At 64.8% G+C, this 115343-nt stretch carries 88 protein-coding genes and 10 tRNA genes (2 of these 98 cut by a window edge); 31 read left to right on the top strand and 67 right to left on the bottom strand.

What is annotated here, in order from left to right; translation table 11 throughout:
- Positions 1-390, top strand: partial view of an aspartate/glutamate racemase family protein gene (locus ACYUME_RS08420; protein ID WP_460418554.1) — the 3' portion only. Its footprint begins 339 nt before the window's first position; the window shows 390 of its 729 coding nt (coding positions 340-729); the start codon falls outside the window, past its left edge; the stop codon is at positions 388-390.
- A 99-nt stretch (positions 391-489) separates the two neighbouring features.
- Here ACYUME_RS08420 and ACYUME_RS08415 read toward each other — a convergent pair whose 3' ends face one another.
- From ACYUME_RS08415 to rlmKL, 6 genes are all read right to left on the bottom strand, one after another.
- Entirely contained in the window at positions 490-1683 is a 1194-nt protein-coding gene (locus ACYUME_RS08415) for a D-amino acid dehydrogenase (protein WP_460418553.1), read from the bottom strand.
- A gap of 45 nt (positions 1684-1728) precedes the next feature.
- Positions 1729-2391 (bottom strand): histidine phosphatase family protein, encoded by a 663-nt coding sequence (locus ACYUME_RS08410; RefSeq protein ID WP_460418552.1) that lies wholly within the window; start codon positions 2389-2391, stop codon positions 1729-1731.
- A gap of 213 nt (positions 2392-2604) precedes the next feature.
- Positions 2605-2943, bottom strand: a complete 339-nt coding sequence (locus ACYUME_RS08405) for an FKBP-type peptidyl-prolyl cis-trans isomerase (RefSeq protein ID WP_460418551.1) — start codon at positions 2941-2943, stop codon at positions 2605-2607.
- Positions 2944-3022: 79 nt separating this feature from the next.
- Complete coding sequence (locus ACYUME_RS08400; RefSeq protein WP_460418550.1) at positions 3023-3430, bottom strand: GFA family protein; 408 nt, start codon at positions 3428-3430, stop codon at positions 3023-3025.
- Positions 3431-4323: 893 nt separating this feature from the next.
- On the bottom strand, positions 4324-6720 hold the full coding sequence (locus ACYUME_RS08395; RefSeq protein ID WP_460418549.1) for a sensor domain-containing diguanylate cyclase: 2397 nt from the start codon (positions 6718-6720) through the stop codon (positions 4324-4326).
- A 95-nt stretch (positions 6721-6815) separates the two neighbouring features.
- Positions 6816-9008: a bifunctional 23S rRNA (guanine(2069)-N(7))-methyltransferase RlmK/23S rRNA (guanine(2445)-N(2))-methyltransferase RlmL gene (rlmKL, locus tag ACYUME_RS08390; RefSeq protein ID WP_460418548.1), complete on the bottom strand. Its 2193-nt coding sequence runs from the start codon at positions 9006-9008 to the stop codon at positions 6816-6818.
- 551 nt (positions 9009-9559) lie between these two features.
- On the opposite strand from rlmKL, the gene rmf reads away from it, so the two are divergent.
- On the top strand, positions 9560-9775 hold the full coding sequence (rmf, locus tag ACYUME_RS08385) for a ribosome modulation factor (RefSeq protein ID WP_080642046.1): 216 nt from the start codon (positions 9560-9562) through the stop codon (positions 9773-9775).
- Between the two features lie 125 nt (positions 9776-9900).
- On the opposite strand, the gene ACYUME_RS08380 is transcribed toward rmf, so the two are convergent.
- A complete protein-coding gene (locus tag ACYUME_RS08380) occupies positions 9901-10923 on the bottom strand; it encodes a quinone-dependent dihydroorotate dehydrogenase (protein WP_460418547.1) in 1023 nt (340 codons plus the stop codon).
- A 125-nt stretch (positions 10924-11048) separates the two neighbouring features.
- Here ACYUME_RS08380 and ACYUME_RS08375 point away from each other — a divergent pair, with 125 nt between their 5' ends.
- From ACYUME_RS08375 to ACYUME_RS08360, 4 genes are all read left to right on the top strand, one after another.
- The gene (locus ACYUME_RS08375; RefSeq protein WP_460418546.1) at positions 11049-12263 is read left to right on the top strand and encodes a CmpA/NrtA family ABC transporter substrate-binding protein; all 1215 of its coding nucleotides are present in this window, start codon (positions 11049-11051) and stop codon (positions 12261-12263) included.
- Positions 12264-12273: 10 nt separating this feature from the next.
- Positions 12274-12849, top strand: a complete 576-nt coding sequence (locus ACYUME_RS08370) for an ANTAR domain-containing response regulator (protein WP_279886793.1) — start codon at positions 12274-12276, stop codon at positions 12847-12849.
- A 183-nt stretch (positions 12850-13032) separates the two neighbouring features.
- Positions 13033-14244: a nitrate/nitrite transporter gene (locus tag ACYUME_RS08365; RefSeq protein ID WP_279886790.1), complete on the top strand. Its 1212-nt coding sequence runs from the start codon at positions 13033-13035 to the stop codon at positions 14242-14244.
- Positions 14241-15911: a protein kinase domain-containing protein gene (locus ACYUME_RS08360; RefSeq protein ID WP_460418545.1), complete on the top strand. Its 1671-nt coding sequence runs from the start codon at positions 14241-14243 to the stop codon at positions 15909-15911. The genes ACYUME_RS08365 and ACYUME_RS08360 overlap by 4 nt, the downstream gene beginning before the upstream one ends.
- A 106-nt stretch (positions 15912-16017) precedes the next feature.
- Here ACYUME_RS08360 and ACYUME_RS08355 read toward each other — a convergent pair whose 3' ends face one another.
- The 8 genes from ACYUME_RS08355 to ppsA all read right to left on the bottom strand — a co-directional run bounded on the left by ACYUME_RS08355 (position 16018) and on the right by ppsA (position 24241).
- Positions 16018-17058 carry an OmpA family protein gene (locus ACYUME_RS08355; protein ID WP_460418544.1) on the bottom strand — a complete coding sequence of 347 codons (1041 nt, stop codon included), beginning with the start codon at positions 17056-17058 and terminating at the stop codon, positions 16018-16020.
- Positions 17059-17168: 110 nt separating this feature from the next.
- On the bottom strand, positions 17169-17735 hold the full coding sequence (sigX, locus tag ACYUME_RS08350; RefSeq protein ID WP_050704759.1) for an RNA polymerase sigma factor SigX: 567 nt from the start codon (positions 17733-17735) through the stop codon (positions 17169-17171).
- 113 nt (positions 17736-17848) lie between these two features.
- The gene (locus tag ACYUME_RS08345) at positions 17849-18673 is read right to left on the bottom strand and encodes a mechanosensitive ion channel family protein (protein ID WP_279886787.1); all 825 of its coding nucleotides are present in this window, start codon (positions 18671-18673) and stop codon (positions 17849-17851) included.
- A 2-nt stretch (positions 18674-18675) separates the two neighbouring features.
- Positions 18676-18939, bottom strand: a complete 264-nt coding sequence (locus tag ACYUME_RS08340) for a CrfX protein (RefSeq protein WP_279886785.1) — start codon at positions 18937-18939, stop codon at positions 18676-18678.
- Between the two features lie 89 nt (positions 18940-19028).
- Positions 19029-20024 (bottom strand): zinc transporter ZntB, encoded by a 996-nt coding sequence (locus tag ACYUME_RS08335; protein ID WP_279886783.1) that lies wholly within the window; start codon positions 20022-20024, stop codon positions 19029-19031.
- Between the two features lie 25 nt (positions 20025-20049).
- Positions 20050-20541: a ribonuclease E activity regulator RraA gene (gene rraA / locus ACYUME_RS08330; RefSeq protein WP_460418543.1), complete on the bottom strand. Its 492-nt coding sequence runs from the start codon at positions 20539-20541 to the stop codon at positions 20050-20052.
- A 175-nt stretch (positions 20542-20716) separates the two neighbouring features.
- Positions 20717-21709: an alpha/beta fold hydrolase gene (locus ACYUME_RS08325; RefSeq protein WP_279886777.1), complete on the bottom strand. Its 993-nt coding sequence runs from the start codon at positions 21707-21709 to the stop codon at positions 20717-20719.
- 156 nt (positions 21710-21865) lie between these two features.
- Entirely contained in the window at positions 21866-24241 is a 2376-nt protein-coding gene (gene ppsA / locus ACYUME_RS08320) for a phosphoenolpyruvate synthase (RefSeq protein WP_279886774.1), read from the bottom strand.
- Positions 24242-24422: 181 nt separating this feature from the next.
- Here ppsA and ppsR point away from each other — a divergent pair, with 181 nt between their 5' ends.
- Positions 24423-25241 carry a posphoenolpyruvate synthetase regulatory kinase/phosphorylase PpsR gene (gene ppsR, locus ACYUME_RS08315; protein ID WP_028692934.1) on the top strand — a complete coding sequence of 273 codons (819 nt, stop codon included), beginning with the start codon at positions 24423-24425 and terminating at the stop codon, positions 25239-25241.
- 92 nt (positions 25242-25333) lie between these two features.
- On the opposite strand, the gene ACYUME_RS08310 is transcribed toward ppsR, so the two are convergent.
- Positions 25334-28042 (bottom strand): trypsin-like peptidase domain-containing protein, encoded by a 2709-nt coding sequence (locus tag ACYUME_RS08310; RefSeq protein WP_460418542.1) that lies wholly within the window; start codon positions 28040-28042, stop codon positions 25334-25336.
- Between the two features lie 236 nt (positions 28043-28278).
- A complete protein-coding gene (locus tag ACYUME_RS08305) occupies positions 28279-33144 on the bottom strand; it encodes an NAD-glutamate dehydrogenase (RefSeq protein WP_460418541.1) in 4866 nt (1621 codons plus the stop codon).
- A 264-nt stretch (positions 33145-33408) separates the two neighbouring features.
- Here ACYUME_RS08305 and ACYUME_RS08300 point away from each other — a divergent pair, with 264 nt between their 5' ends.
- From ACYUME_RS08300 to ACYUME_RS08240, 13 genes are all read left to right on the top strand, one after another.
- Positions 33409-33762, top strand: coding sequence for a hypothetical protein (locus ACYUME_RS08300; protein WP_279911536.1), 354 nt, complete (start codon positions 33409-33411; stop codon positions 33760-33762).
- Positions 33763-33980: 218 nt separating this feature from the next.
- On the top strand, positions 33981-34691 hold the full coding sequence (locus ACYUME_RS08295; RefSeq protein ID WP_460418540.1) for a FadR/GntR family transcriptional regulator: 711 nt from the start codon (positions 33981-33983) through the stop codon (positions 34689-34691).
- A 102-nt stretch (positions 34692-34793) separates the two neighbouring features.
- A complete protein-coding gene (lhgO, locus tag ACYUME_RS08290) occupies positions 34794-35987 on the top strand; it encodes an L-2-hydroxyglutarate oxidase (protein WP_460418539.1) in 1194 nt (397 codons plus the stop codon).
- Between the two features lie 46 nt (positions 35988-36033).
- Positions 36034-37362 (top strand): MFS transporter, encoded by a 1329-nt coding sequence (locus tag ACYUME_RS08285; RefSeq protein WP_460418538.1) that lies wholly within the window; start codon positions 36034-36036, stop codon positions 37360-37362.
- A 1060-nt stretch (positions 37363-38422) separates the two neighbouring features.
- The gene (locus ACYUME_RS08280) at positions 38423-39382 is read left to right on the top strand and encodes an AAA family ATPase (RefSeq protein WP_279888448.1); all 960 of its coding nucleotides are present in this window, start codon (positions 38423-38425) and stop codon (positions 39380-39382) included.
- A 4-nt stretch (positions 39383-39386) separates the two neighbouring features.
- A complete protein-coding gene (locus ACYUME_RS08275) occupies positions 39387-40331 on the top strand; it encodes a DUF58 domain-containing protein (RefSeq protein ID WP_279888449.1) in 945 nt (314 codons plus the stop codon).
- Positions 40328-40822 (top strand): DUF4381 domain-containing protein, encoded by a 495-nt coding sequence (locus ACYUME_RS08270; protein WP_460418537.1) that lies wholly within the window; start codon positions 40328-40330, stop codon positions 40820-40822. The genes ACYUME_RS08275 and ACYUME_RS08270 overlap by 4 nt, the downstream gene beginning before the upstream one ends.
- A complete protein-coding gene (locus tag ACYUME_RS08265; RefSeq protein ID WP_279888451.1) occupies positions 40815-41891 on the top strand; it encodes a vWA domain-containing protein in 1077 nt (358 codons plus the stop codon). The genes ACYUME_RS08270 and ACYUME_RS08265 overlap by 8 nt, the downstream gene beginning before the upstream one ends.
- On the top strand, positions 41888-43606 hold the full coding sequence (locus ACYUME_RS08260; protein ID WP_460418536.1) for a vWA domain-containing protein: 1719 nt from the start codon (positions 41888-41890) through the stop codon (positions 43604-43606). Before ACYUME_RS08265 ends, ACYUME_RS08260 begins: the two co-directional genes overlap by 4 nt.
- Positions 43603-45228 (top strand): BatD family protein, encoded by a 1626-nt coding sequence (locus ACYUME_RS08255; protein WP_460418535.1) that lies wholly within the window; start codon positions 43603-43605, stop codon positions 45226-45228. The genes ACYUME_RS08260 and ACYUME_RS08255 overlap by 4 nt, the downstream gene beginning before the upstream one ends.
- Before the next feature lie 186 nt (positions 45229-45414).
- Positions 45415-46653 (top strand): exonuclease SbcCD subunit D C-terminal domain-containing protein, encoded by a 1239-nt coding sequence (locus ACYUME_RS08250; RefSeq protein ID WP_460418534.1) that lies wholly within the window; start codon positions 45415-45417, stop codon positions 46651-46653.
- The gene (locus ACYUME_RS08245; RefSeq protein ID WP_460418533.1) at positions 46650-50294 is read left to right on the top strand and encodes an AAA family ATPase; all 3645 of its coding nucleotides are present in this window, start codon (positions 46650-46652) and stop codon (positions 50292-50294) included. Before ACYUME_RS08250 ends, ACYUME_RS08245 begins: the two co-directional genes overlap by 4 nt.
- Complete coding sequence (locus ACYUME_RS08240) at positions 50291-50884, top strand: glutathione S-transferase (protein WP_460419310.1); 594 nt, start codon at positions 50291-50293, stop codon at positions 50882-50884. The genes ACYUME_RS08245 and ACYUME_RS08240 overlap by 4 nt, the downstream gene beginning before the upstream one ends.
- Positions 50885-51041: 157 nt before the next feature.
- Here ACYUME_RS08240 and ACYUME_RS08235 read toward each other — a convergent pair whose 3' ends face one another.
- From ACYUME_RS08235 to ACYUME_RS08185, 11 genes are all read right to left on the bottom strand, one after another.
- On the bottom strand, positions 51042-51218 hold the full coding sequence (locus ACYUME_RS08235; RefSeq protein ID WP_167388412.1) for a hypothetical protein: 177 nt from the start codon (positions 51216-51218) through the stop codon (positions 51042-51044).
- Between the two features lie 275 nt (positions 51219-51493).
- Complete coding sequence (locus ACYUME_RS08230; protein WP_460418532.1) at positions 51494-52621, bottom strand: lactonase family protein; 1128 nt, start codon at positions 52619-52621, stop codon at positions 51494-51496.
- Complete coding sequence (locus tag ACYUME_RS08225; protein ID WP_460418531.1) at positions 52587-52877, bottom strand: DUF5629 family protein; 291 nt, start codon at positions 52875-52877, stop codon at positions 52587-52589. The genes ACYUME_RS08230 and ACYUME_RS08225 overlap by 35 nt, the downstream gene beginning before the upstream one ends.
- Before the next feature lie 110 nt (positions 52878-52987).
- Positions 52988-55381: an efflux RND transporter permease subunit gene (locus ACYUME_RS08220; protein ID WP_279911606.1), complete on the bottom strand. Its 2394-nt coding sequence runs from the start codon at positions 55379-55381 to the stop codon at positions 52988-52990.
- Entirely contained in the window at positions 55378-56394 is a 1017-nt protein-coding gene (locus ACYUME_RS08215; protein WP_460418530.1) for a WD40/YVTN/BNR-like repeat-containing protein, read from the bottom strand. Before ACYUME_RS08215 ends, ACYUME_RS08220 begins: the two co-directional genes overlap by 4 nt.
- Before the next feature lie 235 nt (positions 56395-56629).
- Positions 56630-59287, bottom strand: coding sequence for an aminopeptidase N (gene pepN / locus ACYUME_RS08210; protein ID WP_460418529.1), 2658 nt, complete (start codon positions 59285-59287; stop codon positions 56630-56632).
- A 12-nt stretch (positions 59288-59299) separates the two neighbouring features.
- The gene (locus ACYUME_RS08205) at positions 59300-60130 is read right to left on the bottom strand and encodes a DUF2797 domain-containing protein (protein ID WP_279888630.1); all 831 of its coding nucleotides are present in this window, start codon (positions 60128-60130) and stop codon (positions 59300-59302) included.
- Entirely contained in the window at positions 60127-60387 is a 261-nt protein-coding gene (locus ACYUME_RS08200) for a YeaC family protein (RefSeq protein ID WP_011532970.1), read from the bottom strand. Before ACYUME_RS08200 ends, ACYUME_RS08205 begins: the two co-directional genes overlap by 4 nt.
- A gap of 13 nt (positions 60388-60400) precedes the next feature.
- Positions 60401-61288 carry a rhomboid family intramembrane serine protease gene (locus ACYUME_RS08195; protein WP_460418528.1) on the bottom strand — a complete coding sequence of 296 codons (888 nt, stop codon included), beginning with the start codon at positions 61286-61288 and terminating at the stop codon, positions 60401-60403.
- A complete protein-coding gene (locus ACYUME_RS08190) occupies positions 61285-62259 on the bottom strand; it encodes a metallophosphoesterase (protein ID WP_460419309.1) in 975 nt (324 codons plus the stop codon). The genes ACYUME_RS08195 and ACYUME_RS08190 overlap by 4 nt, the downstream gene beginning before the upstream one ends.
- Complete coding sequence (locus ACYUME_RS08185; protein ID WP_023632574.1) at positions 62256-63146, bottom strand: NAD(+) kinase; 891 nt, start codon at positions 63144-63146, stop codon at positions 62256-62258. Before ACYUME_RS08185 ends, ACYUME_RS08190 begins: the two co-directional genes overlap by 4 nt.
- A gap of 44 nt (positions 63147-63190) precedes the next feature.
- Between ACYUME_RS08185 and ACYUME_RS08180 the strand changes: the two genes are divergently transcribed.
- Positions 63191-64177 (top strand): DUF1853 family protein, encoded by a 987-nt coding sequence (locus tag ACYUME_RS08180; RefSeq protein WP_460418527.1) that lies wholly within the window; start codon positions 63191-63193, stop codon positions 64175-64177.
- A 224-nt stretch (positions 64178-64401) separates the two neighbouring features.
- Complete coding sequence (locus ACYUME_RS08175; protein ID WP_279888624.1) at positions 64402-64947, top strand: cytochrome b; 546 nt, start codon at positions 64402-64404, stop codon at positions 64945-64947.
- On the opposite strand, the gene ACYUME_RS08170 is transcribed toward ACYUME_RS08175, so the two are convergent.
- The 4 genes from ACYUME_RS08170 to ACYUME_RS08155 all read right to left on the bottom strand — a co-directional run bounded on the left by ACYUME_RS08170 (position 64938) and on the right by ACYUME_RS08155 (position 72579).
- Positions 64938-65837 carry a 1-aminocyclopropane-1-carboxylate deaminase/D-cysteine desulfhydrase gene (locus ACYUME_RS08170; RefSeq protein WP_460419308.1) on the bottom strand — a complete coding sequence of 300 codons (900 nt, stop codon included), beginning with the start codon at positions 65835-65837 and terminating at the stop codon, positions 64938-64940. The genes ACYUME_RS08175 and ACYUME_RS08170 overlap by 10 nt on opposite strands.
- A 33-nt stretch (positions 65838-65870) precedes the next feature.
- Entirely contained in the window at positions 65871-69818 is a 3948-nt protein-coding gene (locus ACYUME_RS08165; RefSeq protein ID WP_460418526.1) for a dermonecrotic toxin domain-containing protein, read from the bottom strand.
- A 73-nt stretch (positions 69819-69891) separates the two neighbouring features.
- Positions 69892-71928 carry an oxidoreductase gene (locus ACYUME_RS08160; RefSeq protein ID WP_460418525.1) on the bottom strand — a complete coding sequence of 679 codons (2037 nt, stop codon included), beginning with the start codon at positions 71926-71928 and terminating at the stop codon, positions 69892-69894.
- A 207-nt stretch (positions 71929-72135) separates the two neighbouring features.
- A complete protein-coding gene (locus ACYUME_RS08155) occupies positions 72136-72579 on the bottom strand; it encodes a hypothetical protein (protein ID WP_279885269.1) in 444 nt (147 codons plus the stop codon).
- Between the two features lie 84 nt (positions 72580-72663).
- On the opposite strand from ACYUME_RS08155, the gene ACYUME_RS08150 reads away from it, so the two are divergent.
- Complete coding sequence (locus ACYUME_RS08150) at positions 72664-73071, top strand: MerR family DNA-binding transcriptional regulator (RefSeq protein WP_279885267.1); 408 nt, start codon at positions 72664-72666, stop codon at positions 73069-73071.
- A gap of 134 nt (positions 73072-73205) precedes the next feature.
- Positions 73206-73775, top strand: a complete 570-nt coding sequence (locus ACYUME_RS08145; RefSeq protein ID WP_460418524.1) for a TetR/AcrR family transcriptional regulator — start codon at positions 73206-73208, stop codon at positions 73773-73775.
- Here the strand turns inward: ACYUME_RS08145 and ACYUME_RS08140 are convergent, their stop codons facing one another.
- Positions 73776-74972, bottom strand: coding sequence for a DUF1302 domain-containing protein (locus ACYUME_RS08140; protein ID WP_460418523.1), 1197 nt, complete (start codon positions 74970-74972; stop codon positions 73776-73778).
- A gap of 14 nt (positions 74973-74986) precedes the next feature.
- Positions 74987-75589 carry an outer membrane lipoprotein-sorting protein gene (locus ACYUME_RS08135; RefSeq protein WP_460418522.1) on the bottom strand — a complete coding sequence of 201 codons (603 nt, stop codon included), beginning with the start codon at positions 75587-75589 and terminating at the stop codon, positions 74987-74989.
- A 363-nt stretch (positions 75590-75952) separates the two neighbouring features.
- Here ACYUME_RS08135 and ACYUME_RS08130 point away from each other — a divergent pair, with 363 nt between their 5' ends.
- Positions 75953-77071 (top strand): nitrilase-related carbon-nitrogen hydrolase, encoded by a 1119-nt coding sequence (locus ACYUME_RS08130; RefSeq protein ID WP_460418521.1) that lies wholly within the window; start codon positions 75953-75955, stop codon positions 77069-77071.
- Positions 77072-77076: 5 nt separating this feature from the next.
- Complete coding sequence (locus ACYUME_RS08125; protein WP_279885244.1) at positions 77077-78117, top strand: AraC family transcriptional regulator; 1041 nt, start codon at positions 77077-77079, stop codon at positions 78115-78117.
- Between the two features lie 204 nt (positions 78118-78321).
- Here the strand turns inward: ACYUME_RS08125 and ACYUME_RS08120 are convergent, their stop codons facing one another.
- The 20 genes from ACYUME_RS08120 to leuC all read right to left on the bottom strand — a co-directional run bounded on the left by ACYUME_RS08120 (position 78322) and on the right by leuC (position 98620).
- Entirely contained in the window at positions 78322-79203 is an 882-nt protein-coding gene (locus tag ACYUME_RS08120; protein WP_460418520.1) for a DUF2242 domain-containing protein, read from the bottom strand.
- A gap of 189 nt (positions 79204-79392) precedes the next feature.
- Positions 79393-79469, bottom strand: a tRNA-Asp gene (locus ACYUME_RS08115).
- Between the two features lie 140 nt (positions 79470-79609).
- Positions 79610-79686 (bottom strand) — tRNA-Asp (locus ACYUME_RS08110).
- An 83-nt stretch (positions 79687-79769) separates the two neighbouring features.
- Positions 79770-79846: transfer RNA gene (locus tag ACYUME_RS08105), tRNA-Asp, on the bottom strand.
- Positions 79847-79926: 80 nt separating this feature from the next.
- Positions 79927-80002, bottom strand: a tRNA-Val gene (locus tag ACYUME_RS08100).
- 233 nt (positions 80003-80235) lie between these two features.
- Positions 80236-81009, bottom strand: coding sequence for an SDR family oxidoreductase (locus ACYUME_RS08095; RefSeq protein WP_460418519.1), 774 nt, complete (start codon positions 81007-81009; stop codon positions 80236-80238).
- Entirely contained in the window at positions 81006-82217 is a 1212-nt protein-coding gene (locus tag ACYUME_RS08090) for an O-succinylhomoserine sulfhydrylase (RefSeq protein WP_279885236.1), read from the bottom strand. The genes ACYUME_RS08095 and ACYUME_RS08090 overlap by 4 nt, the downstream gene beginning before the upstream one ends.
- A gap of 15 nt (positions 82218-82232) precedes the next feature.
- On the bottom strand, positions 82233-83738 hold the full coding sequence (purF, locus tag ACYUME_RS08085; protein ID WP_460418518.1) for an amidophosphoribosyltransferase: 1506 nt from the start codon (positions 83736-83738) through the stop codon (positions 82233-82235).
- A 42-nt stretch (positions 83739-83780) separates the two neighbouring features.
- Positions 83781-84335: a CvpA family protein gene (locus ACYUME_RS08080; RefSeq protein ID WP_279885230.1), complete on the bottom strand. Its 555-nt coding sequence runs from the start codon at positions 84333-84335 to the stop codon at positions 83781-83783.
- Positions 84336-84661: 326 nt separating this feature from the next.
- Positions 84662-85330 (bottom strand): SPOR domain-containing protein, encoded by a 669-nt coding sequence (locus ACYUME_RS08075; protein ID WP_279885228.1) that lies wholly within the window; start codon positions 85328-85330, stop codon positions 84662-84664.
- Positions 85314-86621, bottom strand: a complete 1308-nt coding sequence (gene folC / locus ACYUME_RS08070; RefSeq protein ID WP_460418517.1) for a bifunctional tetrahydrofolate synthase/dihydrofolate synthase — start codon at positions 86619-86621, stop codon at positions 85314-85316. The genes ACYUME_RS08075 and folC overlap by 17 nt, the downstream gene beginning before the upstream one ends.
- Positions 86621-87514, bottom strand: coding sequence for an acetyl-CoA carboxylase, carboxyltransferase subunit beta (gene accD, locus ACYUME_RS08065; protein WP_279885223.1), 894 nt, complete (start codon positions 87512-87514; stop codon positions 86621-86623). Before accD ends, folC begins: the two co-directional genes overlap by 1 nt.
- A 207-nt stretch (positions 87515-87721) precedes the next feature.
- Positions 87722-88342 (bottom strand): phosphoribosylanthranilate isomerase, encoded by a 621-nt coding sequence (locus tag ACYUME_RS08060; protein ID WP_460418516.1) that lies wholly within the window; start codon positions 88340-88342, stop codon positions 87722-87724.
- A 59-nt stretch (positions 88343-88401) separates the two neighbouring features.
- Positions 88402-89256: a tRNA pseudouridine(38-40) synthase TruA gene (gene truA, locus ACYUME_RS08055; RefSeq protein ID WP_460418515.1), complete on the bottom strand. Its 855-nt coding sequence runs from the start codon at positions 89254-89256 to the stop codon at positions 88402-88404.
- Positions 89257-89391: 135 nt separating this feature from the next.
- The gene (locus ACYUME_RS08050) at positions 89392-92007 is read right to left on the bottom strand and encodes a FimV/HubP family polar landmark protein (RefSeq protein ID WP_460418514.1); all 2616 of its coding nucleotides are present in this window, start codon (positions 92005-92007) and stop codon (positions 89392-89394) included.
- Between the two features lie 71 nt (positions 92008-92078).
- A complete protein-coding gene (locus tag ACYUME_RS08045) occupies positions 92079-93083 on the bottom strand; it encodes an aspartate-semialdehyde dehydrogenase (protein WP_460418513.1) in 1005 nt (334 codons plus the stop codon).
- A gap of 1113 nt (positions 93084-94196) precedes the next feature.
- A complete protein-coding gene (gene asd, locus ACYUME_RS08040; protein ID WP_279888670.1) occupies positions 94197-95309 on the bottom strand; it encodes an aspartate-semialdehyde dehydrogenase in 1113 nt (370 codons plus the stop codon).
- Between the two features lie 63 nt (positions 95310-95372).
- Positions 95373-96455 (bottom strand): 3-isopropylmalate dehydrogenase, encoded by a 1083-nt coding sequence (gene leuB, locus ACYUME_RS08035; RefSeq protein WP_279888671.1) that lies wholly within the window; start codon positions 96453-96455, stop codon positions 95373-95375.
- Positions 96456-96545: 90 nt separating this feature from the next.
- A complete protein-coding gene (leuD, locus tag ACYUME_RS08030) occupies positions 96546-97190 on the bottom strand; it encodes a 3-isopropylmalate dehydratase small subunit (protein WP_110739341.1) in 645 nt (214 codons plus the stop codon).
- Positions 97187-98620: a 3-isopropylmalate dehydratase large subunit gene (gene leuC, locus ACYUME_RS08025; protein ID WP_460418512.1), complete on the bottom strand. Its 1434-nt coding sequence runs from the start codon at positions 98618-98620 to the stop codon at positions 97187-97189. Before leuC ends, leuD begins: the two co-directional genes overlap by 4 nt.
- A 131-nt stretch (positions 98621-98751) precedes the next feature.
- On the opposite strand from leuC, the gene ACYUME_RS08020 reads away from it, so the two are divergent.
- Together ACYUME_RS08020 and ACYUME_RS08015 are read left to right on the top strand one after the other, a co-directional pair.
- Entirely contained in the window at positions 98752-99630 is an 879-nt protein-coding gene (locus tag ACYUME_RS08020; protein WP_279888674.1) for a LysR family transcriptional regulator, read from the top strand.
- Between the two features lie 62 nt (positions 99631-99692).
- Positions 99693-102989 carry a PAS domain S-box protein gene (locus tag ACYUME_RS08015; protein ID WP_460418511.1) on the top strand — a complete coding sequence of 1099 codons (3297 nt, stop codon included), beginning with the start codon at positions 99693-99695 and terminating at the stop codon, positions 102987-102989.
- 84 nt (positions 102990-103073) lie between these two features.
- On the opposite strand, the gene ACYUME_RS08010 is transcribed toward ACYUME_RS08015, so the two are convergent.
- The 12 genes from ACYUME_RS08010 to gltX all read right to left on the bottom strand — a co-directional run bounded on the left by ACYUME_RS08010 (position 103074) and on the right by gltX (position 109237).
- The gene (locus tag ACYUME_RS08010) at positions 103074-103517 is read right to left on the bottom strand and encodes an Hsp20 family protein (RefSeq protein ID WP_279888663.1); all 444 of its coding nucleotides are present in this window, start codon (positions 103515-103517) and stop codon (positions 103074-103076) included.
- 152 nt (positions 103518-103669) lie between these two features.
- Complete coding sequence (locus tag ACYUME_RS08005; RefSeq protein WP_279888664.1) at positions 103670-104641, bottom strand: tRNA dihydrouridine synthase; 972 nt, start codon at positions 104639-104641, stop codon at positions 103670-103672.
- 52 nt (positions 104642-104693) lie between these two features.
- On the bottom strand, positions 104694-105128 hold the full coding sequence (locus ACYUME_RS08000; RefSeq protein WP_460418510.1) for an acyl-CoA thioesterase: 435 nt from the start codon (positions 105126-105128) through the stop codon (positions 104694-104696).
- A gap of 43 nt (positions 105129-105171) precedes the next feature.
- A complete protein-coding gene (locus ACYUME_RS07995) occupies positions 105172-106005 on the bottom strand; it encodes an alpha/beta hydrolase (RefSeq protein ID WP_279888665.1) in 834 nt (277 codons plus the stop codon).
- A gap of 25 nt (positions 106006-106030) precedes the next feature.
- Positions 106031-106570 (bottom strand): TetR/AcrR family transcriptional regulator, encoded by a 540-nt coding sequence (locus tag ACYUME_RS07990; protein WP_279888666.1) that lies wholly within the window; start codon positions 106568-106570, stop codon positions 106031-106033.
- A 171-nt stretch (positions 106571-106741) separates the two neighbouring features.
- A tRNA-Glu gene (locus tag ACYUME_RS07985) sits at positions 106742-106817 on the bottom strand.
- Positions 106818-106858: 41 nt separating this feature from the next.
- Positions 106859-106934 (bottom strand) — tRNA-Ala (locus ACYUME_RS07980).
- A gap of 65 nt (positions 106935-106999) precedes the next feature.
- Positions 107000-107075, bottom strand: a tRNA-Glu gene (locus ACYUME_RS07975).
- A gap of 42 nt (positions 107076-107117) precedes the next feature.
- Positions 107118-107193, bottom strand: a tRNA-Ala gene (locus ACYUME_RS07970).
- Between the two features lie 49 nt (positions 107194-107242).
- A tRNA-Glu gene (locus ACYUME_RS07965) sits at positions 107243-107318 on the bottom strand.
- 72 nt (positions 107319-107390) lie between these two features.
- Positions 107391-107466, bottom strand: a tRNA-Ala gene (locus ACYUME_RS07960).
- Positions 107467-107755: 289 nt separating this feature from the next.
- Entirely contained in the window at positions 107756-109237 is a 1482-nt protein-coding gene (gltX, locus tag ACYUME_RS07955; protein WP_279888667.1) for a glutamate--tRNA ligase, read from the bottom strand.
- Positions 109238-109380: 143 nt separating this feature from the next.
- Here gltX and ACYUME_RS07950 point away from each other — a divergent pair, with 143 nt between their 5' ends.
- On the top strand, positions 109381-110436 hold the full coding sequence (locus ACYUME_RS07950; protein ID WP_460418509.1) for an HlyD family secretion protein: 1056 nt from the start codon (positions 109381-109383) through the stop codon (positions 110434-110436).
- Positions 110426-111976: an MDR family MFS transporter gene (locus tag ACYUME_RS07945; protein WP_460418508.1), complete on the top strand. Its 1551-nt coding sequence runs from the start codon at positions 110426-110428 to the stop codon at positions 111974-111976. Before ACYUME_RS07950 ends, ACYUME_RS07945 begins: the two co-directional genes overlap by 11 nt.
- 205 nt (positions 111977-112181) lie before the next feature.
- Here ACYUME_RS07945 and uvrB read toward each other — a convergent pair whose 3' ends face one another.
- Positions 112182-114197, bottom strand: coding sequence for an excinuclease ABC subunit UvrB (gene uvrB, locus ACYUME_RS07940; RefSeq protein ID WP_279888944.1), 2016 nt, complete (start codon positions 114195-114197; stop codon positions 112182-112184).
- Between the two features lie 289 nt (positions 114198-114486).
- Between uvrB and ACYUME_RS07935 the strand changes: the two genes are divergently transcribed.
- A protein-coding gene (locus tag ACYUME_RS07935; protein ID WP_279888946.1) for an amino acid aminotransferase crosses the window boundary here: on the top strand, positions 114487-115343 show its 5' portion. Its footprint extends 340 nt past the window's final position; only the first 857 of its 1197 coding nucleotides appear in the window; its start codon is at positions 114487-114489; its stop codon lies off the right edge, out of view.

Here is a 115343-nt window from a genome sequence, read left to right as displayed (position 1 = left end):
ACCACCCTGGACCGCACCGTACCGCTGATCGAGGATCGCCTCAGGCTCTCGGGCCTGTACGAGCGCTGCGCATCGGTGCGCGCCAGTGGCCTGGCCGTGCTGGAGCTGGAGTCCGATCCACGGCGTGCGGTGCAAGCCATCGTCGACCAGGCCGAGCGTGCCGTGCGCGAGGACAAGGCCGAGGTGATCTGCCTGGGCTGCGGCGGCATGGCAGGGCTGGACGAACAGATCCGCCAGCGCACCGGCGTGCCGGTGGTGGATGGCGTGAGCGCGGCGGTGACCATTGCCGAGTCGTTGGTGCGCATGGGCTTGAGCACCTCCAAGGTGCGTACCTATGCCACGCCAAGGGCGAAGAAGGTGGTGGGCTGGCCAATGCGTTTCGGTCGCTGATCTACCTATCGCGAGGCAAGTCCGCTCCCACGAATGATCTCTAGTTTCGCTGGCGCGATCCCTGTGGGAGCGGGCTCGCCCGCGATGGGACCGGGATGGTCAACGCAGCAGGCTCGCCAGTCGCTCGGCACTGCCACAGGCCAAGGTGAACCCCAAAGCCCCATGCCCCAGATTCAGCCACAGGTTGCGATACCGTGTGGGGCCTATGATCGGCACCCCGGTCGGCGTCGCCGGGCGCATGCCCGCCCACTCCACCGCCTGCCCGTAGTCGGCGGCCTGGGGCAAGGTTTCCTGGGCGAGCCGGCGCATGCTCCTCAGCCTGCCGGCATTCACCGAGTCGTCGTAGCCAACGATATCCACCATCGCCGCCACCCGTAGCTGATCATCCAGCCGGGCATAGACGATCTTGCGCTCGTAGTCGGTGATGCTCACCTCAGGCGCCTGGTGTGCGGCGCCGATCGGGGCGGTCAGGCTGTAACCCTTGAGCGGGTAGACTGGCAGTTTCAAGCCAGGCAGTTTCAAGCCGGCGCTAAGGTGCCCGGCGCTGAGTACCAGATGCTGGACCTCCAGCCGCTCGCTGCCCAGCTCCAGCGCAACCACGCGATCGCCGCGCGGCAGCAACCGTGTCACCGGCCGCCCCAACCACAGCCGACACTGTCCCGATGCCCGCAGCCGCTCGGCCAGACTCAGGCAGAAGCGGTGGCAATCGGCGACCTCTTCGTCAGGGGTGAACACACCGCCGACGAAGGATGCGCCGGCCAGGGCCGGCTCGAGTCGCCGCAGTTCCCTGGCGTCCACGACCTGCTGGTTGGCGGGGTCGAGCAGGTGCTCGCGTGCGCGGGTGAATGCCTGTTGGCTACGGAACGCGACCAGCTTGCCATTGCGCCGCCAGGCGAACCCCTGCAGACCATCTTCTTCCCGCCAGCGCCCCAGCACTGCCTGACTCTCCAGGGCCAGGGCCAGCAACTGCGCGGCATTGCGCTGATTGACACTCGTCCGGCACGCCATCACGAAGGCCACCAGCCAGCGCCATTGCGCAGGGTCCAAGCGCAGGCGCAGGCGCAATGGCGAGTCACCTTGCAGCAACCAGCCAAGCGCTTGCCAGGGCACGCCAGCGTCGGCCAGCGGCGCCACGTAGCGGTACGAGAGCTGCCCACCGTTGGCGAAGCTGGTGGCACTGGCCAGGCTGTCACGCGCCTCGATCAGATCGACCGAAAAGCCCCTGCGCACCAGCGCATAGGCCGTCGCCAGGCCGACCACCCCACCACCGATCACCGTCACCCGCTGATCCATTCGCTCATCCCTGTGCCGACCTGATAGCCGGACAGTAGCAGCAGTTCAGGTCGGGCAGCCAGGATCCCCATGGCCGATGCCCTGGGACAGCGCACGACTGAGCAAGCTCGCCCGACCATCGCGCCAGGTCAGGGTCAGAACGTACAGGGTGTCGAAATCATCGCGGTGCCAGTCCTCGGCGAGCGTCCAGTCCTCACCCAGGGCCTTGCCGGCCACGGTATTGATCAGTTCCGGCAGATAGCCACGGGACCAGGCCGTGTAGACCGTCGCGTTACGGTACTTGCTGCTCAGGAGTTCGTCGGCCAGGTCGGCGGTGTCGTTGGCGCCGAAGTCGATGTTCACCGGCAGGCCGAGGCGGATTGCGCTGGGACTGATGGTCACGAGCGGACGAACATAGCTGTAGCGCTGATCGTCGCTGCCCTCCTCGACGTGCCGCGAGGGGTTGGCGGCGAAGACATAGTCAGCCTCGCCGAAACGCTCGGGCAGCAGCGTGGCAAGCTCAAGGGCACGGTTGAGGCCCTGGCAGTTCAACTGGCCCAGGCCTTCGCTGGGTTTCTCGGCATGGCGCAGAAATACCAGCGTCTGGGTGCCGTCCACCGGTTGCGCGCGGCTTTCGACAGTATCCAGGGCCAATGGCACGAGCGCGGCGGCGAACGCCAGACCCAGCAGCAAGTGGCGGCGACGCTGGCGCAACGCAAAGAACTTCATCGCTGGTAGACTCCTGTGGCTGGGGGTGTCGGGCCGCCCTGCCACACTGCCCCGCAGCCAAGGCTGCGGGGCTTCCCTGTCGTGGATGCCATCCGTGGCTGCAAGCGAGGCCCAGCGTGGCCTCGACCCGTTCGCGTTGTCCCTGACTGCGCATGCCTTCCATGACCAAGCGCAATCCTAGCGCACAGGTGTTGCTGGATTATTTCACCCGCCTCAGTCGTCGCGGGTCAGCACTTCGAGCAACTCGATTTCGAAGGACAGGTCCGAATTCGGCGGGATCGAGCCTACGCTACGTTCGCCATAGCCCAGATGCGCGGGCACCTGCAACTTGCGCTTGCCGCCCACGCGCATGCCCATCAAGCCCTGATCCCAGCCCTTGATCACCCGACCGGTACCGATCACGCACTGGAACGGCTTGCCCCGTGACCAGGACGAATCGAACTCGCTGCCATCGGCCAGCCAGCCGGTGTACTGGGTGGTGATCAGCGCGCCCTTGACCACGGCCTTGCCGTCGCCTTCCTGAAGATCGATGACTTGCAGCTCACTGCGCATGGCAGGTTCCTCGAAGCGGTTTTTCGTGGTCGCCCTTTTCTCAGGAATGCTTGGGTTTGGCAAGATGGGCCGTGCCGGGTCAGGTGAACTGCTCGAAGACTTCCTTGCCGGTCAGCTGTTCGGTCTCGTTGTTGAAGCAGTACCAAGTGGGCTTTTCGTCGATGAAAATCTGCTTGTTGAAATCCCAGTCTTGCTCGCCGTCGAGCAGGCCGACAGGGATTGCGTAGAAATCGTTCTGCTTGAGGCGGTAGAACAAATGCGTGCCGCACTGGCCGCAAAAGCCGCGCTGGGCCCACTCGGATGAGTCATAGACGCTGGGCGCGTGGCCTTCGAAAAGCGGCGGCTGGCTGCAATCGACTACCAGCAGCGGGCCGCCGGTCCATTTGCGGCACATGCTGCAGTGGCAGGCGTTAACGTGGAGACTGTCTATGGTTACGGACAAGTGCGTGGCGCCGCACAGGCAACTGCCTTTTTTTTCCAGGGGCATGGGGGGAGCTCCGGGCGGGTTGGGGGTTGGAGTATAGGCTTCGGCTTCGGCTTCGGCTTCGGCTCAAGAGGGTGGGTTTTTATTTTTTTATGCGCATTCATTGGCGATGGCGACGCACAGTCACCTTTCCGCCCTTACGGCGGGTCACTTTTTGTCAAACGCGACAAAAAGTAACCAAAAAACGCTGCGCTCCATCATCCGGCCCCTACGCTTCGCTCCGGGGTTCCCTCGCTCCGTTCTTGCTCCCGGGAGGACCGCGCTGAACGCCCCATCCTGGGGCGCAGCGCTTGACGGGCATCCATGCCCGTCACCTCCCTTCGCAAGAACTCCGCTCGGCCTCCTGAAGTCGCAATTGGCGGCGCCTGAACTACCGCGCGCTTAGAAGCAAGAGCAAGAGCAGAAACTTCAAATTGGCTCTTGGCAGTTATTTATATATTGGTTGTTCTGGCCCTTTCGCGGGTAAACCCGCGAATACGGACTTGAGATCACACACCTGCAACTAGCGCCAGCTGCGCCAGCCCAGGCACCGCCCGTACCTTCGCGACTTCAGGAGGCCGAACGCAGGACTTGCGGAGGGAGGTGACGGGCATGGATGCCCGTCAAGCGCTGCGGCCCAGGATGGGCCGTTCAGCGCGGTCCTCCCGGGAGCAAGGCCGGAGTGAGGGAACCCGGAGCGAAGCGTAGGGCCGGATGAATGGAGCGCAGCGTTTTTTGGTTACTTTTTGTCGCGTTTGACAAAAAGTGACCCGCCGTAAGGGCGGAAAGGTGACTATGCGTCGACATCGCAAATGAATGCGCATAAAAATTTCAAAACCAACAACTAACAACCAACAACCAACAACCAACAACCAACAACCAACAACCAACAACCAACAATCAAATAGCCCCACCTCTCAAGGCAACTCCACCTCGACCCGATCCCGCCCCGCCTGCTTGGCCGCATACACCCCCGCATCCGCCCGCAACAACAACGCATCCGCCCCCTCCCCAGCCCTCCACCCCGCCACGCCAAAACTCGCCGTCACCCGCCCCACACCATCCACCGGCAAACTCCGCACCCCCTGCCACAACTCCAGCGCCAGCAACCGCGCCTGATCGGCATTGCTCCCCGGACACAACACCATGAACTCCTCCCCACCCAGCCGACAGAACACATCGGTGCGCCGCAACCGCTGCCCGATCCGCTGACACAAACTACGCAGCACACGATCCCCCACCGCATGCCCGAACTGATCGTTGATCTGCTTGAAGTGATCGATATCAAGCATGATCACCGCCAGCTCCAGGCCATCACGCTGCGCCCGGTCCAACTCGCCACGCAAGCGCTCCTGGAAAAAGCGCCGGTTATGAATACCCGTCAGCGCATCGGTGATCGACAACGCCCGCAGCTCCTCTTCCACTCGCTTGAGATCGGAAATGTCCGTCAGGTAACCATGCCAGAGCGTGCAATCCTGATCGCCAACTTCCGGCGTCGCCTCGCCGCGTACCCAGCGCAGCCCCGCCTTGGGCAGGCACACGCGGTACTCCTCGCGCCAGGGGGTCAGGTGCTCGGCGGAATAAAGCACCGACCGACGCACCCGCTCCAGATCGTCGGGGTGGATTCGCTCGAACACCGCTGCGGCATCCTCGCGCAACAGGGCAAGATCGACCTCGTAGATATCGTGCAGGCCAGCGCTGGCGTAGGGGAAACAGGAATGCCCGTCGACATCCAGGCGGTACTGATAGATGCCGCCGGGCACCTCGGCGCTGAGTTTCTCCAGCAAACGGTCGCGAACCGCCAGTGCCTCATGCACGCGGCGCCGTTCGGTGACATCGATGCAGATCGCCAGGTAGCCCACCCACAGCCCCTGCTCATCCAGCACCGCCGTCACCAGCATGTTCGCCAACAGGTGGCTGCCGTCCTTGCGCACCAGCGTCCAGTCGGCAGGTTCGCCGCCCCCCTCCTGCGCGGTTTCCGCGAACATCGCCTGGCCAGCACCGATTTCACGGCCATAGCGCACGCTCAAGGCATGGGCGCGCTGGCGCAGCTCGTCAGGCTGGACCAGATCCTCCAGACGCAGTCGGCCCAGCGCTTCACCGGCGCTAAACCCGAGCATCCGCTCGGCGCCGGCATTGAACGTGCCAATCACCCCGCGCAGACTGGTGGCGATGATCGCCACCTGGGTCGCGGCATCGAGCACGCTGCGCAGCTGGTTATGAGTCTCGCGCAGCGACTGTTCGCTGACCTGCAACTCGGCCGTGCGCCGGGCAACCAGGCTCAGCGCTCGCTGGCGCTGACCGAACAGGCTATAGAACAAGGTCGCCAGCAGCACGCTGAGCATGCCGCCCAACAGGATCACCACCGGGACCGCCGTGGACTGGTTGGCCGCGAGAAATCCCGGGCTGGGGCGAATGTCGAGCTGGTAGTCATGATCGGCCAAGTGCAGCAGGTAGCTGCCCGTAAGCGCGATCCGCGCCGGCGATGTGCCCGAGTCGAACAGCACCTCATGGCCCCCTTCGGTGGACATATCGCGAATGCGCATCACCAGGTTGTCGTCCGCGACGGTCGGCAGACTTTCGGCAATCAACTGATGCAGGCTCAACAGCGCCATGACATAGCCTGTCGGCGGACCACCGACAGGCGCCGAATCGGCGAACACCGGGGCGACCAGCAACAGACCGCGGGTGTAGGCCGGCTCGACATCGAGCATGTCCAGTGGCGCCGATACCGCCATGCTGCCGGGGCTCATGGCCCTGGACAGGGTCGCCTCGCGCAGGGGCTGGCCGCGCAGGTCAAGCCCATAGGGCTGCCCCTGCTTGCTCGCCGCCTGCGTGTAAAGCACCGGGTAGTAGTAATCCCGTGCGGGGGCAGGCTGCCAGCCGCCTTCGGCGTTGCGGTCGCGGATCTGGTAAGGCTGGCGCAACCAGGCACTGGCTCCCTGCTCGAAAGCCTCGCGCTGCCCGGCGGCGACCCGCGGTGCCCAGGAGTAAGCCTGGGTGCGGTGCAGCAGCGGGCGGGCGTAGCCATCGAACTCGGCCGGTGTGATTTCGCTGGAATAGCTGAAGAAGCGACGCAGGCTGTCCAGGCGCTGTTCCTGCTCCTCGAAGCGCTCGGCAATGCGGCTATGCCGCTCGCTGGCCAGCAGTTCGAAGCGCTGGCGCAGCTGCTGCTTGTAGAAACCCTGGGCGGCCAGGGCCAACGCCGCCGTGAGCAGCACCCCGGCAACCAGCGCCGTCAGGGCCACACCCCAGGCCGGCAGCGGGCCACCGAACAGGCCAAGGCGCTTCGCAGGTTCACCTGGGTCAGACATAGAGGACTCTCGGCAACGTCAGCGTCCTGCGTATGGTCCCGCCCTGTACTGCTTTATAGCCACTGGCCAGCCACCATGCCATGTACCTCGTCGGCTCAGCGCAGACGCAGTTGCCAGGCGCGGTGAATGCGGCTGTTGCGGGCGAAGTCCGGATCCAGGGTCTGGGCGCTGATCTCCTCCACTACATAGCGCGTCGCCAGGTGCTCGTCGAGCTGGAACTTGCGGAAGTTGTTGGAGAAATACAGCACCCCGCCCGGCGCCAGGCGAGCCATGGCCAGATCGAGCAGCTCGACATGGTCGCGCTGCACATCGAACACCCCTTCCATGCGCTTGGAGTTGGAGAACGTCGGCGGGTCGATGAAGATCAGGTCGTAGCTATCCTGGGCGTTCTGCAGCCAGGCCATGACATCGCCCTGTTCCAGGCGATTGCGTTCGGAGAAGCCGTTCAGCGACAGGTTGCGCCGCGCCCAGTCCAGGTAGGTCTTGGACAGGTCGACACTGGTGGTGCTGCGCGCGCCACCCTTGGCCGCGTGCGCGGTGGCCGTGGCGGTGTAGCAGAACAGGTTGAGGAAGCGCTTGCCGGCCGCCTCGCGCTGGATACGCATGCGCATCGGGCGGTGGTCGAGGAACAGCCCGGTGTCCAGGTAGTCGGTAAGGTTGACCAGCAGCTTGACGCCACCTTCGCTCACCTCCTGGAAGCGTCCCTCGGTGGCCTGGCGCTCGTACTGGCGCGTGCCGCTCTGCCGCTCACGGCGCTTGAGCACCACCCGCTGCGGGTCGACGCCCAGCGCCTGGGGGATCGCCGCCAGCGCGTCGAGCAGGCGGGCCTGGGCCTTGTCCGGATCGACCGAACGCGGCGCGGCGTACTCCTGTACATGCACCCAATCGTGGTACAGGTCGACCGCCAGGGCGTACTCGGGCATGTCGGCATCGTAGACGCGATAGCAATCGACCTGCTCGCGGCGCGCCCACTTGCCCAACTGCTTGAAGTTCTTCTGCAGTCGGTTGGCGAACATCTGCGCGCCCTCGGACAGACGCGCCGGCTCGCTGACGAGCGGCGCCTGGCGGCCCGGCTCACCCTCGCCCGTCTCGGCCTGGCGACGTTCGCCGGTAACGAACTGGTCGGGCTGCACCTTGAACAGCAACAGCTTGCAAGGCAGCGCGCCGTTCCAGAAGGCGTACTGCTTGTGGCTGCGAATGCCCATGCGCTTGCCCAGTTCCGGCGCGCCGGTGAACACTGCCGCTTCCCAGCCCATGCAGGCCTGGCGCAGGCGCTCGCCGAGGTTCTGGTAGAGGTACAGCAGGCTGGCCTCGTCGCCCAGGCGTTCGCCATAAGGCGGGTTGCTGATCACCAGGCCTTTCTGGTTCTGGTCCGGACGCGGCTCGAAACTGGCGACCTCGCCCTGGTAGATCTTCACCCAGTCACCCAGGCCGGCACGCTCGACGTTGTTGCGCCCCGGCTGGATCAGCCGTGGGTCGGCTTCATAGCCACGGATCCACAGCGGTGGCTTGGCCAGGCCAGCCTGCGCCCGGGCCTGGGCTTCGTCATGCACCTTGCGCCACAGCGCCGGCACATGGCCGAGCCAGGCGCTGAAGCCCCAGCGCTCGCGCTTGAGGTTGGGAGCGATGTCGGCGGCGATCATCGCCGCCTCGACCAGGAACGTACCCACACCGCACATCGGGTCGGCCAAGGCGCCACCCTGGGCGGCGATGCGCGGCCACCCGGCGCGGATCAGCACCGCTGCGGCAAGGTTTTCCTTGAGCGGCGCGGCCCCTTGCTGCAGGCGGTAGCCGCGCTGGTGCAGGCTGTGGCCGGAAAGATCGAGGGACAGGATCGCCTCGCCACGGTCCAGGCGCAGGTGCACGCGCACATCCGGATCGACCTTCTCCACCGACGGACGCAAGCCCTCACGGTTACGCAGCTTGTCGACGATCGCGTCCTTGACCTTGAGTGCGCCGAAATGCGTGTTGTCGATACCCGAGCCATGGCCACTGAACTCCACCGCCAGGGTGCCGTCGGCGGCCAGGTGATCGGCCCAGTCGACCGTCTGCACGCCATCGTACAGGTCGTCGGCGTTCTTCATCGAAAAACGCTTGAGCACCAGCAGCACGCGGTTGGCCAGGCGCGACCACAGGCACAGGCGATAGGCGGTTTCCATGTCGGCGGCGCCGCGGATGGCCGAGGTGTGTTCACGCACTTCGTCCAGGCCCAGGCTGCGGGCCTCTTCGGCGAGCAGGCCTTCAAGGCCTTTGGGGCAGGTGAGGTAGAGTTCGAAACGGTCCGACATGAGCAATCCAGAGCCTTGGGCTAGGTAAGTGACAGGTCGACGCATCGACCTGCCGATGTTTGCCCGCACGCCCTTCCAGCAGGCGCACGGGTGGCCGGCGAGCCATCTCGCCAGGCCAGGCCGCCCAACGTTCCTGGCACTCGCCGGCTGGCGGAAATGCGTTGGATCGTCGAGCAGTGTGAAAATTTCGTGGACGAGGGATCCAGATGTGACCCTTCGTCGCATTACCAAATATTACTGTCATCATCCAGCAACGCTGGCCAAATGACGTCAGGAATCACTAAACCCTGATCATAGCGGGCTCAACGGCAAACAAGGTTGAGTCGCATTTATTTACTTATCCTTTCACCCTCGGAAAGGTTACGTCCTTATGACAAATCGATCATTCACACTGTGACCCGCATTCGTTAGAACTGGTCTCAGGCCACCTCGCAATGGGGTGGCACTTCCAGCCCGCGACGCCGGCAGCGGGCGCACACCGGCAGAACGATTCTGCCCGGCCTCGGAGAGGTCGACGGGACATTACAGTCAACAAGTGAGGGCAACACCCTATGAGAAGACTTAAGCGTGATCCGTTGGAAAGAGCATATTCACGTGGCTACCAGTATGGGGTCACCGGCAAATCCCGCGAGCTTTGCCCCTTCAATCTACCCTCTGTACGCCAAGCCTGGATCAACGGCTGGCGCGAAGGTCGCGGCGATAACTGGGACGGCATGACCGGCACCGCTGGCATCCAGAGACTCAACGAAAATCACGCCGTTGGCTGAACGAGGACACTGAATTCGAGTTACCCATGCGCGCCCCATCCGGGCGGCGGGCTACGGCCCAGGGGGTCCCTTGAGGGACCCCTTTTTTATGAACCGGATTTGTACCCGCGAAAGCCCCCTTGAGATCACCTCGGCATTGCGGCAATGGCATCCACTGCCTCGCGGATCAGCGTCGGCCCTTTGTAGATGAACCCCGAATAGATCTGCACCAGGCTCGCGCCAGCGGCGATCTTTTCTGCCGCATGACGGCCTTCGGTGATACCACCGGCGGCGATGATCGGCAGCTTGCCGCCCAGCTCGCTCGCCAGCATCTTCACGATGTGAGTGCTCTTTTCCAGCACCGGAGCGCCGGACAGACCGCCCGCCTCCCCGCCAAACGGCAGGCCCTCGACGCCTTCACGGCCCAAAGTGGTGTTGGTCGCGATCACCGCGTCCATCCCCGACTCGACCAGCGCGGCCGCCACCAGCGCGGTTTCCTCGTCGCTCATGTCCGGTGCGATCTTGATCGCCAGCGGCACACGCTTGCCATTGGCCGATGCCAGTTGCTCACGACGCTCGGCCAAGGCATCGAGCAGTTGCTTGAGCGAGTCGCCGAACTGCAGCGTGCGCAGCCCTGGCGTATTTGGGGAGCTGACATTGACGGTGATGTAGCTGGCGTCGTTGTAGACCTTTTCCAGGCAGATCAGGTAATCGTCCTGTGCCCGCTCGACCGGCGTGTCGAAGTTCTTGCCGATGTTGATGCCCAGCACGCCGTCATAGCGCGCAGCGCGCACCCGCGCCAGCAGGTGGTCGACACCCAGGTTGTTGAAGCCCATGCGATTGATGATCGCGGTGGCCTCGGGCAGGCGGAACAGCCGCGGTTTCGGGTTGCCCGGCTGCGGACGCGGCGTCACGGTGCCGATCTCGACGAAGCCGAAGCCCAGCTGGGCGAAACCGTCGATGGCCGCGCCGTTCTTGTCCAGGCCCGCCGCCAGGCCGACCGGGTTGGCGAAGTTCAAGCCCATGACCGTCACCGGCAACGCCGCCGGCTGCTTGCACAGCAAGCCGTTGAGGCCCAGGCGGCCACCGGCGCCGATCAGGTCCAGCGACAGGTCGTGGGAGGTTTCTGGGGAGAGCTTGAACAGCAGCTGGCGGGCCAGGGTATACATGGGCGGGCGGACTCGCGGTGAGTGAGGGAGCGATTATAGCCAGCGCGCCGCCCGGGCGACAGGGCCATGGCACATGGGTTGCAGCATCGGCTGCATGCAACCTTTGCCAACGACCGAGGATCCCCGTGAACACACCCCTCCCGACACGGCCCCTGGCCTGGGTCAACGGCAGCGACGCGCCGGAAAAGCCCAGCCTGGATATCGGCTTCATGGCCCTGACCGACTGCGCCTCGGTGGTGGTCGCCGCCACCCAGGGCTTCGCCCAGCAACAGGGCCTGACCCTGAATCTGCGACGCCAGGCCTCCTGGGCGGGCATGCGCGACAAGCTGGTCAGTGGCGAGCTGGACGCGGCCCACTGCCTGTACGGCCTGGCCTATGCCGTGCATCTGGGGATCGGTGGCGGACCAGCCAGCGACATGGCGGTGCTCATGGGGCTGAACCAGAATGCCCAGGCCATCAACCTGTCCCTCGCCCTGCAACGCAAAAGCGTGACCAGCCCCGAGGCACTGACGCGGCTGGTGCACCAGGGTGGCGCACGTTTAACCTTCGCCCAGACCTTTCCCACCGGCACCCACGCCATGTGGCTGTACTACTGGCTGGCCAGCCAGGGCATCCATCCGCTGCGCGACGTGACCAGCGTAGTGGTGCCTCCGGCGCAGATGGCTGCCCACCTGCAGGCCGGGCGCATCGACGGCTTCTGCGTGGGCGAGCCGTGGGCGGCGGACGCCGTTGCCCGCGGCCAGGGCTTTACCCTCGCCACCAGCCAGTCGATCTGGCCAGATCACCCGGAAAAGGTGCTGGCCTGCGCCAGAGCGTTCGTCGAGTGCTATCCCAACAGCGCGCGGGCATTGATCAAGGCGATACTCGCCGCCGCCCGCTTCATCGAGCAAAACCAGGAAAACCGGCGTGGCGCTGCGCAGTTGCTCAGTGGCGGTGCCTACCTGGACACTCCCATCAGCAGCATCGAGCCACGCCTGCTCGGCGACTACCAGGATGGCCTGGGCAATCGCTGGCACGACCCGCACGGTTTGCGCCTGTTCGACCAAGGCCGGGCGAACCTGCCCTATCTGTCCGACGGCATGTGGTTCATGACCCAGTTCCGCCGCTGGGGGTTGTTGCGCGAAGACCCCGACTACCTGGCCGTGGCCAGCCAGGTCCAACAACTGGCGCTGTACCGCGAAGCCGCCGAGGCCTTGGATGTGCCCTGCGCATATCCGCCCATGCGCAGCAGTCTGCTGATCGACGGCGGCCGCTGGGATGGCAGCGACCCTCACGGCTATGCCCGCAGCTTCTCACTGCACGCGCTGGACGCGGCGCCCGACCGGCGTGCCAATCGTTGAGGGCCTGGACATGATGCGCATCCTGCTGATCGACGACACCGAAAAGAAAGTCGGTCGCCTCAAGGCCGCGCTGGGCGAGGCCGGCTTCGATGTGATAGAAGCCGGCAGCCTGAGCATCGACCTGCCCGCCTGTATCGAAACGGTGCGCCCGGACGTGGTGCTGATCGATACCGAGTCACCCGGTCGCGATGTGATGGAACAGGTGGTGGTGGTCAGCCGCGATCACCCCCGCCCCATCGTGCTGTTCACCGACGAGCACGACCCCGGGGTGATGCGCCAGGCGATCCAGGCCGGGGTCAGCGCCTATATCGTCGAAGGCATCCACGCTGCGCGCCTGCAACCGATTCTCGACGTGGCCATGGCCCGTTTCGAAAGCGATCAGTCGCTCAGGGCCCAGTTGCTGGCCCGCGACCAGCAACTGGCCGAACGCAAGCGCATCGAGCAGGCCAAAGGCCTGTTGATGAAGATGAAGGACTGCAACGAGGAACAGGCCTACACCCTGATGCGCCGCCAGGCCATGAGTCGGCAGCAGAAGCTGATCCAGGTGGCGGAGCAGATCATCGCCATGTCGCAGATGCTGGGGTAGGTGCGCAGAACGCGACGCGCAGCGGTCGGACTTGGCCCGGCTCTTGCTCGACAGATCGACAGGCAGCCAACGGCGGTTGCCCTCTAGCCCCGACAAAGACGTCGCTCCCTGTCCACGATCCTGGACCGGGCAGCGGCGTCTTTTCGTTTCCGCCACTGTGCTGTGCGCCCTGCGAGGTGTTCGATGAATACGAGCTTCTGGAAATCCGGGCATGTGCCCACCCTGTTCGCCGCCTTCCTGTACTTCGACCTGAGCTTCATGGTCTGGTACCTGCTCGGCCCTCTGGCGGTGCAGATCGCCGCCGACCTGCAGCTCACCGCCCAGCAACGGGGCCTGATGGTGGCCACGCCGATCCTTGCCGGGGCGATCCTGCGCTTCGCCATGGGGCTGCTGGTCGATCGCCTGTCGCCCAAGACAGCAGGGCTGATCGGCCAGGTGGTGGTGATCGTCGCCCTGGCCTGCGCCTGGCACCTGGGCGTGAACAGCTACGAACAAGCACTGTTGCTGGGCGTGTTCCTCGGTTTCGCCGGCGCCTCGTTCGCCGTGTCCCTGCCGCTGGCCTCGCAATGGTATCCACCCCAGCATCAAGGCAAGGCCATGGGCATCGCCGGTGCCGGCAACTCCGGCACGGTGTTCGCCGCGCTGCTGGCCCCGGCCCTGGCGGCGGGCTTCGGCTGGAACAATGTGTTCGGCTTCGCCCTGCTGCCGCTGCTGCTGACCCTGGCGCTGTTCGCCCTGCTGGCGCGCAATGCTCCGCAGCGGCCACAGCCCAAGGCCATGGCCGACTACCTCAAGGCCCTGGGTGACCGCGACAGCTGGTGGTTCATGTTCTTCTACAGCGTGACCTTCGGCGGCTTCATCGGCCTGGCCAGCGCCCTGCCCGGCTATTTCAGCGACCAGTACGGCCTGAGCCCGGTGACGGCCGGCTACTACACCGCCGCCTGCGTATTCGCCGGCAGCCTGATGCGCCCGCTCGGTGGCGCCCTGGCCGACCGTCACGGCGGCATCCGCACCTTGCTGGCGATGTACGGCGTGGCTGCCGTGTGCATCGCCGCGGTCGGCTTCAACCTGCCCAGCGCGACCGCCGCGCTGGCACTGTTCGTCAGCGCCATGCTGGGGCTCGGCGCCGGCAATGGCGCGGTGTTCCAGCTGGTGCCACAACGCTTCCGCCAGGAGATCGGGGTGATGACCGGGCTGATTGGCATGGCCGGCGGCATCGGTGGTTTCTTGCTCGCCGCCGGGCTTGGCGCCATCAAGCAGCACACCGGCGACTACCAACTGGGCTTGTGGCTGTTCGCCAGCCTGGGCCTGCTGGCCTGGTTCGGCCTGCATGGCGTCAAGCAGCGCTGGCGCACCACCTGGGGCTCGGCGGCGATCACCGCCGCGCGGGTATGAGCCTGCGCCTGAGCTTCGCCCAGGCCAGCGCCACCGGACCGCGGGAGGAAAACCAGGACGCCCTGCGCCTGGTCACCCCCGCGGCGGAACTGGCCGCCAGCAAAGGCTACCTGTTCGCCCTCGCCGACGGCGTCAGCCAGTGCGCCGACGGCGGCCTGGCGGCGCGGGCCAGCCTGCAGGCGCTGGCGCTGGACTACTACGCCACGCCTGCCACCTGGACCGTGGCCCAGGCCCTGGACCGCCTGCTGCTGGCACAGAACCGCTGGCTGCGCGCCCAGGGCAATGGCCAGCCCCTGCTGACCACCCTCAGCGCCCTGGTGTTGCGCGGGCGACGCTTCACCCTCGCCCATGTCGGTGATTGCCGCCTCTACCGCTGGAGCGCCGGGCACCTGGAATGCCTGAGCGAAGACCATGTGTGGGACCAACCGGGCATGCAGCACGTGCTCAAGCGCGCGCTGGGCCTGGACCAACAGTTGCTGGTGGACTATCTGGAAGGCGACCTGCACGAAGGCGAATGCTTCCTGCTGCTCAGCGATGGTGTCTGGGCCAGCCTGGGCGACAGGCATATCCAGTCGATCCTGCGTGAACAGCCCGACCTGCAGGAGGCCGCCGATACCCTGGTGGCCGCCGCTCATCTCTGTGGCAGCCAGGACAATGCCAGCGCCTTGCTGGTCCGCGTCGATGAACTAGGATCGACCAACCTCGCCGACACCCTGGCGCAGTCGCAGCGATGGCCACTGCCCGGCGCCTTGCGCGACGGGCAAACGATCGATGGCTGGAAGGTCGATGCCATGCTCGGCCAAAGTCGCCAGTCAGTGCTCTATCGCGTGCGGGATGAGCACGGCCAAGCCTGGCTGCTCAAGACCTTGCCCCACTGCGCAGAGGCGCAACCCAAGGCAGTCCAGGGCCTGCTGCTGGAAGAGTGGTTCCTGCGTCGGGTCGCAGGCCGGCATTTCCCCGAGACGCACCCGGCCGGTCAGCGCCAACACCTGTACTACCTGATGCGCGAGTATCCAGGTACGACCCTCGCCGCGCTGTTCGCCAGCCAGGGCCCGCTCCCCCTGACGCAGTGGCTGGAGATTGCCCGCCAGCTACTGCAGGCGGTTGGCGTGCTGCACCGGCGCAACCTGCTGCATCGTGACATCAAGCCAGAAAACCTGCATCTGGGCAGCGACAGCCAGTTGCGCGTGCTGGACTTCGGCCTGGCCTATTGCCCGGGGCTGTCCGAGGACCCGCCCCATGCCTTGCCCGGCACGCCCTCGTTCCTCGCCCCGGAAGCCTTCGACGGCCTGTCGCCTGGGCCGCGTCAAGACCTGTATGCCGTAGGCGTGACGCTTTACTACCTGCTCACCGGCCATTACCCCTACGGCGAGGTCGAGGCGTTCCAGCGGCCACGCTTCGGTACGCCAGTGAGCCCGGCGCGCTACCGCCCGGATTTGCCGGAGTGGTTGCAGCGCAACTTGTTGCAGGCAGTGACGGCAGACCCGGCGCAGCGCTTCGAGACTGCCGAACAGTGGTTGCTGTTGCTGGAGCGGGGAGATCGCCAGGAGCTGGACGAGCGGCCAAGGCCGTTGCTGGAGCGCGAGCCGCTGAGGGTATGGCGCACGATTGGGTTGGTGTCGCTACTGTTGAACATGCTGTTGCTGCTGGTGTTGCTCAAACGCTGAGCGCGCAGGCGAGTGACGCTCCATGTAGGAGCGAGGTGTGTCTCGAGAAATCGCGGACAAAGAAAAACCCGGCCAAGGCCGGGTTTTTCGTGAAGCGTCAAACCAATTACTTGGCCTGGGCTTCTACCTGAGCTTCTACGCGACGGTTGACGGCGCGGCCAGCTTCGGTGGCGTTGTCGGCGACCGGACGGGTCTCACCGTAGCCAACCGAGTCAACACGGCTCGATTCGATGCCGTACTGCTGGGTCAGGACGTTCTTGACAGCGTTGGCACGACGCTCGGACAGCTTCTGGTTGTAAGCGTCTGGGCCGACGGAGTCAGTGTGACCTTCCACGGTGGTGGTGGTCTGTGGGTACTGCTTCATGAAGTCAGCCAGGTTCTTGATGTCGCCGTAGCTGTTTGGCTTGACGACCGACTTGTCGAAGTCGAACTTGACGTCCAGCTCAACGCGAACGACTTCGGCAACAGCCGGGCAGCCATCAGCGTCAACGGTAACGTTGGCTGGGGTGTCAGGGCACTTGTCGACGTTGTCGCAGACGCCATCGTTGTCGCTGTCGGAGCAGACTTCGGCAACTGGAGCCGGAGCAGGAGCCGGCTTGGCGCCGCCGCTGCCACCGAAGTTCAGACCCAGACCAACGGTCGGACCCCACTCGGTGTTGCCGTTGTCGATGTTGTACATGGCTTCGACGCCGGCACGGGCGAAGAACATGTCGGTGATGTACCACTTGGCGCCAGCGCCGACGTTGGCGAAGGTGGAGTGGTCGCGGCCGCTACGAGTGGCCTGGCCCAGGCTCTCGTGAGCGAAACCAGCGGAAACGTACGGACGCAGTGCATCGCCGACGGTACCGAAGTGGTAGGTGGCGTCCAGCTTGGTCTTGGAGCCTTTGATGTCTTTGTTGAAGACTTCACCACGAGCGTTGTGGGTCTCGTTGTAGCCCAGGTCCAGGGAGACGTCGTCGGTCAGGAAGTAACCGAGGCGGACACCAGGGTTGGTGCCGGTGTTCTTGAAGTTACGCTCGCTGTCGTAGAACTGCTTGGTGACGTTGCCTTCGATTTCGACTGCGCCTTGGCCTTGAGCCAGAGCGCCGAGCGAAGTCACGGCTACGAGAGAGCCAATGGCCAAGCCCAAGGTGTTTTTCAATTTCATCCGTTAAATCCCCATCTGGTGATAGTTAAGCAGTCCCACCAACATCCGGGGGACAACTCGACGGCAAGTCTAGCAGAACTTGCCGGTTGGTTAGAGGTATTTGCGGCCCACTAAGTTTCAGCCAGGCCCGCAAATTTCTCTCTAAGCTTGTCGAGCGCACGTTTGTAACGCATTTTCGTGGCACTCAGGCCCATGTGCATGATGTCCGCGATCTCCTGGAATTCCAGCTCTGCGACAAATCGCAGCACCAGGATTTCCCGATCGATCGGGTTCACATGCACCAGCCATTTATCCAGCCCGCCTTTCTCTTCAGGTTTCGGAGCCTTGTCTTCGGACGCCTCTTCGACAGGGTCCAGACTCAAGGCATCCATCAACCTTCGCTTGCGGCGCTCCTTGCGGTACTGGGTGATGCATTCGTTGTAGGTGATGCTGTAGAGCCAGGTCTTGAACTTGGATTTGCCCTCGAAGTTCTTCAGCCCGTAGAGCACCTTCAGCATTACCTCCTGACAGACATCGTCGGCATCCCGGTCGTTCCCCAAGTACCGTGCGCAGACGTTGAACAGCGTGCGCTGGTAGCGCCGCATGAGTTCCTCATAGGCGCGGGTAACGTGAAACAGCTCCTCATGCGAACGCGCCACCAACTCCTCGTCGGTGAGCTCCCGGGGGTCATAACGCATGGGCGGCGAATGAACTTTATTCAAAACGGATCTGGCCGACAGTCAGGTCAATGTCGCCGCTTGGCCCCGTGGGCCGATTTTCGCGGCGGCATACATTAACAGCTTTTGTGCGGTTAGCGGCTATTCACGCGCTGCTCGAGCAGTTCGCGATTGGACAGCGACACCAGTTCGCCATCATCGGTCAGCAGTGTCGTCTTGACCGTGCCGATCTCCTCGATCTGCCCTTCGACCTCGCCAATCCGCACCTGCTGGCCCACCTGGTACAACTCGCGCACGTAAATCCCGGCCAGAATCTGCCCGGCGATTTCCCGGCTGCCCAGGCCCATCGCCAGTGCAATTGCCAGACCAACGGTAATCAATCCGATGACGATCACATGGTTCAGCAGGTCGGTCTTGACCTCCAGCTGGCTGATCGCCACCGAGATGCTGATGATGATCACCAGGCCCTGGGCGATGCGCCCGACACCCGCGGCGTATTCCAGGCCGATGCCCTCGGCGGCGCCGCGCACCAGGCCGTTGACCAGTTGCGCCAGCAGCACGCCGGCCAGCAGCACCAGGGCCGCGCCGAACACCTTGGGCAGGTACAGGGCGAGCATGTCGAGGGTCGCCGAGACACGCTCAAGGCCCAGGGATTCAGCGGCGGAAACCAGGAAGATCAACAGCACGAACCAGTAGACGATCTTGCCGATCAGCGTCGAGATCGGTACCTGGATCCCGACCCGAGCGAGCATCTTGGTCAGGCCGGTACCGCTCATCAGGCGATCGAGGCCGAACTTGGCCAGCACCTTGGACAACAGGGTATCGAGCAGCTTGGCCACGACGAAACCAAGCAGCACCACGACCAGCGCGCCGAACAGGTTGGGGATGAAGTTCGCCACCTTGGTCCAAAGGGCAGTCATCGCGGTGACCAGGCTCTGGGTCCAGAGATCGAGTTCCATATTCAATCGGCCTTATCTGCTTTGCCGCCAACGGCGGCGTTGCGGGTAGAGTTGCGGCGCACCGGCGCGACATGCGCCGAGCCATTGTTCACGGCGATCAGCAGCGCCTGGCTCCAGCGGCCAAGCAGGCTGAACAGGTCGCCCGCGCCGACCTGGCGGTTGGCGGTCTTGAGCACGCGACCCAGGCAGGCGGCGTCGTCGCGGTCCTGGCCGGACGGCGACGCCTTGAGCAGGTCGCGCAGGGATTCTTCAAACGGATCGTGCATGGGCACCTCGCGCAATGTCAGTCAAAGACGAGGGCGCCGGGCAACGGGTCACACCTGCCACTGGGACGAATGTTTCAAAATGCCTCATTTCATACCCAGCGCAGTCGACGGAACAGCCACCACTGCCCCGCCGCCAACCCCAGTACCACGGTGCAGGCGAACAGGAAACCATAGGGGTTTTCCGCCCCGGGAATGCCACCGACGTTGATCCCCAGCAGCCCGGTGATAAAGCTCATGGGCAGGAAGATGCAGGTGATGATGCCGAACCGGTACATGGTCCGGTTCATCCGCTCGCTACGCCGCCGATCCTCGGTTTCCAGCACCAGCGCGGCCCGCTCGCGGGCCAGCTCCAGTTCTTCTAGGTAGCGGATCAGGCTGTTGTTCAGCTCGTTCCAGTAGTCGCCGTCCGCTTCGGCGAACCAGCTGCACTTGCTGCGCGAGAGCTGGGCGTAGATGTCGCGCTGCGGGGCGAGAAAACGACGCAGGCCAGCGGCGCGGCGACGGATCTGCTGGAGGCTGCCCTGCTCAGGGGCATACCGTTCGTCGGATTCTACCTTCTCTTCCTCGGTATCGACCGCCTCCGACAGGTCGCTGACCAGCGCCTGGACCTTTTCGGTGAGCAGTTCGCCCATGAGCAGCAACAGCTCGGAAGCCGATTTCGGCCCCCTGCCCTCGTCCAGTTGCTGGAGAATTTCGTCACTGGCGCGCAGCGGGCGCAGGCGCAGCGAAATGACCCGACGCGCTTCGGCGAAAATGCGCACCGAGACCATGTCTTCCGGCTCGGCGCCGGGGTTGAGGTTGACCCCGCGCAGGAACAACAGCATCTGCTCGTTGGCCATCGGCAACAGGCGCGGACGGGTGTTTTCCTCCAGCAGCAGGTCGCAGGCGAACTCGCTCAAGCCGCTGTCATGCAGCAGCCAGGTGCGCGTCTGCGGATGGCTGCGATCCCAGTGCAGCCACAGGCTTTCCTCGGCCTGCAGCTGCAAGCCGTCCAGCTCGGTGCGGGCGATCGAGCGAGCGCCCCCCTTGCCGTCGAGCACCAGGGCATGCACCAGCCCCCATTGCGCGTTGTCTTCCTCGAACATCAAAGCTCCATCAGCAGGCAACGCGTCACTCGGGCATTTTCAGTGGGCTTGGCGAGACGATCACGCCATTGTTGTCGGCGTACACGTACTCACCCGGGCGGAAAGTCACCCCGGCGAAGGTCACCGCGACGTTGAGGTCGCCGATACCGCGCTTGTCGGTCTTCATCGGGTGGCTGGCCAGGGCCTGCACGCCGACGTCGGTCTGGATGAGCACATCGACGTCACGCACGCAGCCATAGATCACCAGACCTTCCCAGCCGTTCTTGGCGGCCTTCTCGGCCAGCATGTCACCCAGCAGCGCACGGCGCAGCGAGCCACCGCCGTCGACCACCAGGACCTTGCCCTTGCCGTCGAGCTCGACCTGCTCCTTGACCCGCGAGTTGTCCTCGAAGCACTTGATGGTGACGATCTGGCCACCGAATGAATCGCGGCCGCCGAAGTTGCTGAACATGGGTTCGAGCACTTGCACCAGGTCCGGGTAGGCGTCGCACAGGTCGGGCGTTACGTAATGCTGCATGGGAAACTCCTGTCAGTCACAACGAAAGCGGATGTGGGAGCAAGGCTACACCGCAGGAGGCATGGCAGTCATCCAGGACCGGCCAGTCAGTTTGCTTTTACCTGTTCCGACCGTTTCGCGGACAAATCCGCTCCCACAGGCGAGTTGCAAAACCCGCGAAGAAGCCAACGCGGGATCAACTGGCAGGCACCGGCTCCATCACCGCCGTCGAGGCATGCACCGGCGCCAACGGATCGCGCAACCAGCGCTCCACCAGCGGCCATACCTGCGCCTGCGCAGCCTTGCTGACCAACATGTCGACGTGTCCGAAGGCTTCGAAGCCCTCCTCGCGCCCCAAGCGCAGAAACTGCCTGGCGTCGCCGCCGAACTGCTCGAACAACTTGCGACAGGCCCACACCGGGTCCTGGAAGTCGCCGGCCCCGGCCACCGCCAGCAGCGCTACCTCGACCTGCGCCAGGCCCGACCACCAGTCCTTCTCCTTGTCGCCGAAACGACCGAACAGGCCGTTCCAGCGCAGGCTCTCCAGCACCAGTCCGATCGGCTCGTCTTCCGGGCCGCGCTTGAGCCGCGGGCCGGAGATCTGTGCAAAACGCTTGAGTAGCAGACGGGCGCCCCACTCCACGGGTGGCACCTTCAATGGCCAGTAGACCCGGCTGACCTGGGTGCCGAACAGTGCCGCGCTGGCCACCAGCCCGGTGTCCAGGCAACCGCTGCCCAGCGCCGCCGCCAGGGTGGTGCCGCCCAGCGAGTGGCCGACCCAGTGCGGCGCCTGCCCGGCCTGCTCGCGAACGAAGGCACCGATCACCGGCAGGTCGTAACGCGCATAGTCGGCCACGCGGTTCTGCCGCCAGTCGCGGTTGCGCGGCGACAGGCCGTGGCCGCGCATCTCCGGGATCCACACATCGAAACCGGCGCGGGCCAGGTAGGCGCCCAGGCCGATGCCCTTGGGCGAATACCAGAAACGTCGGTTGGAGAAACTGCCGTGCAGGAGAATGACCGGCACCCCCTGGGCGCGGTCCTGGTCGGCCAGGCCCAGGCGGGTGACGGCCAGCTCGACGCTCGGATCGGGGCTGTTGCCGGCCTTGATCCGATAGACGTCCTCGCTGAGATCGCCGCGGCGCTCGGCACTGAGCAACGCGACGGGAAATTGGGTGGAGCTGCTTTGCATGGGTTCACGAAAAAACAGGTGACTTGAACGTGGGAGCGGGCTTGCCCCGCGATGGTGTCAGGGCAGACTACAGAGGTGTCCTTGCTGACGCCATCGCGGGACAAGCCCGCTCCCACGCAGTTAACACGAGGACGTCTCGCGCCCTCGCCGATCACATCAGGCCGCGCCCTGGCCCTCGGCCAGGAAGAACCAGGTCTCGAGCACCGAGTCCGGGTTCAGCGACACGCTCTCGATGCCCTGTTCCATCAGCCACTTGGCCAGGTCCGGGTGGTCCGATGGGCCCTGGCCACAAATGCCGATGTACTTGCCGGCCTTGTTGCACGCGGCAATTGCGTTGGCCAGCAGCTTTTTCACCGCCGGGTTACGTTCATCGAACAGGTGGGCGATGATGCCCGAGTCGCGGTCCAGGCCCAGGGTCAGCTGGGTCAGGTCGTTGGAGCCGATGGAGAAGCCATCGAAGTATTCGAGGAACTCCTCGGCCAGCAAGGCATTGGACGGCAGCTCGCACATCATGATCACGCGCAGGCCATTGTCGCCACGCGCCAGGCCGTTCTCGGCAAGCAGGTCGACGACCTGGCTGGCCTCGCCCAGGGTGCGCACGAACGGCACCATGATCTCGACGTTGGTCAGGCCCATCTCGTTGCGCACGCGCTTGAGCGCGCGGCATTCGAGCTCGAAGCAGTCACGGAACGACTCGCTGATGTAGCGCGAGGCACCGCGGAAGCCCAGCATCGGGTTCTCTTCTTCCGGCTCGTACAGTTTGCCGCCGATCAGGTTGGCGTATTCGTTGGACTTGAAGTCCGACAGGCGCACGATGACCTTTTTCGGATAGAAGGCCGCGGCCAGGGTGCTGATGCCCTCGACCAGCTTCTCGACATAGAAACCGACCGGGTCGTTGTAGCCGGCGATGCGCTTGTCGACGCTTTCCTTCAGCTCAGGCGGCAAGCCCGCGTAGTTGAGCAGTGCCTTCGGATGCACACCGATCATGCGGTTGATGATGAATTCCAGGCGTGCCAGGCCCACGCCGGCGTTAGGCAGCTGGGCGAAATCGAAGGCGCGGTCCGGGTTGCCGACGTTCATCATGATCTTGAACGGCAGCTCGGGCATGGCATCGACGGAGTTCTGCTTGATGTCGAAGCCCAGTTCGCCCTCGAAGATGAAGCCAGTGTCACCTTCGGCGCAGGATACGGTGACACCCTGGCCGTCCTTGAGGATCTGGGTGGCGTTGCCGCAACCGACCACGGCCGGAATACCCAGCTCACGGGCGATGATCGCGGCGTGACAGGTACGCCCACCACGGTTGGTGACGATGGCGCTGGCGCGCTTCATCACCGGCTCCCAGTCCGGGTCGGTCATGTCCGAAACCAGCACGTCGCCGGGCTGGACCTTGTCCATTTCCGACACGTCGTTGATCACGCGGACCTTGCCGGCGCCGATGCGCTGGCCGATGGCGCGACCTTCGACCAGCACGGTGCCCTTCTCCTTGAGCAGGTAGCGCTCCATGACATTGGCGCTGGCACGGCTCTTCACGGTCTCGGGGCGGGCCTGGACGATGTACAGCTTGCCGTCGTCGCCATCCTTGGCCCACTCGATGTCCATCGGGCGCTGGTAGTGCTGCTCGATGATCATCGCCTGCTTGGCCAGCTCGTTGACTTCGTCGTCGCTCAGGCAGAAGCGCGCGCGCTCGGCGCGATCGACTTCGACGGTCTTGACCGAGCGACCGGCCTTGGCCTCGTCGCCATAGACCATCTTGATCGCCTTGCTGCCCAGGTTGCGGCGCAGGATCGCCGGACGGCCGGCCTGCAAGGTCTGCTTGTGCACATAGAATTCGTCAGGGTTGACCGCACCCTGTACCACGGTTTCGCCCAGGCCATAGGCACCGGTGATGAACACCACATCGCGGAAGCCCGACTCGGTGTCGAGGGTGAACATCACACCGGCGGTGCCGGTCTCGGAGCGGACCATGCGCTGCACGCCGGCGGACAGGGCGACCAGCTTGTGGTCGAAGCCCTGGTGCACGCGGTAGGCAATGGCACGGTCGTTGAAGAGGGAGGCGAAGACTTCCTTGGCCGCGCGGATGACGTTGTCGACGCCGCGAATGTTGAGGAAGGTCTCCTGCTGGCCGGCGAAGGAAGCGTCCGGCAGGTCCTCGGCGGTAGCCGAGGAGCGCACGGCCACGGCCATGTTGTCGTTGCCCTTGGACATTTCGGCGAAGGCGGTGCGGATTTCCGCATCCAGGCGCGCCGGGAACTCGGCCTCCATCACCCACTGGCGGATCTGCGCACCGGTCTTGGCCAGGGCGTTGACGTCATCGACGTCCAGCGCATCGAGCGCCGCGTGAATCTTGTCGTTCAGGCCGCTCTGCTCGAGGAAGTCGCGGTACGCCTGAGCCGTAGTGGCAAAGCCGCCCGGCACCGATACGCCGGCACCGGCAAGATTGCTGATCATCTCGCCCAGGGATGCGTTCTTGCCCCCCACATGCTCCACATCATGGACGCCGAGCTTATCGAGGGAAACTACGTACTCTACCAAGGTGATCTCTCCACTAACTGTATTGGAAAAGCTCAAGGGCGCCCGCCTGCCTGCATTGCGACTGGGCCGGACGCTTGTGGCCTGGACCTGGAAAATAAGTGAGAATGCCGAGCAACCGCGTTCGGCAAACCGAACCTATCATATCCAGAAACATTCGGCAGCTTAAGGCCCCCAGGTGCAAATGAAACGAACCGCGTTCTTCATCTCCGACGGTACCGGCATCACTGCAGAAACGCTGGGCCAGAGCCTGCTCGCGCAATTCGAGAGCATTCCGTTCAATAAATTCACGCGCCCCTACATCGATACGCTGGACAAGGCCCGGGCCATGGTCCAGCAGATCAACGCCGCGGCCGAGCGCGACGGAGTGCGTCCGATCATTTTCGACACCATCGTCAACCAGGACATCCGTGAGGTCATGGCCACGTCCAATGGCTTCATGATCGACATCTTCTCGACGTTTTTATCCCCGCTCGAACAGGAATTGACCGCCCATTCGTCGTATTCCGTGGGCAAATCCCACTCGATCGGCGGCAACTCCAACTACATGGAGCGCATCGAGGCGGTCAACTTCGCCCTCGACAACGACGACGGCGCGCGCACCCACTACTACGACAAGGCCGACCTGATCCTGGTCGGCGTGTCGCGCTGCGGCAAGACCCCGACCTGCCTGTACATGGCCATGCAGTTCGGCATCCGCGCCGCCAACTACCCGCTGACCGAGGACGACATGGAGCGCCTGCAACTGCCGGCGGTGCTCAAGAAGCACCACAGCAAGCTGTTCGGCCTGACCATCGACCCCGACCGCCTGACCGCCATCCGCCACGAGCGCAAGCCCAACAGCCGCTATTCGAGCTTCGCCCAGTGCGAGTTCGAGGTGCGCGAGGTGGAGAACCTGTTCCGTCGGGAGAACATCCCCAACATCAACTCCACGCATTTCTCGGTGGAGGAGATCTCGGCGAAGATTCTGGTGGAGAAAGGCGTGGAGCGGCGGTTCAAGTAACGCCATCCGCAGGTAGATGGATACAGAAACGCCCCGGTTTCACAACCGGGGCATGATTGCTTCAACTCATCCCGGGGCAGCGCCAGTCAACTTCACGTCTCACCGCCCTGTACACCGAAACCTCGGTTCATGCTCCAGTGGCCTCCAGCTATCCGCGCCGAAATGGCAAAAGGGCCGACCGGGAGCGCTTGCAAGACGGGCGCCTGCCAATCCCCATTCTCGTCCGCGGTCGCTCTGGCCAAGATATGGCCCGGGTTGCGCGCCTGGACAACCGTCACAGCACTTCCGGCCAACGCCCGGCCTCGGACAACAGGCCTCTGCGTTACCAGGGCGTCAGGCATCGGCTCGACGATGAGTGGCGGCTCTGCCTGCGTGATCACAGTCAATTCAAGCGGCACCGAGCGCGCGGAGACCATTCCATCCAGCTCTTGCAGCACTTGCACGGCCAATGGCCCTTCCGCGCACTTGCGTGCCAGATACAGGAACCATGCTCCCTCCGCGTCGGCCAAGGCCTGACCCAGCACAGCATGGGTCGCGGCATCGAGAAGCGACACGATGCTCCCGGGCAGCGCGCGCCCGCTGAAGACCATTGCCGGGCTCTTGTCTCCCGCCGCCGGCCTATCAATGACTGGCACTGCCAGCGCATCGACGACCCGGAATGCACGATTGGCTGACCATCGTGAATGACGGTTGGCCAGACCCTGACGCACGGAGATGCGATTGACGCCTTCCGGCAATTCCCGCTCGACACGTAACGCCCACCTACCCTGGGCATCAGCGACAGTGGTTCCGTAGCGCGCCCCTGGATCAAAGCTTCTCACGACCTCTACCCAGGCCCCCGGTGCGGCCCGCCCGGAAACGATGGGGTGCATTCCGGCATCTTCCTCCGACCGTGGAGCCGTGATGTCTGGAGCGGCAAGCATGCCTGCGTACACCCTCACGAGCACGTCGACCGCACCTGGCTGGCCACTGACCATGGCCATCAGTGGCAATACACCTTCGAATCGCGCGGGAAGCTCGACGCCTGCATTGTCTTCGGGGTGATACTCGACCCTCAGCGTGCTGACAAGATCATTGCCCAGCCCGCCGCCTGAAACGTTCATAGGGATCAACTGCCCGTCTCGCTGGCGATAACCGCGCAAACTCAAGATCGTCATCTCGCCATCCGCATGCTCCCGCACGGGCACTCTGAGCACAGAGTAGCCATCGCCTTGCCTTTGCAGCTCACCGGGACCCTCCCCCCAGTACTGGGCGACGAAGCCGAATCGCCCAGCTTCGACGGCTAGCGTGATTGCCTTGTCCGCATCCAGATGCAGGTGCGCCGTGCGCGCTTCTGATACGGGGAACGGCACTTCAAAAGGATCGAACTCGTGACAGGACAGCCTGACCACGGTGCTGGAAAGGTAGTGATCATCCTGATAAACCCCCAGCGCAAGCCAGCTTCGGCTGTGGCGCGCAGCGGAGTACGGCGTTGCTCGCGTCGCAATGATTTCCACAATCCCCGCCAACGACTCGTCGGCCAGATGAGTGAATCCCTGGTTGGCTTTCGCCTGCAACCTGAGCGTCGTGTCAAAGACCGCCTCGGTACCCAAGTCCAGTCCCTTCACATGGGCTAAGGTGAAATCGTCATGATGCTCGAACGTCACGGTGTCGAAGGCGGTGATCCTGCCGTGCGCGCCCAGATCGATCGTGAACACCGCCGGCAGGACGGTTGTCAGTTCGAGGTTATGAACCGTGACATTGCCCAACCCGACAACGGCTTCATTGTCTTGCGCAATGAGATCACCAAACCCCCTGTGCAGGCGCGTGGCAGATGGCCCTCCATTGCTGCGCCCCAGTGCAGCGCCATGCAATCCGACGATCTCGCCCGTGGCTGCGGAAATGATCGGTGAACCGGACGACCCGGACTGGGTATCCGCGTTGCACTTGGTCCAGTCGGGGGACACCGGCCCGACAACCTTGGCGGGCCTCTCCACTCCGTGCTCATCTTCATAAACGGTGCTGACATGCATGGGCATCAGACCGCCATTGCCGTATTGCGGCACGTACACGGCCTCATCCAGCGCAGGGTCGGTTTCGCGTATACGCAAGCCACCGAACAGGCGCTTGACCTGGGAATGGGTGTAGTCGAAATCCTTGAGGCTGAACAAGGTGTAATCCGACGATCCAGCAGTTTCCCCCGTCGCCAGCAACTGATCTGCCTCGAGCATCAACGGCGTCTTGACCGGTGACTGCGTATCGCAGCGTTCATGAACCCAGTTCAGCCAGATTTCGCCCCGCCCCTGGCGCAAGGCATCCTGGTTCCTGACCACGTGCCAATTGGTCAAGACCAGGTTCCCCTTGCCTATCAGCGAACCACTCCCCGTCCTTCCCACGCTCATCATCGCGGCAGCGAGACTGTGACGCCCGACGGTCGTCCCGTCGAAACAGACATACGGTTGCCGCTCATCCTTTCCGATCAACGCCCGCAACGCAGGGCCATCGATCTGGGCCTGGGCTCGAACGAGGTCAAGGCTGCTGCAAATGGAATCCTGAGCGGATGGCAGGGTCACGCGAATGAAGACACTGCTGCCGGGCACGATTACTTCATGCTCCGACTGCATATCGAATGTCATACGCTTGATGTACCGGCGCTGCTGGTCGATGAGCTCCACGCCATGGCCAGCGGGCAGATGGATGTTGTCGAATCGCAGGCGAATACCGTCAGCGCCTGGCAGATCAACATGAACGCAGTGAAACCTTGAATACCGCTGTTGGTCGATGACTGCGAGCGGCCCGATTCGTGATGACGTCATTTTCATGGTGTGCACTTGATCCTTGATGGCTGTGATTTGGCTAGATGCACGCGGCGTGAGGCGAGCGAGATCCGGCCGTAAAAGATTCAGGCCATCATTGATGTGCGGTACTTAAGTAACAACGAGGAAGCCTTTCAGGTAGGCCGCCACTCGGTGCCCAAGGCGATCGCGCACAAAAAAACGCCCGATGCATGCATCGGGCGTTTCAGGCTAGCCAGCCTATGGACAGCGCGAACTCGTACTCAGGACGGAATCACCGCCGCCTGCCCGCTCAGCGCCAGGTCGACCAGCTCGCGGTTGGCCACCGCGTACATCGCATAGTCGGTGCCGGTGGCGTTGCGCAGGTCGTCGAGCATGGCGCGCCAGCGCTCGACCATCACTCGATGCTGCTCGCACCACAGCGCCACGCGCGCATCCATGTCGTCCGGGGCATCGGCCATCTGCAGCACCGAGATGGTGATCGCCCGCTGTTGCAGGTCGATGTCGTCGCGGAACGCCTCGCGGGCCAGGGCCTGCCAGTTGTTGTCCACCGGCAGGTTGCTGATCTCCTGCAGGTACCAGGTCAGGTCCAGCGAGCTGCCCACGGCGAAGAACGCCTTGGCCACCTGCGCCGGGTCGTGACCGGTCACGTCGGCGGCCTCGATGATCGGCAGCAGCGTGTACAGGTGGCTGGTGCCGGCGACCATGCGCGCCAGCAACTCAGGCACACCGGCCTCGACGAAGCCCTGGTAGCGGACCATCCAGCGCTCACGGGTCGGGCCCTCCAGCAGCTCGTCCAGCTTCAGGCCCAACTGGGCGATCTTCGGCCCGAAGTGGGCCACGTCACGGCCAGCATCCTGCTCGTTGCGCCGGCTGCGCAGGAACCAGCGGGTGGCGCGGCGACCCAGGCGCATCAGCTCGTCCATCAGGGTCAGCTGGATCTCGGCCGGGACCTGGTAGTCCAGCGCCTCGATCTGGCGGAACCAGTGCGGCAGGTGGAAGATGTCGCGCACGATCACGTAGGCGCCGGCGACGTTGGCCGGGCTCATGCCGGTGGACTCCTTCAGGCGCTGCACGAAAGTGATGCCCATGTTGTTGACCAGGTCGTTGGCGATCTGGGTGCTGACGATCTCGCGCTTCAGGCGGTGACGACGCATGGAATCGGCGAACTTGCTCACCAGCGACGGCGGGAACGCGGTTTCCATGTCGCGGGTCAGGTAGTCATCGTCCGGCACCAGCGACTTGAGCAGTTGCTCCTTGAGGTCGATCTTGCTGTACGAGATCAACACCGACAGCTCGGCGCGGGTCAAGCCCTGGCCGGCCGCCAGGCGCTCGGCCAGCTGCTCCTCGGTGGGCAGGAACTCGATGGCGCGGTCCAGCTTGCCACGCGCCTCCAGGTCGGCCATCAGGCGCTTGTACTCGGCGATCCGCTCGCGGGCGCGGCGGGCAGCCAGCGACAGCGCCTGGGTCTGCTTGTAGTTGTTGCCCAGCACCAGCCCGGCGACTTCGTCGGTCATGCTGCCCAGCAGCTGGTTACGCTGCTTCTCGGTCATGTCGCCACCCTGCACCACTTCATTGAGCAGGATCTTGATGTTGACCTCGTGGTCGGAGCAGTCCACGCCGCCGGCGTTGTCGATGAAGTCGGTGTTGGTGGCGCCGCCGTTGAGGCCGAACTCGACCCGGCCGAGCTGGGTCATGCCCAGGTTGCCGCCCTCGCCCACCACCTTGCAGCGCAGCTCGTTGCCGTTGACGCGCAGGGCGTCGTTGGCCTTGTCGCCGACATCGGCGTGGCTTTCAGTGCTGGCCTTGACGTAGGTGCCGATACCACCGTTCCACAGCAGGTCCACCGGCGCCTGCAGCAGTGCGTGCAGCAGCTCGGTCGGAGTCAGACGGTCGGCCTCGATGGCGAAGCGTTCCTTCATCTGCGGGCTGATGGCGATGCTCTTGGCGCTGCGCGGGAAGATCCCGCCGCCTTCGGACATGATGCTGGTGTCGTAGTCGCTCCAGGCCGAGCGAGGCAGGTCGAACAGACGTTTGCGCTCGACGAAGCTGGTGGCCGGGTCCGGATTCGGGTCGATGAAGATGTGCAGGTGGTTGAACGCGGCCACCAATTGCAGCTTGTCGGACATCAGCAGGCCGTTGCCGAACACGTCGCCGGCCATGTCACCGACACCGACCACGGTGATCGGGTCTTCCTGCACGTTGATGCCGCGCTCGCGGAAGTGGCGCTGCACACCGACCCAGGCGCCACGGGCGGTGATGCCCATTTTCTTGTGGTCATAGCCGGCCGAGCCGCCGGAGGCGAAGGCGTCGCCCAGCCAGAAGCCATAGTCGATGGCGATGCCGTTGGCGATGTCGGAGAAGGTCGCAGTGCCCTTGTCCGCCGCGACCACCAGGTACGGATCGTCGTCATCGTGGCGCACCACGTTGGCCGGCGGCACCACGCCACCGTCCTTGAGGTTGTCGGTGATGTCGAGCAGGCCGGAGATGAAGATGCGGTAGCACGCCACGCCTTCGGCGGCGATCTCGTCGCGGCTGCCGCCCAGCGGCAGGCGACGCGGCAGGAAGCCGCCCTTGGCGCCGACCGGCACGATCACCGAGTTCTTCACCTGCTGGGCCTTGACCAGGCCGAGCACTTCGGTGCGGAAGTCCTCTTCGCGGTCCGACCAGCGCAGGCCGCCGCGAGCGACGTTGCCGAAGCGCAGGTGCACGCCCTCGACCCGAGGCGAGTAGACGAAGATTTCGAACTTCGGCACCGGCTTGGGCAGCTCGGGGATCAGCTTGGGGTTGAACTTGAAGCTGAAGTACGACTTGTTCAGCCCGTTCGCGTCAGGCTGATAGAAGTTGGTGCGCAGGGTCGCCTTGATCAGGTCCAGGTAGCGGCGCAGGATGCGGTCTTCGTTGAGCACCTGGACATCGTCCAGGGCGGTGAGGATCGCCTGCTCCAGGCGCTGCTGCTTGTCATCCAGGTCTTCCTGGGTCAGCTTGCGCGCCAGGTAGAAGCGGGTCTTGAACAACCGGGTCAGCTCGCGGGCGATGTCGGTGTGGTTGTTCAGGGTGCTGGCGATGTAGCCCAGGTCGAAGCCCAGGCGAATCTGCTTGAGATAGCGGGCATAGGCGCGCAGCAGCGCCACGTCGCGCCACGGCAGGCCGGCGGTCAGCACCAGGCGGTTGAAGGCGTCGTTTTCGGCGTCGCCCTTGACGATATGGACGAAGGCGTCCTGGAAGGTGTCGTTGAGCTGCTGGATGTCGAGGTTCAGGCCTTCGCTGTAGGTGAAGGCGAAATCATGGATCCAGAACTCACGGCCGCTGGCATGGCGCAAGCGGTACGGGAACTCGCCAAGCACGCGCAAGCCAAGGTTTTCCAGGATCGGCAGCACATCCGACAGCGCCAGCGGCGTATCGGCGTGATACAGCTTGCAGTGCAGCTGGCGCTCGCCCAGTTGCGTGAGCGGCTGGTAGAAGCTCATGGCCAACGGCTTGGCTTCGGACAGGCTCAGCACGTGCTGCATGTCGACCACCGCCGAATGCGCGGCAAAGCGCTCGCGGTAGCCGGCCGGGAAGCCTTTCGGGAAGTCGGCCAGGATGTTGGTGCCCTGGGCCTCGCCGAAGTTCTCGACCACCAGCGCCGAGTAATCGTCCTGCCACGAGCGACAGGCCTGGATAACTTCGTTTTCCAGCTGCTGCGGGTCGATGTCGATGCGATTCTTCGGATCCACCCGCAGAATCAGCTGCACACGAGCCAGCACCGATTCGGAGAAGAAGGTCCAGAACTCGCAGTCGGTGGCTTTCAGGCGCTCCATCAGCACCTGCTGGATCTTCTGCCGCACTTCGGTGGAGTAGATCTCACGCGGCACGTAGGCCAGGCAGTAGCAGAAGCGGCCGTACGGGTCCTTGCGCAGGAACACGCGAATCTTGTTGCGCTCCTGGATCTGCACGATCGACATGGCGGTGCTGAACAGCTCGTCGATCGGGGTCTGGAACAGGTCGTCGCGCGGCAGCACCTCGAGCACCTGGGCCAGCTCCTTGCCCAGGTGGGCTTTGGGATCGAAGTGCGAACGGCGCTCGACTTCGGCGACCTTGCCGCGGATGTACGGGATGGTGTGCACGCTCTCGCCATACACCGACGAGGTGTACAGGCCCATGAAGCGGCATTCCTTGATGACCTTGCCGTCCTGGTCGATCTGGCGGATCGATACGTAGTCCGGGTACGCCGGGCGGTGTACGCGGCTTGGCTGCGAAGCCTTGGCGAACGACAGCAGGCGCGGCTCGCGCAGGTAGGCGACGGCGTAGTCCTCGATACGCAGGTCATCAGCACCAAGGCCGGCGCGCAGCAGGCGGGCCAGGCCGAGGAACGAGTGCTCGTCGTAGACCAGGTGGCCGCCGTCGGCGTCGGATTCGACGGTGAATTCCTCGTAGCCGAGGAAGGTGAAATGGTTGTCCAGCAGCCACGACAGGAAGCTCTTCACCTCGCCCTTGTCATGCTGCGCCGGCCCGAAAGCGGTGTGCTCCACCAGCTCCATCAGCTCGCGGATCTTGGCCTTCATCGGCTCGAAGTCGGCGACCACGCCACGCACCTCGGCCAGCACCTGCTCCAGTTCCTTGGTCAGGGTGTTGAGCTCGGCGGCGCCGGAACAGCGGTCGATCTCCAGGTACATCAGCGACTCATGGCTGACGCCTTCGCCCTGGGTGCCCTTGGGCAGCAGTTCGACCAACTCGCCCTTGGCGCCGCGGCGCACGCTGAGCACGGTGGTCTGCAGGGTATGGATGCTGTAGCCGCGGCGATTGAGCTCGGTACGCACCGAGTCGACCAGGAACGGCAGGTCGTGGTGCAGCACCTCGACCACGGTGTGGGTCGACTGCCAGCCGTGGCGTTCGTAATCAGGGTTGTAGACCCGCACTTGCGGGTGCTCGGGGTCGAAGCGCTCGATGATGCGCCAGGCGGACAGCGTGCAGCCGGCCAGGTCCGACAGCCTGCGCTGAGTGAGTTCGTCCAGAGAGATGATGCCGAAGAACTGCTCGGCGAACAGCGCCACTTGTGGCAGGGACTGCTCGCTGATGTGCTGCGCCAGGGCCGTCTGCAGTTGATGCTGGAAGTCGGCTTTGCTGGCTGCGGTGAAGAACGCCATCTGTGGTACTCCGCTTGGGCTTTGTTATAGGTGAAGCGTCGTGCGCCGTGTACGGATCAACGATAGCCAACCCGTGACATGCCGGACGGTAAACCGGGCGTTGGCCATGAGCATCACGACCAACGACTGGGGAGCTTAACGACTGAGCGGTCATTTCGGCTTGCAGCGCTGCGACAATTTCGGTCAATGCGCGGTAACTTTACGTTTATCGGGGCCGTCAAGGCTGTCAGAATTCCTTTCCTTTGCCATTGATCCGAGCCGCCCATGCAACTGAAAACCGCTCTGCTCTTCGCCACCCCCTGCGATGACGAGGAAGACAACATGGCGACCCTGTGCTGCCACAGCGACAAGGGGCAGATGTTCCTGCTGACCCGTTATCCGGACGAAGACACCGTCGACCTGACGCTGGATGATGAGCCGTCGACGCTCGATGGGCTGAAGGTGACGCTGAGTGCCGAGCGGCTGCTGATCGAGGTGGCGGCTGGGGATCGTGATGCGTTGAAGGGGGATGAACAGCTGGAGATCATCCTGACCAGCGCCGGAACCGACATGGATGAAGTGAAGGAAACCTTGCAGAACATCCTCGCCGGGACCGGGACGTTCGTGTCCGAGCTCTGAGCCGATACATCGCCCCCTGTAGGAGCGGCCTTGTGTCGCGAAAGGGCCGCAAAGCGGCCCCAGCAATTTTTGCCTTGGTGCTGATATCCCGGGGCTGCTTCGCAGCCCTTTCGCGACACAAGGCCGCTCCTACAGGTAGCGCGCAAGCCTTCAGGACATTGACACGCCACTATCGACACAGGCATTGTCTGACAACCTGATCAACAAGACCCCTGTCCATGCTCGAGCTCCAGCGCCCCGACACCCTCGTCGAACGCGTCGTCAGCGCCATCCGCGCCGAGATCGATTCCGGCCGCCTGGCCGCCGAATCGCGCCTGCCCACCGAACAGCAACTGGCCGAACAGCTCAACGTCAGTCGCTCGGTGGTGCGTGAGGCGGTGGCGCAGCTCAAGGCCGATGGGGTGCTGATCGCTCGCCGCGGGCTTGGCTCGTATATCTCGCAGACCCCCAACGGCACGGTGTTCCGCTTCCCCGGCAGCAACGGGCGCAAGCCGGACCTGGTGCAGATGTTCGAGATGCGCCTGTGGATCGAGACCCAGGCCGCCGCCATCGCCGCCCGCCGTCGCGACGACGCTGACCTTGCGCGCATGGCCGTTGCCCTGGGCGCCATGGAAGATCCGCGCAGCGACTTCGCCACGGCCTCGGCCGCCGACGTCGCCTTCCACCGCGCCATCGCCGAAGCCAGCAAGAACGATTACTTCGTCGCCTTCCACGATTTTCTCGGCGGCCAGCTGGCCGCCGCGCGCCGCACCGCCTGGGAAAACTCCGCCAGCCCGGCGGTGGGCGGTTCGGCCGACGCCCTGCGTGAACACAGGGCGCTGTACCAGGCCATCGCCGACGGCGACCGCCACGCGGCCGCCGCCTGCGCCGAGGCACACCTGCGCGCCTCGGCCAAACGCCTGACGCTCGACCTTCCCGACCTCGACTGATCCCGGAGAACCCCATCGCGACCTGGCGAGGCTTTTACGCGCACCACTTAGTCTGACAACCTGATAAGCAGATTCACCGACAAGAATTCCAAGGTACCCTGCATGACCTACGACTACTGCATCATCGGCGGCGGCATCGTCGGCCTCGCCACCGCGATGGCCCTGCTCCAGCAGCGCCCCGGCGCCTCGCTGCTGATCCTGGAAAAAGAGGCCAGCCTCGGCCGCCACCAGACCGGCCATAACAGCGGCGTGATCCATGCCGGCATCTACTACGCCCCCGGCAGTCTCAAGGCCGAGCTGTGCAAGCGTGGCGCCCAGGCCACCAAGGACTTCTGCAGCGAGCACGGCATCGCCTTCGAGGTCTGCGGCAAGCTGCTGGTAGCCTCCAACGATCTGGAGGTACAGCGCATGCAGGCGCTGTACGAGCGCTCGCAGCAGAACGGCTTGAAGGTCGAGCGCCTGGACGCTGCCGAGCTGCACGGGCGCGAGCCGAACATCGTCGGCAAGGGCGCGCTGTTCCTCGATGCCACCGGCATCGTCGACTACACCCAGGTGTGCGACGCCATGGCCAAGGTGATCCGCCAGGCGGGCGGCGAGGTACACCTGTGCACCAGCGTGCGCGCCATCCAGGAACATGCCGAGCATGTCGCCATCGGCACCGACAGCCGCACCTGGCGCGCGCGCCAGCTGGTGGCCTGCGCCGGTCTGCAGTCCGACCGTCTGGCGCGCCTGGCCGGGGTCAGGATCGACCACCAGATCATCCCCTTTCGCGGCGAGTACTACCGCCTGCCGGCGAGCAAGAACCAGATCGTCAACCATCTGATCTACCCGATCCCCGACCCGGAGCTGCCGTTCCTCGGCGTGCACCTGACGCGAATGATCGACGGCAGCGTCACCGTCGGCCCTAACGCGGTGCTCGGTTTTGGCCGGGAGAACTACCGCAAGTTCTCGGTGAACTGGCGCGATGTCGCCGAGTACGCGCGCTTTCCTGGTTTCTGGAAAACCATCTGGAACAACCTGGGCTCCGGCACCAGCGAAATGAAGAACTCGCTGTTCAAGCGCGGCTACCTGGAGCAGTGCCGCAAGTACTGCCCATCGCTGCAAGTCGAGGACCTGCTGCCCTACGAAGCCGGTATCCGCGCCCAGGCGGTGATGCGCGACGGCACCCTGGTGCATGACTTCCTGTTCGCCGAGACCCCGCGCATGGTGCATGTCTGCAATGCCCCATCGCCGGCGGCCACCTCGGCCATCCCCATCGGCCAGATGATCGCCGAGAAGATCCTCAAGGCCCGCTGATCCATCCGCTGCACCCACAACTACAAAGACAACAAGGAAACCTCAGATGTCGGTACACGAGGCGGCCCTGGCCGCGAGCGAAACGCCCGAACAGCAACGCAAGCGCCTGCGCAAGGTGGCGGCGGCGACCATCTTCGGCTCGATGCTGGAGTGGTATGACTTCTACCTCTACGCGACCATGGCGGCGATCGTCTTCTCGAAGATATTCTTCGACCCGAGCAACCCGACGGTGGCCTCGCTGTTGGCGTTCTCCACCTTCGCCATCGGCTTCATCGCCCGCCCCTTCGGTGGCGTGCTGTTCGGCTACCTGGGCGACCGTTTCGGGCGCAAGCACGTGCTGGTGATCACCTTCTGCATGATGGGCCTGTGCACGGCGCTGATCGGCATGATCCCCAGCTACGCGGCCATCGGCATCTGGGCGCCGATCCTGCTGGTGGCGATCCGCATCATCCAGGGTCTGGGCGCTGGCGCCGAGCTCGCGGGCGCGGCGGTGACCTCCTACGAACACGCCAGCGAAGGCAAGCGCGGCAGCCAGGGCGCCTGGCCGGCGCTGGGTCTGAACCTGGGCCTGCTGCTGTCGTCGCTGACCGTGTACCTGCTGACCATGAACGGCAACGAGTTCCTCCTGGCCGGCGGCTGGCGCATTCCGTTCATCGCCAGCATCGTGCTGGTGGCGGTGGGGCTGTGGGTGCGCAGGAGCATTCCGGAGACACCGGACTTCAAGGAGCTGGACAAGGCCGACGACAAACCGCAGGTGTCGCCACTGAAGCTGCTGTTCAGAAACGACCTCAAGGGCCTGGCCGTGGTGTTCTTCGTGGCCGTGGGCTACAACGCCCTGAGCTATATCTTCAAGACTTTCTCGCTGGCCTACCTGACTCAGTTCAAGGGTGTCGAGGCCCATGTCACTTCGCTGTCGGTGACCCTGGCCAGCCTCGTGGCGATCTTCGCGGTGCCGTTCTTCGGCTGGCTGTGCGACAAGTGGAGCAGCAAGACCGTGCTGATGCTCGGTGGCGTGCTGTCGGCGCTGTTCGCCTTCCCGTTCCTGCAATTGCTGTCGACTGGAGAGCCGATGCTGATCTACGTGGCCATTGCCGTGGGCACCGGGATCCTGGCGCCGATGATGTTCGCTCCGCAGGGGTCGTTCCTTAGCCGGCAGTTCCCGACCCAGACGCGGTCGTCCGGATTCGGCACTGGGCGCGAGATCGGCACCGCGGTGGCCGGGGGCCTGGCGCCTCTCGGCGGGCTGGCGCTGGTGGCCGGGTCGGCGACCCACTCCACCGACGGCGTGGCGCTGATCCTGGCGGTGGCCGGGGTGCTGGTGGTGGTGTTTGCGTTCTTCGACCAAGGGTGGCGGCATTCGAAGTCGAAGAACTAAGAGATACCGACGATCTTGATCTTGATCTTGATCTTGATCTTGATCTTGATCCAAAGATTAACCTCGCTCCCGCTAGCGACAGCTGCGCCAGCCCAGGCGCCGCCCGTACCTTCGCGACTTCAGGAGGCCGAACGCAGGCCTTGCGGAGGGAGGTGACGGGCATGGATGCCCGTCAAGCGCTGCGGCCCAGGATGGGCCGTTCAGCGCGGTCCTCCCGGGAGCAAGGCCGGAGAGAGGGAACCCGGAGCGAAGCGTAGGGCCGGATGAATGGAGCGCAGCGTTTTTTGGTTACTTTTTGTCGCGTTTGACAAAAAGTGACCCGCCGTAAGGGCGGAAAGGTGACTATGCGTCGACATCGTAAATGAATGCGCTTACAACTATAGAAACCGACGCCGACCGTCTTTGACTTTGACTTTGACTTTGACTTTGACTTTGACTTTTAAAGAGTCTGTATTGAAAGTTATATGCGCATTCATTTGCGATGCCGACGCATAGTCACCCTTCCGCCCTTACGGCGGGTCACTTTTTGTCAAACGCGACAAAAAGTAACCAAAAAACGCTGCGCTCCATCATCCGGCCCCTACGCTTCGCTCCGGGGTTCCCTCGCTCCGTTCTTGCTCCCGGGAGGACCGCGCTGAACGCCCCATCCTGGGGCGCAGCGCTTGACGGGCATCCATGCCCGTCACCTCCCTTCGCAAGAACTCCGCTCGGCCTCCTGAAGTCGCAATTGGCGGCGCCTGAACTATCGCGCGCTTAGAAGCAAGATCAAGACCAAGACCAGAAAAATGAATTACTTGCCGACCAGGAAATTACGTCTTATCAGGTCAAGCGCCTCGTCACATCTAATGACTCGACAACGAAACGACCACCTTCAATAAACAATGACTCACTCTCCTGCATACACCCCCACCAACACCTGCAATCCCCACCCCTCCCCTCCCCTTTACACGATTTTTGCTAACCGCCATTGGTCGCCACCCCCCCGGATGCATTAAAGTATCCACCCCTGCCCGGCAACCGCTTCCAGCGCGCCAGGGCCCATCCCCAGGAACCGTCGACGATGGAACACCGTGAGGCGCTGATCGCGCTGCGCACCTTTCTCTCCTCCCAGATCCTCGGCCAGGAAAAACTGGTCGAGCGTCTGCTGATCGTGCTTCTGGCCGACGGCCACATGCTCGTCGAGGGCGCCCCGGGCCTGGCCAAGACCAAGGCCATCAAGGAACTCGCCGAAGGCATCGAGGCGCAGTTCCATCGCATACAGTTCACCCCCGACCTGCTCCCGGCCGACATCACCGGCACCGAGATCTACCGCCCGGAAACCGGCAGCTTCGTGTTCCAGCAAGGACCGATCTTCCACAACCTGGTGCTGGCCGACGAAATCAACCGCGCCCCGGCCAAGGTCCAGTCCGCCCTGCTCGAAGCCATGGCCGAACGCCAGGTCAGCGTCGGACGCAGCACCTACGAACTGTCGCCGCTGTTCCTGGTAATGGCCACGCAGAACCCGATCGAGCAGGAAGGCACCTACCCACTGCCCGAAGCCCAGCTCGACCGTTTCCTGATGCACGTGAAAATCGGCTTCCCCGACGCCGCCGTCGAGCGGCGCATCCTGCTCCAGGCCCGCGGCGAAGCCCTGGGCGGCGAAGCGAAACCCGAACGGCGGGTCAGCCAGCAGGCGATCTTCGCCGCGCGCAAGGAAATCCTCGGCCTGTACATGGCCGACGCAGTGGAGGAATACCTCGTGCAACTGGTGATGGCCACCCGCACCCCGGCCAAGTTCGACAGCGAGCTGGCCGACTGGATCGCCTACGGCGCCAGCCCGCGCGGCTCCATCGCCCTGGACCGCTGCGCCCGCGCCCACGCCTGGCTGGCCGGGCGTGACTTCGTCAGCCCCGAGGACATCCAGGCGGTGCTGTTCGACGTGCTGCGCCACCGCATCATCCTGTCGTTCGAGGCCGAGGCCGCGGGGGTCGACCAGGACCGCGTGGTCCAGCGCATCCTCGACGTCGTCGCTGTCGCCTGAACCCATGCCCACCGCGCAGCTGGCCGAACCCGGCATCCGCATCGGCCTGTCCGACCTGATCGACATGCGCCACCGCGTACGCGAGATCCAGCTGTTCTCCCGGCCCGGCCAGCGCAGCCCGCTGGTGGGTCTGCACCACTCCAAGCTGCGCGGGCGTGGCGTCGACTTCGACCAGGTGCGCGTGTACCAGGCCGGCGACGACGTGCGCAACATCGACTGGCGCGTCACCGCGCGCACCCAAGAGCCGCACACCAAGCTGTTCCACGAAGAGCGCGAACGACCGATCTTCATCATGGTCGAGCAGAGCCAGCGACTGTTCTTCGGCTCGGGACTGATGTTCAAGTCGGTGCTGGCGGCCCAGGCCGCGGCGCTGTTCGGCTGGGCGGCGCTGGGTCACAACGACCGCATCGGCGGCCTGGTGTTCGGCGACAACGATCACCTGGAGATCAAGCCTCGGCGCAGCAAGCAGAGCCTGCTGCAACTGCTCAACCGCCTGGCCAAGGCCAACCAGGCCCTGCACACCGAAGCCGTGCCGCAGCCCGACAGCCTCGACCTGGCCCTGCGCCGGGCGCGCGAGGTGTTGCGCCCGGGCAGCCTGGCCATCGTGATCTGCGACGAGCGCGCGCTCAACGCCAGCGTCGAGCAGCACCTGGCGATGCTGTCGCGCCACTGCGACGTGCTGCTGCTGCCGATCAGCGACCCACTCGACCACGCCCTGCCCGCCGCCGGTCTGCTGCGCTTCGCCCAGCGCGGCGCGCAGCTGGAACTCGACACCCTCGATGCCAACCTGCGTCAGGCTTACCGCCAACAAGCCGAGGCGCGCATCGAGCGCTGGGAGCTGCTGGCGCAGAAGCTACGGGTGGTGCTGATGCCCCTGAGCACCCAGAGCGAGATGATCGAACAGCTGCGCGAATACCTGAACGCACAGCGTCCCGGGAGCAATCGATGAATCCGCTGGATCAGCTGCAGCCGCTGATCGCCCCGCCCGCCATTGGCCTGTGGCCACCGGCGCCGGGCTGGTGGCTGCTGCCCATCCTGCTGGCGCTGCTGGCCTGGGGCCTGTGGCGCCTGCGCCACTGGCGCCCGGGCCAGCGCAAGGTGGTACGCGCCGAGCTGCCCCTGGACCCGGTCCGCGTCGAGGCCCTGGCCGAGCTGGCGCGCCTGCCGCGTCCCTACGACGGCGCCCCGGCCGGCGCCTGGCTGCAGCAGATCAACGCCCTGCTCAAGCGCCTGTGCCGGAACCACTACCCTGGTGCCAACAGCCACACGCTCAATGGCCGGCAATGGCTGGCCTTTCTCGACAACCGTTGCCCGGCCGCCGGCCTGACCCGTTGGATGGTGCTGGTCGAAGGCGCCTACAAGCCTGAGTGCAAGCTGGACGACAAAGCCATCGCCGGGCTCGCCCAGGCGGTCGAAACCTGGATCCGCAAGCATGTTTGAACTGGCCTGGCCGTGGATCTTCCTGCTGCTGCCGCTGCCTTGGCTGGCGCGCCTGGCGCTGCCCGCCGCCGACAGCGGCGAGCCGGTGCTCAAGGTCGGTTTTCTGGACGAACTCGAAGGCCTGGCCGGGCGTCGCGCGCGCTTGAACTTGCCGACCTGGCGGCAGCAGGCGCCGTTCATCCTGATCTGGCTGCTCCTGCTGCTGGCCGCCGCGCGCCCGCAATGGCTGGGCGACCCGGTCCCCGTGTCGGCCAGTGGCCGCGACCTGCTGGTGGCGGTGGATGTGTCCGGCTCCATGGATTTTCCCGACATGCAGTGGAAGGACGATGAAATCAGCCGCCTGGACCTGGTCAAGGCGCTGATGGGCGACTTTCTCCAGGACCGTCAGGGCGACCGTGTGGGGCTGATCCTGTTTGGCAGCCAGGCCTATCTGCAGGCACCGCTGACCTTCGACCGACGCACCGTGCGCACCTTCCTCGACGAAGCGCAGATCGGCATCGCCGGCAAGAACACCGCCATCGGCGACGCCATCGGCCTGGCCGTCAAGCGCCTGCGCCAGCGCCCGGCACAGAGCCGGGTGCTGATCCTGGTCACCGACGGCGCCAACAACGGCGGGCAGATCCACCCGCTGACCGCCGCGCGCCTGGCGGCCCAGGAAGGCGTGCGCATCTACACCATCGGCATCGGCGCCAACCCCGAGGCCAGCGGCACCCCGGGCCTGCTCGGACTGAACCCGAGCCTCGACCTGGACGAAGCCGCGCTCAAGGAAATCGCCGACATCACCCACGGCAGCTACTTCCGCGCCCACGACGGCGCCGAGCTGGATGCCATCGGCGACACCCTTGATCAGCTCGAACCGGTGGCCCAGCAACCGACCCAGGCACGCACCGCCAGCGAACTGTATGCCTGGCCGCTGGGCCTGGCGCTGCTGCTCAGCGTGCTGCTGGTGGTGGCCGTGCAGTGGCCGGACAACGGGCTGCAGCGCCTGCTGCGCAAGCCACGCTTCCTGCAACCGCACCCGGAATGGCGCCAGCGCCTCAAGCGCCTGCGTCTGAGGAGGCGGCGATGATCGAACTCTGGCCACAATGGCTGCGCCCGCTCTGGCTGCTGGTCGTGCCGCTGCTCGGCTGGCTGCTGTACAAGCTCTGGCACCGACGCAAGCGCGCCGGGCGCTGGCAGCTGATCCTGCCCCAGCCGTTCCATGCCGTGCTGCTCGGTGGTGGCAGCGGTGGCAGCAGCAAGCTGCCGTGGATCGCCCTGGGCCTGGCCTGGTTGCTGATCGTGCTCGCCCTGCTCGGTCCGAGTTGGCAGCGCCTGGAGGAAACCCGCCAGCGCCCGGCCGATCCACTGGTGATCCTGCTCGAACTGACCCCGCAGATGCTCGCCGAGGACAGCGCGCCCAACCGCCTGGAACAGGCCCGGCGCAAGATCCTCGACCTGCTGGAGCACCGCCGCGACAGCCAGACCGCGCTGATCGTCTACGCAGGCTCCGCCCATACCCTGGTGCCGCTGTCGGACGACCTGGGCACCACGCGCAACCTGCTCGAGGCCGTCGACCCGTCGATCATGCCGCAGCCCGGCCAGCGCGCCGACCTGGCCGTGCGCAAGGGCCTGGCGCTGCTCGCCCAGAGCGGCCTGGGCCAGGGCCGGCTGCTGCTGATCGGCTCGGCCCTGAGCAACCAGGAGCGCGAAGGCATTCTCCAGGCCCTCGGTCGCCAGGGGCCGAGCCTGCTGATGCTGGGCGTGGGCACGGCCGAGGGTGCCCCGGTGCGCCAGGCCAACGGCCAATACCTCAAGGACGACCAGGGCGGCATTCTCCTGCCACGCCTGGACAGCGCCTCGCTCAAGGCGTTCATCGCCGGCACCGGCGGGCGCTACCGCCACGCCCGCATCGATGACCTCGACCTGCGCGGCCTGGGTCTCTACGACAACCCTCGCCTGCTGCACAAGGATGGCCAGACCGTGCAACTGGACAGCTGGGCCGACCAGGGTTACTGGCTGTTGTTGCCCCTGCTGCTGCTCGCCGCTTGCGCCGGTCGCCGTGGCTGGCTGTTCTGCCTGCCGCTGCTCCTGGCCTTGCCACAGCCGAGCCAGGCCTTCGAGTTCAACGACCTTTGGCTGCGCCGCGATCAACAGGGGCAACGCCTGCTGGAACGCCAACGACCGGCCGAAGCGGCCCGACATTTCCAGGACCCGCAGTGGCGAGGCATGGCGCTGTACCAGGCCGGTGACTTTGCCGGTGCCGCCGCGGCCTTCGCCCAGGGCAACGACGCCGCCGCCCACTACAATCGAGGCAATGCCCTGGCCCGCGCCGGTGAACTGGAGGCCGCACTGGACGCCTACGAGCAAGCGCTGGAACGCCAGCCCGACTTGAAGCCGGCGCTGGACAACCAGGTCCTGGTGCAGCAATTGCTGCAGCAGCGCGAGGCCAAGGCCGAGGAACAACCGGCCAACGCCGATGCCCAGGACACGCCGGGCAACGACACCGATGGCAACAGCAGCTCGTCCAGCAGCCAGGCCCAGGGCACGCCCGGCAGCGATGAGCAAGCCCAGTCCCAGCAGGCCGGCGACAATGCCAGCACCACCCAGGTCTCACCTGGCAATGCCGCCGGCGATGACGACAGCATCACCCAACCGCCCCAGCGGCCGGTCTCCACCAGCCTTGACGCCGAACAGCGCCAGGCCCTGGAACAATGGCTGCGGGAGATCCCCGACAACCCGGCAGAGCTGTTGCGACGCAAATTCTGGTACGAACAGCAATTGCATCAGGAAACCCCACGATGAGTCGCTTCGGCGTCTTTCTCCTTGGCCTGCTGTGGAGCCTCGCGGCCCAGGCCTCACCGCCCCTTCAGGCCAGCGTCGACCGCACGCGCCTGGAGGCAGGCGAAACCCTGGAACTGACCCTGGAGAGCCAGGATGTCACCCAGTTCGGCAAACCCGACCTGCGCGCCCTGGAGGGCGATTTCGAAGTCCGTGGCACGCGCCAGCTCAACAGCCTGCACAGCCTCGACGGCGAGACCCGCGCCAGCACCCGCTGGATCATCACCCTGCTGCCCCGGCGCAGCGGCAGCCTGCGCATTCCCGAGCTGCAGTTGGGGCAGTCGCGCAGCCAGGCGATCGAGCTGCAGGTACAGCAAGCCGACAGCCAACGCCCGGACGTGGCCTCGCAAGTGTTCATCGAAGCCACCCTCGACAGCAGCGAGGTGTATGTCCAGGCCCAGGCCGTGCTGACCCTGCGCATCTATCATTCGATGGCGCTTTACGACGACAGCAGCCTCAGCCCGTTGCAGCTGGAGAACGCCAAGGTCGATCCATTGGGTGAGTCGCGCACCTACGAAAAAGAGATCAACGGCGTGCGCCACGGCGTGATCGAAACCCGTTACGCCATCTATCCGCAGCAGAGCGGCAGCCTCGAAGTACCGGCGCTGCGCTTCACCGCCACCGCCGCCGACAACGGCGAACAGCCTGCCGGCACGCCGCGGGTCGGGCGCCAGGTGCAGGTCAGTTCCCTGCCGCTGCGCCTGGAGGTCAAACCGATCCCATCGAGCTATCCGGCCGATCGCCCATGGCTGCCCGCCCGCAGCCTGACCCTGGAGGAGCGCTGGAACCCCGACCCGGCCGGCCAACCCACGCAGATCGGCGACTCGCTGACGCGCAACGTCACCCTGCGCGCCGAAGGGCTGTCGAGCACCCAGCTACCAGCGCTGCCGGCCACCGAGGCCGTCGGCCTGCGCCGCTATCCCGACCAGCCGCTGCTGCGCAACGAGATCGGCGAGCGTGGCATGATCGCCAACCGCGAGGAGCGCGAGGCGCTGGTCCCCACCCACAGCGGTGAGCTCGCGCTCCCGGCGCTGGAGGTGACCTGGTGGAACACCCGCGAGGACCATTTGGAGCACACCAGCCTGCCGGCACGCACCCTCGACGTGCAGGACAACCCGGCCTTGAGCGCCGACACGCCGGCGGGCGACACCGCCACCAGCAATCGCCTGCTCTGGCCATGGCAACTGGCGACCCTGGCCCTGGCCCTGACCACGCTGCTCGGCTTCGCCCTGTGGTGGCGCGCACGTTCGCAACCGGCGGTGCTGCGCGCGGCGCAGAGCGGCCCGAGCCCGCGCACGCTGCTCGACGACCTCAAGCGCGCGTGCCAGGCCAACGACCCGCAGGCCACGCGTCAGGCGCTGGACGCCTGGGCCCGCCAGCAGCCGGAAACCCTGGCCGAGATGGCGGCGCGCTTCGTGCTCCTCTCCGACGCGCTCGATGGCCTGAACGGCGCCTTGTATAGCGAGAGTGGCCAGTACTGGCACGGCGACGAGCTGTGGCGTGCCATTGGCGCCATTCCACCAGCCGAACAGGTGCAGGCACCGTCGGGTGAAGCGGGTAGCCTGCCGCCGCTGTATCCCAAGTAACCCTTCCGGCCTCTTCGCGGGCAAGCCCGCGCCCACCGACCCCGAGCAACCCTGTGGGAGCGGGCTTGCCCGCGAAGAGGCCGGCACAGGCGCCGCAACCGCCAGCTCCTTTCACCAAAAGCCCGCTCACCGAGTTACCATAGCGCCCTTATCCCAAAGCCCCGCCGCTCATCCAACGGATCTTCCATGCGTCTGTTTCACACTTCCGACTGGCACCTGGGCCAAAGCCTGCATGGCCAGGAACGCGACTTCGAACACGCCTGCTTCCTCGACTGGCTGCTCGGCCAGTTGCGCCTGCGCCAGCCCGATGCGCTGCTGATCGCCGGCGACATCTTCGACACCGTCAACCCGCCGGTCAAAGCCCAGGAGCGCCTCTACGACTTCATCGTCCAGGCCCATGAGCAACAGCCCAAGCTGGATATCGTGATGATCGCCGGCAACCACGACTCCGGCTCGCGCATCGAGCTGCCGGCGCCGCTGATGCGCCGCCTGCGTACCCATGCCCTGGGCCGGGTGCACTGGCTCGACGAAGGCCAGCTCGACGCCGAGCGCCTGCTGATTCCGCTGACCAATGCCCGCGGCAAGGTCGAGGCCTGGTGCCTGGCCCTGCCCTTCCTGCGGCCGGCCGAAGTCACCGGGCCAGCCCTGGGTGACGACTACCTGCAGGGCATCGCCCAGGTGCACGAGCAGCTCATCGCCGCCGCGCGCAAGAAACGCAAGAAGGACCAGGCCCTGGTCGCCATCAGCCATGCCCACATGGCCGGCGGCAGTATCTCGGAAGATTCCGAGCGCAGCCTGATCATCGGCAATGCCGAGGCCCTGCCGGCCAAGCTGTTCGACAAGACCATCGGCTATGTCGCCCTCGGCCACCTGCACAAGCCGCAGAAGGTCAACCGCGAGAACCGCATCCGCTACAGCGGCGCGCCGATCCCACTGTCGTTCGCCGAGATCAACTACCCGCACCAGGTGCTGGAAGTGGAGCTGCACGGCAGCGAGCTGGTCAGCGTCGAGCCGCGCCTGGTACCGCGCGCGGTGGCGCTGCAACGGGTCGGTCCGGCGCCGCTGGGCGAGTTGCTCGAACAGCTCGGGCAGTTGCCGGTGATCGATCTGCTCGAAGACCCCAACCGCCAGCCCTGGCTGGAAGTGCGGGTACGCCTGGACGAACCGCAGCCCGACCTGCGCCAGCAGATCGAAGGCGCCCTGCAGGGCAAGGCCGTGCGCCTGGTGCGCATCAGCGCCGAATACGCCGGCAGCGGCCGCGCCGAGGACGACGAGCAAGCCTTCGTCGAGCTGGCCCAGATGACCCCGCAGGATCTGTTCGGCCGCGCCTGGGAGCAGACCTACGGCAACCCCGCCGACGAACAGGCCCTGGCCGATTTCGCCGAATTGCTGCAGGACGTCCTGCAAGAGGAGGAGCAGGCATGAAGATCCTCGCCATCCGCCTGAAGAACCTGGCCTCGCTGGCCGGCCCGATCGATATCGACTTCACCGCCGAGCCCCTGGCCAGCGCCGGCCTGTTCGCCATCACCGGGCCCACCGGCGCCGGCAAGAGCACCCTGCTCGACGCCCTGTGCCTGGCGCTGTTCGGCACCGTACCGCGCCTGAACGACATCGCCCGGGAAGCCAAGGTGCCGGACGCCGACGGCGAGATCCCTACCTCGGATCCGCGCAACCTGCTGCGCCGCGGCACCGGCAGCGGCTTCGCCGAGGTCGATTTCGTCGGTATCGACGGCTGTCGCTACCGCGCCCGCTGGGAAGCCAACCGCGCCCGCGAAAAGGCCACCGGCAAGCTGCAGAACAGCCGCCAGAGCCTTTACGACCTGGACAGCGAGCAACTGCTGGGCAGCGGCAAGAACGAATACAAGCAACTGGTCGAGGCGCGCCTGGGCCTGAACTTCGAGCAGTTCACCCGCGCGGTGATGCTGGCCCAGAGCGAGTTCGGCGCCTTCCTCAAGGCCGACGACCGTGAGCGCAGCGAACTGCTGGAAAAACTCACCAACACCGCGATCTACACCCGCTTGGGCCAACGTGCCTTCAGCAAGGCGCGGGAAACCGGCGAGGTTCACAACGACCTGAAGAATCAGGCCGAACACCTGCTGCCAATGGGAGCCGAAACCCGCGCGGCCCTCGACCAGGCACTGGAACAGGCCCAGCAACAGTTCAAGGCCGACCAGGCGCGCCAGCGCCAGCTGGAACAGCAGCGCACCTGGTTTGCCGAACAGCAGCGCCTGCAAGCCCAGCACAACGAAGCCGGCACGGCCCTGCAAAGCGCGGAACACGAGTGGCAGCAACTGGCCGAACAGCGCGTCGACCTGCAACGCCTGGAGCGCCTGGCGCCACAGCGCCACCAGTTCCACCGCCAGCAGCACCTGGCCGGGCAACTGGCCCCGGTGCTGGCCGATATCGACCAGCAGCAGCGCCAGCAAACCGAACTGCAGCAACACACCGACGCGCTGCAGCAAGCCCTGGAAACGGCCCGCCAGCACCTGGCCCAGCACCAGGCCCTGCACGGCGAGAACACCCCGCGTCTGCGCCAGGCCTTCGCCGCCCAGGGCGACCTGGCGCGCCTGGACAAGGAGCTTGCCGAGCAACGTGAAACCTGCACCCAGGCCGAACAGGAAGTCGATGCGGCCCGCCAGCAACTGCAGCAGCTGGAAGACAACCAGCAACGCAGCCTGCAGCAACTGGCCCGGATCGACAGCGCCCTGGCCGAAAGCGAACCGCTCGGCAGCCTGGCCGACGCCTGGCAGGCCTACCTGCCGCAACTCAAGCAGGTGATGCTGATCGGCGGCCGCCTGGCCAAGGGCCGCGAAGAGCTGCCCGGCCTGCAGGCCCAGGCCAGCCAGGCCAACGCCCAGTTGCAAACCCAGCGCGAGCACTTCGAGTTGCTGTTCCGCGAGGCGGGGGCCGAGCCCCAGGCACTGGCCGAGCAGATCGACCTGCTGGGCGCCATGCTTCAGGACAACCGCAAGCAGCAACGCGCGGTCGAGGAGCTGTCGCGCCTGCATGGCCGCGAAATGGAACTGCGCAACGGCCTCGATGCACTGCGCGAGCGCCAGCAACAGGCCATGGGGCAGCGCCAGCAGCTGATCGGCGAAGGCACGGCGGCCAAGGCCGAACTGGAAGGCGCCGAGCAGGCGCTGACCCTGACCCGCCAGTTGCTCGAGCGCCAGCGCCTGGCGCGCAACACCAGCGTCGAAGAACTGCGCGCCCAGCTGCGTGATGGCGAGCCCTGCCCAGTGTGCGGCAGTGCCGAACACCCGTTCCATCAGCCCGAGGCGTTGTTGCACAGCCTCGGACGCCACGACCAGGCCGAGGAAGAGGCGGCGCACAAGCAGGTCGAACAGCTCAGTGCCAAGTTGGTGGAGCTGCGTACCCAACTGGGCGTGGTCAATGCCCAGCTCAAGGATCAGCAGCAGCAACAGCAGCAGTTGGGCGAGCAGTTGCAGCCCGTGGTCGAGCAGGTTCAAGCCCATGCCCTGTGGCCAGCGCTGGCGCCGCAGGATGACAGCGCCCGCAGCAAATGGCTCGACGGCCAGCTGCGCCGCCTCGGTGACGAGATCGACCGCGACGAGAAACGCCAGGGCGCCCTGCTCGCCCTGCAAAAGGATGCCGCCCGCCTCACCCAGCAATTGCAGGCTGCAGGCCAAGCCCAGCAACAGGCCCAGCGCCACCTCGACCAACAGCACCAGGCCCTGGTCGCCGACGAGCAGCAACTCGCGCAAGGCCTCGAAAGCCTCGAAAGCGTGCTGCCCCCGGACATTCTCCAGGCCCTGCGTGACGATCCGGCCAATGCGTTCCTCGGCCTCGACCAGCAGATTGCACAGCGCCGTCAGCAACTCGATCTGCGCAAGGACGAGCTGGAAGAACAGCAGGTTCGCCAGGTCCAGCTGGACAAACAGCGCGATCAGCAACAGGCACGCTTGCATAGCCAGCAGCAGCTGCAACAGAAGCTCGCCGTGTTGGACGAACAACGCCGGCAGGCCCAGGCCACCCTGGGCGAACTGCTCGGCGAACAGCCCAGCGCCGAGGCCTGGCAGCAGCACATGGACACCCAGCTGGAGCAGGCCCGCGCCGCCGAGGCTGACAGCGCCCGGCAACTGCAGGCGCTGCACACCCAGGGTGTGCAACTGGCCGGCGAGCTCAAGGCCAACCAGCAGCGCCAGCAGGCACTGGAGCAGGAACACCAGCAGTTGCAGGGTGAAATCGCCCAATGGCGCAGCGAACACCCTGAGCTGGACGACGCCGGCCTCGACCGCCTGCTGGCCATCGATGACAGCCAGGTGGGCGAACTGCGCCAACGCCTGCAGGCCGCGGAAAAAGCCGTAGAGCAAGGCCGCGTGCTGGTCCGAGAGCGTGAGCAGCGCCTGCAGCAACACACTGCCCAGGCCCACGGCGAGCTACCCGTCGAGGCGCTGGAAACCGCCCTCGCCGAGCTGGCCACACAGCTGGCGGCCCAGGAACAGCAATGCGCCGAACTGCGCGCCCAACAGGCCGAGGACCAGCGCCGACAACAGGCCAGCCAGGCCCTGGCCGAACAGATCGACCAGGCTTACCAGCAATGGCAACGTTGGGCCCGTCTGAACCAGCTGATCGGCTCGGCCTCAGGCGATGTGTTCCGCAAGATCGCCCAGGGCTACAACCTCGACCTGCTGCTGCACCACGCCAACAGCCAGTTGCGCCAGCTGGCCCGGCGTTATCGTCTCAAGCGCGGCGGCAGCGCCCTGGGCCTGCTGGTGCTGGATACCGAGATGGGCGATGAGCTGCGTTCGGTGCATTCGCTGTCGGGCGGCGAGACCTTCCTGGTGTCGCTGGCCCTGGCCCTGGGCCTGGCGTCCATGGCGTCGAGCACCCTGCGCATCGAATCGCTGTTCATCGACGAAGGCTTCGGCAGCCTCGACCCCGAATCGCTGCAACTGGCCATGGACGCCCTCGACGGCCTGCAGGCCCAGGGGCGCAAGGTGGCGGTGATTTCCCACGTGCAGGAGATGCACGAGCGCATTCCGGTGCAGATCCAGGTGCGCCGCCAGGGCAACGGCCTGAGCGACGTGGAGGTATGCGGGTGATCCTCTACTCGTTCCGCCGCTGCCCCTGGGCCATGCGCGCACGCCTGGCCTTGCGCTATGCCGGCTGCGAAGTACGGGTTGTGGAAGTGAAGATGAAAGACAAGCCCGCCGAGCTGCTGGCACTGTCGCCCAAAGGCACGGTGCCGGTGCTCGATACCGGGGATGCGGTGCTGGAGGAAAGCCTGGACATCATGCGCTGGGCGCTCACCCAACATGACCCCGAGGACTGGCGCCTGCAGGCCGAGCCCGCTGCGGCGCAGCTGGCCGAAGCGCTGATCGTGCGCAACGACAGCACCTTCAAGACGCAGGTAAACCTGTACAAGTACGCCGAGCGCTACCCCGAGCACTCCCGGGCACACTACCGCGCCCAGGCCGAGCCCTGGCTGGCCGAACTGGAAGGCCTGCTCGAAGGCAGGTCCTACCTGCTGGCCGCTCATCCAAGCCTCGCCGATGCTGCCCTGTTGCCCTTGATGCGCCAGTTTGCCGGGGTCGAACCCGAATGGTTCGCCGAGGCGGCTTATCCGCGGTTGCGGAGCTGGTTGCAGGGCTGGCTGGCATCGCCGCTGTTCAAGGCCGTGATGGCCAAGTGAAACAGCGTGTCGCTCAAAGCGCCAGGATCGGCGCGGACATCAACAACAGCACTACCGCCGCGATACGCCACATCATGCTCTGCCCCTTTGGCGAGTCAAAAAAATAGCGTCAAATTAAATCACATGGCGTTGTGCTATTACCAATGGCTTTACACACTCAATTGGCGTGCTTGCTCAGGGCCGCATGGAAATGCGCGCTCTGCTGCAGGTACTTCTGGGTGTAGCTGTGGGTGTTGGACGCCTTGGCGCTTTGCTCCAGCTGGGCGTGGGCCGGCAGTACGACGGAGGCGGAGATGGCGGAAGCGGCGATGACCGGGAAGAGATTGAAGTTCATGTGGGCTGACCTCGACTTCGGTGGTTGACGTTGGCCCGTCGGGGCCTTGGGTCAAAACTTACGCCGATGCGTCTGCCTGGAAAAATTCATTGCAGCAGTAGCGAATATCACCCCCATCGATAATTGGACACGCGTCCCCTGTAGGAGCGGCCTTGCCGAGGCGTCGGACCGGTCGGAAAGGGCCGCAGAGCGGCCCCAGGATTTCAGCGTTAAGCATCAATCGCCGGGGCCGCGTTGCGGCCCTTTCCGACCGGTCCGACGCCTCGGCAAGGCCGCTACAGAAACTTGAGGTCCGAAGGCGCCTGCTGGGGCAGCGTCTGCACCGTCTCGCCCAACTTGCCGCTGCGCGGATCGCGGCGCATGACCACGATCTGGTTGCTCTTCTGGTTCGCCACCAGCAGGTAGTTGCCATCCGGATCCAGGGCGAACTCCCGGGGATGGTCGCCCTCCACCGAACGGCGCTGCAACAGGGTGAGCCGGCCATCGTCCTTGCCCACGGCATACACCACGATCTCGTTGGCGGTGCCACGGTTGCTGACATAGAGGAAACGTCCATCGGCCGACAGGTGCAGGCCACCAGCGGCCTTCGCCGCAGCGTCCTTGCTCTCGGTCAGCGACAGGCGCTGGCGCTCGGTCAACGCACCGTCCTGCACATCGAACACCACCACTTCGGCGCTCATCTCCAGGGTAAGGTAGGCATGCCGGCCCTTGGCGTCGAACAGCAGATGGCGCGGACCACTCCCGGGTGGCAGGTCGACCGCAGGCGGAATCGCCGGGCTCAGCGGATGCTCGGGGCTGGCGCCGTCGTAGCGATAGATGAACACCTTGTCGGCGCCAAGGTCGCTGGCATACAGGTGGCGGCCATCGGGCGACAGTACCAGCGAATGCACATGGGCACCGGCCTGGCGCTCAGGGTTGACCTTGCTCGGTGTATGCCGGGCCTGCTGTACCACCGGTTTGAGCTTGCCGTCCTTCGCCACGGGAATCACCACCAGGCTGCCACCCGGGTCAGGGGCAACGGCATAGTTGGCCACGAACAGGTAGCGCTGGTCGTGGCTGAGGCTGGCGTGGGTCGGCTCGTCGCCCTGGCTGGGCACCTGGTTCAGCAGCTTGATCTCGCCCTGCTTGCCCAGCGAGAAACTGCTGACCTGGCCCTTGGGCGTTTCATTGACCGCGAACAACTGACGCTGGTCGGCGGACAGCACCAGCCACGAGGGGCTGACGCTCTTGACCACTTGCCGGGGCTTGGCATCGATCTGGCCGGTGCGAGAGTCGAAGTCGTAGCGGTAGATCCCTTCGCTGCCGCTGTCGGTGTAGCTGCCCACCAGCAAGGTGGCGGCCTGGGCGTTGACTGACAGAGCCATGAGGCTAGCGGTCAGCAGGCGTGTCCATTTCCTGTTCATCGTCTTCTTCATCCGGGGCACGAAAAGCACTCATACAGACTAGACGATGCTCGCCTTGGTCACTGGCCAGGTTCCAGTCGTCACCCGCGCCGGTGGCGGCGGCGACCTGTTCGGGAGTGAAGGACCAGCGGCGCAGCTGGCGACCGTCCATGCACTCGATGGTGAGGCCGGCGGCGTCGAAGGTGAAGTCGAAGGCGTGCAAGCCGTCGATCAGGAGCATGTCGCAGGCTGCGAGGGCGGTGGCGAGGGTGGGCATGGAGGTACCGATTGAGACTGGAATGGCCGCCATTATACGCATCGCGGGGCAAGCCCGCTCCCACGTCAGTTAAGTCGTGGGAGCGGGCTTGCCCCGCGATCAGGCCTTGGTTAGTGGGCGAAGATCGACCCGCCCTCCTTGCCCGCCAGCTTGCTCGGCTTGATCAGGAACCGCGCCAGCGCCGGCAGCAGCCACAGGGCACCGAACATGTTCCACAGCAGCATGAAGGTCAGCATCAGGCCCATGTCGGCCTGGAACTTGATGGCCGAGAAGATCCAGGTGCACACGCCGATGGCCAGGCACAGGCCAGTGAACAACACCGCCTTGCCGGTGGAGCGCAGGGTTTCGTAGTAGGCCTCCTGCAATGGCAGGCCGGCGCGCAGGAAGCTCTCCAGGCGGCTGTAGATGTAGATGCCGTAGTCCACGCCAATGCCCACGCCCAGCGCCACCACCGGCAGCGTGGCGACCTTCACGCCGATGCCCATGAACGCCATCAGCGCGTTGCCCAGCACCGAGGTCAGCACCAGCGGCAGGACGATGCACAACGTGGCGGCGAAGGAGCGGAAAGTGATCATGCACATCACCGCCACGCAGATGTAGACGAGGATGAGAATGGTCAGCTCGGCCGACTTGATCACTTCGTTGGTGGCCGCCTCGATCCCGGCATTACCGGCCGCCAGGAGGAACTGCAGGCCGTCCTTGTTGTGGCTGTCGGCGAAGGCCTTGGCCGCGGCGGTGACCCGCTCCAGGGTCTCGGCCTTGTGGTCGTTGAGGAACACCAGCACCGGCGCCAGCGAGCAATCGGCGTTGTACAGACCATCGGCACGGGCGATGGAGTTGTTGAGGATGTCCGGGTTGCGCGACAGGGTTTCCCACTTCAGGCTGCCCTCGTTCATGCCCTTGATGACCTGCTTGGAAACGGTCACCAGGGAGATGGTCGACTGCACGCCCGGGGTGTTGTCCATGGTCCACATCAGCTCGTCGATCGGCGCCATGGTCGAGTGGATCGAGCACTGCTCGGCCGGGGTCTTGACCATGATCACCAGCACGTCGGAACTGGTGGAGTAGTTGCTGATGATGAAGCTGTTGTCCTGGTTGTAGCGCGAGTCCGGACGCAGCTCCGGGGCGCCCTGGTCGAGGTCGCCGATCTTCAGGTTCTGGCTGTACCAGAGGCCGCCGGCGAAGGCCAGCAGCGCCAGCACCACGGACACCGGCGCTACCTTGGGGCTGGCGAAGTTGGACAGCAGGCGCCAGAACGGATGCTCGCGGGTCGCGTCCTTCTTGCTGCGGGCGATGGCCTTCTGGCTGATGCCGACGTAGCTGATCGCCACCGGCAGCAGGATCAGGTTGGTGAAGACGATCACCGCCACGCCGATCGAAGCGCCGATGGCCAGCTCGCGAATCACGCCGATGTCGATGATCAGCAGGGTGATGAAGCCCACGGCATCGGCGAGGATGGCGATCATCCCCGGCAGGAACAGCTGGCGGAAGGTGCGCCGGGCCGCGGTCAGGGCATTCTCGGCATCACTGGACTGCAAGGCGATACCGTTGATCTTCTGCACCCCGTGGGAGATGCCGATGGCGAAGATCAGGAACGGCACCAGCATCGAATAGGGATCGAGGCCGAAGCCCACAGCGTGCATCAACCCCAGCTGCCAGACCACCGCCACCAGCGTGGTGATCAGCACGGCGATGGTGCTGCGGATGCACCAGGTGAACCAGTACAGCAGTGCCCAGGTGATCACCAGCGCGACACCGAAGAACATCGCCACCATCACCAGGCCGTCGATCAGGTCACCGACCTTCTTGGCGAAGCCGATGATGTGGATCTTCACGTTGGGGTTCTGCGCCTGGAACTTGTCGCGGATCTTCTCTTCCAGCTGGTGGGAGAACTGCTGGTAGTCGAGCTTGACCTGCCGCCCCGGATCCTGCGGGTCGGGGTAGCTTTCCAGCAGCGGCACATCGACGATGCTGGACTTGAAGTTGTTGGCCACCAGGCGTCCGACCTGGCCGGACTTGAGCACGTTGTCGCGCAGCGCGTCGAGGCTGTCCTGCGAGCCGTTGTAGGTGTTGGGGATCACCTCGCCACCAGAGAAGCCTTCCTCGGTCACCTCGCTCCAGCGCACGCTGGGGCTCCACAGCGACTTCAGGCCGGCGCGGTCGACGCCGGGGATGTAGAACACCTCGTCATGGATCTGCCGCAGCGTCTCCATGTAGTCCTTGTCGAAGATATCGCCCTTGGTCGCCTCCACCGAGATACGCACGGTGTTGCCGAGGTTGGCCAGGTCGTTGCGGTGCTCGAGCATCTGTTCGATGAACGGGTGCTCGAGCGGGATCATCTTCTCGAAGCTGGTGGACGGCCGGATCTGCGTGGCCTGCCAGAACAGGAAGATACTCACCAGCACGCAGATGGCGATGACAATGGGGCGGTTGTTGAAGATCAGGCGTTCCAGCAGGGTGGCCTTGTCCTTGTGCTGCATGTCGAAGCTCTCCCGGCTGGTCATGGACGCGCCTCCTGGGTACCGTCGGCCGAGGCCAGGTGCACGCCCCCTTGCCCGACCAGCAGCAGGCCGCCACCGCCCAGGCCACTGACGCCGGCCAGGGCGATGCGGTCGGCGCGGTTGCGCACGCTGAAGGTCTGCCCGTCGTCGACGCTGCGCAATACGCTGCCGCCATTGCCGACCAGCACCAGGCTGCCGTCATCGAGAAGCGTAGCGCTTGCCAGGCCGAATTCGAGCGGGCCACGTTCGGCCTTGAGCTCGATCGCTTGCCAGCTATCGCCGAAATCGGTGGAGCGGAACAGGTTGCCGCGCAGGCCGAAGGCCAGCAGCGTGTTGGCCTGGGCGGTGCCGATCACGCCGAACAGCGAGCCCTCATAGGGGCCATCGACCTTCGACCAGCTCTGGCCGTTGTCGCTGGAGCGGAACATGCTGCCCTGCTCGCCGACGATGAACAGCCCGGCGCCCTTGACCGTGGCGATGGCATTGAGGTGGAGCTGGTCGGGGTTGTCCAGGCGCTCGGCGACGTCCTGCCAATGCTGGCCGCCATCGGTGGTTTCCAGCAGCGCGCCATAGGCGCCGATGGCAAAGCCGTGCTGCGCATCGAGGAAGCGTACATCGAGCAGCGGAGCTTCGCGGGAGAGGTCTTCGAACTGCTTGCTCCAGGTCGCGCCGCCGTCGCTGCTGGCGAGGATCTGCGCGTCGTGGCCGACGGCCCAGCCGCGCTTGTCGTCGAGGAAGAACACGGCGGTGAGCAGTTGCCGGGTGGGGACCCGGGCCTGGGTCCAGGTCTTGCCCTGGTCGTCGGAGAACAGGATATGGCCGCGGTCACCAACCACCACCAGGCGCTGGCCTGCGTGAGTGGCGCCGATCAACAGGCCCTGGCTGGCCTGGTCCGACTCCACCGAGTATTGCTCGGCAGCCACCGCCGCCAGGACATTGCCCGTCCCGATGCCCAAAGCCAGCGCCAGCATTGTGCTGGCGGCCAGGCTGTAGCGTGCCCTTGCCCGCTGTCTCATGACTGCCCCCTGTTGTGTTCTTGTGCTGGGTCAATCTATTGCCAGGTACTGCGAAAACCTTGTTCCAGAGCCCTGGAATAGCTTCGGGCCATGCTAAGGGGATTGTCGGACAGAAAACAACGAGCGGGACGTTATGTTTTGTTAAGCGCCAGAAGCATCGCGGGGCAAGCCCGCTCCCACGCCAGTTGAGGACGGCGTGGGAGCGGGCTTGCCCCGCGATTGGTGTCGAACAGGCTTACGCCAGGCTCTTGCTCACCACCTCATACACATCGCTGGACAGCGCCCCGGACGCGAGAATCCGCTCCAGCTCGCCCTTCATCAGCGCCTGGCGCTGGTCGTCATACTTGCGCCAGCGGGTCAGCGGTGCGAGCTGACGCGAGGCGATCTGCGGGTTCAGCGCATTCAGCTCGATCACCAGGTCCGCCAGGAAGCGGTAGCCCGAACCGTCGCCAGCGTGGAAGTTGACCAGGTTCTGCCCGGCGAAGGCACCGACCAGCGCCCGCACCTTGTTCGGGTTCTTCAGGGTGAAGGCCGGGTGCTCCATCAACGCCTGGACCCGCGCCAGGCCGCCCGGCAGGGTGCTGGCCGCCTGTACGCTGAACCACTGGTCCATGACCAGCGGGTTGTCCTTGAAGTGCTCGGCGAATGCCTCCAGTGCCTTGGCCCGCTCGGCCTCGAACGGCGAGTTGACCAGCACCGCCAGGGCGGTGAGGCGCTCGGTCATGTTGTCGCAATGCTCGAACTGCTCCAGGGTCGCCTCGAGTACCTGCGCCCGGCCGGTCAGCATCAGGTACGACAGCGCGATGTTCTGCAGGCTGCGGCGGGCGAAATGCTCGGCCGAAGCCACATACGCGGTCTTGCGCGAAACCTCGCGATTGGCCTGGTAGCGCGCCCACAGGGCGTCGAACAGCTGCTCGGCGATCTGCTGGCGGGCGAACTCGCGGGCAGCATGGATCGCATCGACATCGGCCACCGGGCTGATCTCAGTGAGGTACGCCTCGCCCGGCAGCGAAAGCATCTCGGCGACCATGGCCGGGTCCAGCGACGCATTGCCGAGCACGGTGCCCAGGGCGGTGATCAGGCGCTGGTCGAGCTTGAGCGCTTCGCCACGCTGGTGCTGGCCGATCAGTTCCTGCAACACCTGCACCGACAGCTGCTGGCCCGCTTCCCAGCGGTTGAAGCCGTCGCTGTCGTGCTGCATGAGGAACATCAGCTGGTCGCGGTCGTACGGGAAGCTCAGCTTGACCGGCGCGCTGAAGCCGCGCAGCAGCGACGGCAGCGGCTTGGCCTTGATCCCCTCGAAGGTGAAGGTCTGCTCGGCCTCGGTCACCGACAGCACGCGGCTGCCGCCGACAGCCTGCGCTTCGCCGACCAGGCGCAGTGGCAGGTCATTGCCCTCGGCGTCCAGCAGCCCCAGTGCCACCGGGATCACGAATGGCAGTTTCTCGACCTTGTCAGGGGTCGCTGGGCAGCTCTGGCGGAAGGTCAGGCTGTAGGTCTGCGCGGTGGCATCATAGGCCTCGCTGACCTCCAGGCGCGGCGTGCCGGCTTGGCTGTACCAGCGCTTGAACTGGGTCAGGTCGACGCCGTTGGCGTCCTCCATGGCCTTGATGAAGTCGTCGGTGGTCACCGCCTGGCCATCGTGACGCTCGAAGTACAGGTCGCTGCCCTTGCGGAAGCCCTCGGCGCCCAGCAGGGTGTGGACCATGCCCACGACTTCCGCGCCCTTCTCGTACACGGTCAGGGTGTAGAAGTTGGAGATCTCGATGAAGCTGTCCGGGCGCACCGGGTGGGCCATGGGACCGGCGTCCTCGGCGAACTGGTGGGTGCGCAGGTAGGCGACATCCTCGATGCGCTTGACCGTGCGCGAGTTCATGTCGGCACTGAATTCGGCGTCGCGATATACCGTGAAGCCTTCCTTGAGCGACAGCTGGAACCAGTCGCGGCAGGTCACGCGGTTGCCCGACCAGTTGTGGAAGTACTCATGGGCGACCACGCCCTCGACCCGCTGATGGGCAGCATCGGTGGCGGTCTCGGCGCGGGCCAGCACGCAACTGGAGTTGAAGATGTTCAGGCCCTTGTTTTCCATCGCGCCCATGTTGAAGTCGTTGACCGCGACGATCATGAAGATGTCCAGGTCGTACTCGCGGCCATAGACTTCCTCGTCCCAGCGCATGGACTTCTTCAGGCTGACCATGGCGTGGTCGCACTTGTCGAGGTTTTCCGGCTCGACATAGATACGCAGCGCCACATCACGGCCAGACTGACGGGTAAATGTGTCCTCGACACACCATAGGTCACCCGCCACCAAAGCGAACAGGTAGGCCGGCTTCTTGAAGGGATCTTCCCAGGTCGCCCAATGGCGGCCGTCTTCCTGCGGGCCGCTGCCGACCGGGTTGCCGTTGGACAACAGCACCGGATAGCGATGCTGCTCGGCGATCACCGTGGTGGTGAAGGTGCTCATCACGTCCGGGCGGTCGAGGTAGTAGGTGATCTTGCGGAAGCCCTCGGCCTCGCACTGGGTGCAGAACATCTTGCCGGACTTGTACAGGCCTTCCAGCGCAGTGTTGCTCTCCGGGTGGATCTTCACGCTGGTGTCGAGGGTGAAGTGCTCGGCTTTGGGCTGCACGGTCAGGCTGTCGTCGCCGAGCTGGTAGTCAGCCGCGTGCAGCTCGACATCGTCCAGCGACGCCCGCAGCAGCTCCAGCTGCTGGCCATCGAGCACCAGCGGCGGCAGGCCGGCGCCACGCTCGGGGTTGCGGCGCATGACCAGCTGCGCGTGGACCAGGGTATGGTCCTCGAACAGCTCGAAGGTCAGGTGGGTCTCGTCGATCAGGTACTCGGGGGCCTGATAATCCTTGAGGTAGATCACTTGCGGTTGTTCGGTACGCATGGTGACGATCCTTTACTGGAGCACGGCCAGTTGATAGGCCGTGTACTTGCGAATGTTGATCACGCCGGTGTCGAAGATCAGGTATTGGCCCTTGATGCCCAGCAGCGTGCCTTCCACGACCGGGTCCTTGTCGAGGTTGAAGCTGACGATCTTTTTCGGATAGGCCTCGACCGGGTACTTCATCTGCACCACTTCGGCGTCCGGCAGCGGCTGGATCGCCTGCAGGCCGAAGCGCTCCTGCAAGCCACGGATGCCCTCGGCGCAGGCGTCGAAGATCTGCTCACGGATCGCCGGCAGGTCGAGCACCTCGGCATCGCCCTTGAGCAGCGCGCGCCAGTTGGTGCGGTCGGGCACCTGGCTGCGCAGCACGTCCTCGACCAGGCCCGACTGCTGACGGGTGGCCACGCGCATGATCGGCAGCGCCTGGCTGGCGCCCTGGTCGAGCCAGCGGGTGGGCAGTTGGGTGGCGCGGGTGATGCCGACCTTGATGCCCGACGAATTGGCCAGGTACACCACGTGGTCGGTCATGCAGAACTGCTCGCCCCACGACGGCTCGCGGCAGGTGCCGGCGTCGTAGTGGCATTTTTCCGGAGCCATGATGCAGACGTCGCACTGGGCCAGCTTGGTCATGCATGGGTAGCAGTAGCCCTGGCTGAAGCTGGTCTTGGTGCGCTTGCCGCAGTGGCTGCAGTGGATCGCACCGAGGTACTCCAGACGGATCGACTGGCCGATCAGCGGGTTGACCGGCACCTCGGCCTGGTCCAGGCGGAAGCTGTATTGAACGACCGGCGCGTCGAGGCGCACCGCCATCTTGCTCAAAGAGCCACGAGCGAGTTCGATCAATGTACCGAGTCCGACTTGAACAGGATGTTGGCGATCGGCGCGGACTTCGAGGCGCATTCCTGCGGCCCCATGTAGCCAGTGCGCTGCTCTTCGGGGAGGTTTTTCATCTCCCAGGCGATCACCGCCTGCAGCGACAGTTCTTTCTGTTCGGCGGTCAGCTTGCGGCCGTCGGACCATTTGCCGATCTCCACGGCCGTCTTCAGGCTTTCGTAGATCTCGGGGGTGATGTTTTCGATCATTTGCGCGAACGTGGACATGGTGTCTCCTCAGTCAGGCGGACAGTCTACGCCTGGCAAGCCATCCGCCCAAGAGGCCGGTCAGGCATCCGATGAGCAACCCGCCGACATGCGCAGCGTTGGCGATCTGGCCGAAGCCCAGTTGGCCGACCACGCCGCTCAGGCAGATCACCAGCCAGATCAGCATCATCACCAGCACGCCCTTGGGCAGGTTGAACTGTGGATTGGGCGCCAGCCACTGGTACAGCCAGACATGCCCGAGCAAGCCGTAGAGCACCCCGGACAGGCCGCCGAACAGGCTCGGGCCGCTGGTGAAATGCTGGGCCAGGTTGGACACCAGGCTGAACAGCAGGGTCAGCCCCAGCAGCAGCCAGGGGCCCTGGCGCAACTCGACACGCTTGCCCAATTCCCAGTACCACAGGCCGTTCATCGCCAGGTGCAGCACGCCGAAGTGCAGCAGCATCGGCGAGACCAGGCGCCACCACTGGCCTTCGGCCAGGGACTGGAGCAACGAGGTGAAGTAGACGTAATCCCCCTGCACCTGGAACGGCAGGAAGGTGAACCAGGCGATGGTCGCGAGGTTGTCGCCCAGGCCGGTGACCCCGGCGACCACCAGGCACAGCAGCAGGACAGCGGTGGTCACCTTGCAGGCCAGGGCCTGCTCCTTCAGCGACGGTGGCGTTGGCGCATCCGCCGGCAAGCCAGCTGCCACAGGGGCCGGGATGGCTTGCAGGTCGGCATTGCCGTCGGGAAAGCGCTGGTACAGCTGGCGCACGTCCTCGGCCATGGCGGGCGGCGCCCACAGCACCTGCTCCCCGCCCTCCTCCACCACCCGGTGCGGCACCTGCAAGCGGCGCAGCAGGGCGACGAAACCGCTGAGGTCGACCGCCAGCGGCAGACGCAACACCTCGATCACGTTCATTGGCTGGCCTGCGGGCGTTCGACATCGACCCAGACGAACTTGTGCGGATCGATACGGGTTTCGTCATCCAGCCGATAGGCGGCCAGCTTGCCGTAGAGCACGGCGCTGTAGTCCAGGCAGGCGAGGTTGGCGCGGATCGGCGCCGGGCGGCCACTGCGCCAGTAATGGCCGACGAACAGCAACGGCTCATCCTCGGCATAGCGCAACAGGGCGTTCTTCTGGCTGTGGCTCAGCGGTGTGCGAGCCACTTCGTCGGGCAGCGCGTCGGGTTGGAACACGATGTCACCGTAGGTCTGTGGGTCTTCCTCCCAGAACTTGGTGCGGAAGAACGCGCGGGTCAGGCCGTCGCCACCGGTCAGCGTGAGGCCGTCCGGCAGGCGCATGTCGGTGCCGCGCAGCAGGCGATTGCATACCGTGGCGGCATAACTGCCGGACACCGCCGAGGCCTGCACGAAGTGCTCGTCGATGCGCCCGTCGGGGTATTGCCTGCGCAGCGGTTCGATCAGCTGGCGGTCCCAGCAGGCATGCACCAGACGGAAACGCCCGGCGTCGAGGAACAGCGGCAGCTGGTAGAACCACTGGATGAAGTCATGCCAGTCACCTGGGTGCTGGGCGAACTGGGTGAGGGTTTCGTCGATCAGGCGAGCATGCCGTGGCGTATGTTCGCGCACATAGGCCTTGCCGCTGCCGGGCAGCGCCGGGGTGACCCAGCCCAGGGCGTTGTATTCATGGTTGCCCATGATACACAAGGCCTGGCCGGCCTCGACCATGTCGTGGACGATGTGCAGCGCCTCGCGGATGCGTGGGCCGCGATCGACGATGTCGCCGAGAAACAGCGCCTGGCGCCGTGGGTGGCGCCAGACCCCGCCCACCCGCTTGTAGCCGAGCGCATCGAGCAAGCGCTCGAGGGTCAGCGCACAGCCGTGCACGTCACCGATGATGTCGAAACTGCGCGCCGGATCGAACATCAGTCGTCCCTGCCTCCCAGGCGGCTGCCCCAGCCGAGCTTGGTGCGGCAGACCTCGTAGTAATTGTGGTCCAGCGGATGGATCAGACGCAGCTTCTGCGGCTTCTTGCTCACCGTGATGGTGTCGCCGGGGGCGCAGGTGAAGTGGTTCTGCCCATCACAAGAGACCTGCGGGTAGATCTGCAGGTCCTTGGACACGACGATCTTCAGCTCGCTGTTGCCGTCCACCACGATCGGTCGCCCGGACAGGGTGTGCGGGTACATCGGCACGATGACGATGGCATCGAGCTTGGGGTGCATGATCGGGCCGCCGGCGGACAAGGCGTAAGCGGTCGAGCCGGTCGGGGTGGCGACGATCAGGCCGTCGGCCTTCTGGCTGCAGACGAACTGGCCGTCGATGTAGATCTCGAACTCGATCATTCGCGTCGACTTGCCCGGGTGCAGCACCACGTCGTTGAGCGCGTCGCCCTGGCCGATGGCCTCGTGATGACGGCGCACCTCGGCCTGCAGCAGGAAGCGGTTCTCCACCAGGTAGTGGCCGTCGAGCACCTCGGCGACCTTCTCCTCCAGCTCATCGGGGCGGATATCGGTGAGAAAGCCCAGGTTGCCGCGGTTGATGCCCAGCACCGGGATGTTGTGCCGGGCCAGGGCGCGGGCGGCGCCGAGCAGGCTGCCGTCGCCGCCGACCACGATGACCAGGTCGCAGACCTCGCCCAGCAGCTTGCGCGTGGAGGTCTGCAGGCCGTGGCCGGGCAGCACCTCGGCGATGGTGTCCTCGAGGATCACGTGCAGGTGGCGCTCGAGGAGGAATTTTTTCAGTCGGCGAATGGTGTCGAGCACCTGGGAGCTGCCAAGGCGTCCGATGATACCGATATTGCGAAATTGCTCCATGGTGCTCCTGCAAGGCTCTACGCCGGTGTGACAATGCCGGGATTATGGGCGAAACGACCGGCCAGCGGCAAACCGGCTATGCTCGCAGGATGATGCCCTTCGCCGACCTCCAGCCCCTGCCCCGCCAGTTGCGCCACCCGGCCGTGCGCGACCTGGCCTGGACGCTGCTGTCACCGCCACTGCTGGCGCAGGCCGGCTGTTCCCAGCGCCACCCGCTGCAGGGCAGCGCCTGGGCCGATGATCCGCAGCGCCTGGACCACTGGCTCATGACGCTTGACCAGGAGCCTGCGCCGCTGTTGGGCTGGTTGGCACGCCTGAACAGTCGGCGGCTGGGCCTGTACTACGAAAGCCTGTGGCAGTTCGCCCTGCGCCAGGCGCCGGGCATCGAGCTGCTGGCGGCCAACCTCGCGATCCGCGACGGCGGACACACCCTCGGCGAGCTGGATATCCTGCTGCGCGACCACGAAGGCGACCATCACCTGGAACTGGCCATCAAACTCTACCTCGGCCCCCCTGCCAGCGACGGGCAGGATCCGGCGCACTGGCTCGGCCCCGGCTGCCACGATCGCCTCGGCACCAAGCTGGCGCACCTGGCCGGGCACCAGCTGACGATCTCCGGCCAGCCCCATGGCCGTAGCGCGCTGGACGAGCTGGGCATCGCCGAGGTCGAGGCCCACCTGTGGCTTGGCGGCTATCTGTTCTATCCCTGGCCCGGGCATGCCGAGGCGCCTACCGGCGCTCATCCGGCGCATTTGCGAGGGCGCTGGCTGCATCGGCAAGATTGGGTGGACTACCTCGCGCAATGCCCGCCAGGACGCTGGCAGCCGCTGCCCCGGCATGGGTGGCTCGCGCCAGCGCGGGTGGAAACATCTTGGTCCACGAGCCAGTTCGACGCTTGGTTGACCGGGCTGGATGTGTTCGCCCCCGCACAGCTGCTGGTGCGACTGGAACAGGATAGCGACGGTGCCTGGCAGGAGGTCGAGCGGTTGTTCCTGGTGGCGGACAGCTGGCCGTCCTTGCCCGGACTTTGAGGTAGGCAGGTCCGACCCTTTCGCGGGTAAACCCGCTCTCACAGGACCTCCTCCACATCTGAAGGTGACACAACACCTGTGGGAGCGGGTTTACCCGCGAAGAGGCCCGAGCAGGCAACACAAATTTCATCGATCTGGCGCAAGGATCGATTCCCGACCGCCATTACAGTAGTACCTGAGCGCCAGCAAGAGCGCCCCAATGGACCTGATGACGAGGACCCACCATGGTTTCATCCACTCCCGCGACCCATTACGCGCGCTGGTCGATCGCCCTGCACTGGCTGATGCTGGTGCTGCTGGCCGCCGTCTATGCCTGCATCGAGCTGCGCGGCCTGTTCCCCAAGGGCAGCGCCGAACGCGACCTGATGAAAGACCTGCACTTCATGCTCGGCCTGACGGTGTTCGCGCTGGTCTGGCTGCGCCTGGCCATGCGCCTGTCGCGCCCCACCCCGCCGATCGTGCCCAAGCCACCAGCCTGGCAGACTGGCCTTGCGCACCTGGTACATCTGTTGCTGTACCTGATGATGATCGGCCTGCCGCTGGCCGGCTGGACGATCCTCAGCGCGGCCGACAAGCCGATTCCGTTCTACGGCCTGGAGCTGCCAGCCATCGTCGCGCCCGATCCGGACCTGGCCAAGTTCATCAAGGGCTGGCATGAACGCATCGGCAGCTGGGGCTACTGGCTGATCGGCCTGCACGCGCTGGCCGGGCTCTATCACCACTACGTGCGACGCGACAACACGCTGCTGCGCATGTTGCCTTACAAGTAGCCGCGCCGGCCCTGCAGGCCACCGGTGTGGATGAAGATCAAGCGGGTGCCGGGCGCGAACAGCCCTGCTTCGACCTGATCACGCAACGCCATCAGCGCCTTGCCGGTATACAGGGCTTCGAGGGGCAGGTCGGCCTTGTCCTCGCTCTCGGCGATGAACGTCAGTAGTTCATCGTCCAAACGAGCGAAGCCGCCTCGACTGGCGTCATGCAGCACATAGCCCTGACGCCCGGCCAGGGCCTGGACAGTCTGCGCCACGCCATGGTCAGCGGGCACCGCCAGGGCACCATGGACGGTGTGGGCACCCTGCTCGGCCATCACCAGCCCAGCCAGGGTGGTACCCGTGCCCACCGCCAGCCACCAGGCGTCGTAGCCTGTCCAGCCGAGCGAGGGAAGCTGCGCCCGCGCCTGCTCGACGATCACTCGGCAACCCTCGGCCCCCAGCGGACCACCGCCGCCTTCGGGAATACAATGCCAACCGGGGTAACGCGCCAGCCAGGGTTGCCAGAAGCCAGGCTGATGACGCACGCGGTAGCCACCATAGCCCAGCCAGTGCAAGGTCATGCCCAGGGCTTGCAGGTCGCGCACCGTCGGCGTGTCCTGTGGTTGCCCGCGCATCAGTCCGACGGTGGCGAAGCCGAAACGCCGGCCCGCCGCCGCCAGGGCATGCAAGTGGTTGGAATGGTTGCCACCCAGGCTGATGAGCCCCGGCGCGCCCATGCGCCGCGCCGAGGCCAGGTGCTCGCGCAGCTTGTAGCCCTTGTTGCCGTTGACCAGCGGATCGATCAGGTCCAGACGCAACACCGCGCACGCCACACCCGCCGCGCTCAGCCATGGCAGGCGCAGGTGCTGCAAGGGGGGCATGGCGAGGGAGGCAAAGCCTGCGATCATCGAGAGCATTCCGAAAACCGCCAGCATACCAGCTCAGCGACGCCCACTCGTCCAGCTGTGCGCATTGCCGATCTTGATCAGCCCCTCCAAGGGAGAAAGCACCGGGCTGGCCATGGTGATCCAGTCCAGCACCTCGGTTTCGACCCTGACGCCCTTGACGATCAACTCATCCGCATAGCTCAACGCGCGGGTCAGCGTCTGGGCATCGGCGCTGGCCAGATGCCTGATACGGTTGAACATGACCGGCCCTGTCACCTCGGAAATTTCCCGCATATAGGCGCTGAAGCGCTGGTAGTCGCCTTGCAGCGGACGCGGCACCTGCCGCCCCAGGCTGCTGTTCTTGAAGCAGCGGGGAATTTCCTCGAGCATGGCATCCAGCAGGGGGTTACCCTTGAGGCTGGCGAAATGGCTGTTGTTCGGCCCACGCAAGCCAAGCTGCCGATGCTCCACGAAGCCTCCCGTGCCCAACTGGCCGGGCTGCAAACGGATCACCGGAAGATTGCCGATCAACTGGTCGTCGATGTCCATGTACACCCCTCCTAGCTCGTGCAGCAGGCGATAGCGCAATACATCGCAGGCAGCGGCCAGGTTGCGGCTCGGCGTTTCACGGAAAAAGCTGAACACCTTGCCAGCTTCACTGTTCAGGAAAACGTTGAAGAATGAGTTGCTTGCGAGTGAGCGGAACTCAATGTCAGGGTATTTGCGATTCAACTTGAAGCGATTCCAGCCACTATCCACCGTGCCCAGCAGGTGCACATGCAATTTGTAGCCGCTGCGCTTGGCCACTTCTGCGTTCTTGGTCAGGAGTGCGCCATGCTCCCGGCTCAAGGTCTGGTAGTCGCCGATCCATACCTGGTGGATGTCCGAAGGCACCGCCTCGCCACCGGCCACGGCCTGCCACTGGCGCAATACAGGCTTGGGCTGCGTGCAACCCAGGGCCTCGCGCGCCTCCTGGCGCTCGACATGGTTGGCCACGGCCCCGGCGTCCGACGAACCGATCTGCCGTCCAGCCTCGCTGTCGAAGCGATAGTAGCGTCGCGTCTGGTCGCTGTACCAACAGCCATGCTGCAGATCGAACTCGACCTTGACCACCTGTTGCCCCTCGTCGATTCGATACTGCGTGCGCCCTTCGACGATCTCGCGGCGAATCCCTCGGGTCACCCGGTCAGCTTGCACCACCGGCCTGAGCGGCAGGTCCATGCCCCCCAGCAAACCAGCGCGGCGCAGCACATGCCAGTTGCCGGTGTAGGGATCGCGCACGATGCGTGGATCGGGATTGGAAAACAGCGAACGACTGAGCGGCGTATCCCCTTCGCCGAGGTGGAAGCTGGAGGTACGCTCCACTGGGTTGGCCAGTTCGTACACCCGATAGCAACCGCCGTCCGCCAGCTTGACGTAAAGCCCGCCCTCGCTGACCCACAACCCTTCGCGCAGGCCCTGTTCGATGCGCCGCAAACCGGTGATCACCTTGGGCTCAGGTGCAATGGCGGCAAGCGTGTACCCTGCCCCGGCAGCTTGCAGCCGTGTCGGCGCATTGCCCTTGGCGTGGCGTCTGAAGGTGAAGAATTTGGCGTTGGCCAGGCCATTGACACTGGTCAAGGCCTCCAGCAAGTACTCCCCGGCCTGCTCACGCTGGCCAGCAGCAAATGAGGAATGGCTGGTGAACAGGTAGTAACCAAGCTCAGCAAGGTCGAGTGCCGTCATCACCCGTGCCGGAATCAGCGTACTCAACAAGCGGAACACCAGCACGGCGATATCCAGCCCCTTTTCCAGCGCCAGTTCCGCATCCGACAGCGCCAGACTGTCGCCTTCGGCGCGCAGGTAGGCGATCCGATAACTGAAGGTCGCCTGGCCGAGCGAGCCTTTGAGCGGACGGAGCGCCAGCGCAGCCCCCGCGCCGCCCCGAGCAAGGGAGAACAGCAGTGGCTGGACGATGGCAAGCTGATGACGCCCGAAGCGCGACACCCAGTACCGCACCTGCGGGTTCCAGTCCTTCATCTGCTCGATCCCGGCCAGGTCGCGGGTGAGGGCTGAGCGCAGGGCGCCACGCGATGTATGGCGCTTGAACGGCCCGCCGAGCGGGTAGCCGGGCAGGTAACAAAGGATCGACGACTCGCCCGACTCATGGAAGACGAACACATCCCGCAGCGAATTGCCCATCAGCGACAGGCCCTCCACCTGCACCTGCTGTCCATCGCGCAGCGGCCGGGTGTCCAGGCTCGGATGATCCAGCACATCCAGCACCGCCTGGTAGCCCGAGTCGTCCAGGTCGCCGTTGGCATTGGCCAGCAACGCATCGAGGCGCAAACGCGTCTCGAACACTTTCACGGCGGCGGCCTTGCCCTGCTCGAACCGCACCGCGTCAGCGGCATCGGCTGGCGCCTGCAGTTTGGTGGCAAGCAGGGCCTGGTAACCCTCCTGCAGATCGAGAGATTCAGCCAACTCGGCGAGTCGCTTGAGCGACAACCGCTCGGCCTGCGCCGCTGGCAAGCCCGAGAACGTCACACTCCAGTCACCAGCCCGGGCTTCCAGGCGCAAGGCGATGTACTCGAACAAGGTGTACTGCGCCAGGGTGGTCGAGACTGGCCAGCGATCAGGCAGGCCACCGGGAGGCAACTCCGGATCGAGCGGCTCGGGACTGTACTCTGTGATGGTGACCTCGACCAGGATTTCACTGGGCTCGGCATGGATGCCCTCAGCCAGCAACGCGCCGCGAATCCGCTTGCTGGCGTACGCCTCGAAGGAGGGTAGCTCTTCCCAGTAGGCGTCAGCCTGGGCTTGCTGCTCCAGCAACTGCAGCGTGGTTGCCTCCAACAGCGCCTGTCGCGCTTGCGAAAGATTACGCAATCCCGCCGACAACTGCCCGCGCAACGCCTGGCGTTGCTCCTCGAAGGCCTGCAGCTCGCGGAGCACTTTCGCCCTTGAAGTGTCCAGGCCGATACGCGGTTGCCATAACCCCGAGGCATCGGCCAGCGCACCTTGGCGCCAGGCTTCGATCTGCTGCTCGGCCAGGGTTTCGAACGGGTTGTCGTCGAGCGGCTGGGCCAACACCTCGAAACCGCCACCCTCCCTGGCCCGCTCGCGCAGGATCACCGCCTGATCCTCGGGCGCCAGGCGGCTGAGGATGGCGAGCAGCAACGGCCCATCGTCGCGCAGCGACTTGGCGAGGGCGGCAAGGGCCTGCTCCAGATGGTCGTGCCGTTGGATGAAGCCGAAATAGCCGGTGCAGTAGACCACGGTCTCCCCCGTCTGAGCCTGCCGATCGACCACGTATTTCCCTTGAGCTGGCGCATGACCCGCCGGCTGCAGCGTCAAAATCAGCATCCCGGGCAAGGTCACGGTCGCCCCGTCGCCCTGGGCGCGCACCACCAGGCAATAGACGCCGCGCGGCGTGGCTCGGTCGAGCAGCCGCGGGTGCGCGACGATATCGTCAATCAGGGTCAGCGAGTCGGCCGCGAGCAAGCCCGCGGCCTGTAGCAAGGCAAGGTCGCCGCAAAGGCTTTCACGCACCTGCGACGCAGCCTGCTGGCGACGAGGCAAGGCATGGGGCGGGCCTGGAACCTCCCAGTAAGTCAGGCGGTCGACCTCGAAACGCGCGAAGACCGAATTCCGGTTGATAGCCCGCAATGCCTGGCGAAACTGGGTCAGGGTAGCGCCGCTGAACTGTTCCTGCGGCAATACGGAGTCGGCGCGCTTGGAAAGTACGGTCGTGGCCGGATCCAAGTCTGCATCGCCGAGCGCCAAGCCCTTGCCGGCGCGCTCGACGAGCTGTCCGATGGGGTACGCCGCGACGATCTGATGCACGCCATCGATCAATGGCGAGCTACAGCGGACCAGGTACGGCGCTTGCGCCAGCACGCCTGGCAGCAGTGTCTCGAACAGCCCCCGCGATGACGCGGTCAGGCTGGGCAGTTCGACGATATCCGGCAGGCCCTCGGGGAGGTCGGCAATCGATGCGACAGGGGAAGTGGCGGGGGGCATCACGGCAATCTCCGTCAAAAACGAAGAAATTGCCGTGCCCGTGACCCGCTCGTGCGTTATGTATCTATGCCAGTCAAAGCTCGGCCGCCAGGCGCGAGCCCTGGTTGATCGCCCGCTTGGCATCGAGCTCGGCCGCCACATCGGCGCCGCCGATCAGGTGCACCGACTGGCCCGCCGCGAGTAGCCCTTCGTGCAGCTCGCGCAGCGGCTCCTGACCGGCGCAGACGACGATGTTGTCCACTGCCAGCAGTTGCGGCTCACCCTCGCCGATGCGCACGTGCAACCCGGCATCGTCCACGCTCAGGTACTCGACACCGTTGAGCATCTGCACCTGCTTGTTCTTCAGGCCCGTGCGATGAATCCAGCCAGTGGTCTTGCCCAGGCCGTCACCCACCTTGGTCTTCTTGCGCTGCAGCAGGTACACCTGCCGCGCCGGCGCATGGGGCTCGGCCTTGACCCCAGCCACGCCACCACGGGCCTCCAGGTGCGTATCGATACCCCACTCCCTCCAGAACGCCTCACGGTCCTGGCTGGTGGCCACGCCTTCATGCACCAGGTACTCGGATACATCGAAACCAATGCCGCCTGCACCGATCACCGCCACCCGCTTACCCACCGGCTTGCGCTCCAGCAGCACGTCCAGGTAGCTCAGCACCTTGGCGTTGTCGATACCGGGAATGGCCGGCGTGCGCGGGGCGATGCCGGTGGCCAGGATGACCTCGTCGAACTCGCCAGCCACCAGCGCGGCCACATCGACACGGGTATTCAGGCGCAGCTCGACACCCGTGGACTTCACCTTGTTGCGGAAGTAACGCAGGGTCTCGTGGAACTCCTCCTTGCCCGGCACCCGCTTGGCCACGTTGAACTGCCCACCGATCTCGCTGGAGGCATCGAACAGCGTCACTTCATGACCGCGCTCGGCGGCCACGGTGGCAGCCGCCAGGCCCGCCGGGCCGGCGCCGACCACGGCAATGCGCTTGACGTTGAGCACAGGCAGGTAGTTGAGCTCGGTCTCGTGGCAGGCCCGCGGATTGACCAGGCAACTGGTCAGCTTGCCGCCGAAGGTGTGGTCCAGGCAGGCCTGGTTGCAGCCGATACAGGTGTTGATCTCGTCGCCCCGGCCCGCGGCGGCCTTGTTGACGAAATCCGGGTCGGCCAGGAATGGCCGAGCCATGGAGACCATGTCGGCATCGCCTTCGGCCAGCACCGCCTCGGCCACCTCCGGGGTGTTGATACGGTTGGTGGTGATCAGCGGGATCTTCACCGCACCGCGCAGCTTGGCGGTGACCTTGCTGAACGCCGCGCGCGGCACCTTGGTGGCGATGGTCGGGATGCGCGCCTCGTGCCAGCCGATGCCCGTGTTGATCAGCGTGGCACCGGCCTGCTCGATGGCCTTGGCCAGCAGCTCGATCTCGTCCCAGGTGCTGCCGCCCTCGACCAGGTCAAGCATCGACAGGCGGAAGATGATGATGAAGTTCGGCCCCACGTCCTCTCGCACCCGGCGCACGATCTCCACGGCCAGGCGCATGCGGTTCTCGTAGCTGCCGCCCCAACGGTCGGTGCGGTGGTTGGTATGGGCGGCGAGGAACTGGTTGATGAAGTAGCCTTCCGATCCCATGATCTCGACGCCGTCGTAACCGGCGCGCTGGGCCAGGCTTGCACAGGTGACGAAATCGCGGATCTGCTTCTCGATGCCCTCCTCGTCCAGTTCCTTGGGCTTGAACGGGTTGATCGGCGCCTGGATGGCGCTGGGCGCCACCTGCTTCGGGCTATAGGCATAGCGTCCAGCGTGGAGGATCTGCAGGCAGATCTTGCCACCGGCGGCATGCACCGCCTCGGTGACGATCCGGTGCTTGTCGGCCTCTTGCTCGGTGCTGAGCTTGGCCGCGCCGGAATACACGCCACCTTCATCGTTGGGCGCGATGCCGCCAGTGACCATCAAGCCGACACCGCCGCGGGCACGCTCGGCGAAGTACGCGGCCATGCGCTCGAAGCCGCCCGGGCGCTCCTCGAGGCCGGTGTGCATGGACCCCATCAGGGTGCGGTTGCGCAAGGTGGTGAAACCCAGGTCGAGAGGGGCCAGCAGGTGCGGGTAGCGGTCGGTAGCCATGGATGGACTCCACAGTTGGCGTGATCACGGAATGCGGGCGCCTCTACCAGGTCTCTACAGCACCGTGGCGGGGCCCGTCGTTTGTCTGAGGTCGACATTAAACAGGCGTTTGAACACGCTCAATGATCGAAACTGACAACTTATTGATCCTGCTGCACAGCAGGTTCAGCCGCGCCTGGGGCCGCCTCACGCCCTTCGCCGCTGCGGTTACCCGCGAAGGGGCCCGATAAATGCCAGACCAGGCGTTACTGCACGCCGCGACCTGACCGGTGCCAATTGCACGACCGCCCACAGTACCTCGAGCAGCAAAATCCCCCAGAGCAGCGCGGAAGCCCCATGAGCCAAGGCGTACAACTGCCAGGAGGCGAACAAGATCCGCCCCGCCGCGTCGTAGCGACCGAATTGTGGCTGCGGATCGCGAATCCTCAGCCAGGACCAGACACACACGATGGACCCCATCAGATTGGCCATCATGACATGCATCGGATCGAACAATGGCACCTGGCCGCTCAAGCCAAGCGTGTCGTGCAGCGAACCTAGCCAGTGATGCAGCAGGGCGAAACTCCACGGCGTCACGAAACCCACGGTGATGAACAAATCGTATAGACCACTGGCGCGTACCACCTTGCGATATTGAGCAGTGCTCCACATAACCCGTACTCCTTCGGATCAACGAAGGCATCAGGCTAAAGCCTGGGGTAAGCTCCAAGGTCAAGCCCGAATAAGGAAATTCTCATGCGCATTGGCGAACTCGCCCAAGTCTGTGGCGTCAGCCGCGATACGCTGCGGTTCTATGAAGAGCGCGGCCTCATTCAGGCCCGCCGCCTGGCCAACGGCTACCGCGACTATCCGGACGAAATCGCACAACTGGTGCATTTCATTCGCAATGCCCAGCGCCTGGGCTTCAGCCTCAATGAGATCGGCAACAACGTCGAGCACCTATGGCACTCGGTAAACCCTGACCAAGCTGTGGAAGCACTGCTGCGCGACAAGGTGGCGCTGGTCGAGCAGCGCCTCGACGAACTGCAGAGACTGCGCAGCGCCCTCCTGCATCGCCTCACCCTGGCCTGCCCGCTACGGGACGGCCTCGACCTGCCGGAGCCAAGCTCCACGCTGGCGCTGACCGGCCCGGCGGGGAGTTGATGCCCCCAGGGCTCACCAGATGAACCAGAACGAAGGTCCAAAGTGACTTACCATTGGAGCCTTCTCATGCGCCTGTCCATTGGTGCCGCTGCATGAGCCCGATGTCGTATTTCGTTTTTCAGGAGAAAACCTTCATGTCCAATGCTCGAGAGGCATTGGTCACCACCGCACTGGAGCTGTTTCTGCATGAAGGCTTGCAGTCGGTAGGCATTGACCGGGTAATCAAAGAGTCCAACGTGAGCAAGATGACGCTGTACAAGTACTTTCCTTCCAAGGAAATACTGATCGCCCACGTGCTGGAGCATTACCACCATGCCATCATCGGCGAAATCCAGTCATGCCTGGTCAATGTCCCACCCCAACTACCGCAACAGATGGCGGCGTTGCTGGTGTGGTATCGCGGCAAGTTCATCGACAGCAATGTGCGTGGCTGCCTGTTTGGCATCGCCGCGACGGTCTATGCCAGCTGCGACCATCCGATTCACCAGGTCTGCCTCAAACACACGCAGACGCTGGCCGACCTGTTCTCTGCGCTGCTGTTCAGCGCAGGCTACGGCGAGCGCAGTGCCACCTTGGCGCTGCAGTGCCTGACGTTGCTTGAAGGCACCCGCAATCTCACCACCATCGGCGTCAAGGGCGACCCTCTGGCAAGCGCCATGCAGGTCGTGCTCATGTTGCTGCAGCCACAGCCACAGCAGGGGTGATCAAAACCCGTATTCCGCCTGGACATACACCGTGTGATTGTCGTGCAACTGGCCGAAAAAAGTATCTTCCCGTCCGTAATAACCCTCGATGCCGCCCAGAAGGCGTACGTGGTCCGACAACATATAAGACGCTTTCAGACGTGCGATACCGCTGTCGTTTTGCACGTTGGCGACACCGCTGGCTTCAAGCGACAGGTTGTCATTCAGCCAGCGCTTGGCCACGCGCCAGGTGAACCCGTACTGATCGCTGGCCGTCTGGCCACTCGTGGTCATCTGCCGCAGCGCCACCTCCCGGGCGAACCACTCCAACCGCTGCGGCTGGCTGAAGTCGTAGACGTGCGTGTAGGTGGCCTGCAGACCCAGGGTCGCATTGTTGCGAAACGTCCACTCACCGCCCATCACCATGAACAACTGCGGTTTCTTGTGCAGGAAATCCTCCTGGCCGTTGCTGTCCGGCCTGGAATAGGCAGCCTCCGCTCGCCAGACCATGGCGCCTTGGGTCATGCTGAAGTCCATGCCCAGGATGCGACTGCGCTGGGCTTGAACCTGCACCGTGGCACCCTGGCTGGTCAACAGGCCAGGGGTCAGTACGGGTAATGGATAGACGCCATCCAGGTAGGACAGCGAGCCATCCATGTTCGGTGCCGACCACTCCCACTTGGCCGCCCACTGCGAGCGGCCGGACTGGCGAATGTCATAGTCGACATTCGCCAGAGGCACCAATGGAATGGTATGGCTGGGCGCCTCGGGAAACCACATCAACGCGACACTGCCATCGCCGACGTAGCGGGTCAGGTTGAGCATATCGGCCCCATAGCGCTGATCGCCATCCTCCGGCGTCAGCAGGGTGAAGTCCCGAGGCGCCAGGTTGTCGGTGGGATTGATACCATCGGCGCGTCCCCACACCACGATCTGTCGCCCGATACGCAAGTCGTAATCATCGAACTCGTGGTGCCAGTATGCTTCCCGCACACGACCGTGACGCTGCCCGCCGATGTTGCGCTGCTGCGCCCAGCCGTCAAACACCAGTTCGCCCTGATCGCGGGAACTGAGACGCTCGCGCACCCAGAGCGAAGCCACCTTGACATCCGTCTCGTCAGTCAATGCCCGATCACCACTCCACCAGCCTGTGCGCAACGAGACTGAGCTGTCCAATTGCAAGGTCGCCTGGGCCGTACCGGACAGGGCCAGCAACATCAGGCCCAGTCGCCTCATCTCCCCAACCCCTGAGGCTTGAAGTAGCGCTCATCCACGCCCTGTTCAGCCTGGAAAGCATCGAAGGCGATCTCGGTACGATGCCCCGTCTGCAGGTTGTAGGCGACAGAGCGCATGGCCTGCCACTTGCCGTGCTGCCCTACCGCTTCGATCCGGGATGATTCGATACGCTTTAGCGGCTGGCCGGATTGATCGCTGAACTCCGTGCGCACGGCCATGAAATTGTCAGCGCGCACCCAGTTGAGCATCTTCGAGTACCCTGAATCAGTGGCCTCCTTGTCATCGGATGGCACGGACTCGACCTTGAATACAGAGGCGCCGTCGTCCAGCGTTTCCCGAGCCAACAACCGATGTCGCCAATTGGCCGGATTGTGGCCGACGATATCTCCGTAGCTGAAATCGGTACCGACGAAACTGTCGCGTTTGTTCGACGCCGACAGCCGTCGGACCTTGCCCAGGGCCGGCAGGTAAATCCACATGTCGTCGTCGGTGGCACTCTGCTCCACCAGCAGGGTCGCGGTGCCCTTGATGTCCTGCGGTGCAACGAATTTCACGTAGCGCATGTTGTCCTGGGCTGGACCGGGCTGCAGCTTGGTCACCCCTATCGTCTTGCGTTCGCGGCGCTCCCCATTATTGACCTGCAGGCAAAAGTCATTGTCCTCTCGGCTGCTTTTCCCATCGTTCTACCTACCCGGAATGCGCCCTGACATCCTTCACCCGTTCCGCAGAATCCGCATGAACTGCTGCATGACCGCGCGCCCCTGAACGCCTTGCCTCTACACAGAGACGACGGGCCCAAGACGCGTGGCGAAATCCGGCCCGTCGCCAGCTGTCAGCTTTGGTATGATCGAAAACACCGAGCCTGAACCCGTGCACCAGGAATCCCGAAGCCAATGACCAAGACCGCACCATGCTCTTGACCCCCTTCATGTCCACTTCACTTTCGCGCGGGCACTGAAGCCATGCGCAAACTGCTTGCCAGCGCCCTGGCACTGGTCGTCATCGCCGCCCTCTGCGGTTATGGCTTCTGGACCTTGCAGCGCCCGGAAGGGCATTACCTGTCCGACCTGCGCATCGAGCTGGCGCTCAACCAGGGGGTGCCAGGCGAGCACGGTAATCTGCTGGGCGTCGAGCCCTTGCTGTATCCAGGCGACTACCAGAACCTCGCACGCCTGCACCGCAAGCTGTCGGCCTACCTGGAGCAGGCCCGCGCGCAAGGGTTGGTCAATTCGCGCACAGTGGTGGTGTTGCCGGAACATATCGGCACCTGGCTTTGGGCCCGCGGCGAAAAGCGCGAGTTTTACCAAGTCAGCCACCGCCGTGAGGCCGAACAATGGCTGGAGCTGAGCAATCCGCTGCGCTACGGCCTGGCAATGCTGAGCGCCACTGGCGACGATCGCCGCACCGATGCCCACCTGCGCATGAAAGCGGCACAGATGGCCACCGACTACCAGCAAGTGTTCGGCAGCCTGGCCCGGGAATTCGGCGTCACCCTGGTGGCAGGCTCGATCGTCCTGCCAACCCCCTACGTCGAGAACGGCGTGCTGCGCACTGGTAGCGGCCCACTGCTCAACAGCAGCCTGGTGTTCGCCGGCGATGGCTCGGTGCTGGGCCAGCCGCAGCACCAGCAGTATCCCGACAGCGAAACCCGCCGCTACATCCATGATGGCCAGCGTCACCCCTTGCAAGTACTGCAGACCCCGGCGGGACGCCTGGGAGTGCTGGTCGGCAGCGACAGCTGGTACCCGGACAATTACCGACAGCTCACGCAGCAGTCGGCGCAACTGATCGCCAACCCGGTCTTTCTCAGTGGCAAGCAGAGCTGGCAGGCCCCTTGGCGCGGCAACCGCCATCAGGCCTCGGCCAACGACCTGCCACTGCGACGCGGCCAGGTCAGCGAGCAGGATGCCTGGCAACAGTTGACCCAGACCGCCAATGGCAGCCTGCCCAGCATGAGCGTATTCATGCGCGGCCAGTTCTGGGAGCTGACCGGCGATGGCCAGGGCTTTGCCAGCCAGCCCGGCCACCTGTGGGTAGGCGACAGCAGCCACGGCGCCCGCCTGCTCAACCTGTGGCTGTGACGCCCATGCCTCGTCCGCGCGTGCGCCTGGGAGATCTGTCGGTAGGCTTCGTCCAGCCACTGGCCGAGGCGCTGATCGCGCTGGGCCACGACCCGCAACCGCTTCTGATGCATTACGGCCTGGACGCACGGCGCCTGGCAGAGCCGGGCGCGCGACTGTCGATCCCGCGCTACATGCACCTTGGCCATGCCGCCATCGCCCTGTGCGCCGAGCCGGCACTGGGCTTGCGCATGGGCCACTTCAGCCGCCTGGCCCAGGCCGGCCTGGCCGGCGTCACCGCCGCCCAGGCACCGACACTCGGCGACGCCGCTCGCACCCTGCTGCGCTTCGAGCCACTGTATGCCGCCAACTATCGTGGCCGGTCGAGCTTCCACGAGGACAGCCAAGGTGCCTGGTTGCGCTTCTATTCCATCAGCCCATACAACAGCTACAACCGTTTCGTCGTCGACTCGTTGCTCAGTGGCTGGCTGGCACAGCTTGGCGCCGTGGCGGGAAGGCCGATACAGGCCGAACGCCTGGAAGTCGAATTCGAGGCGCCGGAGTACGTCGGGCAATACCAAGGGCTGTGCGCCAGCTCCGTGCAGTTTGGCGCGGCGGCCAACCAGCTGCGCCTGAGCCTGGCCACCCTGGCCCTGCCCAACCGGCAGCATTGTCCGGGCACCTGGCAACACCTGCTGCAACTGTGCGAGACGGAACTGGCCCAGCGCACGCGAATCCGCAGCCTGGGCGAACGCATCACGCACCTGCTGGGGCCGCTGCTCAACGGGGGACGTGAACCGGATCTGGAGGAGGTGGCGCGGCATCTGCAGCTACCAACCTGGACCTTGCGCCGCAAGTTGGCCGAGGAAGGCACGCGCTTTCGCGACCTGCTCAACGACACACGGCGCGACCTGGCCGAGACCTATATCCGCGACACGGAGCTGGCCTTCGGCGAGATTGCCTATCTGCTGGGGTTTGCTTCGGCGGAAGCCTTCCAGCGCGCCTTCAAGCGCTGGACGAGCCTGACGCCCGGGGAGTTTCGCCGCCATCAGCGGCAGGTGGGCTAGAGCTCGGTAGCGTCATCCGCCGGCTCCGGCAGATCCAGTTCGTACGCGTGGAACTCGAGCAGTTCTTCCTGGTAATCGTCCATCTCGGCACCTCTTCGTTCATCGCACTTCGGTCATTGCGCCAACCTAAGCCAGCACAATGAAGGAATGATTACCTCCCCATGAACGATAAACGTAGCAAGTGCCCGGGAAGTTATCGACCCGTCAGAGTGGCGCCTGCGCAGGCGCCGGCGCCTCCTGCTGCATCTGGATCGGCGCGGGCTCGGCAGGCGGCGCGATAGGCTGCGACCCCTTGCTGTCATCCACTACCGGTGCCGCAGGAGCTTCGCTGGCCGGTACGGCAGCCGCGGGTGCTTCAACCGGAGCGGGTGCGGCGGCAGGGGCCACGGCAACCGGAGTCGGTACCGGGGCCGGCGTCTCTGCCACGCTCTCGGCTGCCGACGCGGCAGGCTGCGGCGCGGGCGCCAGGGCAGCAGGCGCAGGCTCCGGCAAGCCCAGGTCGGCGGCCGGTTTTTCCACCTTCGGCTCGGCGGCCGGCTCGGTTTTCTCCGACTTCTTCGGCTTCGGCAGGTAGCTTTCCACCAGGGCGAAGTAACGGTCGTAGAACTGCGCGGCGGTGACCGTCTCGCTGGCGACCTTCACCATGGAGTCGTCGGTGGAGCCGATCGGCATCGACACCGAGCCCAGCACGCCCACGCCAAGGCTGGCGGAGGTGTTGGACTTTTTCAGGGTGTAGCGGTCCTGCAAGGCATTGGCGAACATCGTCGAACGCTGCTTGTCGCTCATGTCCGACACGCAGGTGATGTTGAAACTGATCTGCAGGTGGTTCTCGGCGTTCTGCTGGAAGCTCTTGTTGCCGGCGACCTGGTTGGCATCGCTGCTGGTGATGATATAGCCCTGGCTGAGCAGCGCCCGTCGCGCGGCCTCGCAGGAGCCCGCCTCACTGGTGTCGAAACTGCGCGAAAAGGTGCCCGAGTCATCGAAGTTCTCGTGCTCGTAGACCGCGGTTTTTTTCGAGGAGCAGCCGGACACGCCTGCCAGCACCAGGGCCAGCCCGAGCGCAGCAAAGACGGTTGATCTAGACATTGCCAATTCCGGGAAGAAACGAAGGGAGGTATTGTGCATCACATCGATTGGTCGCTGAAACCGTTGATCGTGAAGAGTCTGTCAGTCTGGAGCAAATCCTCGCGGCGCACGGCGCCCAGAAACGAAAAAAGCGACCCTGAGGTCGCTTTTTCGTTGCTTCGAGGCGTTCAAGGGGCCTCGAGGCGAAGATGGCGCAGCGGACGGGACTCGAACCCGCGACCCCCGGCGTGACAGGCCGGTATTCTAACCGACTGAACTACCGCTGCGTATCGTTCGGGCTTGCACCCGATTGAAACTGGGATCTGAGCTTTCAAGCGCTTTGGCGCGAAAGCCAGGCACAAAAAAGGCGATTGCTCATCGCCTTTTTCGGTTTGCTTCGAGCGTTCAAGGGGCTCGTTGCAGAAGATGGCGCAGCGGACGGGACTCGAACCCGCGACCCCCGGCGTGACAGGCCGGTATTCTAACCGACTGAACTACCGCTGCGTATCGTTCAGGCTTGCGCCTGAGTGAAACTGGGATCTGGCCTTGCGGCCTCAGACCGGTGCAAGCACCCATCTGGAGAAGAATGGCGCGGCGGACGGGACTCGAACCCGCGACCCCCGGCGTGACAGGCCGGTATTCTAACCGACTGAACTACCGCCGCGCATAATTGGACTTTCGTCCTGTTCCTCTCTGCCAGCTCGCTTCTTTCGAAGCCGCTGAACCAGGAACGTTCTCAGGAAGTGGTGGGTGATGACGGGATCGAACCGCCGACCCTCTGCTTGTAAGGCAGATGCTCTCCCGGCTGAGCTAATCACCCCCGCGATGTTGCTTGTTGCGTTTGCTTCGCTGAGGCCGCGAAATTTACGCAGGTACCGATCCTAAGTCAATACCCCCATTGAAGTTTTTTTCAAAAAGGGCAAAAACAGCTGCAAGCTTAAAGCTGCAAGCGACAAGGAAAAGCCCCATCGCTGCACCACCCTGTTCGATTCCGGAAAAGAACAAGGGGACCTCACGGTCCCCTCTTGCAGCTTGAGGCTGATAGCTTGCCGCTCAGGTGTAGATCATCTTGCGGCTCATCCCGCCATCGACCACGAACTCCTGGCCGGTAACGAACCCCGCCTGGCGCGACAGCAACCATGCCACCAGCGCCGCCACGTCTTCCACGGTGCCTACCCTGCCGGCTGGATGCTGGGCATGGTCGGCCTCGGTCAAGGGCTCGGCGCGACGCTGCGAAGGATCACGGGCATCGATCCAGCCCGGGCTCACCGCATTGACGCGGATCTCCGGCCCCAGGCTCATGGCCAGGGCGTGGGTCAGGGCCAGCAAACCACCCTTGCTGGCGGCATAGGCCTCGGTGTCCGGCTCGGACTGCCGGGCGCGGGTGGACGTCAGGTTGACGATCGCGCCGCCATGGGCGCGCAAATAGGGTGCGCAATGCTTGGCCAGCAACATCGGGCCATTGAGGTTGACCGCCAGTACCCGATTCCATTGCGCCAGGGACAGGCTCTCCAGGGTCTGGTTGTGCGGGTTGGCGAGCGCCGCATTGCACACCAGCGCGTCCAGGCGGCCGAACTGCCCCAGCACCTCGGACACGCCGGCACTGACCTGGGCCTCATCGGCCACATCCATGGTGATGAACCAGGCGTTGTCGCCCAGCACCTTCGCGACCTTGGTGCCACGTGGGCGATCCAGGTCGCTGAGCACCACCTGCCAACCCTCGCAGATCAACCAGGCGGCGATACCCAGACCGATGCCGCGGGCGGCACCGGTAACCAGGGCCACCCGGCCATTATGGCCGGGCTCGCCGCCCTTCCAGTCGATCACAGCGCGGCCAGACCGCGAGCAAGATCGGCTTGCAGGTCGGCGACATCTTCCAGGCCGACCGCCACGCGGACCAGACTGTCACGAATGCCCGCCGCGTCACGCTCCTGCGGCGTCAGACGCCCATGGGAAGTGGTCGCAGGATGGGCGATGGTGGTCTTGCTGTCACCGAGGTTGGTGGTGATCGAGATCACTCGGGTCGCATCGATGAAGCGCCAGGCGCCCTCCTTGCCGCCCTTGACCTCGAAGCTGACCACCGCGCCGAAGCCGCTCATCTGACGCTTGGCCAGTTCATGCTGCGGATGGCTCGGCAGGCCGGCGTAGTGGACCTTCTCGATACCTTCCTGCTGCTCGAGCCACTCGGCCAGCGCCTGGGCGCTCTCGCAGTGGGCGCGCATGCGCAGCTTGAGGGTCTCCAGACCCTTGGTGAAGATCCAGGCGTTGAACGGGCTGAGGGTCGGGCCGGCGGTACGCAGGAAGCCCACGACTTCTTTCATCTGTTCGCTACGCCCGGCGACCACGCCCCCCATGCAACGGCCCTGGCCGTCGATGAACTTGGTCGCCGAATGGAACACGATGTCCGCGCCGAGCTTGAGCGGCTGCTGCAAGGCCGGAGTGCTGAAGCAGTTGTCCACCACCAGCATGGCGCCCCGGGCATGGGCGATCTCGGCCAGGGCGGTGATGTCCACCAGCTCGGCCAGCGGGTTGGACGGCGACTCGACGATCAGCAGCTTGGTGTTGGCCTTGATAGCCTTTTCCCAGCCATTCAGGTCGACCAGCGGCACGTAGTCCACCTGCACGCCAAAGCGCTTGAAGTACTTCTCGAACAGGCTGATGGTCGAGCCGAACACGCTCTGCGACACCAGCACATGGTCGCCGGCACTGCACAGTGACATCACCACTGCGAGGATCGCCGCCATGCCGGTGGAGGTGGCCACGGCCTGCTCGGCGCCCTCCATGGCCGCCAGGCGCTCCTCGAAGGCACGCACGGTCGGGTTGGTATAGCGCGAGTAGACGTTGCCCGGCGTTTCGCCGGCAAAGCGCGCGGCGGCGTCGGCGGCCGTGCGGAAGACATAGCTGGAGGTCAGGAACAGCGCTTCGCTGTGCTCGGCCTCCGGTGTGCGGTTCTGACCGGCGCGTACCGCCAGGGTGTCGAAAGCGACACCCTCGAGGTCACTGTCCAGTCGACCGGCATCCCATTGTTCGGTCATGCCGTCGCTCCCAAATCAGTTGTTGTACAGGTCGATGATCGCGCTGACCGCCTGGTTCTTCACCTTGGCCAGGTCATTACGGGCCTGCTCGATGCGCTCGAGGTAGGCTTCGTCGATATCGCCGGTGACGTACTCACCGTTGAACACCGCGCAATCGAAATGCTCGATCTTGATCTTGCCGCCACCGACCGATTCGATCAGGTCCGGCAGGTCCTGATAGATCAGCCAGTCGGCGCCGATCAACTCGGCCACCTGTTCGGTGGTACGGTTGTGGGCGATCAGTTCGTGAGCGCTCGGCATGTCGATGCCGTAGACGTTGGGGTAGCGCACCGCAGGAGCCGCGGAGCAGAAGTAGACGTTCTTGGCGCCAGCCTCGCGGGCCATCTGGATGATCTGCTTGCAGGTGGTGCCGCGCACGATCGAGTCGTCCACCAGCATCACGTTCTTGCCGCGGAACTCCAGTTCGATGGCGTTGAGCTTCTGGCGCACCGACTTCTTGCGCGCGGCCTGGCCGGGCATGATGAAGGTACGGCCGATGTAGCGGTTCTTGACGAAGCCTTCACGGAACTTGACGCCCAGGTGGTTGGCCAGCTCCAGCGCCGCGGTACGGCTGGTGTCAGGGATCGGGATGACCACGTCGATGTCATGGTCCGGGCGCTCGCGCTGGATCTTCTCGGCCAGCTTCTCGCCCATGCGCAGGCGCGCCTTGTACACCGAAACGCCATCCATGATCGAATCCGGACGGGCCAGGTAGACGTGTTCGAAGATGCACGGCTGCAGTTTCGGGCTCTCGGCGCACTGCTTGGTGAACATCTGGCCGCCTTCGGTGATGTAAACCGCCTCGCCCGGCGCCAGGTCGCGGATCAGGGTGAAGCCGAGCACGTCCAGGGCCACGCTCTCCGAGGCGATCATGTACTCGACGCCTTCATCGGTGTGGCGCTGGCCGAACACCACCGGGCGGATGCCGTTGGGGTCGCGGAAACCGACGATGCCGTAGCCGGTGATCATCGCCACCACCGCGTAACCGCCGACGCAGCGGCTATGCACGTGGGAAACCGCGGCGAACACATCTTCTTCGGTCGGCTGCAGCTTGCCGCGCACCGCCAGCTCGTGGGCGAACACGTTCAACAGCACTTCGGAGTCGGAGTTGGTGTTGACGTGGCGCAGGTCGGACTCGTAGATCTCCTTGGCCAACTGCTCGACGTTGGTCAGGTTGCCGTTGTGCGCCAGGGTGATGCCGTACGGCGAGTTGACGTAGAACGGCTGGGCCTCGGCCGAGGTGGAGCTGCCGGCGGTCGGGTAGCGGACGTGGCCGATACCGATGCTGCCGACCAGGCGCTGCATGTGGCGCTGCTGGAAGACGTCGCGCACCAGGCCGTTATCCTTGCGCAGGAACAACCGGCCATCGTGGCTGGTCACGATGCCGGCAGCGTCCTGGCCGCGGTGCTGGAGCACGGTTAGCGCGTCATACAGCGCCTGATTGACGTTCGACTTACCGACGATACCGACGATGCCACACATGCGACGCAACCCCTACTTTGATGAAACTTGAGTGAAGCGTGCTCAGGGCTTGGTCGGCCCGAGCAACTGCTCCTTGAACGGAAGGTCAACGGGTGCGCTGACCCCACTGGACATCCACTGGCCGGTGAACCCGAGTATGAGGTTCTTCGACCAGTCGGCTACCAATAGAAATTGTGGTATCAGGCGTGATTCCTGCCACCACGGATCCTGTTGCACCGGGCCCAGGCTCAGCAGCCCGACGGCCACCACCACCAGCAACCCGCCTCGCGCGGCGCCGAAGGCCATGCCGAGGAAGCGATCGGTGCCGGACAGCCCGGTCACGCGGATCAGTTCGCCGATGAGGAAATTGAGCATCGCCCCGACCAGCAGCGTGGCGACGAAAAGAATGGCACAGCCGGCGATGACCCGCGCGGACGGTGTCTGGATATAGCTTTCAAGATACTGCGCGAGCGATCCGCCGAACATCCAGGCCACCGCGCCGGCGACAATCCAGATGAGCAGGGACAGGGCTTCCTTGACGAAGCCGCGCTTGAGACTGATCAGCGATGAAATGGCGACGATCGCGATGATCGCCCAATCAACCCAGGTAAATGCCACGGTGTTGCCTGCCGACGTTTGAGGCGGCGCATTTTACCAGAGCAAAGGGGCTTGGGGTAAGCGGAATGTCAGGTGTTTGAAGGGCTACAGGCTGACTCTGGGGACAGCTTTGCGGGCTAGAAAAGCCGTCGCGGGGCAATCCCACGCTGCAAAATCCTACGCGCACCTGTAGGAGCGGCCTTGTGTCGCGAAAGGGCTGCAGAGCAGCCCCAGGATTTCAGCGCAGAAGCGAAAATTGCCGGGGCTGCTGCGCAGCCCTTTCCGACCGGTCCGACGCCTCGGCAAGGCCGCTCCTACAGAGGGACGTGCATGTCCAGAGATGGGCGTCAGCCACGCTCCGGCTGGAAGCGCACCACGATGCCCTTGAGGTTTTGCTGGCGACTGATCGCATCGCGCAGGCGCTCGGCCTCGGCGCGCTCGATCAGCGGCCCGACGAAAACCCGGTTCATGCCATCCGCCGAACGGATGTAAGCGTTGTAGCCCTGGCTGCGCAGGGTCTTTTGCAAGTTTTCAGCACCGACCCGGTTGGACAGGCTGGCCAACTGGATCGACCAGCTCACGGGCAGGCCATTGACGTCGATCTTCGACGGCGCAGCCGGCTTGGCCGTAGCGACCGTCGCCGGAGCGGTACTCGGCGCAGGCGACGGACGGGGTTCGACCTTGGGCGTCGGCACAGGCGTCTGCGGCTTGGGCTGAGGCTGCTGTACTACCGGCGCGATGGGCTGGCTGGGCGCCGTGATCGGCGCCGTCGATTCACTGACCACCACCGGCGGCGGGTCATTCTGCTCCGCCAACGGCTGCGGCTCCGGCACCTGGACAGGCTCCACCTGCACCTGGGGCAAGCTTGGCATGGCTGGCGCTTGCGGCGCCTCGACGCGCACCTGGCGCATCTCGTCCTCACGGGTGAACAGCATCGGCAGGAAGATCACTGCCAGCGCCACCAGCACCAACGCACCGACCATGCGCTGCTTCATCCCTTTATCCAGCACTGCCATCTACTCCATCCTCGGGAACCTGCCGCTCGAGCCAGGCCAGGGCCTCGCCGACGCAGAAAAACGAACCGAACAGCAGGATCTGGTCATCCGCCGTCGCCTGGGCGCACTGCCCCTCGAGGGCAGCATCGACACTGGCGTAAGACTTCACCGTCGCACCGAGGTTCGTCAAGGCCTGAGCCAGCTCCACGGCCGGGCGACTGCGCGGCGTATCCAAGGGCGCCACCGCCCAGTCGGCGACCTGATCGCGCAGCGGCGTAAGCACACCGGCCAGATCCTTGTCGGCCAAAAGGCCGAACACCGCCAGGCGCCGGCCCTTCACCGGGCGTGCCGCCAGCCGGCGCGCGAGGTACTCGGCGGCGTGCGGGTTGTGGCCGACATCCAGCAGCAACGCTACGCGCTTGCCCTGCCACAGCAGCTCGCGTCGGTCGAGACGACCGGTGACACGCGTATCCAGCAAGGCTTGGCGAACCATGCCGGCATCCCACGGCAGGCCCATCAGCAGGAAAGCCTGCAAGGCAAGGGCTGCATTCTCCATGGGCAGGTCGAGCAACGGCAGCTCGCGCAGCGCCACGGGCGAACCGTCGAGCTGGCGACCGCGCCAATGCCAGTGCTCGGCGCCGCTCTGCAGGTCGAAATCACGCCCGCGCAGGAAGAACGGGCAATTCAGCTCACGCACCTTGTCCAGCAGCGGCTGCGGCGGATCGAGGTCACCGCACAGTGCCGGCTTGCCCTGGCGGAAGATCCCTGCCTTCTCGTAGGCCACCGACTCACGGCTGTCGCCCAGGTAGTCAACGTGGTCGACGCCGATGCTGGTAACCAGCGACACGTCGGCATCCACCAGATTGACCGCATCCAGCCGGCCACCCAGGCCAACCTCGAGCACCACCGCATCCAGCGCGGACTGCTTGAACAGCCAGAACGCCGCCAAAGTGCCCATTTCGAAATAGGTCAGCGAGATCTCGCCGCGTGCCGCTTCCACCGCGGCGAACGCTTCGCACAGGCGCTCATCGCTGGCCTCGCGGCCTTCGATCAGCACCCGCTCGTTGTAACGCAGCAGGTGCGGCGAACTGTACACCCCGACCTTGAGCCCTTGGGCGCGCAGCAACGCGGCCACGAAGGCGCACGTCGAGCCTTTGCCGTTGGTCCCGGTCACCGTCACCACTCGCGGCGCCAGCTTGCCCAGCCCCAAACGCGCCAGCACCTGTTGCGAGCGCTCCAGCCCCATGTCGATGGCCGAGGGGTGCAACTGTTCGAGATAGGCGAGCCACTCGCCCAGGCTGCGCTGGTTCATCACGCGACCGCGGCGACCTCTTTGGCCGCTTCCGGGGTCGGCTGACCGGTCATCTGCGCCAGCAGGCGAGCCAGGCGCGGACGCAGTTCGTCACGGGAAATGATCAGGTCGATGGCGCCGTGCTCCAGCAGGAACTCGCTGCGCTGGAAGCCTTCGGGCAGTTTCTCGCGCACGGTCTGTTCGATCACCCGCGGACCGGCGAAGCCGATCAGCGCCTTCGGCTCACCGACGATCACGTCGCCGAGCATCGCCAGGCTGGCGGAAACGCCGCCGTAGACCGGGTCGGTCAGTACCGAGATGAACGGAATGCCTTCTTCGCGCAGGCGCGCCAGCACGGCGGAGGTCTTGGCCATCTGCATCAGCGAGATCAGCGCTTCCTGCATACGCGCGCCACCGGAGGCGGAGAAGCAGACCATCGGGCAACGGTTTTCCAGGGCGTAGTTGGCGGCGCGGACAAAACGCTCACCGACGATGGCGCCCATGGAACCGCCCATGAAGGAGAACTCGAAAGCGCTGACCACGATCGGCATACCCATCAAGGTACCGCTCATGGAGATCAGCGCGTCTTTCTCACCGGTCTGCTTCTGCGCGGCGGTCAGACGATCCTTGTACTTCTTGCCATCGCGGAACTTCAGACGGTCGACCGGCTCCAGCTCGGCGCCCAGCTCGGCGCGGCCTTCTGGATCGAGGAAGATGTCGATGCGCGCACGTGCGCCGATACGCATGTGGTGGTTGCACTTGGGGCAGACGTCGAGGGTCTTTTCCAGCTCCGGACGGTACAGCACGGCCTCACAGGACGGGCACTTGTGCCACAGCCCTTCCGGCACCGAGCTCTTCTTCACCTCGGAACGCATGATCGAAGGGATCAGTTTGTCTACCAACCAGTTGCTCATGCTTGCTTTCTCCAGTATTGGCCGGGGAGACCTGCGCGGCCCCGCCCTGCCCTTGAGCTCAAATTCTTCTGTAACGCGACGATGGGCCGGCCATGCGCCGCCCACCTCCAATTCTTCCCCGGTACGCCCCGCGCACTGGCGCGGCCTGGCAGCACCGGGCTGCGAAAGCTATGGACGATGGCGCGCGGCCAGCCGTCACATCCGCGTTCACGCGTGTTTCACCGCCTGCATGAAGGCTTCGATCTTCGCCGGATCCTTGATGCCCTTGGCTTGCTCGACACCACCGCTGACATCCACCGCATAGGGCCGCACCTGGCGGATCGCCTCGGCGACGTTGTCAGCCGACAGGCCACCGGCGAGGATGATCGGTTTGCTCAGGCGCTGCGGTATCAATGACCAGTCGAAGGATTCACCGGTTCCCCCCGGCACGCCCGGCACATAAGCATCAAGCAGGATGCCGCGGGCGCCGGCGTAGCGCTGGCAGGCTGCCTCCAGATCGTCGCCGGGACGCACGCGCAAGGCCTTGATCCAGGGGCGGTGGTAGCCCTCGCAATCGGCCGGGGTTTCATCGCCGTGGAACTGTAGCAGGTCCAGGGAAACCACCTCGAGGATCTCGTTGAGCTCGCAGCGCGAAGCGTTGACGAACAACCCGACGGTAGTCACGAACGGCGGCAAAGCCTCGATGATCGCCCGCGCCTGGCGCACGTCCACCGCCCGCGGGCTTTTCGCGTAGAAGACGAAACCAAGGGCATCAGCCCCGGACTCGACCGCGGCCAGGGCGTCCTCGATGCGGGTAATCCCGCAGATCTTGCTGCGAACGTAGCTCATGGACGGCGAACCTTGAGTGATCGGGAAAGCGCCGATGGTAGCAAATGACTTTTGCCCCGTCAGTGTGCCAGCGCCTCATAACCGGTAAGAAAGTGTGGGCCGATGTAACGCTGCGGCAAGGCGTACTCTTGCGGGTACTCCACCTGCACCAGGTACAGGCCGTAGGGATGCGCGGTGACGCCGCCTTCGCGGCGGTTGCGCCCCTCCAGCACTTCGCGCGCCCATTCCACCGGGCGCTCGCCGGCGCCAATGGTCATCAGCACCCCGGCGATGTTGCGCACCATGTGGTGGAGGAACGCGGTGGCGCGCACGTCCAGCACGATCATCTGGCCGTGGCGGGTGACGCGCAGGTGGTGAATGTGCTTGATCGGCGACTTGGCCTGGCACTGGCTGGCGCGGAAGGCGCTGAAGTCATGGGTGCCCAGCAGGTATTGGGCCGCCAGGGCCATGCGCTCGACATCCAGCGGGCGGTGGTTCCAGGTCACTTCCTCGGCCAGATGCGCCGGGCGGATCGGGTCGTTGTAGATGACATAGCGGTAACGCCGGGCGGTGGCCTTGAAGCGGGCATGGAAATGCGCCGGCATGGGCGCCGCCCAGACCACGCTGATGTCGTGGGGCAGGTTGAAGTTGCTGCCCAGGGTCCAGGCACGTTCATCGCGCACGGCGCGGGTATCGAAGTGCACGACCTGCCCGCAGCCGTGGACGCCAGCGTCGGTACGCCCGGCGCAGATCACCGAGATCGGCTCGTCGGCCACCTTCGACAGCGCCTGCTCCAGGGCCTGCTGGACACTGGGCACGCCGCTGGCCTGGCGCTGCCAGCCGCGATAACGCGAGCCTTTGTATTCCACGCCCAGGGCGATGCGGGTATAGCCTTCGGCTGCCGATTCGGCGGCGGCGGTGTCGATGATGTCCAAGAGCGGCAAACCTGATGATGAAACGAAGGGCGGGAGTATACCGGCAAACCGCGCGGGGGCCGAAATGATCGCGGGGCAAGCCCGCGCCCACGTCTGCAGTGGGAATGGGCTTGCCCCGCGCGGTGCAACGTCGCGTCAGACCAGGCGCGAGAGCATCTCGTTGGCTTCCTGACGCTGGCTGTCGTCGCCGTCCTTGACCACCTCATCGAGAATGTCGCGGGCGCCCTGGTGGTCACCCATGTCGATGTAGGCGCGGGCCAGGTCGAGCTTGGTGGCCACCTCGTCGGTGCCGGAGAAGAAGTCGAAGTCCAGGTCGTCCAGCGACTCCGGTTCCAGCGCGGCGTCCTCGGCAGTGAAGCGGGGCTCCAGCGACGGGTTCTCGAGGTTCTGCGACAGCTTGTCGAGCTCGGCGTTGACGTCGTCCAGTTCCGAGGCGAAGTTCTTCGCCGCCGGCGATTCGTCGTCCAGCGACAGCGACAGGTCGAAGTCCTCGGGCAGTTCCAGCTCGGAGATCGGATCGAACTCCGGAATGGCCTCGAACGCCGCCAGTTCGGCCGCCACGTCCACCGGAGCAGCCTCGCTCTCGGCCGGGGCTGCCGGTTCAGCGACATCCAGGTCGAAATCAGCCAGGTCGTCGACATTCTGCGGGGTAGCCTGGGCCTGGGCCAGCAACGCCTCGAAATCATCATCGGCGTCGGGCTCGGCCGCAACGGCCTCGGCCTGGGATGGCGTGTCGACCGAGGCGACGTCGTCCAGCGCCGACGGTTCGAGATGATCGTCCACAGGCAGGTCGTCGCCCAGGCTCAGGTCAAAGGCACTGTCCAGGTCGTCTTGCGCATCGGCCGGAGTTACCTCGGGTGCCGGTTCCTGTTCCACCACCGGCTCAGGCGTCTCGGCAACGGCTGGCGCATCGTCCTGCAGCAGCTCCTGGACATACTGCTCGTCCATCTCGGCGGCCAGCGCGGCTGCACCCGCCGCGACGGCGGCGACCCCCAGCATTGCCGGGAAGCGCTCCTTCAGCGCGCTGACTTCGGCCTGGTTCTCTTCGCTGGCCGGCAGCTTGCGCTCCTGACCGGCGAAGGCATCCTGGTCGCCCTGACGGGCGTAGACTTCCATCAGCTTCAGGCGCAGGTCGCTGCGCTGGGGCTCGGAGGCCACGGCGGCCTCCAGCAGATCAGCGGCATGATTGAGACGGCCACGGGCCAGGCTTTCGTCAACCTCGGCCAGCAGTGCGGCACGTGGATCCGCTGCGCTCGCGGGCTCCTCGACGGGCGCCGCCGGCACGGGTTTCTCGGCGGCAACGGCGGCGGCGGCGGAAGCAGCCACCACGGCCGGTGCCAGGGTCACGCTCGGCGCCGAGACCTCCAGGCCTTCGAAACTGCTCGGCGGCAGGTCCAGGTCCGGACCGCGCTCGCCCTCCTCGGCCAGGGCGCGAGCCATGCGCAGGTGCTTCTCGGCTTCCTGCTGGGCCTTGCGTTTGCGCGCCAGGAGCAGCAGCAACAGCAACAGGACGAGGAAGGACGAGCCGGCGATCAGGCCCAACAGCAAGGGATTGCCCGACAACTGGTCGAGCAGGCCGGGTTCTTCGCTGGCAGGCGCGTCGGTCGCCGCTTGCTGCGGCGCCGTGTCGGCTGCAGCCGGCGCCGGGCTGACCACCGGCTCGGCCGGCGTGAGCTGGGCGTTGACGGCAGGTTGCGCTGGCGCCGGCTCACCCGGCAGCGCGGTGGCTGGCGGCTGCGCAGGCGTGGCGCCCTGTGCTTCCAGGCGCGCCAATTGGTCGTTCTTGAGCTCGATCAGACGCTGCAGCTTGTCCAGTTGGCTCTGCAAGTCGGACATGCGGCTCTTGAGCTCATCGTTGTCGCGACGGCTGGTATCGAGGCTCTCCTGGGCCACCGCCAGCTTGTCGTTCAGGGCCTTGGCGTCTCCGGCCGCGCCCTTGCCGCCCGGGGAAACCAGGCGCAGGTTGTCGCCCTGGGCGATGCGCGACGGCGCCGCGCCTGCCTCCCCCCGACGGGTGGCATCCAACTGCCGGGCACGCGGACCGAGGCGCCGGCCTTCACGCCAGGCGGCATACTGTTCGGCCACCTCGCGATTGGCTTCGGCCTGGGGAATGCTCTGCACCTGCTGTTGATCGGGCAGGCGCAGCACCTGACCGGTCTTGAGCTGGTTGATGTTGTTGCCGATGAATGCGTCCGGGTTCAGCGCCTGGATCGCCACCATGGTCTGCTGGATCGAGCCGCCGTGGGTGTTGCGCGCGGCGATCTGCCAGAGCGTGTCACGGCGCCTGGTGGTATAGCTGCCGGTGCTCACGGCCGGGGCAATGCTGGCCTGGGACGCCTGACTGCCCTGGGCTTGGGCCTGGTCGAGCAGTACGCTGTAATCGCGCAGCAGCCGGCCCTGCGGCCACATTACCTGCACCAGGAACTTGACCACCGGCTCGGGCAGCGCCTTGCTGGAGGTGACCCGCAGCACGCTCTTGCCGTTGGGGTTGATCACGGGCGTGAACGTCAGGTCTTCGAGATAAGGCGGGAAGGCCACCCCGGCCTTGGCGAACTCTTCCGGCGACGCCAGGCTTGGCGCCATTTCCGCCGCTGTGAGGTCGCGCACGTCGAGCAGTTCGATCTCGGCATCCAGCGGCTGGTTCTGCGCCGACTTGAGGGTCAGCTCTCCCAACCCCAGGGCGTTCGCCACGCCGGACGTCAGCGCCGAGGCTGCCGCGATGGCCAGAACCAGTTTGCGAATTCGAAGCATGAACTCTTCCCTTGTATGAACCGTCCCGAAAACCCTGTTGCGGCGTAGGACAAAATGGCTCGCAGTATCTTTTACGCCATGCGTTTTATCAACAATTGCGCCGTCTGCACGGCGTTCAGCGCCGCGCCTTTGCGCACGTTGTCGGTGGTCAGCCAGAGGTTGAGTTGTTCTGGCTCGTCGACACCGCGACGTACACGACCAACATAGACCACGTCCTGGCCTACTGCGTCACCGACCGGCGTCGGATAATCGCCCGGTTCGACCAGTTCGATGCCGTCAGCGGCCTCCAGGGCGGCGTTGACGGCGTCCAGGTCGACCGGTCGACGGCTCTGCAGCGCCACACTGAAGCTATCGCCGAAAAACACCGGGACTTGAATGCAGGTCACGGAAATCTTCAATTGCGGGAGGTCGAGCACCTGGCGCAGTTCTTTGACCAGGCGGTGCTCCACGGGCGTGTGGCCCTGCTCGTCGGGCGTCCCGACCTGGGGCAGCAGGTTGAACGCAACCTGCCGATCGAAAAAGCGTGGTTCCAGCGGGCGCGCATTGAGCAGTTCGGCAGTTTGCCGAGCGAGCTCGCTGACAGCTTCCCTGCCCTGCTCCGAGACGGCCAGACAGGCATTGACCTGGATGCGTTCGAGATCGAGCAAGCCCTTGAGCGGCGCCAGCGCCACGGCCAGGGCCACCGCGCCGGCGCTCGGGCTGGTGATCAGCGCCGGCTGCGGCAGTTCGGCGATGCGCTCGCCATTGGCTTCCGGGACCAGGGCCGTGGCGCCGTCCAGGGCGCCGGACAGGTCGATCACCGCGCAACCGGCGGCGATGGCCTTGGGCGCGAAACTGCGGCTGACGGCGGGGCTGGCGGCGAAGAACACCAGCTTGACCTGCGTGAAATCGAAACTGTCCACTTCGCGGACCTTCAACTTCTTGCCCGCGAACATGACGCTGCTGCCGGCGGATTCCATGCTGGCCAGCAGGTGCAGGGTCGAGACCGGGAACGCGACTTCCTCGAGGATCTGGACGAGGGATTCACCGACAGTGCCGGTGGCGCCTACTACGGCGATGTCTAGGGCGGTGAGCATGGGCTCGGATTCCTTCTGCGGGTACGGCGGGGAGCGGCACTTTACTTGGATTGTAGGGTGGGAGATAGGTTCGGGTTCGGGTCAAGAGTTTGGGTTTTGATAGTTGTATGCGCATTCATTGGCGATGGTGACGCACAGTCACCTTTCCGCCCTTACGGCGGGTCACTTTTTGAAGGATCAAAAAGTAACCAAAAAATCCTCGCTCCATTCATCCGGCCCCTACGCTTCGCTCCGGGGTTCCCTCGCTCCGTTCTTGCTCCCGGGAGGACCGCGCTGAACGGCCCATCCTGGGCCGCAGCGCTTGACGGGCATCCATGCCCGTCACCTCCCTTCGCAAGAACTCCGCTCGGCCTCCTGAAGTCGCAATTGGCGGCGCCTGAACTACCGCGCGCTTAGAAGCAAGAGCAAGAGCAAGAGCAAGAGCAAGAGCAAGAGCAAGAGCAAGAGCAAGAGCAAGAGCAAGAGCAAGAGCAAGAGCAAGAGCAAGAGCAAGAGCAAGAGCAAGAGCAGAAACTTTAAATTAGCTCTTGGCAGTTATTTATATATTGGTTGCTCTGGCCCTTTCGCGGGTAAACCCGCTCCCACAGGAGAGTGGTGTAAGTTGAAAATGTGCATAACCCTGTGGGAGCGGGTTTACCCGCGAATACGGACTTGAGATCACACACCTGCAACTAGCGTCAGCTGCGCCAGCCCAGTCGCCGCCCCTGCCTTCGCGACTTCAGGAGGCCGAACGCAGGACTTGCGAAGGGAGGTGACGGGCATGGATGCCCGTCAAGCGCTGCGGCCCAGGATGGGCCGTTCAGCGCGGTCCTCCCGGGAGCAAGGCCGGAGTGAGGGAACCCGGAGCGAAGCGCAGGGCCGGATGAATGGAGCGCAGCGTTTTTTGGTTACTTTTTGTCGCGTTTGACAAAAAGTGACCCGCCGTAAGGGCGGAAAGGTGACTATGCGTCAACATCGCAAATGAATGCGCATACAACTATCAAAACCAACAACCAACAACCAACAACCAACAACCAACAACCAACAACCAACAACCAATCTAACACCAATAAAAAAACCCGCATCACTCTCGCAATACGGGTTTTTCCATAAAACCAACTCAAACCACCCAGATCACCGCTCCAGCAAAATCCGCAGCATGCGCCGCAGCGGCTCGGCAGCCCCCCACAGCAGCTGATCGCCAACAGTGAAGGCCCCCAGGTACTGCGACCCCATGTTCAGCTTGCGCAAACGCCCAACCGGCACATTCAGGGTCCCGGTCACGCTGGTGGGGCTCAGCTCCTGCATGCTGATCTCCCGCTGGTTCGGCACCAGCTTCACCCAAGGGTTGTGCTGGCTGATCATGCCTTCGATATCCGCCAGCGGCACGTCTTTGTTCAACTTGATGGTCAGCGCCTGGCTGTGGCAGCGCATGGCGCCAATGCGCACGCAGATACCGTCGACCGGGATCGGACTCTTGAAGCGGCCAAGAATCTTGTTGGTCTCGGCCTGAGCCTTCCACTCTTCACGGCTCTGCCCGTTCGGCAGCTCCTTGTCGATCCACGGAATCAGGCTGCCGGCCAGCGGCACGCCAAAGTTCTCGGTGGGGAAGCCCTCGCCACGCATGGTTTCGGCGACCTTGCGGTCGATGTCGAGAATAGCGCTGGCCGGGTTCGCCAGGTCATCGGCGACTGCGGCGTGGATACCACCCATCTGCTTGATCAGCTCGCGCATGTTCTGCGCGCCAGCCCCGGAAGCCGCCTGGTAGGTCATGGCGCTCATCCACTCGACCAGGCCCGCTTCGAACAGGCCACCCAATCCCATCAGCATCAGGCTGACGGTGCAGTTGCCGCCGATGTAGTTCTTGGTGCCCGCGTCCAGCTGCTGGTCGATGACCTTGCGGTTGACCGGGTCGAGAATGATCACCGCGTCGTCCTGCATACGCAGGGACGAGGCCGCGTCGATCCAGTAGCCCTGCCAGCCGGCTTCGCGCAGCTTGGGGAAGACTTCGTTGGTGTAGTCGCCGCCCTGGCAGGTCAGGATCACGTCGAGGGTCTTGAGCTCGTCGATGCTGTAGGCGTCCTTGAGCGGGCCAGTATCCTTGCCCACGCTCGGACCTTGGCCACCGACGTTGGAAGTGGTGAAGAACACCGGCTCGATCAGGTCGAAGTCCTGCTCTTCGAGCATCCGCTGCATGAGCACGGAACCGACCATTCCACGCCAACCGATCAGACCTACACGTTTCATCGCAACTACACCTTTGCTAAAAGTGGGCCGCCACCGGGAGTTTTTGGTGGCGGGCCAGAGAGATTACAGATTCCGCAGCGCTGCGACTACTGCGTCGCCCATTTCCTGCGTACCCACCTTGCGGCAGCCCTCGGAGAAGATATCGCCGGTGCGCAGGCCCTGGTCCAGCACCAGGCTCACCGCCTGCTCGATCGCCTCGGCGGCGGCCGTCTGGTTGAAGCTGTAGCGCAGCATCATCGACACCGAGAGAATGGTCGCCAGCGGGTTGGCGATGCCCTGCCCGGCGATGTCCGGCGCCGAGCCATGGCACGGCTCGTACATGCCCTTGTTATCGGCGTCCAGCGATGCCGATGGCAGCATGCCGATGGAGCCGGTGAGCATGGAAGCCTCATCCGACAGGATGTCGCCGAACATGTTGTCGGTAACCACCACGTCGAACTGCTTCGGCGCGCGGACCAGCTGCATAGCGGCGTTGTCGACGTACATGTGGCTCAGCTCGACGTCCGGGTAGTCCTTGGCCACGTCCTCGACCACTTCGCGCCACAGCTGGCTGGAGGCCAGGACGTTGGCCTTGTCCACCGAGCACAGCTTCTTGCCGCGCACACGGGCCATGTCGAAACCGACACGGGCGATGCGGCGCACTTCGCTCTCGCTGTACGGCAGGGTGTCATAGGCCTGGCGCTCGCCGCCTTGCAGCTCTCGCTGGCCGCGTGGCGCGCCGAAGTAGATACCGCCGGTCAGCTCGCGAACGATGAGGATGTCCAGGCCCGACACGATCTCGGGCTTGAGCGACGAGGCATCGGCCAGTTGCGGGTAGAGGATGGCCGGGCGCAGGTTGGCGAACAGGCCCAGTTGCGAGCGGATCTTCAGCAGGCCGCGCTCCGGACGGATGTCACGCTCGATCTTGTCCCACTTCGGCCCGCCCACGGCGCCCAGCAGCACGGCATCGGCCTGGCGTGCGCGCTCCAGCGTTTCATCGGCCAGCGGCACGCCGTGCTTGTCGATGGCCGCGCCACCGATCACGTCGTGGGTGAGGTTGAAGCCGAGCTGGAACTTGTCGTTGGCCAGCTCCAGCACCTTGACCGCCTCGGCCATGATTTCCGGACCGATGCCATCACCTGGGAGAATCAGAATCTGCTTGCTCATGCTTTCCTCTATCCAATCGAGCGGCGCGCCTCGCAGGCGCGCCGAAGTGCTTCAGTGTCCGATGCCCCTCTGCGCGGGGCAAGCAGTCAATCAGGCGTCACGGAACAACCAGGGCTGACTGGCGCGGTGCTTGCCTTCGAACGCCTTGATCGCGTCGCTGTCCTGCAGGGTCAGGCCGATATCGTCCAGGCCGTTGAGCAGGCAGTGCTTGCGGAACGCGTCGATCTCGAACTTCAGCACCTTGCCGTCCGGACGGGTCACGGCCTGGGCCTCGAGGTCGATGGTCAACTGGTAACCCGGGTTGGCCTCGACCTGCTTGAACAGCTCGTCGACCTCGGCAGCGTCGAGAATGATCGGCAACAGGCCATTCTTGAAGCTGTTGTTGAAGAAGATATCGGCGAAGCTCGGCGCGATCACGCTGCGGAAACCGTACTCGTCGAGCGCCCACGGGGCATGCTCGCGGCTCGAGCCGCAACCGAAATTCTCCCGCGCCAGCAACACGCTGGCACCCTGGTAACGCGCATGGTTGAGCACGAAGTCCTGGTTCAACGGGCGCTTGCTGTTGTCCTGGTAAGGCTGGCCGACGTCCAGGTAGCGCCACTCGTCGAACAGGTTGGGGCCGAAGCCGGTGCGCTTGATCGACTTCAAGAACTGCTTGGGAATGATCTGGTCGGTGTCGACGTTGGCACGATCCAATGGCGCGACGAGACCGGTGTGCTGGGTAAAGGCTTTCATGCTGCGCTCCCTTGGATCAACTCGCGGACATCGATGAAGTGGCCGGTCACCGCGGCGGCGGCGGCCATGGCCGGGCTGACCAGGTGGGTGCGGCCACCGGCGCCCTGGCGGCCTTCGAAGTTGCGGTTGGAAGTGGATGCGCAGTGCTCGCCGCTCTCCAGGCGGTCCGGGTTCATCGCCAGGCACATCGAGCAGCCCGGCTCACGCCATTCGAAGCCGGCCTCGAGGAAGATCTTGTCCAGCCCTTCGCGCTCGGCCTGGGCCTTGACCAGGCCCGAGCCCGGCACCACCAGCGCCTGCTTGACGTTGGCGGCGACCTTGCGGCCCTTGGCGATCTCGGCGGCGGCGCGCAGGTCTTCGATGCGCGAGTTGGTGCACGAGCCGATGAACACGCGATCGAGCTGGATGTCGGTGATCGCCTGGTTGGCGGCCAGGCCCATGTACTTGAGGGCGCGTTCGATCGAACCGCGTTTGATCAGGTCGGGCTCGGCGGCCGGGTCCGGCACGCGCTGGTCGACGGCCAGGACCATCTCCGGCGAGGTGCCCCAGCTCACTTGCGGCTTGATCTGCGCGGCATCGAGCTCGACCACGGTGTCGAACACCGCGTCGGCGTCCGAAACCAGGCCTTTCCAGGCCTGGACAGCCTGGCCCCACTGCTCGCCCTTCGGCGCGTAAGGACGGCCCTCGACATAGGCGACGGTAGTGTCGTCGACAGCGACGAGGCCCACGCGAGCACCAGCCTCGATGGACATGTTGCAGATGGTCATGCGGCCTTCCATCGACAGCTCGCGAATGGCGCTGCCGGCGAACTCCATGGCATGACCATTGCCACCGGCGGTGCCGATCTTGCCGATCACGGCCAGGACGATGTCCTTGGCGGTGACGCCGGCCGGCAATTCGCCGTCGACGCGCACCAGCATGTTCTTCATTTTCTTGGCCACCAGGCATTGGGTGGCGAGCACGTGCTCGACCTCGGAGGTGCCGATGCCATGGGCCAGGGCGCCGAACGCGCCATGGGTGGAGGTGTGCGAGTCGCCGCAGACCACGGTCATGCCCGGCAAGGTCGCGCCCTGCTCCGGGCTGATGACATGGACGATGCCCTGACGCTCGTCGTTCATCTTGAATTCGACGATGCCATATTCGTCACAGTTCTCATCGAGGGTCTGCACCTGCAGGCGCGACACCTGGTCGACGATGGCCTCGATACCGCCCTTGCGTTCAGGCGTGGTCGGTACGTTGTGGTCTGGGGTGGCGATGTTGGCGTCGATGCGCCAGGGTTTGCGGCTGGCCAGGCGCAGGCCTTCGAAAGCCTGGGGCGAAGTCACTTCGTGGATGATGTGGCGGTCGATGTAGATCAAGGACGAGCCGTCATCGCGGCGCTTGACCTCATGAGCTTCCCAGAGTTTGTCGTAGAGCGTTTTGCCAGCCATCAGACTGTTCCTCATCAGCGTCTTTCTATGCCAAAGACCCCTTGGCTTGTACGGACGATGCTATGGCGATAGATTGAATAACTCAAATTCATAATTTTCATACTTTGCATAACCATCAGGAATTCGAAAGGATGGACCTGGCCAACCTCAACGCCTTCATCGCCATTGCCGAAACCGGCAGCTTTTCCGGCGCCGGCGAACGCCTGCACCTGACCCAGCCAGCCATCAGCAAGCGCATCGCCGGGCTGGAGCAGCAACTGGATGTGCGCCTGTTCGACCGCCTGGGCCGCGAGGTCACCCTCACCGAGGCCGGGCGCGCCCTGCTGCCCCGCGCCTACCAGATCCTCAATGTACTGGATGATACCCGCCGCGCCCTGACCAACCTCAGCGGACAGGTGAGCGGTCGCCTGACCCTCGCGACCAGCCACCACATCGGCCTGCATCGCCTGCCACCACTGCTGCGCGCCTTCACCCGCCAGTACCCGGACGTGGCGCTGGACATCGAGTTCCTCGACTCCGAGGCGGCCTACGACGAAGTGCTGCATGGCCGGGCGGAAATCGCCGTGATCACGCTCGCCCCGGAGCCCCATCACCTGGTCCGCGCGGTGCCGGTCTGGGAAGACGCCCTGGACTTCGTCGCCGCGCCCGAGCACCCGCTGGCCAGCAACCACACCGTCAGCCTGGCCGACGTGGCGCGTCACCCGGCGGTTTTCCCCGGTGGCAACACCTTCACCCACCATATCGTCCAGCGCCTGTTCGAAAGCCAAGGGCTGGTACCGAACATCGCCATGAGCACCAACTACCTGGAAACCATCAAGATGATGGTGTCCATCGGCCTGGCGTGGAGTGTGCTGCCGCGTACTATGCTCGATGGGCAGGTTGCGCCCATCGCCCTGCCGGGCATACAGCTGTCGCGCCAGCTAGGCTACATACTGCACACGGAGCGCACGTTATCGAATGCGGCCAGGGCCTTCATGGCGCTGCTCGACAGCCACGCCGGATCCAGCTGACCGGTCGTCGGCAAGGCATTACCCTCCACAAGGACGCGTCATCCGCCAAAGGTCTGGTACCGATGCCCAAATCAGCGAACCGCTTTCCGCGCCTGCCACGCATTCCCGCGGCCGATCCCCAGGAATCGGAACAGGCCTGGCAGAATGCCCCTCAGTTGCTGGCCGCGCTCAACGGCGCGCACCTGGGCGCCTGGCTGTGGGACATCGAAAGTGGCCGGGTCAGCTGGTCGCGGGGCACCCAGGCACTGTTCGGCTTCGACCCGCAGCGCCCGCTGCCCAATGACATCGACTACCTCGACCTGCTGCCCGAGGAAGATCGCGCGCGCACCCGCCAGGCCTTCCAGGCCGTGGTCAATGGAGAACCGATCGAACAGGCCATGCGTCACCGCATCCGCTGGCCCGACGGCAGCGTGCACTGGCTGGAGATCAACGGCAGCCTGACCCACGACCGCCACGGCCGCCCACAGATGATCGGGGTTATCCGCGAGATCACCCGCCAGCGCGAGCGCGAGACTGCGCTGATCAATTCGGAAAAGCGCTTCGCCACCCTCTTCCACCTCAGCCCCAACGCCATCCTCCTGACCCGCCGCCACGACGGCCTGATCATCGAGGTCAACCAGCACTTCGAGCACATGTTCGGCTGGCCGGGCGCGCAAGTGGTCGGCAAGACCAGCCTGGAGCTGGGGCTCTGGGTCAATCCCGAGCAGCGCCACCAGGTCATGGACGCCACCCGCGCCGGCAGTGGCCCGCTGATCATGGAGGTGCAGTTCCGCGCCACCAGCGGCAAGGTCCACGACGGCATCCTCTGCACCCAGGGCATCGAGCTCGAAGGCGTCACCTACCTGATCAGCACCTTCGTCGACACCACCGAGCGCAAGCGCGCCGAGCAGGCGCTCAAGGACAGCCAGGAGCGCCTCGACCTGGCCCTGGACTCGGCGCAGCTGGGCACCTGGGACTGGCATATTCCCAGCGGCATGCTCTACGGCTCGGCTCGCGCCGCCCAGTTGCACGGCCTGGACCCGGTGCCGTTCCACGAGTCGTTCGAGGCGTTCTTCGAAGGCGTGCCCGAGCATGAGCGCAGCGTCATGCGCCAGGCCTATCGCAGCCTGCGCGAAGGGCCGGCGGGCAACTACCAGATCACCTACCGCGTGCAATTGGACAACGGCGCCTCGCGCTATATCGAGAGCCGCGCGCGCCTGTACCGCGATGACCAGGGCAACCCGCTGCGCATGGCTGGCACCCTGCTCGACATCACCGACCAGGTCGAGCGCGAACAGCGCCTGACGGCCTCGGAGGAAAAGTTCGCCAGCCTGTTCCAGGTCAGCCCCGACCCGATCTGCGTAACCCGCCAGGACAGCGGCCAGTTCATCGAGATCAACCCCGCCTTCAGCCAGACCTTTGGCTGGGCCCCCGAGCAGGTGCTTGGCCATACCGCGCAGGAGCTCGGCCTGTGGGCCGAGTCGGCCGAACGCGCCCAGCGCATCGAGCGGGTGATCCGCGACCAGGCCCTGAGCAACGTCGCGGTTGGCGTCAACCATCGCAATGGCACGCCGTTGACCTGCGTGATCTCCAGCTGCCTGATCACGGTCGACGGCCAGCCGTGCAGCGTCACCACCCTGCGCGACATCACCCAGCAGCAACGCGCCGAGGCCGCGCTCAAGGCCAGCGAAGAAAAATTCGCCAAGGCGTTCCACTCCAGCCCCGACGCCATCACCATCACCGAGCGCCACACTGGCCGCTACCTGGAGGTCAACGACGGCTTCAGCCGGCTGACCGGCTACAGCCCCGAGGAGGTGGTGGGCCAGAGCGTCTACGAAATCGGCATCTGGGCCGACGAAAAACAGCGCGGCGCCCTGCTCAACGAACTGCGCGAACGTGGCCGGGTGCACCATCGGGAAATGCTCGGGCGCAACAAGCGCGGTGACATCCTCACCGTGGAAGTCTCGGTGGAGCCGATCAGCCTCAACGAAACCGACTGCCTGCTGCTGACCGCCCGCGATGTCAGCCAGCTGAAGAACGCCCAGGCGCAGATCCGCCACCTGGCCTATCACGACCCGCTGACCAACCTGCCCAATCGCGCCTTGCTGATGGACCGCCTGAGCCAGCAGATCGCCCTGCTCAAGCGCCACAACCTGCGCGGTGCCCTGCTGTTCCTCGACCTCGACCACTTCAAGCACATCAACGACTCGCTCGGTCATCCGGTGGGCGACACCGTGCTGAAGATCATCACCGCGCGCCTGGAGGCCAGCGTGCGCCTGGAAGACACCGTGGCGCGCCTGGGCGGCGACGAGTTCGTGGTATTGCTCAGCGGCCTGGAAGGCAGCCGCGAGCAGGTGGAAAGCAAGGTCCGCGAACTGGCCGACACCCTGCGCGAGCTGCTGGCCGAACCGATGTCGCTGGACGGCCAGCGCCTGCAGGTGACCCCGAGCATCGGCGTGGCGCTGATCCCCGATCATGGCGCCACCCCAGCCGACCTGCTCAAGCGCGCCGATATCGCCCTGTATCGGGCCAAGGATTCCGGGCGCAACACCACCCAGTTGTTCCACACCACCATGCAGAAAGCCGCCAGCGAGCGCCTGCGCATGGAGAACGACCTGCGCCTGGCCCTGGCCCGCGGCGAGCTGGCCCTGCACTTCCAGCCCCAGGTGGATGCCCGCGACAACCGCATCGTCGGCGCCGAGGTGCTGCTGCGCTGGCACCACCCGCAACTGGGCCAGCAGCCACCGGCGCAGTTCATCCAGGTACTGGAGGAAAGCGGCTTGATCCTCGAAGTCGGCAGCTGGATCCTCGACGAAGCCTGCGATGCCTGCGCCCGCATGCTCGAGGACGGCCTGATCGACGCCGGCGATTTCAGCCTGTGCGTCAACATCAGCCCTCGCCAGTTCCGCCAGAACGACTTTGTCGAACGCGTCCTGCGCAGCCTCGACGACTACCGCCTGCCACGGCGCATGCTCAAGCTGGAGATCACCGAGGGCATCGTCATCCAGAACCTGGAAGACACCATCAGCAAGATGCGCGAACTCAAGCGTTACGGCGTGAGTTTCGCCATGGACGACTTTGGCACCGGGTATTCCTCGCTCACCTACCTCAAGCGCCTGCCGGTGGATGCGCTGAAGATCGACCAGACCTTCGTGCGCGACGCGCCGGTCGACCCCAACGACGCCGAGATCGTCCGCGCCATCGTCGCCATGGCCCGCAGCCTCGATCTGGCGGTGATCGCCGAGGGGGTCGAGTTGACCGAGCAGCTGGAGTTTCTCGAACGGCTGGGCTGCCACCTGTACCAGGGCTACCTGCACAGCCGGCCGCTGCCGTTGCCGGAGTTCCGCCAGATGCTGCTGGAGGCGCCGGCGGATTACTGATTAAGTTAGGAGCTTACGCTCCTACAGGGTCCGCATAAAACAGAAAGGGCACCCGAAGGTGCCCTTTCTTTCATCCCGCCGAAGTCAGTTCAGCGCAGGCTTGTCGCCATTGATCGGGATGCGCTTGGCCTTGGCTTCTTCCGGCACGATGCGCAGCAGTTCGATGCTGAGCAGGCCGTTGGCCAGGCCCGCGCCCTTGACCTCGATATGGTCGGCCAGGCGGAACGAGAGCTTGAAGGCGCGCTGGGCGATGCCCTGGTGCAGGAAGGTGACGCCTTCGCTGCCATTGTCGCGCTTGCCGCCGGTCACGGTCAGGACGCCTTTTTCGACCTGCAGGTCGAGGTCCTGCTCCTGGAAGCCAGCTGCGGCAACCACGATGCGATAGTGGTCATCGCCATGTTTTTCCACGTTGTAGGGCGGGTAGCTGCTACCGGCCTCGTTGCGCGCGGCGGCTTCGAACAGGTCGTTGAAACGGTCGAAACCGACGGAGTTGCGCAAAAGCGGTGCGAGAGAGAAAGCGGTGGTCATGGTCATTAACTCCTGAGATTCAGCAAGTAAAGTCACTACGCGACCCGACTTCGGCATCGCGTACTCAAGAGATATGTCCGGGCAAAAAGCTTTCAAGGGCTGGCGTGAAAAAATGTGCGGGGAGGTGAGGCTTGCCCCGCGACAGCGCCAGCTCAGGCCACGCGATCCTCGATCACCTGCATCTCATAGCCAAGCAACCCACTGATGCGCTGGCAATCATCTTCGCGGCGCAATTCGGCGAACAGCGCCACCGCTTCGGGATACCCACGCGTCAACATCGCCAGCCACTGCTTCATTCGCCCCGGCGCATAGCGCGGCGACAGCTTGGCCTGGGCCTGGCGCCAGAACTCGCGCAACAGCGGCAGCAGTTCATCCCAGCTCATCGGCCGGTACTCGACGCCGTCGCGGGCCGCGGCGATCTGCAAGGCCAGGTCCGGGCGCGACACCAGCCCACGACCGAGCATGATGTGCTCGGCGCCGCTGACTTCGCGGCAACGCCGCCAGTCCTCGACCGTCCAGATCTCGCCATTGGCGAACACCGGCACCTTGACCACATCCTGCACCCGCGCCACCCACTCCCAGTGCGCGGGCGGCTTGTAGCCCTCGACCTTGGTCCGGGCATGCACCACCAGGTGCGCCGAGCCGCCCTCGGCCAGCGCGGTGGCACAGTCGAGGGCGCCATCGGGGCTGTCGTAGCCCAGGCGCATCTTCGACGTCACCGGAATGTGCGCCGGCACCGCGCGCCGCACCTCGCGCACGATGGCGTGCAGCAGTTCAGGCTCCTTGAGCAGCACCGCGCCACCACGCGACTTGTTGACGGTCTTGGCTGGGCACCCGAAGTTCAGGTCGATCACCGGCGCCCCCAGCTCACAGGCCAGCGCCGCGTTCTCGGCCAGGCACACTGGATCGGAGCCAAGCAGTTGCACGCGCATCGGCACGCCGGCGGCGGTACGCGCGCCTTGACGCAGCTCCGGCGCCAGCTTGTCGAACGAAGATGCCGGCAGCAGGCGGTCGCAGACGCGAATGAACTCGGTGACGCACCAATCGATGCCGCCCACCCGGGTCAGGACGTCGCGCAGGATGTTGTCGACCAGCCCCTCCATGGGGGCCAGGGCAATTTGCATTTCAGGGTCTCGCCAGGAAAAAGGCGGCAGTCTAGCAAAAAACCGCCACCGCTCAGCTGCCGATCAGCGCCGGGCCGTAACCGTCGAGGAATTCCGTTGGCATGCGCCGGGGCTTGCCACTGGACAGCTCGATACAAGCGAAAGTGGTCTGTGCGCGCAGCAGGGTAACGCCATCGCTCGGGCGCTGGAGCTGGAAACGACGGGTCATGCGCAGGCGCTGGTCCCAGTCGATGATCCAGGTGGCCAGTTGCAGCTCGTCATCCTCGTAGGCGGCGGCCAGGTAGTCGATCTCGTGACGAACCACGGCCATGGCCCGGTCCAGCCGGCGATATTCGGCCAGGTCCAGTCCCAGGCGCTGGGAATGGCGCCAGGCGCAACGCTCCAGCCAGGTGACATAGACGGCGTTGTTGGCGTGGCCAAGGCCGTCGATGTCTTCGCTGCCGACGCGAAGATCGATGATGAATGGTGCTGCCAGATCCCAGCTCATGCCCGCTCCTGGTTTTAGTGAACGGGCAGAGTGTAACGGATGCTCAGGCGCTTTGCCGCGCAGGCTGGGCGGCGCGCGCCAGCAACTCCAGCACGGCCCCGCCCAGGCGCGGATCGGCCAGCACGCGCAGGTGACCGCCCTCCTCCAGCAGCAGCAGGCGACTGTCGAACCAGGCCTGGTGAATGAGCGGCGCCTCGCTGGCCGCCACCAGGGCGTCATCGCAGGCATGCACCACCAACCCTGGAATATCCAACTGATAGCCGCTGACGTCGAGGCGCGCCACCTGCACGCCCAGGTCGCGCTCGACCTGGCGAATGAAGGCCGCCCTGGCGCGCGCCGGCATGCCCAGATGCCGGGCGAAGCCGCGCAACACGCCGAGCAGCCGGGCCGGCGCGGCGATGCTGACCGCCGCATCGGCCCGCAGCCCCCACTGCAGGGCCAGCAGCAGGCTGGCACCGCCCATGGAATGACCAATCACCGCGCGCAGGGGCGGCAACTCGGCGGCGGCCTCGAGCAGAGCCCGAGCGAACAGCACCACATTCGCCTGATCGCCGGGCGAACGACCATGCGCCGGCCCATCCAGCGCAACCACGGTATGACCATGGTCGACCAGTGTCTCGATCAGGGCGGCGAACTGGGTCGGCCGCCCTTCCCAACCATGCATCATCAGCACGGTCGGCCCCTGCCCCCAGCGCAACGCCGACAGTCCGAAGCGCAGGGTGATGCGCTCGGCCCTCTCCAGCAGCGGCAGTTCCCACTGCCGGGGCGGCAAGGTGCGTGGCGCCATGAAAGCCCGGCGCATCCTGCCGGCAATATGTTCTGGGGCCAGGTGGCCCAGGGTGCCGTTGACGCCACGAATCCAACTCAAGGTACTCATCGCCTAGCTCCAGGGTCAGGTTTGCTCAGATCACCGCCGACTTGGCGGCACGCAGGATTCGATCGGACAGTTCGCTGTCGCCCAGAGCACGCGCCACGGCCAGCCCACCCACCATCAGGGCGAAGTCGGCGAGTGCCTTGTCGATATCTTCGGGACGGTCGACCATCTGCGCGATCATCAGCTCGATGTGCTCGCTCAGCACATCACGGAACGCGGCTGGCAAGCGTTGCATTTCGCCAAGCGCATTGGGGATCGGACACGCCTGCACGTCGGCATCGCGATGCTTGCGCGACAGGTAGAAAGCCGCCATCAGGGCGCGGCGCTCGACGCCATCGAGCCCGGGGTCCAGCTGGTCCACCAGGGCCCGACGCTCTGCCAGCAATTGGCTGAAGGCTTCGAGCATGAGGTCGTCCTTGCTCTCGAAATGGGCATAGAACCCACCCACCGTCAGCCCGGCGGCGCCCATCACCTGGCTGACGCTCGGCTCGGCGGGGCCATGCTGGATCAATGCGCAACGTGCGGCATCGAGGATGCGCTCGCGGGTTCTGCTCTTCTTGTCGCTCATGGCTCGCCCCGAAAATATTATGATCAACATATTATTCTCATAATATTTTATGGCAAGCAGAAAATGCACCCGCTGAGCGGACGTGATGATTTTTCAGGGAGCAAAAAAACAAAAGGCCCATTCAATAAGCGAATGAGCCTTATAAATCCCGCAAAACGCAGGTAAGAAAATTGGCGTCCCCTAGGGGACTCGAACCCCTGTTACCGCCGTGAAAGGGCGGTGTCCTAGGCCACTAGACGAAGGGGACATAACCTTCGTGCCGGCTCGCTTTCACGAACCGCGGCGAATTGGTGGAGCTAAGCGGGATCGAACCGCTGACCTCCTGCATGCCATGCAGGCGCTCTCCCAGCTGAGCTATAGCCCCGAGTAAAGCAAAAGGCCCATCCATCTGGTTGATGAGCCTTTCAGTACCCGCTAACGCGGGAAAAGTGGCGTCCCCTAGGGGACTCGAACCCCTGTTACCGCCGTGAAAGGGCGGTGTCCTAGGCCACTAGACGAAGGGGACGTAACCTTCGTGCCGATCCGTTTTCACGAACCGCGGCAAAATTGGTGGAGCTAAGCGGGATCGAACCGCTGACCTCCTGCATGCCATGCAGGCGCTCTCCCAGCTGAGCTATAGCCCCGGATTTCTAGCCTCTCGGCCCAGCGACTGCGACATCGCTTGTGCAAAACTGGCGTCCCCTAGGGGACTCGAACCCCTGTTACCGCCGTGAAAGGGCGGTGTCCTAGGCCACTAGACGAAGGGGACGAACCTTCTTACCTTCAAGACCCGTTTGCTGGAACCGGCCTTGCCTGACAGCCTTGGCTATCAGTCGGAATTTGGTGGAGCTAAGCGGGATCGAACCGCTGACCTCCTGCATGCCATGCAGGCGCTCTCCCAGCTGAGCTATAGCCCCACTATGTCGCTCTGAACCGAATCGCTGGCTGGGTGCCTGGCGTTTCGTTTTCGTTCATCGCTGTGGACGGGGCGCATATTAAGAGCGGATTGCAGGGCTGTCAAACGAATTTTTGAAAATATTCAAAAGTTTTTTCACAGATAACAATCACTTACCGCCCTGCCCCGGTAAAAACCTGAGCACTGGGCCCTGCGGGAGCGGGTTTACCCGCGAATGCGGCGGTGCATGCGCCAACGTATTCGCGGGTAAACCCGCTCCCACAGGTTCAGCTATCGCTTCAAGGTCGCTGTCAGGCGATATTCGCCAGCAGCTTCTCCCACTCCTTGTTTTCCTTCTTCGACACACCGCCGAGCAGGTCGATGGCCTGGCGCAGACGGTAGCGGGTCAGGTCGGGGCCAAGGATCTCCATGGCGTCGAGCACCGACACCGAGCTGGCCTGGCCAGTGATGGCGGCGAACATCAGCGGCATGGCATCACGCAGCTTGAGCTCCAGCGACTCGACCACGGCCTGGATACAGGCGGTGATGCGCTCCTTCTCCCACTGACGCAGGCTTTCCAGCTTCCACAGGATCAACTGCATCACCTGGCGCACCTGGTCGGCCGACAGCTTCTTGCTCTCGAACAGCTTGGCGTCGAGCTTGAGCGCGCCCTCGAAGAAGAAGCCACCCAGCGGGGCGATCTGGCTGAACGTTTCGACCCGGCCCTGCACATGGGGGGCGATCTTCATCATGTAGTCGCTGTTGAGCGCCCATTTCTGCACGCGCGCAGCGAACTCTTCCACCGGCAGCTCGCGCAGCCACTGGCCATTGAGCCACGACAGCTTCTCGATGTCGAAGATCGGACCGCCCAGGGAGATGCGCGACAGGTCGAAGTGCTCGACCATCTCGTCCAGGGAAAACTTCTCGCGCTCGTCCGGCATCGACCAGCCCATGCGCCCGAGGTAGTTGAGCATCGCCTCGGGCATGAAGCCCATGCGCTCGTAGAAAGTTACCGACGTCGGGTTCTTGCGCTTGGACAGCTTGCTCTTGTCGGGGTTGCGCAGCAGCGGCATGTAGCAGAGCTTGGGCTGCTCCCAGCCGAAGTACTCGTACAGCTTGATCAGCTTGGGCGCCGAGGGCAGCCACTCTTCGCCGCGCAGCACGTGGGTGATGCCCATCAGATGGTCGTCGACCACGTTGGCCAGGAAGTACGTCGGCAGGCCATCGTTCTTCATCAACACCTGCATGTCCATGCGGTCCCATGGGATCTCGACATCGCCACGCAGCATGTCCGGCACCACGCAGACGCCTTCGCTCGGCACTTTCATGCGGATCACATGGGGCTCGCCGGCTGCCAGGCGGCGCTGCACTTCCTCGTCGCTCAGCAGCAGGGCGCGGCCGTCATAGCGCGGGGTTTCGCCACGGGCCATCTGCTCGGCACGCATCTGCTCCAGCTCCTCGGCGGTGCAGAAGCAGTAGAAGGCGTGGCCGGCATCGACCAGCTGCTTGGCGTACTGGGCGTAGATCTCGCCGCGCTCGCTCTGCCGGTACGGGCCGTGCGGGCCGCCGACGTCGGGGCCTTCGTTCCATTCGATGCCGAGCCAGCGCAAGGCGTCGAAGATCTGCTGCTCCGACTCACGGGTCGAGCGCAGCTGGTCGGTGTCTTCGATACGCAGGATGAACTCGCCGCCATGCTGCTTGGCGAAGCAGTAGTTGAACAGGGCGATGTAGGCGGTGCCGACATGGGGGTCGCCGGTGGGCGACGGCGCGATACGCGTGCGAACGGTGGTCATGGTGAGTCTCGAACGAAGAATGAAACAAAGCCGGGATGTTAGCAGGGAGCGGGCATCGGGCTCCAGCAATGGCGCTATCGTCACTTGTGACGCTGCCCTCAGCCGCTGTTAAATTTGCTTACACTTCTACTGCGGCTCCCCTCATGCCCACGCCACTCAAACGTCGCCTGCTGACCTTCGTCGCCCTGGTCGCACTGATCGGCCTCGCTTTTCTCGCCCACTGGTACTTCAAGGGACGCTTCTACGAAAGCACCGACAATGCCTATGTGCAGGGCGAGATCACACGCGTTTCCAGCCAGCTGGGCGCGCGAATCGATGAAGTGCCGGTGCAGGACAACCAGCACGTGAACAAGGGCGATCTGCTGGTGCGTCTGGAGGCCGCCGACTTCGAACTGGCCGTCGAGCGCGCCCGCGCCGCCCTGGCCACTCGCGAGGCCGAGCGCATGCAGGCGCAGAGCCGGCTCACCCAGCAAGGCAGCCTGATCGCCGCCGGCCAGGCCCAGGTCGCCGCCAACCAGGCCACCCTCGACCGCTCGCAGCTCGACCTGAACCGCGCCCAGGCCCTGCGCAAACCTGGCTTCGTCTCCGAGGAACGGGTCACCACCCTGTCGGCCGAAAGCCATGTCGCCCGCTCCCAGGTCGACAAGGCCCAGGCCGACCTCAAGGGCCAGCGCCAGCAAGTCGACGCCCTTGGCGCCGAGCTCAAGCGCCTCGATGCGCAGATCAGCAACGCCCGTGCCGACCTGGCCCAGGCCGAGCTGAACCTGACCCGCTGCGCGATCCATGCACCGATCAGCGGCACCATCGGCCAGCGTAGCGCGCGCAACGGCCAGGTGGTGCAGGCCGGCGCGTACCTGCTGTCGATCGTTCCCGACGAGGACATCTGGGTACAGGCCAACTTCAAGGAAACCCAGATCGGCAGGATGCACCCCGGCCAACGTGCCGAACTGCTGTTCGACAGCTACCCCGACACGCCTGTCGAGGGCCGTGTCGACAGCCTGTTCGCCGCCTCCGGCGCGCAGTTCAGCCTGCTGCCACCGGACAACGCCACCGGCAATTTCACCAAGGTGGTACAGCGCATCCCGGTCAAGCTGACCTTCGCCGCCGACAACCCGCTGCATGGTCGCATCCGCCCCGGCATGTCGGTCACCGCCACCATCGACCTGCGCGACGAGGACGCAGGCCACGATGGCCGGTGACACGCTGCTGCGCCCCACCGCCGAGCCGACCCGGCGCGACTGGATCGCGGTAATGAGCGTGATGCTCGGCGCCTTCATGGCGGTGCTGGACATCCAGATCACCAACTCGTCGCTCAAGGACATCCAGGGCGCGCTGTCGGCGACCCTGGAGGAAGGCTCGTGGATCTCCACCTCTTATCTTGTGGCGGAGATCATCATGATCCCGCTGACCGCCTGGCTGGTACAGCTGCTCTCGGCGCGGCGCCTGGCGGTGTGGGTGTCGTTCGGCTTCCTGGCGTCGTCGCTGCTGTGCTCCATGGCCTGGAACCTGGAAAGCATGATCGTGTTCCGCGCCCTGCAAGGCTTCACGGGGGGCGCGCTGATCCCGCTGGCCTTCACCCTGACGCTCATCAAGCTGCCGGAGCATCACCGTGCCAAGGGCATGGCCATGTTCGCCATGACCGCCACCTTCGCCCCCTCCATCGGCCCGACCCTGGGCGGCTGGCTGACCGAGAACTGGGGCTGGGAGTACATCTTCTACATCAACATCCCGCCCGGGTTGGTGATGATCGCCGGCCTGCTCTACGGCCTGGAAAAGAAAGACGCGCACTGGGAGCTGCTGAAAAGCACCGACTATGCGGGCATCGTCACCCTTGGCCTTGGCCTGGGCTGCCTGCAAGTGTTTCTCGAGGAGGGACATCGCAAGGACTGGCTGGAGTCGAACCTGATCGTCAGCCTCGGCACGATCGCCCTGCTCAGCCTGATCCTGTTCGTGATCCTGCAGTTTTCCCGCCCGCATCCGCTGATCAACCTGCGCATTCTCGGCAACCGCAACTTTGGCCTGTCGAGCATCGCCAGCCTGGGCATGGGGGTCGGGCTGTACGGGTCGATCTACCTGCTGCCGCTGTATCTTGCGCAGATCCAGGGCTACAACGCCTTGCAGATCGGCGAGGTGATCATGTGGATGGGCGTGCCGCAGCTGTTCTTGATCCCGCTGGTGCCGCAGTTGATGAAGGTGATCCCGCCCAAGGTGCTGTGCGCCCTGGGTTTCTGCCTGTTCGGGGCAGCCAGCTTTGGCTCCGGCGTGCTCAACCCGGACTTCGCCGGCCCCCAGTTCAACCAGATCCAGGTGATCCGCGCCCTTGGTCAGCCGATGATCATGGTGACCATCTCGCTGATCGCCACTGCGTACATCCAGCCGCAGGACGCGGGGTCGGCGTCGAGCCTGTTCAACATCCTGCGCAACCTGGGCGGTGCCATCGGCATCGCCTTGCTGGCGACGCTGCTGGATGCGCGGACCAAGGTGTACTTCGACTACCTGCGCGAGGCGCTGGTGCCGGGTAATCCGCAAGTGGCCGAGCGCCTGGCGCAGCTGGCGGAGCGGCTGGGCAGCGATAACGCGGCGCTGGGCAAGCTGTCCGAGATTACCCACCAGCAGGCCTTGATCATGGCCTACAACGATGCCTTCCATTTTGTCGGGATCGGGCTGGCGGTGAGCATGCTGGCGGTGTTGCTGACGCGCACGTTGCCGCAGGGGTTGAAGGCGGGCGAGGCGCACTGAGGAGGCTCATATCACATGGGAGCAACTGTCTTGCTGGGCGCTTGGGATCACGCCTGACCTGTAGGAGCGGCCTTGCCGAGACGTCGGACCGGTCGGAAAGGGCCGCGCAGCGGCCCCGGCAATTTCTGCCTTGATGCTGAGATCCTGGGCTGCTCCGCAGCCCTTTCGCGACACAAGGCCGCTCCTACAGGGATTGCGTACGGCTTTAGCTGGTCAGCAGGCGCTCGCGTAGCTTGCCGATCTCGTCGCGCAACTGCGCCGCGGCTTCGAATTCCAGGTCGCGGGCGAACTGGAACATCTTCTCCTCGAGCTGCTTGATGCGCTTGGTGATCTCGGCCGGGGTCTGCAACTCGACCTCGTAGCGCCCGGCCTCCTCCGCCGCCTTGGCCATGCCCTTGCGCTTCTTGCTCCGCGCTCCCGGCACGGTGGCGCCTTCCAGGATGTCGGTGATGTCCTTGACCACGCCCTTGGGCACGATGCCATGGGCTTCGTTGAACGCCACCTGCTTGGCCCGGCGCCGCTCGGTCTCGTCGATGGCCCGCTGCATGGAGCCGGTGATGTTGTCGGCGTAGAGGATGGCCTTGCCGTTCAGATTGCGCGCGGCACGACCGATGGTCTGGATCAGCGAGCGCTCGGAACGCAGGAAACCTTCCTTGTCGGCGTCGAGAATCGCCACCAGCGACACCTCGGGCATATCCAGGCCCTCGCGCAGCAGGTTGATCCCCACCAGTACATCAAAGGTGCCCAGGCGCAGGTCGCGAATGATCTCGACCCGCTCGACGGTGTCGATGTCCGAGTGCAGGTAGCGCACCCGCACATCGTGGTCGGCCAGGTAATCGGTGAGGTCTTCGGCCATGCGCTTGGTCAGCGTGGTGGCCAGCACCCGTTCGCCCAGGGCCACGCGCTTGCCAATCTCCGAGAGCAGGTCATCCACCTGGGTCAGCGCCGGACGTACCTCGACCTGCGGATCGACCAGGCCGGTCGGTCGCACCACCTGCTCCACCACCCGCCCGGCGTGCTCGGCCTCGTAGGGCCCGGGGGTGGCGGAGACGAAGATGGTCTGCGGGCTTACCGCCTCCCACTCATCGAAGCGCATCGGACGGTTGTCCAGTGCCGACGGCAGGCGGAAGCCGTATTCCACCAGCGTTTCCTTGCGTGAACGGTCGCCCTTGTACATGGCGCCGACCTGGGGAACGCTGACGTGGGACTCGTCGATCACCAGCAGCGCGTCATCCGGCAGGTAGTCGTAGAGCGTCGGCGGCGGCGCGCCGGCCGGGCGCCCGGAGAGGTAGCGCGAGTAGTTCTCGATGCCGTTGCAGTAGCCCAGCTCGAGGATCATCTCCAGGTCGAAACGGGTGCGCTGCTCCAGGCGCTGGGCCTCGACCAGCTTGTTGTGCTTGTGCAGGTACTCCAGGCGCTCCTTGAGCTCCTCCTTGATCCCGTCCACGGCCTCGACCAGGGTTTCCCTGGGCGTCACGTAGTGGCTCTTGGGGTAGAACGTAAAACGCGGCAGCTTGCGGATCACTTCGCCGGTCAGCGGATCGAAGGCGGCGATGTTCTCCACTTCGTCATCGAACAGCTCGATGCGGATCGCCTCGAGGTCCGATTCGGCCGGAAAGATGTCGATCACATCGCCGCGCACACGGAAGGTGGCGCGGGCGAAATCCATCTCGTTGCGGGTGTACTGCAGGTCGGCCAGGCGGCGCAGCAGCGCGCGCTGGTCGAGCTTGTCGCCACGATCGACGTGCAGGACCATCTTCAGGTAAGTCTCGGGGCTGCCCAGGCCGTAGATGCACGACACCGTGGTGACGATGATCGCGTCGCGCCGCTCGAGCAGCGCCTTGGTCGCCGACAGGCGCATCTGCTCGATATGGTCGTTGATCGAGGCGTCCTTCTCGATGAAGGTGTCCGACGACGGCACGTAGGCCTCGGGCTGGTAGTAGTCGTAGTAGGAAACGAAGTACTCCACCGCATTGTTCGGGAAGAACGCCTTGAACTCGCCGTACAGCTGGGCCGCCAGGGTCTTGTTCGGCGCCAGCACCATGGTCGGGCGCTGTACCTGCTGGATGACGTTGGCGATGCTGAAGGTCTTGCCCGAGCCAGTCACCCCGAGCAGGGTCTGGTGCGAAAGGCCGGCATCGATACCTTCGACCATCTGGCGGATGGCCTCGGGCTGATCGCCGGCCGGCTGGAATCGGGTGACGAGCTGGAACTCGGACATGTCAGACCTCGTGGATGTCGCGGCAACTGTAAATTTAGCCAGTAGTCTATACCCAAATGCGCCTGCCCGGCGCCGGATTCAAGTGCGGCCCTCGCGCCCGCATGGCAATGGACCCGGCAATTCGACCAATGGTCGAAAAATATTTGCGCAAACAACCGCAAAAGCTGCGCCGGACTGTCGCCGTGACCGATGGGTATCACTATACTGACTCCCCGTTTGCGCACCGCTTCAGTGCCTTCGGCTGGAGCGTGGCGACCCCTATCACTCTCCTATCAGAGCCAAGGTAACAATGAGCCTGTTTTCCGCTGTCGAGCTGGCACCCCGCGACCCTATCCTGGGCCTCAACGAAGCATTCAACGCCGACCCACGCACCGACAAGGTGAACCTGGGCGTGGGCGTGTACTGCAATGAGGAAGGCCGCATCCCGCTGCTGCGCGCGGTGATCGAGGCCGAGACCGCCCGTGCCGCCCAGCACGCTTCCCGCGGCTACCTGCCGATCGACGGTATCGCCCAGTATGACCAGGCCGTGCAGAAGCTGATCTTCGGTGCCGAGTCGCCGCTGCTGAGCGCCGGTCGCGTGGTCACCGTGCAGGCCGTTGGCGGTACCGGCGCGCTGAAGATCGGCGCCGATTTCCTCAAGCGCCTGCAGCCGGGCGCCGTGGTGGCCATCAGCGACCCGAGCTGGGAAAACCACCGCGCCCTGTTCGAGAGCGCTGGCTTCCCGGTACAGACCTACCGTTACTACGACGCCGCCAGCCACGACGTCAACCGTGCTGGCATGCTCGAGGACCTGAACACCCTGCCGGCCGGCTCGGTCATCGTCCTGCACGCCTGCTGCCACAACCCGACCGGCGTCGACCTGTCGCTGGACGACTGGAAGAACGTCCTGGAAGTGGTCAAGGCCAAGGGCCACATCCCGTTCCTCGACATGGCCTACCAGGGCTTCGGTGCCGGCATCGACGAAGATGCCTTCGCCGTGCGCCTGTTCGCCGAATCGGGCCTGGAGTTCTTCGTCTCCAGCTCGTTCTCCAAGTCGTTCTCGCTCTACGGCGAGCGCGTGGGCGCGCTGTCGATCGTCACCGGCTCGAAGGACGAGAGCACCCGCGTGCTGTCGCAGGTCAAGCGCGTGATCCGCACTACCTACTC

It is taken from the genome of Pseudomonas sp. microsymbiont 2 (assembly GCF_054788395.1).
Note: the sequence above shows the minus strand (reverse complement) of the source record. Positions and strands in the feature narration are given on the sequence as shown.

Coding starts and splice junctions, on each gene's coding strand:
- ACYUME_RS08415 (WP_460418553.1), bottom strand. CDS start 1,683: ATGGATCAGCGGGTGACGGTGATCGGTGGTGGGGTGGTCGGCCTGGCG.
- ACYUME_RS08410 (WP_460418552.1), bottom strand. CDS start 2,391: ATGAAGTTCTTTGCGTTGCGCCAGCGTCGCCGCCACTTGCTGCTGGGT.
- ACYUME_RS08405 (WP_460418551.1), bottom strand. CDS start 2,943: ATGCGCAGTGAGCTGCAAGTCATCGATCTTCAGGAAGGCGACGGCAAG.
- ACYUME_RS08400 (WP_460418550.1), bottom strand. CDS start 3,430: ATGCCCCTGGAAAAAAAAGGCAGTTGCCTGTGCGGCGCCACGCACTTG.
- ACYUME_RS08395 (WP_460418549.1), bottom strand. CDS start 6,720: ATGTCTGACCCAGGTGAACCTGCGAAGCGCCTTGGCCTGTTCGGTGGC.
- rlmKL (WP_460418548.1), bottom strand. CDS start 9,008: ATGTCGGACCGTTTCGAACTCTACCTCACCTGCCCCAAAGGCCTTGAA.
- rmf (WP_080642046.1), top strand. CDS start 9,560: ATGAGAAGACTTAAGCGTGATCCGTTGGAAAGAGCATATTCACGTGGC.
- ACYUME_RS08380 (WP_460418547.1), bottom strand. CDS start 10,923: ATGTATACCCTGGCCCGCCAGCTGCTGTTCAAGCTCTCCCCAGAAACC.
- ACYUME_RS08370 (WP_279886793.1), top strand. CDS start 12,274: ATGATGCGCATCCTGCTGATCGACGACACCGAAAAGAAAGTCGGTCGC.
- ACYUME_RS08365 (WP_279886790.1), top strand. CDS start 13,033: ATGAATACGAGCTTCTGGAAATCCGGGCATGTGCCCACCCTGTTCGCC.
- ACYUME_RS08360 (WP_460418545.1), top strand. CDS start 14,241: ATGAGCCTGCGCCTGAGCTTCGCCCAGGCCAGCGCCACCGGACCGCGG.
- ACYUME_RS08355 (WP_460418544.1), bottom strand. CDS start 17,058: ATGAAATTGAAAAACACCTTGGGCTTGGCCATTGGCTCTCTCGTAGCC.
- sigX (WP_050704759.1), bottom strand. CDS start 17,735: ATGCGTTATGACCCCCGGGAGCTCACCGACGAGGAGTTGGTGGCGCGT.
- ACYUME_RS08345 (WP_279886787.1), bottom strand. CDS start 18,673: ATGGAACTCGATCTCTGGACCCAGAGCCTGGTCACCGCGATGACTGCC.
- ACYUME_RS08340 (WP_279886785.1), bottom strand. CDS start 18,939: ATGCACGATCCGTTTGAAGAATCCCTGCGCGACCTGCTCAAGGCGTCG.
- ACYUME_RS08335 (WP_279886783.1), bottom strand. CDS start 20,024: ATGTTCGAGGAAGACAACGCGCAATGGGGGCTGGTGCATGCCCTGGTG.
- rraA (WP_460418543.1), bottom strand. CDS start 20,541: ATGCAGCATTACGTAACGCCCGACCTGTGCGACGCCTACCCGGACCTG.
- ACYUME_RS08325 (WP_279886777.1), bottom strand. CDS start 21,709: ATGCAAAGCAGCTCCACCCAATTTCCCGTCGCGTTGCTCAGTGCCGAG.
- ppsR (WP_028692934.1), top strand. CDS start 24,423: ATGAAACGAACCGCGTTCTTCATCTCCGACGGTACCGGCATCACTGCA.
- ACYUME_RS08310 (WP_460418542.1), bottom strand. CDS start 28,042: ATGAAAATGACGTCATCACGAATCGGGCCGCTCGCAGTCATCGACCAA.
- ACYUME_RS08305 (WP_460418541.1), bottom strand. CDS start 33,144: ATGGCGTTCTTCACCGCAGCCAGCAAAGCCGACTTCCAGCATCAACTG.
- ACYUME_RS08300 (WP_279911536.1), top strand. CDS start 33,409: ATGCAACTGAAAACCGCTCTGCTCTTCGCCACCCCCTGCGATGACGAG.
- ACYUME_RS08295 (WP_460418540.1), top strand. CDS start 33,981: ATGCTCGAGCTCCAGCGCCCCGACACCCTCGTCGAACGCGTCGTCAGC.
- lhgO (WP_460418539.1), top strand. CDS start 34,794: ATGACCTACGACTACTGCATCATCGGCGGCGGCATCGTCGGCCTCGCC.
- ACYUME_RS08285 (WP_460418538.1), top strand. CDS start 36,034: ATGTCGGTACACGAGGCGGCCCTGGCCGCGAGCGAAACGCCCGAACAG.
- ACYUME_RS08280 (WP_279888448.1), top strand. CDS start 38,423: ATGGAACACCGTGAGGCGCTGATCGCGCTGCGCACCTTTCTCTCCTCC.
- ACYUME_RS08275 (WP_279888449.1), top strand. CDS start 39,387: ATGCCCACCGCGCAGCTGGCCGAACCCGGCATCCGCATCGGCCTGTCC.
- ACYUME_RS08270 (WP_460418537.1), top strand. CDS start 40,328: ATGAATCCGCTGGATCAGCTGCAGCCGCTGATCGCCCCGCCCGCCATT.
- ACYUME_RS08265 (WP_279888451.1), top strand. CDS start 40,815: ATGTTTGAACTGGCCTGGCCGTGGATCTTCCTGCTGCTGCCGCTGCCT.
- ACYUME_RS08260 (WP_460418536.1), top strand. CDS start 41,888: ATGATCGAACTCTGGCCACAATGGCTGCGCCCGCTCTGGCTGCTGGTC.
- ACYUME_RS08255 (WP_460418535.1), top strand. CDS start 43,603: ATGAGTCGCTTCGGCGTCTTTCTCCTTGGCCTGCTGTGGAGCCTCGCG.
- ACYUME_RS08250 (WP_460418534.1), top strand. CDS start 45,415: ATGCGTCTGTTTCACACTTCCGACTGGCACCTGGGCCAAAGCCTGCAT.
- ACYUME_RS08245 (WP_460418533.1), top strand. CDS start 46,650: ATGAAGATCCTCGCCATCCGCCTGAAGAACCTGGCCTCGCTGGCCGGC.
- ACYUME_RS08235 (WP_167388412.1), bottom strand. CDS start 51,218: ATGAACTTCAATCTCTTCCCGGTCATCGCCGCTTCCGCCATCTCCGCC.
- ACYUME_RS08230 (WP_460418532.1), bottom strand. CDS start 52,621: ATGAACAGGAAATGGACACGCCTGCTGACCGCTAGCCTCATGGCTCTG.
- ACYUME_RS08225 (WP_460418531.1), bottom strand. CDS start 52,877: ATGCCCACCCTCGCCACCGCCCTCGCAGCCTGCGACATGCTCCTGATC.
- ACYUME_RS08220 (WP_279911606.1), bottom strand. CDS start 55,381: ATGACCAGCCGGGAGAGCTTCGACATGCAGCACAAGGACAAGGCCACC.
- ACYUME_RS08215 (WP_460418530.1), bottom strand. CDS start 56,394: ATGAGACAGCGGGCAAGGGCACGCTACAGCCTGGCCGCCAGCACAATG.
- pepN (WP_460418529.1), bottom strand. CDS start 59,287: ATGCGTACCGAACAACCGCAAGTGATCTACCTCAAGGATTATCAGGCC.
- ACYUME_RS08200 (WP_011532970.1), bottom strand. CDS start 60,387: ATGTCCACGTTCGCGCAAATGATCGAAAACATCACCCCCGAGATCTAC.
- ACYUME_RS08195 (WP_460418528.1), bottom strand. CDS start 61,288: ATGAACGTGATCGAGGTGTTGCGTCTGCCGCTGGCGGTCGACCTCAGC.
- ACYUME_RS08185 (WP_023632574.1), bottom strand. CDS start 63,146: ATGGAGCAATTTCGCAATATCGGTATCATCGGACGCCTTGGCAGCTCC.
- ACYUME_RS08180 (WP_460418527.1), top strand. CDS start 63,191: ATGGGCGAAACGACCGGCCAGCGGCAAACCGGCTATGCTCGCAGGATG.
- ACYUME_RS08175 (WP_279888624.1), top strand. CDS start 64,402: ATGGTTTCATCCACTCCCGCGACCCATTACGCGCGCTGGTCGATCGCC.
- ACYUME_RS08170 (WP_460419308.1), bottom strand. CDS start 65,837: ATGATCGCAGGCTTTGCCTCCCTCGCCATGCCCCCCTTGCAGCACCTG.
- ACYUME_RS08165 (WP_460418526.1), bottom strand. CDS start 69,818: ATGCCCCCCGCCACTTCCCCTGTCGCATCGATTGCCGACCTCCCCGAG.
- ACYUME_RS08160 (WP_460418525.1), bottom strand. CDS start 71,928: ATGGCTACCGACCGCTACCCGCACCTGCTGGCCCCTCTCGACCTGGGT.
- ACYUME_RS08155 (WP_279885269.1), bottom strand. CDS start 72,579: ATGTGGAGCACTGCTCAATATCGCAAGGTGGTACGCGCCAGTGGTCTA.
- ACYUME_RS08150 (WP_279885267.1), top strand. CDS start 72,664: ATGCGCATTGGCGAACTCGCCCAAGTCTGTGGCGTCAGCCGCGATACG.
- ACYUME_RS08145 (WP_460418524.1), top strand. CDS start 73,206: ATGTCCAATGCTCGAGAGGCATTGGTCACCACCGCACTGGAGCTGTTT.
- ACYUME_RS08140 (WP_460418523.1), bottom strand. CDS start 74,972: ATGTTGCTGGCCCTGTCCGGTACGGCCCAGGCGACCTTGCAATTGGAC.
- ACYUME_RS08130 (WP_460418521.1), top strand. CDS start 75,953: ATGCGCAAACTGCTTGCCAGCGCCCTGGCACTGGTCGTCATCGCCGCC.
- ACYUME_RS08125 (WP_279885244.1), top strand. CDS start 77,077: ATGCCTCGTCCGCGCGTGCGCCTGGGAGATCTGTCGGTAGGCTTCGTC.
- ACYUME_RS08120 (WP_460418520.1), bottom strand. CDS start 79,203: ATGTCTAGATCAACCGTCTTTGCTGCGCTCGGGCTGGCCCTGGTGCTG.
- ACYUME_RS08090 (WP_279885236.1), bottom strand. CDS start 82,217: ATGACCGAACAATGGGATGCCGGTCGACTGGACAGTGACCTCGAGGGT.
- purF (WP_460418518.1), bottom strand. CDS start 83,738: ATGTGTGGCATCGTCGGTATCGTCGGTAAGTCGAACGTCAATCAGGCG.
- ACYUME_RS08075 (WP_279885228.1), bottom strand. CDS start 85,330: ATGGCAGTGCTGGATAAAGGGATGAAGCAGCGCATGGTCGGTGCGTTG.
- folC (WP_460418517.1), bottom strand. CDS start 86,621: ATGAACCAGCGCAGCCTGGGCGAGTGGCTCGCCTATCTCGAACAGTTG.
- accD (WP_279885223.1), bottom strand. CDS start 87,514: ATGAGCAACTGGTTGGTAGACAAACTGATCCCTTCGATCATGCGTTCC.
- ACYUME_RS08060 (WP_460418516.1), bottom strand. CDS start 88,342: ATGAGCTACGTTCGCAGCAAGATCTGCGGGATTACCCGCATCGAGGAC.
- ACYUME_RS08050 (WP_460418514.1), bottom strand. CDS start 92,007: ATGCTTCGAATTCGCAAACTGGTTCTGGCCATCGCGGCAGCCTCGGCG.
- ACYUME_RS08045 (WP_460418513.1), bottom strand. CDS start 93,083: ATGCTCACCGCCCTAGACATCGCCGTAGTAGGCGCCACCGGCACTGTC.
- asd (WP_279888670.1), bottom strand. CDS start 95,309: ATGAAACGTGTAGGTCTGATCGGTTGGCGTGGAATGGTCGGTTCCGTG.
- leuB (WP_279888671.1), bottom strand. CDS start 96,455: ATGAGCAAGCAGATTCTGATTCTCCCAGGTGATGGCATCGGTCCGGAA.
- leuD (WP_110739341.1), bottom strand. CDS start 97,190: ATGAAAGCCTTTACCCAGCACACCGGTCTCGTCGCGCCATTGGATCGT.
- leuC (WP_460418512.1), bottom strand. CDS start 98,620: ATGGCTGGCAAAACGCTCTACGACAAACTCTGGGAAGCTCATGAGGTC.
- ACYUME_RS08020 (WP_279888674.1), top strand. CDS start 98,752: ATGGACCTGGCCAACCTCAACGCCTTCATCGCCATTGCCGAAACCGGC.
- ACYUME_RS08015 (WP_460418511.1), top strand. CDS start 99,693: ATGCCCAAATCAGCGAACCGCTTTCCGCGCCTGCCACGCATTCCCGCG.
- ACYUME_RS08010 (WP_279888663.1), bottom strand. CDS start 103,517: ATGACCACCGCTTTCTCTCTCGCACCGCTTTTGCGCAACTCCGTCGGT.
- ACYUME_RS08005 (WP_279888664.1), bottom strand. CDS start 104,641: ATGCAAATTGCCCTGGCCCCCATGGAGGGGCTGGTCGACAACATCCTG.
- ACYUME_RS08000 (WP_460418510.1), bottom strand. CDS start 105,128: ATGAGCTGGGATCTGGCAGCACCATTCATCATCGATCTTCGCGTCGGC.
- ACYUME_RS07995 (WP_279888665.1), bottom strand. CDS start 106,005: ATGAGTACCTTGAGTTGGATTCGTGGCGTCAACGGCACCCTGGGCCAC.
- ACYUME_RS07990 (WP_279888666.1), bottom strand. CDS start 106,570: ATGAGCGACAAGAAGAGCAGAACCCGCGAGCGCATCCTCGATGCCGCA.
- gltX (WP_279888667.1), bottom strand. CDS start 109,237: ATGACCACCGTTCGCACGCGTATCGCGCCGTCGCCCACCGGCGACCCC.
- ACYUME_RS07950 (WP_460418509.1), top strand. CDS start 109,381: ATGCCCACGCCACTCAAACGTCGCCTGCTGACCTTCGTCGCCCTGGTC.
- ACYUME_RS07945 (WP_460418508.1), top strand. CDS start 110,426: ATGGCCGGTGACACGCTGCTGCGCCCCACCGCCGAGCCGACCCGGCGC.
- uvrB (WP_279888944.1), bottom strand. CDS start 114,197: ATGTCCGAGTTCCAGCTCGTCACCCGATTCCAGCCGGCCGGCGATCAG.